Source organism: Pseudomonas sp. 6D_7.1_Bac1 (assembly GCF_025465945.1).
Lineage (GTDB): Bacteria > Pseudomonadota > Gammaproteobacteria > Pseudomonadales > Pseudomonadaceae > Aquipseudomonas.
In genome coordinates, this window is the sequence record NZ_JANLNW010000075.1 from 1 (window position 1) to 115,003 (window position 115,003).

The following is a 115,003-nucleotide window of genomic DNA, read 5'->3' on the forward strand; positions in this document are numbered from 1 at the left end:
GGGGGGGGGGGGGGGGCCGGGGGGGGGGGGGGGGGGGCCCCCCCCCCCCCCCCCCCAAAAAGCCAATCCGGCCTCAGCCTTTCGATATCCGCCATATCCCGAACGGCTGGTTCCACGGTTCGATACGCATCCATTGGGTTTTGCCGTACCAGGTCCAACGGTGGCCGTTCATCAGGTCTTCACCTTGGGTGGCCGCGTCGTCGGGCAAACCCATCTCCCACAGCGGCAATTCGAAATGCGCCTCCTGGGCGTTGAACGGGTCGAGGCTGACCGCCACCAGAATGAAGTTGCTGCCATCGGCGTTGCGTTTGCCGAAGTACAGAATGTTGTCGTTCCACGCCGTGTATATCTGTAGACCCAAATGGCTGTGCAGGGCCGGGTTCTGTCGGCGAATGCGATTGAGTTGAGCGATCTCGGCGATGATGTTGCCCGGCGCATTGAAGTCCCGGACACGAATTTCATACTTCTCGGAATCGAGGTATTCCTCCTTGCCCGGCACTGGCGCCGATTCGCACAGTTCAAACCCCGAATACATGCCCCACAAGCCTGAGCCCATGGTCGCCAGCGCCGCCCGGATCAGAAACCCGGCACGGCCCGAGTCATGGAGAAAACCCGGATTGATGTCGGGTGTATTGACGAAAAAGTTCGGCCGGAAGCACTCGCGCCAGGGCGACTGGTTCAGCTCGGTGAAGTACGTTGCCAGTTCGTGCTTGGTGTTACGCCAGGTGAAGTAGGTGTAACTCTGGGAATAACCGACCTTGCCCAGACGCGCCATCATCGCCGGGGTGGTGAAGGCTTCGGCGAGGAAGATCACCTCGGGATACAACGCCCGCACATCACCGATCAACCACTGCCAGAACGGCAAGGGTTTGGTGTGCGGGTTGTCGACGCGAAACATCGTCACCCCCTCCTCGACCCAGCCGACCACGATGTCCCGCAGCTCCAGCCACAGACTTGGGATTGCGTCGCTGGCGTAAAAGTCGACGTTGACGATGTCCTGGTACTTCTTCGGCGGGTTCTCGGCGTATTTGATGGTGCCGTCAGGTCGCCAGTTGAACCAGCCCGGATGCTGTTTCAGCCACGGGTGGTCCTGGGAGCATTGGATGGCGAAATCCAGGGCGATCTCTAGCCCGTGTGCGGCGGCCGCCGCGACCAGACGACGAAAGTCCTCGCGACTGCCCAACTGCGGATGAATCGCCTCGTGCCCCCCTTCGACCCCACCGATGGCATATGGGCTGCCGTGGTCATCAGGGCCGGCGGTCAGGGAGTTGTTCGGGCCTTTGCGATAACTGCGACCAATGGGGTGAATGGGCGGGAAGTACAGCACGTCAAAGCCCATGTCCTGGATCATGGCCAGGCGTGAGTGCACATCATTGAACGTGCCGTGACGTGCCGGATCGTCGGTGATCGAGCGGGGAAACAGCTCGTACCAACTGGCGAACTGCGCACGTTCGCGCTCGACGTCCAGCGGGTACTCCGGACTCAGACTGAAATAGGGACGGTGATCGGCCCCGGCCATCAAGTCAGCACTGCGCGGGTGTAGAAACAGTGCGACTTGCTCGGTTTCGAGCAGCCCGGACAACTCATGGTGCAGCGCCGCCAGGTGCTCGCTCAACTGACCATCACTGCGCTCTGCCGCCTGCAACACCAGGGTGCGCCCTTCTTGAAGCTCCAGGCTGACCGGAACACCCGCGACATGCTTTTTCTCCAGCTCATAACAGAAGCTGGCGAACTGATCGATCCAGGCCTCGATGCAAAAACGATACCGCCCCGGTGTTGCGACGCTGAACTGGCCTTGCCAGGCGTTATTGCCCAGATCGGTCATGACTGCACTCTGCCAGATCAAGTCGGCCTCGGCGTGCCAACGCACACGCACCGCGAGTGTGTCGTGGCCGTCGGCAAAAACCTTGCTGGTCACCGTCACGGCCTGCCCTTCGATGGCCTTGACCGCAAACTGGCCGCCATCGATCACCGGCATCGTGTTCTCGATGACAATCCGTGGCAGCCGCAAGGCCTGCGACAGTGGCAGTTGCGGGTTGTAGTGCAGTTCAGTCGGTTTTTCAGTCGTCATCGAGCATCGCCCCTCACGCCCCAAGGACGCGCATGTGCTTGATCGTGTACTGCTTGTGTGACACCACTTAGGTTCCGAGCATCCGGCTGCGGGAAAAGTTCAGCTGGATATTTGCCGAGCGTACATCACCGAAGCAGAAGCCGACGCATTAACCGTAGCAGGTGCCAACAGTAGTCGAAGGCACCTGAAGGTCAACGGCAGTGATTCGGTGATTTGACTGACGCAGATCACAGACCGCCGCAGACGCCTGAGATAGGCGCTGCTGCCGCGCCTGCCGGGGTGCATCAAGTTGTCGCAGGGGTGGATCAAACGCTCATCTGATCCGCTTTTTAATCCAATACCTGAGTCTGTTATGCAAACAGATCGGTGGTCATAGTTCATCGGCCTGATGGAGGCTGATGAGCGAAAGACCATGAGCGATAGAATCCCCGTCCGATTAGTAGAAACATTCGAGCCTTCGCGCCCAAAGATGAAGGCCAAATCCAGCGACAACCAGATCCACACCCGCAGCTTCACCGGGTTGTTCCGCACCTTGCGTCTGAGCGGTGCGGGGTTACTGTTTCTGGCGTTTTTCGGCACCGTGTGGCTGAACTGGGGCGGCCGACAGGCCGTGCTCTGGGATTTGTCGGAAAGCAAATTCCACATCTTTGGCGCGACGTTCTGGCCCCAGGATTTCATCCTGCTCTCGGCGCTGCTGATTATCTGTGCTTTTGGCCTGTTCGCGGTCACCGTATTTGCCGGACGAGTCTGGTGTGGCTACACCTGCCCGCAGAGCTCCTTCACCTGGCTGTTCATGTGGTGCGAAAAGGTTACCGAGGGCGAGCGCAACCAGCGGATCAAGCTGCAAGCCGCGCCCTGGGGGCTGAACAAACTGATGCGCCGCTCGGCCAAACACACGATGTGGCTGGCCATCAGCCTGCTGACCGGCCTGACCTTTGTCGGCTACTTCACCCCGATTCGCCCGCTGGCCAATGAACTGCTGACCCTGCAAATGGGTGGTGTCAGTCTGTTCTGGGTACTGTTCTTTACCGGCGCGACCTACATCAACGCCGGTTGGCTACGTGAAGCCGTGTGCATGCACATGTGTCCGTATGCGCGATTCCAGAGCGTGATGTTCGACAAAGACACCCTGACCATCTCCTACGACGCCGCCCGCGGCGAAAACCGTGGTCCGCGCAAGCGTGAGGTCAAGCCTGCCGAAGTCGGCCTGGGTGATTGCATCGACTGTCATGTGTGCGTGCAGGTCTGCCCGACCGGCATCGACATCCGCGACGGATTGCAGATGGAATGCATCGGCTGTGCAGCGTGTATCGATGCCTGCGATTCGATCATGGACAAAATGGGCTACGCCCCTGGACTGATCAGCTATACCTCCGAGCATGAATTGCAAGGTGGCAAGACACACCTGCTGCGGCCTCGGTTGATCGGCTACAGCGCGGTGCTGGTGGTAATGATCGGCGCACTGGCGCTGGCCCTGATGGAGCGGCCGATGGTGTCGCTGGACGTCAGCAAGGACCGTGGTCTGTTCCGCGAAAACAGTCAGGGGCAGATCGAAAACATCTATAGCCTCAAAGTCATCAACAAAACCCAGCAACGGCAGGACTATCGCTTGTCCCTGGTGGACGGCGACGGCTTCCAGTTGCAGGGCAAGACCGAGCTGAGCCTGGCGCCGGGAGAAATTGTTGATGTACCGGTTTCAGTGGCCATGACCACCGAAAAACCGAGCAGCAGCTCGCAGACCATCAGCTTCAAAATCACTGACAGCAATGAGCCTTCGGTGAACAGCGTGGCACAGAGCCGTTTTGTTGCACCGCTGAATCGCTGAGCCTTTAAACTCTGTGCCCAGTCAGAGGTTTCAGGTTGAGCACCGTCATTGTGGCGAGGGGGCTTGCCCCCGCTGGACTGCGTAGCAGTCCCATTTTTAGGGCCGCTTCGCGCCCCAGCGGGAGCAAGCCCCCTCGCCACAAAAAGCTCCACTCGCCACAGAAGTATGTGTCGCCTGTTTTCCGTCAAATCCGGGTCCTAGATGAAACGCTACGAAAAATTCGCCGACGACATTGCTGAACTGATCCGCTCCGGGGTGCTCGGCCCCGGCCAGCGCGTACCCTCGGTGCGTTACGCCAGCCAGACTTACGGGGTCAGCCCGTCTACGGTGTTTCAGGCCTACTACCTGCTGGAACGTCGCGGGCTGATCCGGGCGCGCCCGCGCTCGGGCTATTTCGTCAACACCCACGCCCCGAGCCCGTTCTCGGAGCCGGTGATCAGCAGCCAGGTGAACGAGTCCACCGAAGTCGACGTCAGCGAACTGGTGTTCTCGGTGCTCGACTCGATCAAGGACCCGACCACCGTGCCCTTCGGCTCGGCCTTCCCGAGCCCGACACTGTTTCCGCTGCAACGACTCTCTCGCTCGCTGGCCAGTGCTGCCAGGGAGATGGACCCGCGCATGGTGGTCACCGACATGTCGCCGGGCAATCCGCAATTGCGTCGTCAGATTGCCCTGCGCTACATGGTCGGCGGGCTGATGTTGCCCATGGAAGAACTGCTGATCACCAATGGCGCACTGGAAGCACTGAACCTGTGCCTGCAAGCGGTCACCGAACCCGGTGATCTGGTGGCCATCGAAGCACCGGCGTTCTACGCCAGCCTGCAAGTGCTGGAACGGCTCAAGCTCAAAGCCGTGGAAATTCCGGTACACCCGCGCGACGGCATCGACCTCGGTGTGCTGGCGCAAACCCTCGAGCGCCACCCGATCAAAGCCTGCTGGTGCATGACCAGTTTCCAGAACCCGATGGGTGCGACCATGCCCGAGGCCAAGAAACAGGAACTGGTGGCGCTGTTGCGCAGCCATCAGGTGCCGCTGATCGAAGACGATGTCTACGCCGAATTGTATTACGGCCAGCAAGCGCCGAAACCGGCCAAAGCCTTCGACACCGAAGGGCTGGTGATGCACTGCGGCTCGTTCGCCAAAAGCCTCGCCCCCGGTTACCGCATCGGCTGGGTCGCTGCCGGGCGCTATGCCCAGAAAATCGAACGACTGAAGCTGATGACCTCGCTCTGCGCCTCGATGCCGGCCCAGGCTGCCATCGCCGACTACCTGCAACACGGCGGCTACGACCGCCACCTGCGCAAACTGCGCTACGCCCTCGAAGAGCAGCAAAGCGCCATGCTCGCGGCCATCGCCCGCTACTTCCCGGCCCAGACCCGTGTCAGCCAACCGGCCGGCGGCTACTTTTTGTGGCTGGAACTGCCGGCGCAAATGGATTCGTTGAAGTTGTTCCAGATGGCCCTGGCCCAAGGGATCAGCATCGCGCCGGGGCCGATCTTTTCACCGACCCAACGCTTTCGAAATTGCATCCGTTTGAACTACGGCAGCCCGTGGACCGAGGATGCCGAGAAGGCGATGGAGACCTTGGGCAGGATTGTGCGGTCGTTCTGATGACTTGATGTTGTCTGGACTATCGCCTTCGCGAGCAGGCTCGCTCCCACAGGAGAATGCATTCCAAATGTGGGAGCGAGCCTGCTCGCGATGAGGCCCTGACAGACAACGCAAACCTCAAGGGTTAGCGCCCGCCCGCCAGATCCACGAAGGTCCCGGTCGCATAAGAAGCCTTGTCCGACAGCAGCCAGATAATCGCTTCGGCCACTTCATCCGGGCGGCCACCGCGAGCCATCGGAATACCCGATTCCAACTTGCTGACCCGGTCCGGATCGCCGCTCAGGGCGTGAAAGTCGGTGTAGATGTAGCCGGGACGTACGGCGTTGACGCGGATGCCTTCGCCGGCGACTTCCTTGGACAGGCCGATGGTAAAGGTATCCAGCGCCCCTTTGGAGGCTGCGTAATCGACGTATTCGCCCGGTGAACCGAGGCGCGAAGCGACCGATGACACGTTGACGATGCTGCCACCCTGCCCGCCGTGTCTGGGCGACATGCGCAGCAGCGCATGCTTGGCGCAGAGGATCGGCGCCAGGACGTTAGTTTTCATGGTTTTCAGAATACGGAATTCGGACATTTCATCGACCCGCGACTTTTGCCCGACAGTGCCGGCGTTGTTCACCAGTGCGGTGACCCGGCCCAGCTCGGTGTCGACACGGTGGAACAGGCTGATCACTTCATCTTCGATGCTGACGTCGGCGCGCACGGCGATCGCTTGGGCGCCGAGCGCGCGGACGTGTTCGAGTACCTGTTGCGCGGCCTGTTCATCGGCCTGGTAGTTGATGCAGATTCGATAGCCTTGCTCGGCCGCCAAGAGTGCTGTAGCCGCACCGATACCGCGACTGCCGCCGGTGATGACAATGACTTTGTCCATGCTGATTCCCCCATTCGAACCCGAAGCCTGCGCCGCAAGAATACCTGCCGGCGCCGGGTTTTGCATGGGCGCTCATCAAGTGGGACGAGCAACACAACTCCCGTAGCAGCTGCCGAAGGCTGCGTTCGGCAGCGAAGCGGCCGTGAATTCAGACGCTGCGGTGTTTCAGGGTGACCGTGCATACAGGCTTTACGACTGCTTCGCAGCCGAACGCAGCCTCGCAGGCTCGGCAGCTGCTACGGGTGGCCTTCAGCCTGTCGCCAATTGCTCGGCCCGGCGGATGTCGACCATGAACCTTTCGGCCGGTAACGGATGACCCAACAGGTAACCCTGCAAGGAATCACAGCCCAGCTGGGTCAGGAAGTCCTGCTGCACATCGGTTTCCACACCTTCGGCGACGATGCGCAATCCCAGTGCCTGACCGAGGGCGACGATGGCCGAGACAATCGCCGCGTCATCACTGTCGCGCTCCAGGTCGCGGACAAAACCACGGTCGATCTTCAGCTCATTGGCCGGTAGGCGCTTGAGGTACATCAAACTCGAATAACCGGTACCAAAGTCGTCGATGGACAGGTCGACGCCCATTTCCGAGAGCTGCTTGAGCACCGTCATGCTGGCATCGGCATCGCTCATGGCGGTGGTTTCGGTGATTTCCAGGGTCAGGCTATTGGCGGGTAAATTATGGGTCGCCAGGGCTGTGGCGACACTTTGGACCAGCCCGACATGACAGAACTGCAACGCCGAGAGATTCACCGCAATACGCCAGTGGGTGTAACCCTCAACGTGCCAGAGGCGCATTTGTCGGCACGCTTCATTAAGCACCCAATCACCGATCTGAATGATCAACCCGGTTTTCTCCGCCAGCTCAATGAACTTGTCCGGCAGCAGCATGCCCTGGGTCGGGTGTTCCCAACGCAGCAAGGCTTCGGCACCGACTGGCCGACCATTGCTGGCGTCAAATTTGGGTTGATAGTGCAGGCTGAATTGCTGTTGCTCGACCGCATTGCGTAAATCCTGAAGCATTTGCAGTTGCTTGCGGGCGTTGTTATTCATCGAGGCATCGAAGAAGCGGTAACCGTTCTTGCCCGTGCCTTTGGCGTGATACATCGCCGCGTCGGCGTTCATCAGCAGCTCTTGGGGGGTCTGTCCGTTGCCGGGGTAAACGGCAATGCCGACGCTGGCAGAGATCTGCAAGTCGTGTTCAGCAACGCGGAACGGGCGCGAGATCAGGCCCACCTGACGCGCCGCCAGACGCAAGGCATCGTCGGGCTCGGCAAGCTGCACCAGCAAGACGAATTCGTCACCGCCAATGCGCGCCAGTGTGTCCTGGCTGCGCAGGTCCTCGCGCAAACGCACACCGACTTCGCGCAGCAACTGGTCGCCCATGTGATGGCCAAACGCATCGTTGACGGGCTTGAAGCCGTCCAGATCGATGAACATCAACGCGAAACAACCGCCCTGCTCCTGCACCACATGCATAGCTTGGTCGATGCGATCTGCGAGCAGGATACGATTCGGCAACCCGGTCAGGGTGTCGTGCAACGCCAGTTGGGTGAGTTCGCGATTGGCCAGGGTCAACGAGTTGGCCAGTTCAGCGGTGCGAGCTTCAAGACGCGCATCGAGGATCGAGGTCAATAACGCGATACTCAACACCGCCAACGTGGTGATCAGCACCAGGTTATCCAGGCCCTTGCCACTCAAACCGTCCAGTGCGGCGCCACAAAAGCTGCCATCGGGGAAGCGCGCCGCCGCCATCCCGGTGTAGTGCATGCCGACAATGGCGATACCCATGACCACTGCTGCGCCGCCGCGAGCAAAGCGCACATACGGGGTGTTCTGACGTAAACGAAAGGCGATCCACAACGCTGCGGCCGAAGCCCCGACGGCAATCGCCAACGAGGCGCCAAACAATGTCGGATCGTAATCAATACCCGGCTGCATGCGCATGGCGGCCATGCCCGTGTAGTGCATGCCGCTGATGCCCGAGCCCATGATCAGTGCGCCGAACGCCAGTTGCCAACCCGGCAAACGCGGCTGGCTGACCAACCACAGCGCAAACCCGCAGGACAGGATCGCGATCACCAGCGATAACGCGGTGATGCCGATGTCGTACCCGAGGCTGATCGGCAACCTGAACGCCAGCATGCCAATAAAGTGCATCGACCAGACGCCCACGCCCATGGCCAGCGCACCACCCGCTGTCCACAGATGCACCGCCCGACCTTTGGACGTTGCGATGCGCCCGGTCAGGTCCAGGGCGGTATAGGAGGCAAGAATCGCCACACAGAGGGAGATCAAGACCAGGGCGGGGGAATAGCTACCGATTAGCATCAGACTTCTCGAGACCGCCCCGCCGTACTGCGTCCATGCTCATGGGGGCAAAGTGCGCGATTGTACTGATTTCAACCACGAACGCACTCACAAAGTAACCAAAAGGCCATTAGTGCGACGGACAGTCTGTCACAAGGCAGAACACGCCCTTACAGGGAGTAAGGGTGACTGCAAAATTGTGGCGAGGGAGCTTGCTCCCTCGACGAAAAGGCACTCTTGTCTAATGCCAGTCAGTCAAGCCAGGACGCAATCCGTAGCAGCTGCCAAAGGCTGCGTTCGGGTGCGTAGCACTCGTAAATCCTGCTTGCACGATTAATCTGAAAGACCGCATGGCCTGATTTCACGACCGCTTCGCGGCCGAACGCAGGCTTCGCCAGCTGCAGGGAATGTGCCGAGCCTGACACTCCTTAACTGACTGGCATCAGGCGCTCTTGCCTATTCTTTTTCGCTGGTCTGCAGTTGGCCATCCCAGCCACCGCCCAACGCGGCGATCAAATTCACACTGGCAATCAGCCGGCTTTGCTGCAAGGTCAGTACGCTGCGCTCGTTGCTCAGGGCCGTGGCCTGGACCACCACCACATCGAGGTAAGCGATCAACCCGGCCTTGTACTGGTTCAGGGTCAGGCGCAACGACTCGCGGGCCGAGTCCAGCGCTTGCTGACGTACCACTGCTTCGTCTTCGAGCACCTTGAGCTGCACCAGGTAGTTTTCGACTTCGCGGAACCCGTCGAGTACCGTCTGCCGGTACTTGGCCACGGTCTGGTCATACACCGCCTCGGTGCGGTCGACTTCCGCCGAGCGCTGGCCGCCGTCGAACAAGGTCATGGCGAGTTTGGGACCCACCGACCAGAAACGGTTCGGCAAGCTGATCAGGTCAGAATACGTGCTACTGCTGTAGCCGCCACTCATGCTCAAAGTCAGATCCGGGTAATAAGCCGCTTTGGCCACCCCGATATTGGCGTTGGCGGCGATGACCGAACGCTCGGCCGACGCGACATCCGGACGGCGCTCCAGCAGTTGCGATGGCAGGCTCAGCGGAACCTGCGGCAATGCCGGAATGGTCTGGGTTTCGGCCAGATTGAACTCAGCCGGCGGCAAGCCGATCAGCACGGCGATTGCATTCTCGAACTGCGCCCGCTGCCAGATCAGGTCGACCATGTCGGCCTGGGTACTTTTAAGCTGGGTTTGCGCCTGGGCCACCGCATCCTTGCCGGAAATCCCCGCACGGTACTGGTTTTCGGTCATGGTCAACGAACGCTGATAGTTTTCGACCGTGGCTTGCAGCAGACGTTTTTGCTGGTCGATCACCCGCAATTGCAGGTAGTTCTGCACCAGTTCCGATTGTTGACTCAGGCGCATCGCGGCCAGGTCGGCAAAACTCGCTTCGGCGCTGGCCTTATCGGCTTCCAGGCCCCGACGCAGTTTGCCCCAGACGTCCGCTTCCCAGCTCACCCCAAGCTGAGTGTTATAGGTGTCGCGGATGCCGCTGTTGGTACTGCTTAAACTCGAACTGCTGCTACCGGTGCCCTGACTGGAGCGGGTTTTCCCGGCACTCAGATTGACGCTTGGAAAAAAAGCCCCCCGGGCACTGCTTACCAGCGCCTGAGCCTGACGGTATTGAGCTTCGGACTGGGCAACGGTCTGGTTGGCGCCGTTCAGTTTGTCGACCAGCCCGTTGAGCTGCTGATCGCCGTACAACTCCCACCAGGCGCCACGGGCCAATGAGTCGCTCGGAGTCGCCTGACGCCAGCCTTCTGCCTGCTTGTACTGTGCAGGCTCAGCCACTGGCGGACGCTGATAATCCGGGCCGATGGCGCAGGCGCTGAGCATCAAGACACTGAGCGAAAGACTCAGCAAGCGCGAGCCACGGGCCGAAACCAGGCGCCGGGTCGTCGGCGCGTCGAGGTTGAACAGGCAACGGTCAGTCATAGCGGAGTTTCCAGAGAAGCATCGGTACGAACCCCACGCCAGCGGTTGACCCGATGGCGCAAATGGTCGAGATAGAGGTAGACCACCGGGGTGGTGAAAAGGGTCAGCACCTGGCTGAAGATCAACCCGCCGATGATGGTCAGGCCCAGTGGCTGGCGCATTTCCGCGCCTTCGGCGGTGCTCAGCACCAAGGGCAAGGCGCCCAGAATCGCCGCCAGGGTGGTCATCAGGATCGGCCGCAGACGCAACAGACAGGCACTGCGAATCGACTCCAGCGGTTCCATGCCCTGATGGCGCTCAAGCTGCAGTGCGAGGTCGATCATCAAAATGGCGTTTTTCTTCACCACACCAATCAGCAAAAACAGCCCGAGCAGCGAAATCAGGCTGAATTCGCCGCCCAGCACATAGATCGACAGCAACGCGCCGACGCCCGCCGAAGGCAACGTGGAAAGAATGGTCAACGGGTGCACGTAACTTTCGTACAACACACCCAACACCAGATACACCGCCACCAGCGCACCAAGAATCATCCATGGCTGACTCTTCTGGGTCGCGGCAAAGGCGTCGGCAGTACCGGCCATCTTGGCGATCACCTCTTCCGGCAGCCCCAGCTTGGCAATCGCCCGTTCGATGGCGGCCGAGCCTTGTTGGACGGTCACGCCTTCGGCCATATCAAACGAGACGCTCTCGGAAGCGAACTGCCCTTCGTGGCTGACCCGGTCGTTTTCCTCACTGTTTTCGTAGTGGGCAATCGCCGACAGCGGAATGCGTGCGCCCGCAGCGGTGATCACCTGAACCTGATTAAGGGTGATCGGGTCCTGGGCGTATTTCGGATTGACCTCCATCACCACCTGATACTGGTTGAGGCTGTCGTAAATGGTGGAAATCTGTCGCTGGCTATAGGCGTTGTTCAGCACTGTGGTCACCATGGCCATGTCTATCCCTAAGCGTTTGGCCTGGTCACGGTCGACCACCAGCGTCACCTGCGCGGCACCCCGCCCTTCGCGGGCGTCGATGGCCGTCAGTTCGGGCAGCGCTTTGAGTGCCGCGACGACTTTCGGGTACCACTCGCGCAACGCCGACAGATCACCGCTTTGCAGGATGTAGGTGTATTGCGAGGTGGTCTGCTCGCGGCCACCGCCAAACTGCAAGTCCTGGTCGGCCATCAGCATCAACTGGGCACCCGCAACCTTGGGCATTTCCTTGCGCAGGCGTTCGATGACTTTCTGCGCAGAAATGTTGCGCACCTTGATCGGTTTCAGGCGCACCAGCATCAAAGCGTTATTGGTGCCGTTGGTACCGCCGATAAAACCGGCGACGCTTTCCACGGCATCGTCTTTCAACACCGCGCGGCGGAAGACTTCCATTTTCGGCTGCATGACATTGAACGACAGGCCATTGTCGCCGCGGACAAAACCGATCAGTTGGCCGGTGTCCTGCTGCGGCAGAAAGGTCTTGGGCACCACCACATACAAGGCGACGTTGACGCCAATGGTGATCAACAGGCTGAGCAGCGTCAGGCGCCGATGACGCAACACCCAATCCAGACCGCTGGCATAGTGCTTGACCATCCAGTCGTTGGCCCGCTGGCTGGCACGCTGCAAACGGCTTTCCTGGCCCGGCACATGGGGTTTTAGCCAGCGGGCGCAAAGCATCGGCGTCAGGGTCAGCGACACCACCAGCGACACGACAATGGACGCCGCCAGGGTAATCGAGAACTCACGGAACAGGCTTTCGATGATCCCGCCCATGAACAGAATCGACAGGAACACCGCCACCAGCGAGACGTTCATCGACAGCAAGGTAAAACCGACTTCCTTGGCGCCCAGGTACGCCGCCTTCATCGGCGCGATACCTTCGTCGATGTGCCGCGAGATGTTTTCCAGCACCACGATGGCATCGTCCACCACAAGCCCGGTGGCCAGAATCAGCGCCATCAGCGACAGGTTGTTCAGCGAGAATCCATAGAGGTACATCACCGCGAACGTACCGACCAGCGACACCGGCACCGCCAGCGTCGGGATCAAGGACGCGCGGAAGTTACCGAGGAACAGGTACACCACCAGAATCACCAGCGCCACGGCAATCAGCAGGGTCATTTCCGCTTCGTGCAGGGTTGCCTTGATCACCGGCGAGCGGTCCATCGCCAGGTTCAGCTTGACGCTGGCCGGCAATACCGCCTGCAACGCCGGCAACTGCGCCTTGATATCGTTGACCGTTTTAATGATGTTGGCACCGGCCTGGCGGTTGATCACCAGCAGCACCGCCGCATCATCGTTGAAGAAACCGCTGTTGTAGCGGTCTTCGACGCTGTCGCGGACCTTGGCCACATCACCCAGGCGTAACGCCGAGCCATTCTGGTAGCGAATGATCAGCGGCTCATAGTCCTTGGCCTTCTCCAACTGGTCGTTGGCCTGTACCTGCCACATCCGCTGATCGTCTTCGATCGAGCCTTTGGGCCGGCGCACGTTGGCGTTGGCGATGGTGTTGCGCACGTCATCCAGCGCCACGCCGTACTGGTTCAGCAGTTGTGGCTCAAGTTCGATGCGCACCGCCGGCAACGAGCTGCCGCCGATTTGCACTTCACCGACGCCGGGCACCTGGGACAGGCTTTGCGAGAGGATGGTCGAGGCCAGGTCGTAGAGCTGACCTTTTTCCAGCACGTCCGAGGTCAGCGACAGCACCATGATCGGCGCCTGGGACGGGTTGACCTTCTTGTAGGTCGGCATGCTGCGCATACCGCTGGGCAGCAGGTTGCGCGAAGCGTTGATTGCCGCCTGCACCTCCCGCGCCGCGCCGTTGATGTCGCGGTCCATGTCAAACTGCAGGATCACCCGGGTCGAGCCCTGGCTGGAGCGGCTGCTCATGGTGTTGATCCCGGCGATGGCGCCGAAGGATCGCTCCAGCGGCGTTGCCACGGTGGACGCCATGACCTCGGGGCTCGCGCCCGGCAGGCTCGCCGAAACCACGATCACCGGAAAGTCCATTTGTGGCAGCGGCGACACCGGCAGCAAACCGAAACTCACACCGCCCAGCAGCATGATCGCCAGGCTCAGCAACATCGTCGCTACCGGCCGGCGAATGAAAGGTCCGGACAGGTTCATGGCTGCTCTACCGGCTCCAGACGCTCAGGCGCAGGCCGCCAGCGCCGACCGAGGCGGTCGAAATACAGGTAGATCACCGGCGTGGTGAACAGCGTCAACACCTGGCTCACCAGCAGGCCGCCGACCATCACCAGACCCAGTGGCTGGCGCAATTCCGCACCGGAGCCCGTGGCGAGCATCAGCGGCACTGCGCCGAACAACGCGGCCAGGGTGGTCATCAGAATCGGCCGAAAACGCAACAGCGCCGCCTGGTAGATCGCCGTCGCCGGGTCCATGCCCTGATTGCGCTCGGCGTCGAGGGCGAAGTCGATCATCATGATCGCGTTTTTCTTGACGATACCGATCAGCAAGATGATGCCAATGATCGCGATCATGCCCAGGTCATTGCCGCTGAGGATCAGCGCCAACAAGGCACCGACCGCCGCCGACGGCAAGGTCGACAGAATGGTGATCGGGTGAATGTAGCTCTCGTAAAGCACGCCGAGCACGATGTACATGGTCACCACCGCCGCCAGAATCAGCAGCAAGGTGCTCGACAACGAGGCCTCGAACGCCTGGGCCGCGCCCTGAAACTGAGTCTGCACGCCGAGCGGCATGCCGATGTCCTTCTGCACCTTGTTGATCAGCTCGACGGCCTGGCCCAACGCCACGCCGGGCGCAAGGTTGAACGACATCATCACCGCCGGGAACTGGCCGATATGTGCAATCGCCAATTGCGCCTGGCGTTCTTCGACGTGGGCCAGGCTGGACAATCGTACCTGACCGCCATTGGTGGTCTTGACGTGAATCTGCTCCAGCGCCTGCGGGCCGATCGTCTCGCCGTCCTGCGCCTGCATCACTACACGGTACTGGCTGGCCTGGGTGTAAATGGTCGAGATCTGCCGCTGACCAAACGCGTCGTACAACGCGTCGGTGATGTTCGACACCGATACACCGATACGCGAAGCGGCATCGCGGTCGATCACCAGAAAAACCTGCAAGCCCTTGTCCTGCAAATCGCTGGCAACGTCGGTCAGCTCCGGTTGCTTGGCCAGCGCCTCGACCAGTCGGCCGCTCCACAGGCTGAGCAAGCCAGCATCCGGTGACGACAGGCTGAATTGGTACTGCGTGCGGCTGACCCGGTCTTCGATGGTCAAATCCTGCACCGGCTGCATAAACAGACGTATACCCACCAGTTTGTCCAGCTGCGGTTGCAACCGGCTGATCACCTGGGCCGCGCTCAGGTCGCGGTCTTTGTGCGGTTTGAGGTTGATCAGCAGGCGCCCGCTGTTCAAGGTGGCGTTGTCGCCGTCGACACCGATATACGACGACAGGCTTTGCACTGCCGGATCGGCCAGAATGACTTTGGCCAGTTCCTGCTGACGCTGGCTCATGGCTGCAAAGGAAATCGACTGCGGCGCCTCGGAAATCCCTTGGATCACCCCGGTGTCCTGCACCGGGAAGAAGCCCTTGGGCACCACGATATACAGGAACACCGTCAGGCCCAGGGTGGCGATGGCCACCAGCAGGGTCAGCGGCTGATGCTTGAGTACCCACTGCAACTTGCGCCCGTAAGCGGCGATCAGCCAGTCGATCCATGCACCGCTGGCCCGGTAGAAACGGCCCTGCTCTGATGCCTTGGGTTCACGCTTGAGCAACCGCGCGCACATCATTGGCGTCAGGGTCAGGGAAACCACCAGCGAAATCAGGATCGCCACCGCGAGGGTAATCGCAAACTCGCGGAACAGGCGTCCGACCACATCGGCCATGAACAACAACGGAATCAATACCGCGATCAGCGACAGGGTCAGCGAGATCAGGGTGAAGCCGATCTGCTTGGCCCCCTTGAGCGCTGCTTGCAGCGGGCTGTCGCCCTCTTCGATGAAGCGTGAAATGTTTTCCAGCATGACGATCGCGTCGTCGACCACAAAACCGGTGGCGATGGTCAACGCCATTAACGTCAGGTTGTTGACCGAGAAACCGGCCAGGTACATCACGCCAAAAGTGCCGACCAACGACAACGGCACCGCGATCGACGGAATGAGAGTGGCACTGGCCCGGCGCAAGAACAGGAACGTCACCATCACCACCAGGGCGATGGCGATCAGCAGCTCGTGCTGCACGTCGGAGACCGAAGCACGGATGGTCTGGGTACGGTCGGTGAGCACCGTCACGTCGAGGCCGGCCGGCAGGTTATCGGTAATGCTCGGCAACAAGGCCTTGATCCGGTCGACCACCTCGATCACGTTGGCGCCCGGTTGGCGCTGGATGTTCAGCAGCACGGCCTGGTTTTCGTTGGCCCACGCGGCGAGGCGTTCGTTTTCGGCACCGTCGACGATCTGCGCAACATCCTTGAGCCGCAACGGCGCGCCGTTCTTATAGGCCAGGATCAGTTCGGCGTAGTCCTTGGGCGAAGTCAATTGATCGTTGGCATCGAGCATCGACACCCGGGTCGGGCCGTCGAAGTTGCCTTTGGGCTGATTGACGTTGGACGCGCCGATCAAGGTGCGCACATCCGACAGATTCAAGCCGTTGGCCGCCAGGGCCTGCGGGTTGACCTTGATCCGCACGGCCTGGCGCTGGCCGCCGGCGATGCTGACCATGCCGACGCCACTGATCTGGGCGATTTTCTGCGCCATGCGCGTGTCGACCAGATCATTGAGTTTTGGCAGCAGCATGGTTTTGGAGGTGATTGCCAGGGTCAGCACCGGGGTGTCCGCCGGGTTGACCTTGTTGTACACCGGGGGGGCTGGCAAGTCCTTGGGCAACAAATTGGTCGCCGCGTTGATCGCCGCCTGCACCTGTTGCTCGGCGACGTCCATGTTGATGTCGAGGCTGAAGCGCAGCGTCAGCACCGAGGCGCCACCGGAGCTGGTCGATGCCATTTGGGTCAGGCCGGGCATTTGCCCGAACTGGCGCTCAAGTGGTGCGGTGACCGCACTGGTCATCACATCCGGACTGGCGCCCGGGTACAGGGTCATGACCCGAATGGTCGGGTAATCGACCTGAGGCAGTGCAGAGACCGGCAACAGCTTGTAGGCGATCAGGCCGGCCAACACGATGGCCAGCATGCTCAGGGTAGTGGCTACCGGGCGAAGGATGAACAGCCGCGAGATGTTCATGCGCCGACCTTTTGCGCCTTGCCAGTGGCTTTCGGATCAGTCGCGGCGTTTGTCGATTGGCCTTGCGCAGTATCGGTCTGAGTCGCTGGCGCGGCGTTGCTGTCGTTGACCACCTCGACCTCACTGCCCTCCTTGAGGCGGTCAGTGCCTTCCAGAACCACGCGATCACCGGCTTTCAAGCCTTCCATGATCACGGTGTTGTCGCCATCGCTGGCGCCGATTTTCAACTGACGGATGGTGACTTTCTTGTCACCGTCCAAGGCATAGACGAAGGTGCCGTTGGTGCCGAACTGAATGGCCGCCGATGGTGCCAGCACCACACCTTTGAGGGTGTCAGCCAGCAACCGGACGTTGACGAACTGATTGGGGAACAGCGCCAGGTCGCGGTTGTCGTAACGCGCCTTGAACTTCAGCGTACCGGTGGTGGTGTCGATCTGGTTGTCCAGGCTTTGCAAGACACCGCTGGCCTGCAATTGGGTGTCGCCACGATCCCAGGCTTCAACCGGCAGCCTGGCACCCGAGTGGTAGCGGGCCAGTACGGTATCGAGACTGTTTTCCGGCAAGGTGAAGACCACGCTGATCGGTTGGGTCTGGGTGATGACCGCCAGGAACGTGGTGTCATTGGCGGCCACCAGGTTGCCGACGTCCAGTTGCCGCAGGCCGACGCGCCCGGTGATCGGCGCACGGATCTTGGTGAATTCCAGATTGAGTTTGGCGTCATTGACCGCCGCCTGATTGGTCTTGACCGTGCCCTGGTACTGCCCCACCAGCGCTGCGGCGGTGTCGAGGGTCTGTTTGGCGATACTGTCTTGCGCATACAAGCCGCGATAGCGCTCCAGATCCACCACGGCATTTTTCAACTGCGCCTGGTTCTGCAACAACGTGCCCTCGGCCTGGAGCAAGGCGTTCTGGTAAGGACGCGGGTCGATCTCGGCGAGCAGGTCGCCGGCCTTGACCATCTGCCCTTCTTCGAACGCAATCTTCACCAATTCGCCGCCCACGCGGCTGCGCACATTAATGGTGTTCAGGGCAGTGACCGTGCCCAGGGCTTTGTAGTACAGCGGGAAATCACCCACGACCGCCGGCGCGACCCGAACCGGGACCGGCCCCGTAGCGCCGCCGAAACCCGGACGCATCCCGCCTGACTTGCCAACATGCCCGGCCGCTGCCTTTTCTGCAGGGGCGCCTTTATGGGCCGCACCGCCTGGCCAGAATTTCCAGCACAGGCCGGCAATGACCAACAGGACAAGCAGGCCGAGTAGCCAGCGACGGGGATGACGGGAAGCAGAGGATTGCATGGAATGATCAACCATTGGGCGCGTGTGGGCTTCTTTATACGGGAGGCTGAAAGATAAGCACTGGCGGACGTTAAGCAAAGCGCCTTTACCGGCAATTTACCTTTAACCTGATTTTGCGAGTATTTGCTAAACCACTGAAGCACAAATGAAAACGGCCTGGACAGAGCCAGGCCGTCAATCATTGTAAAGCCAGTTACTTCAGAACGGCCAACGCCGCTTCGTAGTTTGGCTCTTCTGCGATTTCTTTAACCAGTTCGCTGTGCAGCACAGTGTCGTTTTCGTCGAGTACAACGACTGCGCGCGCGGTCAGACCTTTGAGTGGGCCGTCGGCAATGGCAACGCCGTAGTTTTCGATGAACTCGGCACCGCGCAGGGTCGACAGGTTCTGGACGTTTTCCAGACCTTCAGCGCCACAGAAGCGTGCCTGGGCGAACGGCAGGTCAGCCGAGATGCACAGGACAACGGTGTTGGCCACGTCGTTGGCCTGGGCGTTGAACTTGCGTACCGACGTGGCGCAGGTCGGGGTGTCGATGCTTGGGAAGATGTTCAGCACTTTGCGCTTGCCGGCGAAGCTCGCCAGGGTCACGTCGGACAGATTGCCGGCAACCAGGGAAAAGGCTGGCGCCTTGGAACCGGCTTGTGGCAGTTGGCCATTGACTTGAACCGGATTGCCTTTGAGAGTGACTTGAGCCATGAACAGAGTCCTTTTAAGCAGTGATAGGTGGACAGCAGTAAAGAATTTACGAGAGCTGGAAGTTAACCACGAAATTGTCCGACGACCTATGGCCAAACACAAATTGTCATGAGGCTTCACACACTGGATACAACTCTGACAACCAACGTAAAACCCTGTGGGAGCGAGCCTGCTCGCGAAAGCGGACTGTCAGTCAACATCATTGAATGTTAAGCCGCATCGTCGGATCGCCGCCCGGAGCAGGCTCGCTCCCACAGGACCGCATACAGGCTACTTCAGCCCAGCAAGCGCAGCATATTGCGGTGCCGGGCGCGAAAAATCCGCTGCATGTAGGCATTGACCATCAGCCACTCCAAAAGTGCACCGCCAATCGCCGCATAGGTCACCCGGTCGGTGTACAACGTCCCGCCCTCCGCGGCCGCGACCCGGTGCTCATGGCGAAATGCACTCATCGGACCCTTGAGCATTTCATCGATAAAATGGCTGTCGCTGACCTCGCGGATCGCCACGGTCCAGGTCGCCGGAATACAGCCGAACATCCAATGACGAAAACTGAACTCGCGGCCTGCTTCAATGCGCAAGTTGTTCACGTCGATGTTGCCCAACGGGGTCACCCGCTCCGGGAAAATTTTCGGGAAGTTACTGCCTTCCAGGCAGAAATCGAGAACTTGTGTGGGTGTACGCCCTTTGATCAGCGTGGTGAGTTCCAGAACAGGCATTGGCAGCGACCTTCCTTTGAGCGCAAAGGCCAGTAGATTAGCACTCGCTACTTGAGGCCTTACAGTGTTTCCAAGGTGCAAGTCTGTGAACGGGCTGTTTTTTTCGACAGCAAAATTAGGTGACTTCGCGCACAAAACCAAAGAGTTAACCCCTTCGACTGGCTAAGACCCTGTTTACTGCTAACTTCATCTGACGTGTCCTACAGACCCGTTAGAACAAGTATTACAAACCAAGCGACCATCAAGTGCCGTAGTGTTTGCGGAGCCACCAGGGAAGCGGGGGAATCATGTCGAAAGGTATTTCACTCCAGGCCATGCTTTTGGCCACGACATTAGCGCCTGCATTTTTTGCCGTCGCCGACAACGCCGAGACGACCAACAAAAGTAACAACCCGCTGAACCTGGCCCCCGGCGCCAACCTGCAGGATTACTACACCCCCAGGCTGTACGACACCAACGCTCACACCAATGACGCCTTGCTGCGCGGCACTCTGCCGATCGCACCAAATGACTTCATCGGTGTCCCGCAACTGTTGCGTGCCACCCTGCCGATCAGCACCCGACCCGCCCCTCACAGCGGTTACAGCACCGGCATCGGTGACTTGAACCTGTTCGATATTTTCCTGCTCAAGACCGAAGGCGTGCAGTTGGGCATCGGTCCGCAAATCACGGCACCGACCGCCGAACAGGATAAACTGGGCACCGGCAAATGGCAGGCCGGCAGCAACATTCTGAACGCCTACCTCGAACCACAATGGACAGTCGAACGCAAAGGCGATGGCCTGCCACAGTTCACGCTGTTCGCCGGGATCAACATGACCTTCGGAAAGTAAGGACTTTGTTATGTGTACTTTGATGCGCGTGATCGGTTTCAGTGTGATGGCATTGTCTGCAAGTTGCGGCGTCGGCGCTCAGGCGCAGAGTCTCGATACACAAAGTGACCGGGTGACTACCCGCAATAACGTGCGCCTTTGTTCGGTAACGGAAACTTGTTTCGACAAAAACCGCAAACTCGACGACATTACAGCCCTGCAATTACACCTGAATCGCGCTTATCCATAGGACTGTGCAATGACCATCGAAAAACCGACCCGCCTGCTGCTCGCCGGCCTCTCTCTATTACTGAGCGCAAGCGCCTGGGCAGATTTCAGCGCCAGCCCTGAAGAAGCACGAGGGATTGCCAAAGAAGCCTATCTCTACGGTTCCCCGGTAGTGGAGATGTACAAGACTCTGTACGCGCAGGCCGTGGACAAGGGCGGACCGAACTTCAAGGCGCCGTTCAACCGTATCGGCAATACCGCACGCGTGTTCACGCCCAAAGATACCGCAATCATCACGCCCAACTCAGACACGCCCTACTCGTTCGTCTGGATGGACCTGCGCACCGAACCTGTGGTCCTGACCCTGCCGCAGATCGCTGAAGGGCGTTATTACTCGGTACAGCTGATCGACCTCTACACCCAAAACTTTGCCTACCTGGGTACCCGTAGCACCGGTAATAGAGGCGGTCATTTCATGATTGTCGGCCCGGACTGGAAAGGTCAGCAACCGGTCAACATCGATCGTCTGGTGCGCAGCGAAAGCAACATTGCCTACGCGCTGTACCGCACGCAGCTGTTCGATGAAAAGGACCTGGAGAAGGTCAGAAAAATCCAGAGTGGCTACAAGGTCCAGACGCTGAGCCAATATCTGGGACAACCGGTTCCGGCCGCGGCGCCAAAAGTCGATTGGCCAAAGCCAACCCCGACCATGAGCGACAGCCCGGAGCTGTTCCGCTACCTGAACTTCATGCTCGGCTTCGCCCCGGCGCAAGACGTTGAAAAAGACCTGCTGGCGCGTTTCGCGAAGATCGGCATCGTGGCCGGCCAGCCATTCGATCTCAAAACACTCACCGCCGAACAGCGCAAGGCCCTCGACGACGGCATCGCCGACGCCAAGGCGGAGTTCGCAGCCTTCAAGAAAGACAAGGTCGATACCCATCAAGTCACCAGCGGCGACTTCTTCGGCACCCGCGACCACCTGAATAGCAATTACCTGTACCGCTACGCCGGCGCCAACATGGGCATCTTTGGCAACTCCGCCGATGAAGCGGCCTACATGGGCTATTTCGTCGACAACCAGGGCAAACCGGCCAACGGCGCACGGCACAGCTACTCCATCCATTTCGACAAGGATCAGTTGCCACCGGCCGACGCGTTCTGGTCGCTGACCATGTACGACGGCAAGACCAAGCTGCTGGTACCCAACCACAAAAAACGCTACCTGATCAACTCGCGCATGCTCTCCACACTCAAGCGCGACCCGGACGGTGGCCTGACCCTTTACTTGCAGCACTCCGTACCGCTCAAGGATCAGCGCAGCAACTGGCTGCCGGCACCGCATGGTCCGTTCTACGCGATTTTGCGTCTGTACCTGCCCAAGCCTGAGGTCGGTAACGGTCAATGGAAACTGCCACCGTTGACGCCTATCAACCCTTAGCTTTAACCCTTAAGCCCGGCACGGCCAACCCGTAGTATTCAATGAGCGAAACAATGGGGGGGCATTTTCAAGACTGTGCACACTCAGCGCCGCCACCCTGGCGCTGATGCCAATGCCGGGTTTCGTTGTACGGCGACAACAACGATTACCACGGCGACAGCAAACTCGAACAGAAGCCGCTGTACGCCGTTGAGGGTCACTACAGCTGTCGGGCAGTGACGATCTAGCGTCAGACCTCAATCACAACCGTAATTTGACAGGCATCCGCCCAGGCGCAAAGCTGCACGACAGCAAAAAAAGCGCGCCTGAACGGTCAACGCATCTGGACTACGGAAGTTGCAATGCCCAAGTATAAAAATAAAGCCGTAAACCCAAACCCTGATTCGCGCCCTACCTTCATTTCCCGCTACGTGTTTCCCGTCACCGCCGCCCTGTTGCTTGTGGCCATGGCAGGCCTTGGCTGGTTTATCTACGCCAGTCAACCCGCGCCTGTGGCCTACGTCCCGCCCAGCGTTACGCCCGCCCCCGTGGTGAAGGCACCACCCGCACCGGCGTCGCCAGCGACCCTGGTCGATGAGCAACAGTGCCAGGGTTGCCACGCCGAGCAGGTCAAGGACTGGAAAGGCTCCCATCACCAACTGGCGATGCAAGCCGCCAATGCCGAGACAGTGTTGGCCAATTTCAACAACAGCAGCTTCAAGGGCGAAAACGAGTCCACGCGGTTCTTTCGCAAGGACGACAGCTTCTGGGTCAATACCGCAGGGGCTGACGGTAAAAATGCCGACTTCAAAGTCGCCTATACCTTTGGCGTCGCACCGCTGCAGCAGTACCTGATCGAAGTCGGCGAAGGTCGCCTGCAGGCCTTGGGCATAGCGTGGGATACCAGGAAAAACCAGTGGTTCCACCTGTATCCGGGTCAGGGCGTCAACTTCAAGAACCCGTTGCACTGGAGCAAGCCGAACCAGAACGCCAACTTCATGTGCGTCGAATGCCACACCACCGGTTACACGCGCAATTTCGATGCCGCCAGCAACACCTTCGCCAGCCAATGGAACAGCCTCGGCGTCGGCTGCCAGGCCTGCCACGGTCCGGCTTCGAATCACCTTGAATGGGCGGCGAAAAAAAGCGACCTGATCCACTCAGGTTTTGCTGTCGACCTCAAAGACAAGAACGCCACCACCGAAATCGAAACCTGCGCCCGTTGCCACGCACGCCGCGCCCCGTTGGGCGATGGTTACACCGCGGGCAAGCGCTTGATGGACGACTACCTGCCCAGCCTGCTGACTCGTGAGCTGTACGCGCTGGACGGCAAGATCAAGGATGAAGTGTTCGAGCACGGCTCGTTCCTGCAAAGCAAAATGTTCGACAAAGGCGTGCGTTGCAGCAATTGCCACAACCCTCACAGCACCGAACTCAAGGCGCCGGGCAACGGTGTCTGCCTGCAATGCCACAACACCGCGGGCAAGACCGCGGTCGAAGGCGTCGACGGTGAGGGGCTGCAAGCCAAGCATTACGATTCGCCCGAGCACCACCGGCATGTGGCCGGCCAACCCGGTTCGCAGTGTGTGGATTGCCACATGCCTGGCAAGTTCTATATGGGCAACGACTTCCGGCATGACCACAGCTTCAGCATCCCCAACCCGGAGCGTGCGAAGAAACTCGGTACTCCCGATGCCTGCCTGACCTGCCACCAGGGCAAGGCCGGTGACAAGGTTACCGAGCAGTTCAATCTCTGGAATGCCAGCCCGGCAGCCCAGGCTCCGCGATACGACGAAAGCCTGTGGTTGATTCGCACGGGCCAACCTGGCGCTGCGCAAGCCCTGTACGATCAACTGCAGCGCAGCAACCTGCCAGCGATTCAACGTGCAACGCTGCTGGCCGAGCTGATGCTGTACCCCAGCGAACAAGCGCTGAAACTGGCAGGCAAAGACCTGAGCAACGCGGATCCGCAGGTGCGCGAAAGCGCGATTCACGCGGTCAGTGCCTTCCTCCCACCCGCTGAACGAGTGTCTCTGCTGACGCCGTTGCTGAGTGATCCGGTCAAGGCCATTCGCATTGCCGCAGCCCGGGATCTGCTCAGTGCCGCCAACGGCTTGGGCCCGGCCCAAACGCGCTGGAACGCGGCCATCGGCGAATACGAGGCGGTGCAATTGAGCCTCGCCGAGCGCGCCGAAGCCAACCTCAACCTGGCAATGCTCTACCAGGCCAGCGGACGCAGTGCCGAGGTCGAGCCCATGTTGCGCGCAGCCATCCACCGCGATCCGGATTTCTTCCCGGCGCTGGTGACCCTCGTGCAGTGGCTTGAAGCAACCGGGCGTAGCACGGAGGCTCAAGCGCTCATGGCCAAGAGCCTGAAGGAACACCCGGACGCCGCGCTGCTCCAGCACACTCAAGGCCTGGCCTTGATTCGTGCCGGGAACACCGCGCAAGCCATGCCGGCCCTGCGCAACGCTGCTCGCCTGGAACCGCAGAATGCCCAATACGGCTATGTGCTGGCCGTTGCCTTGCACGACAGCGGCAAGATTGATGAGGCGTGTGAGCAACTGGAGAAGCTGATCAAGCTGCAACCGGCCAATCGCAATGCGCGGCTGTCGCTGATCCAGTACTACCTGGACAACGGTCAGGAACCCAAGGCCCAGGTCTTGCTGCAAGGCTGGAAAAAGTTGAACCCCGGGGATCCGGCGTTGAAGTGAGGAATGCGAAATCAGCGACGACTGTACGATGACCACCTGTGGCGAGGGAGCTTGCTCCCGTCGGCCGGTCCGCGTTCGGGCGTAGCAGTCGCAATCCGGCTGACGCGTTCGGTCTGTTGAAATGGGGGAGCAGCTTTGGGACGGCTTCGCCGTCCAGCGGGAGCAAGCTCCCTCGCCACGGGCCTCCTAACGTCGCCGAAACAACGGTCGTGGCTCGATCACCGAGCGACCGTAATGCACACTCATCCCCGCCAGCCCCTTGAGGGCATCTTCAGCGCATTTGTCTTCACGTACCGCGAAGGCATCGAAACCGCATTGGCGCATATGGCTGAGCTGGTCGCGCAGTACATCGCCAATCGCCCGCAACTCACCCGCCCAGCCCAAACGCGTACGCAACAGGTAAGCCTGGCTGTATGCCCGGCCATCGCGAAAACTCGGAAAATCCAATGCGATCATTGGCAACAGTTTGAGCCACGGCTTGAGACTTTCGACCTCGTCATCCGGCCCCAGCCACACCGCGTCTCGCGAGGGATGATGCGCAAGACGGCGCATCAGCCATAGGGCCAGCGGCAAGATGAGCGGCCCCGCTGGCAGTTCGCTGTCAACCGCCCTGATCAACGTCCACGGATCGTCGTCGACCTTTAGCGCAACACGCTCGCGCAATTGCAGCAGATTGTTCATGCCACGACCTCCAGGCTCTTGGGATAGATACGCTCCTTGAACGGTTCCAGACCGATGCGCTGCACGGTATCGACAAACAGCTCCTCGCTCTCGCGGTAACGGACAAAGGTCGCGATGATCCGCTCGATCACCTGCGGTACTTCGGCCGCGCTGAACGACGGACCGATGACTTTACCCAACGCGCTGTTCTTGCCCTGGGCGCCACCGAGGGTGATCTGGTACCACTCGCTGCCATTCTTATCGACGCCGAGGATGCCGATATTGCCAATGTGGTGGTGACCACAGGCATTCATGCAACCGGAGATATTGAGGCTGATATCCCCCAGGTCGTGGAGGTAATCCAGGTCATCGAAACGCGCCTGAATCGCTTGGGCGATGGGGATCGATTTGGCATTGGCCAGCGCGCAGAAATCACCCCCGGGACAGGCGATGATGTCGGTCAGCAAGCCAATGTTGGCGCAACCCAGTCCGTGCTCACAGACCAGGCACCACAATGCGTACAGGTCAGCCTTGGGCACATCCGGCAGGACAATGTTCTGTTCATGGGCGATGCGGATTTCACCGAAACCGAACTGCTCGGACCAGTCGGCCACCGCGTCCATCTGCGCGTCGGTGACGTCACCGGGCGGCGAGGCCAAGCCGGGTTTGGTCGACAGCACCACGCTGGTGTAGCCAGGCACTTTGTGCGGCTGCACGTTACGGGCGACCCAGCGCGCAAACGCCGGGTTCTCGGCCAGACGAGTACCGAAATCCAGATCGGTGTCGACCAGTTGCTTATAGGCTGGCGGCACGAACGCGCTGGCAACGCGCTGGTACTCGACGTCGGTCAACTGCGCCGGGCCGTCCTTGAGGTGTTGCCACTCCTGCTCGACTTCCTGGGCGAAGGCCTCGATGCCCAGCGCCTTGACCAGAATCTTGATCCGCGCCTTGTACTTGTTGTCACGCCGACCGTGACGGTTATAGACCCGCAGTACGGCCTCGACGTAGGACAGCAAATGCTGCCACGGCAAGCCTTCACGGATCTGCAAGCCGAGGATCGGCGTACGCCCCAGACCGCCACCGACGATCACCCGCAGCAGCCTCTGCCCGGCCGCGTCGCGGTAAAGGTAGAGGCCGATGTCATGCATCATGATCGCCGCGCGGTCCTGTTTCGCCGAGCAGATGGCGATCTTGAATTTGCGTGGCAAAAACAGGAATTCGGGGTTGATGGTTGACCACTGGCGGAGGATCTCCGCCAAGGGCCGTGGATCGATCAACTCGTCCGCCGCGACACCGGCAAAGGCTTCGGTGGTGATGTTGCGCACGCAGTTTCCGGAGGTCTGGATCGCATGCATTTCGACCTCGGCCAGGCGCTCCAGGATTTCCGGCACCTGGGTCAGTTCGATCCAGTTGAATTGCATGTTCTGCCGAGTGGTGAAGTGACCGTAACCGCGATCGTAATCCCGGGCGATGCTCGCCAGCGTACGCATCTGCCGGGCACTGAGGGTGCCGTAGGGAATGGCGACCCGCAGCATGTAGGCATGCTTTTGCATGTACAGGCCGTTTTGCAGGCGCAACGGCAAAAACTCTTCCTCACTCAAGGCACCGGCCATGAACCGTTCGACCTGATCGCGAAACTGCGCAACCCGTTCAAAGACCAGGGCCCGGTCGTAGTCGTCATATTGGTACATAGTCCTACCTCATCAGTGCTGACCCCAAACCCACAGCCCCGTAGCAGCTGGCTGCGAAGCAGTCGTAGAGCCTGAGCACGCGGTGTGTCTGTCATACCGCGTCGACTGGATTACGAGCGCTTCGCCCGAACGCGGACCGACTCGAACGCAGCCTCGCAAGCTCGACAGCTGCTACGGGGTGAGTAACCGAGGGTTCTTGTGTGGTGGTGACTATGAAGCAGCAGCTCAGGGCGTTACAGACTCAGCTAAAAACTAAAAAACCATATCAGGGCGCGTCAGATCACCGCAGGCTGGCCTCCGATCTGATCCGCATTAATGCAGTTTTTCTGAGCCTGTTTTGTTTATCCCATGCTTTCTACAGTAAACGGCATGCCAGACCGGGTGGCCTGGCAAGACTTTGCAACCGTGGAAGCATTGACCATGAGCACAGCAACAATCGGACAGGCCTATAACTACAAGGTCGTCCGCCAATTCGTCGTGGCAACAGTGGTATGGGGCGTTATCGGGATGGCGATGGGCGTGTGGATCGCCTCGCAACTGGTGTGGCCGGAGGCGAACCTCGATCTGCCCTGGACCACCTTCGGCCGCTTGCGTCCGCTGCACACCAGCCTGGTGATTTTCGGCTTTGCCGGCAGCGCGCAATTTGCCGCCAGTTACTACGCGGTGCAGCGCACCTGCCAGGTGCGGTTGTATTCCGACAAACTCGCCGCGTTCACCTTCTGGGGCTGGCAATCGGTGATCGTCAGCATGCTGATCACCCTGCCGCTGGGCTACACCACCACCAAGGAATACGCCGAGATCGAATTCTCCGGCGCGGTGTGGATGACGGTGGTCTGGGTCGCCTACGCCATTGTGTTTTTCACCACCGTGGTGCGGCGCAAGACCAAACATATCTATGTCGGCAACTGGTTCTTCGGTGCATTCATTGTGGTTATCGCCATGCTGCACGTGGTCAATCACCTGTCGATTCCGGTGGGCTGGTTCAAGTCCTATCCGGTGTATTCCGGGGCCACCGATGCGATGGTGCAGTGGTGGTACGGGCATAACGCGGTGGGCTTCTTCCTGACCACCGGTTTCCTCGGGATGATGTATTACTTCGTGCCGAAACAGGTCGGTCGGCCGGTGTATTCCTATCGCTTGTCGATCGTGCATTTCTGGGCACTGATCACGTTGTACATCTGGGCCGGCCCCCATCACCTGCACTACACCGCACTGCCGGACTGGGCACAGTCGCTGGGCATGGCCATGTCGCTGATCCTGTTGGCGCCCAGCTGGGGTGGCATGATCAACGGCATGATGACCCTCTCGGGTGCCTGGCATAAGTTGCGCACCGACCCGATTCTGCGCTTTCTCGTGGTGTCCCTGGCGTTCTACGGCATGTCGACTTTCGAAGGCCCGATGATGGCCATCAAGACCGTCAACGCGCTGTCTCACTACACCGACTGGACCATCGGCCACGTCCATGCTGGCGCGCTCGGCTGGGTGGCGATGATCACTTTCGGCTCGCTGTATCACATGATCCCGAAAGTCTTCGGCCGTGAGCAGATGTACAGCACGCCATTGATCAACCTGCACTTCTGGCTCGCGACCATCGGCACGGTGCTGTACATCGCCTCGATGTGGGTCAACGGCATTACCCAGGGCCTGATGTGGCGGGCGATCAACGACGACGGCACCCTCACCTACTCCTTCGTCGAGACCCTGCAGGCCAGCCATCCGGGCTTTATCGTGCGTTTCACCGGTGGATTGTTCTTCCTCAGCGGCATGTTGCTGATGGCCTACAACACCTGGCGCACCGTGCGGGTCGCTGACGTGGCGATAGCCGAACGCGAAGCGCAGATTGCCTGAGGCAAGGAGCTTGAGATGATCGAGATTGTACTCAACGGATCGGGCGTGGTGTTTCTGTGGTTGGCCATCGAGTATTGCCTGCGCCACCAGACCGCCGATAGCTTGGACGACGCCAGCCTGCTCCCCTTTGCCGATGATCCGGAAGTGGCACAGCGAGTGGAGCTGGCGACGGGCAAGACCGTCAAGGCTGTTGCGCCTGAAGAGGCCAAGCCAGGCTGGGGGAATGTGGAGGTTTGATGCAGTCCAGTGTGGGAGCGAGCCTGCTCGCGATGGCGGCGTTACATCCGACATTTATGCTGAATGTAATGGCCTCTTCGTCGGATCGCCGCCCGGAGCAGGCTCGCTCCCACAGGGTTTACTTGTCGGTCACAAAACCTGTATTGCTTAACCCCGATCGCGAGGTATCAAGAGCTGCAACTGCTGCGCCAGAAAATTCGCATCGAAGGCAAAGGTGTCCGGGTCCTTCAGGCCATTGGTCTTGCGCCACTGCCAGTCAGTGGACGGCGGCTGGCACACCAGCGACACACTGCCGTAACGCGCAGCGGTCAGGCCCATCACTGCCAGTGAAATCAACCCACCGATACCCATCACTTCCGGTACGATTTCCACCGGTTTGCCGGCAATCAGAATGCTCAGTTTCTCGGTCTTGAAGGTCGAGCTCTCGACCGGCACGTTTGCCCCGAACGCCACATAGGCTTCGCGACTCACTTCCAGCAGATGCGGTGCCTTGACCGGTTCCAGCCACTGCTCGATCTGCCCGAACAACTCGCCAATACGCGTCGCCCACACCGCCGATTGGGTTTCAAACAGCTGTTTCTTGTGCGCTTCGCTTTCTGCGTAATGGCGAAGCATCTCACCCAGTTGCTGTACGTCGTCCATTGCTGTGTTCCTTTGGTTGAAGCAGTACTGCGGACTTTGAGCATGGCAGATGCACGCTGCCAGCGTACGACTAAAAGCGTGAGCGGTACTGGCTGGGGGTCATCCCCAGCAGTTTGCGAAAGGCACTGCCCATGTGCGACTGATGGGCGAAACCGCAGTCCTGGGCGATGGCCGCCAGTGGCAGCGAGCTGCGCTCGATCAGCCGCCGCGCAGCCTGCACCCGGACATCGACCAGATAAGCGTGCGGCGTGAGGCCGATGGCCCGGGTGAAGTCACGTAGAAAACGCAGTTCGGTCTGGCCGCTGGTGGCCGCCAATTGTTCCAGGCTCAAACATTGGTCGAACTGCTCGGCGATCTGTTCCAGCACCCGTGAGAATGCGTGCGGCGCTTGCCGTTGAGGATTATCGACGATCGGCAAACCGGCGAAGGCCAAGGCACATTCGTCCAGCGCTAACCGATCAGGCTGTGGATCAAGCAGCAACCGCCGGGCTTCACGCCCGAGCGCCAGTGCTTGAGCATGGCCGCCAGACTGCACCCGCCGGCTAAACCGGGCTGTCGGTGCGTCAGCAAGCGGTCCGCTCCAGCGTACCAACAGGTACTCACCGCCCGCCGCCGATTCGGAAAACACTTCCACGCCCACCGGGGTGTAGGCCAGCACGCCCGGCCAGGTGTCAAAGTCCAGCCGACGATCCGAATCAATAGCGTGCACGCCCTGCTGGCGCTCCAGTGTCACGCCAAGGGTTTGCTCGGTTACCGGATCGCGAGCACTGTAGGCCGCACGCGGCAGGAGTTGCAGGCAGAGTTTGCCACCCAGCAGTCTCTGACTCAGTGGGCCAGCCATGTGAAATTTCCTGATAGATCGAGCCAATGCAACACGGGACACTCGCTTGAACAGAAGTCAACCATCAACAGGAGCACAGCATGCGCACCATCGGCCTTATTGGCGGCATGAGCTGGGAGTCCAGCGCCGAGTACTACCGCCTCATCAACCAGCAGGTTCGTGACCGTCTCGGGCCGCTGCGTTCGGCGCAGTTACTAATGTACAGCGTCGACTTCGGGCCTGTCGAACAAGCCCAGCACGCCGGGCGCTGGGAAGACGCGGCGCTGATTCTGGTGGACGCCGCGCGCCGGCTTGAAGCTGGCGGTGCCGAGTGCGTGGTGCTGTGCACCAACACCATGCACAAGGTGGCCGAACAGATTCAGGCAGCGATTTCAGTGCCGTTTCTGCACATTGCCGACCCGGCAGGTCAAGCCGCGGTGGACGCGGGTACGATGACCGTCGGCTTTTTGGGCACGGCCTTCACCATGGAACAGGACTTCCTCAAGGACCGGCTCAAGGCCAAAGGGTTGACCGTACTGGTCCCTGAGGCCGCCGAACGGCAGGCGGTGCACCGGATCATCTACGACGAACTGTGCGTCGGGGTGATCAGCGACGCATCACGCAAGATTTACCAGCAGGTGATTCAAGCGCTGGCCGCACGCGGGGCCCAGGCGATTATCCTCGGCTGCACGGAAATCACCCTGCTGATCAAACCCGAACACAGCGAACTGCCGCTGTTCGACACCACCGAACTGCATGCCCGGGCCGCCGTGGCCTTCGCCCTCGGCGACTGACTCAGGAAGCCCTGAGCGTACGGCGCAAGCGCGCCATGCTCAGGGTGTCCGCCAGCACGCCATCACGCACCGCATACTCGCGAAACAGCCCTTCCGTGTCGAAGCCAAACTTGCGGTACAGCGCAATCGCGGCTTCGTTATCCGCGTACACCGTCAGCTCCACCCGTTGCACGTTCATCCAGTTATCAGCGAGGTCGAGCACCGCCGCGAGCAGCCGGGAACCAACGCCCTTGCCTTGCCAGGCGACAGCCACGCCCATACCGATGCTGGCGCAATGGCTACGACGGATTCGTGAAAACTGCTCCAGGCCGATGTTGCCGATGACCTGGCCCTGATGCAGTGCCACCAGTTGCACCACCCGCTCGTTCTCCGGCGCCAGGCGCTTGCGCCAGACTTCAGTGGACTGAAACGGCATTTGCAGCACCTGGCGAGCGACCGCCGGATCATTGTAGAGCGCGGTGATGCCCTCGATGTGGGCTTCGCTGAAACGCTCAAGGGTGATGACGGGATCGGTGGCGGACATGATGGTTCTTCCTTGAAAATGGCATGGCCGTCGAGTCTAAACGGATCGTCACCTGGGTGACGACAGCTACGAGTGATCTGGCGCCACGCACGCCAGCCCAAAACGCCAACTACCGAAGGAGCCTCGCGGATATGGAACTTCATGTTGTGATCAATGGCCGAAAGGACCTCGCAGGTCAGCTGTACCAGCAACTGCGCAGCGCCATTGAGTCGGGGCGACTGGCCGCCGGAACGCAGTTGCCCCCCAGCCGCCTGCTCGCCGAGCAACTGGGCATCTCACGCAAGACCATTTCCGACGCCTACGCGCAGTTGACCTACGAGAACTACCTCACCGGGAAAATCGGCAAAGGCACCTACGTCAATACCCGCCCCTCGACAATCGTCCGCAAACAGAGCCATTGCGAGTTGGCAAGCGCCGAAAGCATCGAGCGTTGGCGCAGTATGCCGTCGTTCTTGCGCCATCCCACCCTGGAAGGTTCGCTGCGTTATGAGTTCATCGGCGGCGCCACCAGCAAGGGGCAGTTTCCTCTGGACGACTGGCGTCGCTGCACCGCTCATGCACTGCGGCAGATGTCCGGTTCCAAGGGTTTTTACAGCCAACCGGAAGGCCTGCCAGCGCTGCGTAACGCGATTGCCCGGCATATCGCCTTCTCCCGCGGGGTCAATTGTCAGGACGACGACGTGGTGGTGTGCAACGGCGCGCAACAAGCGCTGGACCTGATCTCCCGTGTCCTGACCCAACCCGGCAGCCTCGTGGCCATGGAAGATCCAGGCTACCCGCCGGCGCGCCTGCTGTTTGCCTCTCACGGCGCCGAGGTGGTCGGGGTGCCGGTGGATGAGCAAGGCATTCAGGTCGAGCTGATTCCCGACGGCACCCGGCTGATCTATGTCACGCCCTCGCACCAGTTCCCCCTTGGCATGCCGATGAGCCAGGCGCGGCGCGAAGCCTTGCTGGTGAGGGCTCACGAGCTGGGCGCGATCATCATCGAGGACGACTACGACAGTGAGTTCCGCTACGAAGGCCGGCCCACCGACTCCCTGCAGAGCATGGATGAGCGCGGCATCGTTGCCTACGTCGGGACCTTTTCGAAAACCCTGCTGCCGGAGTTGCGTCTGGGCTACGCGATTCTGCCGCCAGCGATTCTCGAAGCAGTGATCCGCGCCAAGCAACTGACCGACCTGCACACCTCGACCCTGCCGCAATGGGCGCTGGCCAAATTCATTGCCGAAGGTTGCCTGCTGAAACACATCCGTCGCTGCCATACGGTCTACACCGGGCGTCGTGAGCGAATTCTGGCACGCGTCGCCGGGGATCTGTCGCCCTGGCTGGAAGCGGTGCCGACCACTGCCGGGTTTCACATGGCGTTGCTGTTTAAAGTAGAAATGGATGTCCCTCTGGTCATCGAACTGGCGAAAAAAGTCGAAGTCGGGCTGTATGGCCTGAACGACTTCTTCTATCAGCAAGCACCGCGGGCCGGGCTGTTTATGGGCTTCGGCGCCATCGAAACCCTGGACATCGATAGTGCCCTGGACCGTCTGCGCGACATTTTGCAGCAAGTCGGTTGAGGTCTATTGGTCTGCCCCTTTTACTGCCAATTGGCTGTTGGCCGCTACCAGGCACAGGCCTATCCTGCACAAGCGTTATCCCGCCGAGAGCGAGCCCCGTGCGGCTTGATAGAGGAGCGTGTGCGATGTCCGACGAAATGATCAATACGGTCCAGGTGCAGGCCGCGGCTGGCTGCTCGGATGAACTGGGCAAGCAATTGCAGAAGATCGTCGACACCTTGCGTGAGCTCCCAGGCTGTGACTCCTACATGGTCGACCGCTGCCCGGAGGACGACAATCGATGGACGGTCAGCGCCCACTGGCAGTCCGAAGCTGCCATGCGATCGCACTTCTACTGCCCGCAAGTGCAAGGCTTCATCGGCCTGATCGACAGCCGACTGGCCAGCAGTGTCGACTTCAACAGTTTTCCGATCGTTTAAAAGACATAAAAAAACCCCGCATCTCTCAATGCGGGGCTTTTTCATTCAACGCCTGATCAGACAGCCGGTTCCAGCTCCAGGGCGGCGACAGGAATTACCGCTTGCCCGCTCAACGCCAGGTCCAGCAGTTCGCGGTTGGCCACCGCGTACATGGCGTAGTCGGTGCCGCTGGCGGCACGGATGTCCACCAGCATGGCGCGCCAGCGCTCGACCATGGTCTGGTACTGGTCCATCCACAAGGCCAGACGCGTTTCCACGTCCTGCTCGCCTTCGCCCATTTGCAGGACCGAGATGGTGATCGCCCGTTGCTGCCAGTCGATGTCATCACGGAATGCTTCACGGGCCAGCGCCTGCCAGTTGTTTTCCACCGGCAGAGCACTGATCTGTTGCAGGTACCAGGTCAGGTCCAGTGCGCTGCCCACGGCGAAGTAGGCCTTGGCCACGTCCGCTGCGTTCTGACCGGTCACGTCCGCCGCTTCGATGATCGGCAGCAAGGTGTACAGGTGAGTGGTGCCTGCAACCATGCGCGCCAGCAACTCAGGTACGCCAGCAGCGACGTAAGCCTGATAGCGGGTCTGCCAGCCTTCGCGGGTCGGGCCTTCCAGCAGTTCGTCGAGCTTGAGGCCCAGCGCTGCCAGATGTGGACCGAAGTGCGCGACGTCACGGGCAGCATTCTGCTCGTTACGACGGCTGCGCAGGAACCAGCGAGTGGCACGGCGGCCCAGACGCATCAGCTCATCCATCAACTCCAGTTGCACGTCGGCCGAAACCTGGTAATCCAGCGCTTCAATCTGACGGAACCAGTGCGGGAGGTGGAAGATGTCGCGCACGATCACATAAGCACCGGCCACGTTCGCCGGGCTCATGCCGGTCGACTCTTTGAGTCGCTGAACGAAGGTGATACCCATGTGGTTGACCAGGTCGTTGGCGATCTGGGTGCTGACGATCTCACGCTTCAGACGGTGACGACGCATGGCCTCGGAGAACTTGTTCACCAGCATCGGCGGGAACGCAGTTTCCATGTCACGGGTCAGGTAGTCGTCGTCCGGTACCAGGGAGTTGAGCAACTGCTCCTTGAGGTCGATCTTGCTGTAGGAGATCAGCACCGAGAGCTCTGCACGGGTCAGACCTTGGCCTGCCGCAACGCGCTCGTTGAGTTGATCTTCCGACGGCAGGAACTCGATGGCACGGTCCAGCTTGCCACGGCCTTCCAGGTCGTTCATCAGACGCTTGTACTCGGCAATCCGTGCGTAGGCACGGCGGGCTGCCAGGGACAGGGCCTGAGTCTGCTTGTAGTTGTTGCCGAGGACCAGGCCGCCGACTTCGTCCGTCATGCTGCCGAGCAACTGGTTGCGTTGCTTCTCGGTCATGTCACCGGCGTGCACGACTTCGTTGAGCAGGATCTTGATGTTCACTTCGTGGTCGGAGCAGTCCACACCACCGGCGTTGTCGATGAAGTCGGTGTTGGAGCCGCCGCCATTGAGGTTGAATTCGACACGACCCAGTTGGGTCATACCGAGGTTACCGCCCTCGCCCACGACTTTGCAGCGCAGTTCGTTGCCGTTCACGCGCAGTGCATCGTTAGCCTTGTCGCCAACATCGGCGTGGCTTTCGGTGCTGGCCTTGACGTAGGTACCGATACCGCCGTTCCACAGCAGATCCACCGGCGCCTTGAGCAAGGCGTTCAGCAGTTCGGTCGGGGTCAGCTTGTCGGCCTGGATGTCGAAGCGCTCTTTCATCTGCGGGGAAATCGCGATGCTTTTCGCGCTACGGGAGAAGATCCCGCCGCCTTCAGACATGATGCTGGTGTCGTAATCCGACCACGCCGAACGCGGCAGGTCGAACAGACGCTGACGCTCAGCGAAGCTGTTGGCAGGCTGCGGGTTCGGGTCGATGAAGATGTGCAGGTGGTTGAATGCTGCGACCAGTTGCAGCTTGTCGGACATCAGCAAGCCGTTACCGAACACGTCACCGGCCATGTCGCCGACGCCCACTACCGTGATGTTGTCTTCCTGGACGTTGATGCCGCGCTCGCGGAAGTGACGTTGAACGCCCACCCACGCGCCTTTGGCGGTGATGCCCATTTTCTTGTGGTCATAACCGGCCGAGCCGCCGGATGCGAAGGCGTCACCGAGCCAGAAGCCGTAGTCGATCGCAATGCCGTTGGCGATGTCGGAGAAGGTCGCAGTGCCCTTGTCCGCGGCAACCACCAGGTACGGGTCATCGTCGTCATGACGCACGACGTTGGCCGGAGGCACCAGGGCGCCCTCTTTCAGGTTGTCGGTGATGTCCAACAGACCGGAAATGAAGATGCGGTAGCAGGCAATGCCTTCTGCTGCGATTTCATCACGGCTGCCACCCAGTGGCAGACGACGCGGCAAGAAGCCGCCTTTGGCGCCTACCGGCACGATGACCGAGTTCTTCACTTGCTGGGCTTTTACCAGGCCCAGGACTTCGGTACGGAAGTCTTCTTCACGGTCGGACCAGCGCAGACCACCGCGAGCAACGTTGCCAAAGCGCAGGTGCACACCTTCGACCCGTGGCGAATAGACGAAGATTTCGAACTTCGGAACCGGTTTCGGCAGTTCTGGAATCTGGTGCGGGTTGAACTTGAAGCTGAAATAGGACTTGTTCTGACCGTTGGCATCGGTCTGGTAGAAGTTGGTCCGCAGGGTTGCCTTGATCAGGTCCAGGTAACGACGCAGGATGCGGTCTTCGTTCAGTACTTGAACGTCGTCCAGCGCAGCCAGGATCGCGTGTTCCAGGCGCTGTTGCTTGTCGTCGAGGTCGTCGCTGGTCAGCTTGCGGGCCAGGTAGAAACGGGTCTTGAACAACCGGGTCAACTCGCGAGCGATGTCGGTGTGGTTGTTCAGGGTGCTGGCGATGTAGCCCAGGTCGAAGCCCAGACGGATCTGCTTCAGGTAACGGGCGTAGGCACGCAGCAGCGCCACGTCGCGCCACGGCAGGCCGGCGGTCAGTACCAGACGGTTGAATCCATCGTTCTCGGCATCGCCACGCACGATGTGGACGAACGCGTCCTGCAGGGTGTCGTTGAGCTGCTGGATGTCGAGGTTCAGGCCTTCAGCGGCGGTGAACGCAAAATCATGGATCCAGAACTCGCGACCATTGTTGTGACGCAGGCGATACGGGAACTCGCCAAGCACGCGCAGGCCGAGGTTTTCCAGGATCGGCAGCACGTCCGACAACGCCAGCGGAGTATCGGCGTGATACAGCTTGCAGTGCAGCAGTTGCTGACCGGTGGACTGGGCCAGCGGCTGATAGAAGCTCATCACCAGCGGATTTTTTTCGCTCAGGCTCAGCAGGTGCTGCATGTCGACCACGGCCGAATGCGCGGCGAAACGCTCGCGGTAGCCGGCCGGGAAGCCTTTCGGGAAGTCGGCCAGCACATTGGTGCCCTGGGCTTCGCCGAAGCTTTCGACCACCAGGCTTGCGTAGTCGTCCTGCCAGCTGCGGCACGCCTGAACCACTTCTTTTTCCAGCAGCAGCGGGTCGATGTCCAGACGGTTCTTCGGGTCAACCCGCAGAATCAGTTGCACACGGGCCAGTACGGACTCGGAGAAGAAGGTCCAGAACTCGCAGTCGGTGGCTTTCAGGCGATCCATCAGCACTTGCTGGATCTTCTGACGCACTTCGGTGGAATAGATGTCGCGTGGCACGTAGGCCAGGCAATAGCAGAAGCGACCGTACGGGTCTTTGCGCAGGAATACGCGAATCTTGTTGCGTTCCTGGATCTGCACGATCGACATCACGGTGCTGAACAGTTCGTCGACCGGGGTCTGGAACAGATCGTCACGCGGCAGCACTTCGAGTACCTGGGCCAGTTCCTTGCCCAGGTGCGCCTTGGCCTGGAAGCCGGAACGCTGTTCGATAACGTCGACCTTGCGACGGATGTACGGAATGACCCGCACGCTTTCGCCATACACCGACGAGGTGTACAGGCCCATGAAGCGGCATTCCTTGATGACTTTACCGCTGGCATCGATCTGGCGGATCGACACGTAGTCAGGGTAAGCCGGACGGTGCACACGGCTCGGGTGCGCAGCCTTGGCGAACGACAGCGGCGTCGGTTCGCGCAGGTAGTTCACGGCGTAGTCTTCGATACTCAGGTCTTCGGCCGTGAGGCCGGCGCGCAGCAATCGGGTCAGGCCCAGGAACGAGTTCTGGTCGTACTCGATATAGCCGCCATCCTTGCCGTCGCGAACCACGAACTCTTCGTAACCGAGGAACGTGAAGTGGTTGCCCACCAGCCACTCGAGGAAGCCCTTGATCTCGCTCTTTTCTTCGGCATCAACGGCAAATTTGCTTTTGTCGATGCTGTCGATCAGCTCCTGGACCTTGGCTTTCATCGGTTCGAAATCGGCGACCGCAACGCGGACTTCACCGAGAACCTGTTCCAGTTCCTTGCTCAATACATTGAGTTCGGCGGTATGGGCGCAACGATCGATCTCAAGGTACATCAGCGATTCTTGCTGAATGCCGTCGCCCTGGGTGCCCTTAGGCAGGATTTCCAGCAGCTCGCCCTTGGCGCCACGACGTACGCTCAGCACGGTGGTTTGCAAGGTGTGGATGCTGTAGCCGCGACGGTTCAGCTCGGTGCGTACCGAGTCCACGAGAAATGGCAAGTCGTGGTGCAGCACTTCGACCGCCGTGTGGGTCGACTGCCAGCCGTGGCGTTCGTAATCGGGGTTGTACACGCGCACTTGTGGTTGCGCGTGGTCAAAGCGCTCAAGCAGGCGCCAGGCAGAAAGGGTGCAGCCGGCGAGGTCGGACAACCGGCGCTGGGTCAGCTCATCGAGGGAAATAATGCCGAAGAATTGTTCAGCGAACAGCGCCACTTGTGGCAGTGCCTGTTCACTGATGTGCTGCGCCAGTGCCGCTTGCAGTTGGTGCTGGAAGTCGGCTTTGCTGGCTGCGGTGAAGAACGCCATCTGTGGTACTCCGCTTGGGCTTGTTATTGATGGAAGCGTCGCGTGCAAAACCCCTATCGGGGCGATCCGTCACCCTGCTCCTGAATCTCGGGCAGAGGTTAACAGGGTGACAGGTGGGTGAAGCTGGACGAGACACTCAGGTCACATTCACCTTCCAAGAATGGGCATCTGCAAAAACGACTACCGACAGAACAGGTAATGCCTTTACAGGTGTCCATCCGTTGCGCAGCTTATCGGGTGCGACAACCTGCCTGCTTGCGATGCTGCGACATATTCGGTCATCGGTACGTAACTCATCGCCGGCGCATCGAACAACACTAGCAGTCGCGTGGAGAAAAGGCGGATTTATGCCCGTATTTACGGCACACCCGTGCCAAAAATGACCACCACCCCCTTCAGTGTTCACAACACACTATCTGACACAGATCCGAGCAGAAATTCCCCAGGGCTGGCAAAATCACCTTTTGTCGCCTTCACCACGCTCGTCGAGCCAGGAATTCCCCCATGCAAATGACCACCGCCCACCTGATCGCCAACCCGTGCGACGACGAAGAAGACAACATGGCCATGCTCTGCTGCCACAGCAATCAGGGCGACATGTTCCTGATGACGCGCTACCCGGACGAAGACGAGCTGGAAATCACCCTCGATGGTGAGCCGTCTACTCTCGACGGTGTGAAAGTCACCCTCAGCCCTACCCGCCTGCTGATCGAAATCGCGGCGGCCGATGCCGATGCGCTGAATGGCGATGACCACCTGGAAATCATTCACAACACCGCAGCGGCCGACCTGACCGAAGTCGAAGAAACCTTGCAAAACATTCTCAAAGGTACCGGCACTTATGTAAGCCAGTTGGCCTGACAAATCGCTATCCGTAGCAGCTGCCGAGCCCGCGAGGCTGCGTTCGGCCGCGAAGCGGTCGTAAAATCAGGCAACGCGTTCCATCAGGCAATCCGCGTATGCCGGGTTTGCGAGGACTTCGTCCTCGAACGCAGCCTCGCGGGCTCGGCAGCTGCTACGGGCGTTAGAGCAAAAAAAACACCGCAGACTCTGTCCCGCCACACCGAAAAACCTTAATAACCCTTAAACAAGCCCACAAAACCCAAAAAATCCCTGATCGCCGTTAGTCGCCACCCCCTGCGATGGATTAAAGTAACGCCCCCAGCCCTGGTGTTATTCGAACGCCTTTGCTCACCCTCTCCAGGAACAGTCATCGATGGAACATCGTGAAGCGCTGCTTGCGCTGCGAACCTTTCTTTCAACGCAGATTCTCGGCCAGGAAAAGCTCATCGATCGGTTGCTCATCGCGCTACTCGCCGACGGCCACATGCTGGTCGAGGGCGCCCCCGGCCTGGCCAAGACCAAGGCCATCAAAGAGCTTGCCGAAGGTATCGAAGCACAGTTCCATCGCATCCAGTTCACCCCCGACCTGCTGCCCGCCGACATCACCGGCACCGAGATCTATCGCCCGGAAACCGGCAGTTTCGTGTTCCAGCAAGGGCCAATCTTCCACAACCTGGTGCTGGCCGACGAAATCAACCGGGCACCGGCCAAGGTCCAGTCGGCCTTGCTCGAAGCCATGGGTGAGCGGCAGGTCAGCGTCGGGCGCAGCACTTACGAGCTGTCGCCGCTGTTTCTGGTCATGGCGACGCAGAACCCGATCGAGCAGGAAGGCACCTATCCGCTGCCCGAAGCCCAGCTCGACCGCTTCCTGATGCACGTCAAAATCGGCTTCCCGGACGCGGCCGTCGAGCGGCGCATTCTGCAACAGGCCCGTGGTGAAGCGCTGAACGGCGAGACCAAGCCCGAGCGCCGAGTCAGCCAGCAAGCGATTTTTGCCGCGCGCAAGGAAATCCTCGGTTTGTACATGGCCGACGCCGTGGAGGAATACCTGGTGCAACTGGTCATGGCTAGCCGTACGCCGGGCAAGTTCGACCCGGAAATGGCCGAGTGGATTGCCTACGGCGCCAGCCCGCGCGGTTCCATTGCCCTCGATCGCTGCGCCCGCGCCCACGCCTGGCTGGCCGGACGCGACTTTGTCAGCCCCGAAGACATTCAAGCGGTGCTGTTCGACGTATTGCGCCATCGCATCATTCTTTCCTTCGAAGCCGAAGCCGCAGGCATTGACCAGGACCGTGTGGTCCAGCGGATTCTCGACGTCGTAGCTGTCGCTTGACCCTCATGAGCACGCCGCTTGCGCCCGAACCGGGTATCCGCGTCAGCCTCTCCGAGTTGATCCAGATGCGCCATCGCGTGCGCGAAGTGCAGTTGTTTTCCACACCGAGCCAGCGCAGCCCGCTGATTGGCTTGCACCACTCCAAGCTGCGCGGTCGCGGCGTGGACTTCGATCAAGTGCGGGTCTATCAGGCCGGTGACGATGTGCGGACCATTGACTGGCGCGTCACCGCACGCACTCAGGAGCCGCACACCAAGCTGTTTCACGAAGAGCGCGAGCGGCCGATTTTCATCATGGTCGAGCAAAGTCGCCGCTTGTTTTTCGGCTCGGGGCTGATGTTCAAATCGGTGTTGGCCGCGCAAGCCGCAAGCCTTATTGGCTGGGCCGCACTGGGGCATAACGACCGCGTTGGCGGGCTGGTCTACGGTGACAACGAGCACTACGAAATCAAACCACGGCGCAGCAAGCAAAGCCTGCTGCAATTGCTCAACCGTTTGGTGCGCGTCAACCAGACCCTCACCACCGAAAGCGAACCGGATCGCGATGACCTGGGCATGGCCCTGCGCCGTGCTCGCGAAGTGTTGCGCCCTGGGAGCCTGGTGATCGTGATCTGTGACGAGCGCGCCTTGTCCGAGGGCGCCGAGCAACAACTGAGCCTGCTTTCGCGGCACTGCGATTTGTTGTTGCTGCCGCTCTCTGACGCTCTGGACCATGCCCTGCCCGCTGCCGGTTTACTGCGTTTCGCCCAGCGTGGCGCACAACTGGAACTCGACACACTGAACTTCGACCTGCGCCAAAGCTATCGCGCCCAGGCTGAAGCACGCATCGCCCGCTGGGAATTATTGGCGCAGAAACTGCGCGTACTGCTGATGCCCCTGAACACGCAAAGCGAGATGGTCGAACAACTGCGTGAATACCTGAACCCACAACGTCCGGGTAAAAGCCAATGAGCAGCCTCGATCAACTGCAACCGCTCATGACCCCGCCACCCATTGATTTCTGGCCGCCAGCGCCGGGCTGGTGGCTGCTGCTGGTACTGCTGCCATTGATCGGTTTCGGCCTGTGGCAGTTGCGCCGTTTTATTCCGGTCAAGCGCACCACCGTGCGCGCCGAACAGCCGCTGGACCCGGTGCGCCTGGCGGCGCTGGCGGAACTGGCGCAAATGCCCAAGCCGTATGACGGCGCGCCGGCCGGCGCCTGGTTGCAGCAACTCAACGGGCTGCTCAAGCGCCTGTGCCGCAACCATTACCCCTACAGCCAGAGCCACACCCTCAATGGCCGCAAATGGCTGGCGTTTCTCGACAACCGTTGCCCGGCTGCCGGCCTGACCCGCTGGATGATCCTGGTTGAAGGCGCGTACAAACCGGAATGTAAACTCGACGACAAGGCCATTGCCGGTCTGACTCAAGCCGTCGACACCTGGATTCGCAAGCATGTTTGAGTTCGCCTGGCCGTGGATCTTCGCCCTGCTGCCGCTGCCGTGGCTGATGCGAATCGTGCTGCCGGCCGCCGACAGTGGCGAGCCGGCGCTCAAGGTCAGCTTTCTGAGCGACCTTGAAAACCTGGCCCGACGTCGCGCCCGCGCCAACCTGCCGGCCTGGCGCCAGCAAGCGCCGTTCATTCTGCTCTGGCTGCTGCTGTTGATTGCCGCCGCACGCCCGCAATGGCTTGGCGAACCACTGCCGATTGCCGCCAGTGGGCGCGATCTGCTGGTGGCCGTTGATGTGTCAGGCTCCATGGATTTCCCCGACATGCAGTGGCAGGACGAAGACGTCAGCCGCCTGACGATGGTCAAACTTTTGCTGGGGGACTTCCTCGAAAAGCGCGAGGGTGATCGCGTCGGCCTGATCCTGTTCGGCAGCCAGGCGTATCTGCAAGCACCGCTGACCTTCGACCGGCACACCGTGCGTATCTGGCTCGATGAAGCGCGGATCGGCATCGCCGGCAAGAACACCGCCATTGGCGACGCTATCGGCCTGGCCCTGAAACGCTTGCGTCAACGCCCGGCCCAAAGCCGCGTACTGATTCTGGTCACCGACGGCGCCAACAATGGCGGTGAAATCGACCCGCTGACCGCCGCACGACTGGCCGCCGAGGAAGGTGTAAAGATCTATCCAATCGGCATTGGTGCCGATCCGGAGCAAGGCGGTCCTCTGGCGTTTCTGGCCGGCAACCCGACCATGGACCTCGATGAACCTGCCTTGAAAGCCATCGCCGAGGCGACAGGTGGGCGCTACTTCCGCGCGCGTGATGGCAAGGAATTGCTGTCGATCAAGCAAACCCTCGATCAACTGGAGCCGGTGACCCAACAACCGACCCAGGCCCGCCCGGCGCAAGCGCTGTACAGCTGGCCGCTGGCCGCCGCGTTGCTGATGAGCATACTGCTGGTGATCCGCGAGCGCTGGCCAGACAACCCGCTGCAACGCTTTTTCACCCGGTCGAATTTTCTGCAACAGCACCCTGACTGGCGCCAGCGGCTTAAACGCCTGCGTCTGCGGAGGCGCCGATGATCGCGCTCTGGCCGCATTGGTTCCGCCCCTGGTGGCTGCTGTTGTTGCCGCTATTGGGCTGGTTGCTGTGGCAACTCTGGCACCGGCAAAAACGCGCCGGGCGCTGGCAGATGATCCTGCCGCCGGCCTTCCATGCCACCTTGCTCAGCGGTGGCAACGGGCGTGAAAGCAAGGTGCCGTGGATTGCCCTGGGCCTGGCCTGGGTTCTGGCGGTATTGGCCCTGCTGGGTCCTGGCTGGGAACGGGTTGAACAATCCGCACAGAAACCCGCCGACCCGTTGGTGGTACTCCTTGAGCTGACCCCGGAAATGCTCGCCACCGACGTGCTGCCCAATCGCCTTGAGCAGGCCCGACGCAAGCTGTTCGACTTACTGCAAGCACGCAGCGACGCGCAAACGGCCATCGTGGTCTATGCCGGCAGCGCACACACCCTGGTGCCGCTGTCGGACGACCTGGCCACCAGCCGCAATCTGCTGGAAGCGCTCAAACCGTCGATCATGCCTCAGGCCGGTCATCGCGCCGATCTGGCCGTGACCAGGGCGCTGACGCTGCTCAACCGCGGCGCCCTCGGCCAAGGGCGGATTTTGCTGATCGGCTCGTCCCTCAGTGAACAGGAACGCCAGGGCATTCGTCAGGCCCTTGGCGATCAGGCACCGCAGTGGTTGATGCTCGGCATCGGCACCCCGCAAGGGGCCCCCGTCACTGACCAACACGGCAGTTTCCTCAAGGACACACAGGGAGGGATTCTCGTGCCGCGTCTCGACGGGCCGAGCCTGAAGACCTTTGCCAGCGAAATGGATGGACGCTACCGACAAGCGCAACTGGACGACAGCGACCTGCGCGACCTCGGGCTGCTCGACAGCCCGCATAGATTGCGTAGCGATGGCCAGACCCTGCGCCTGGATACCTGGGCCGATCAGGGCTACTGGCTGTTGCTGCCACTGTTGTTGCTGACGGCCTGCGCGGCACGTCGAGGCTGGCTGCTCTGCCTGCCGCTGCTGTTCATGCTGCCGCAACCGAGTTACGCCTTCGAGTTCAACGATCTTTGGCTGCGCCCGGACCAACAGGGTCAGCAGTTGCTCAAGCAGCACCAGCCCGCCGAGGCGGCAACACATTTTCAGAACCCGCAGTGGCAAGGCGTTGCGCTCTATGAGGCCGGTGAGTACACCGCTGCCGCCGAGCGCTTCGCCGAAGGCAACGACGCCCGCGCGCACTACAATCGCGGCAACGCCCTGGCGAAAAGCGGTGAACTGGAAGCCGCCATCGATGCCTATGAACAAGCCCTTGAGCTGCAACCTGATTTACGCCCGGCGCTGACCAACAAAGCGCTGGTAGAAGCGTTGATCAAGCAGAAAGCCCCCACGCCGCCCGGTGAGCCGGAAAAAGCCGACGACGAAGAGAACCCGCAGACTCAGCAAACCGCACCGCAGGGCGCGGCAACACAGCCCTCGACCAGCGACGAGCAGAAGACCGACACGCAAACCGCGCCATCGCGCAACGAAGCCAACAACGAAAGCCAGACCGACAGCCCGCCACAACCGGGCAATAATGAAGTGCCGGGCAGTGAGTTGGGTGACGAACAACGCACCACGCCGCCGCTGCGCAGCGCCGAAGCCAACTTCGACGGTGAGCGCCGCCAGGCCCTGGAGCAATGGCTGCGCAAGATCCCGGATGAGCCGGGCGAACTGCTTAGACGTAAATTCTGGTACGAACAGCAACAACATCAGGATCAGGGAAAAATTCGATGACCCGCTTCACCGCCCTATTGCTCACCCTGTTGCTCTGGACCCTTGGCGCCCAGGCTGAAGGGTTGGTTGCCAGCGTCGATCGCAGCCGCGTGAACTCCGGCGAGACAATCGAGCTGACCCTCGAATCCAGCGATGTCACGCAGTTCGGCAAACCGGACCTGAGCGCACTCGATCCGTTGTTCGAAGTGCGCGGCACCCGCCAGGTCAACCAGCTTACAAGCCTGGGCGGTGACAACCACGCCACCACCCGCTGGATTATCACCCTGCTGCCCCGGCAGAACGGCACGATCGTCATCCCGCCATTGCAACTCGGTGATTACAAAAGCCAGCCCATCAGCCTGCAAGTGCTTGAAAGCGAAAACCAGGACAGCTCGAATACATTGGCGCCCGTGTTCATCGAGGCCAGTCTCGATCAGGACACCGTGTACGTACAGGCCCAGGCCATGTTGACCTTGCGCATCTATCACTCGGTGTCGCTGTATGACGACAGCAACGTCTCGCCGCTGCAAATCCCTGACGCGCGCATCGAACAACTTGGCGAGTCACGCACGTACGAGAAGGTCATCAATGGTCTGCGCCACGGCGTGATCGAGCTGCGCTATGCGATCTACCCGCAACACAGCGGCGTGTTGACGATCCCCGCGCAGGTGTTCAGCGCCACATTGGTGGACACGCAACCCACACAGGCACCCGCGCCCCAAGGTCCGAAACAGGGCAAGCTGATGCGCGTGAGTTCCACCGAAATGACCCTGACGGTCAAGGCCAAACCGGCCGACTACCCGGCCGACATTCCCTGGCTACCCGCGCGTAGCCTGAGCCTCAGTGAAAGCTGGAACCCGGAGCCGGACCGGATTCAGGTCGGCGACTCCCTGACCCGTAGCCTGACCCTCAAAGCCGAAGGTCTGGCCAGCTCACAACTGCCGCCCCTGCCCATCACTGACGCCAACGGCTTGCGCCGTTATCCCGACCAACCGCAACTGAGCAATCAGAACAGCGAACGGGGGCTGATGGGCAGCCGTGAAGACCGTGAAGCACTGGTGCCGACCCGTACCGGGCAAATCGAGTTGCCACCCGTGGAAGTGACCTGGTGGAACACCCTTGGCGATCATCTGGAGCGCAGCAGCCTGCCGGCTCGCACCCTGCACGTGGTCAACAACCCGAGCCTGGCGGCCGACACCCCGGCCGGTAACTCGCCGGCCACGGTAGCGGCCAACAACGAAGAACTCTGGTACTGGAAACTCAGCACCTTGATGCTGGCCTGCACCACCCTGATCGGCTTCGGCCTGTGGTGGCGTGCACGCTGGCAGCCAGCGCTTCTACGCACCGCGCAAACCGGCCCGAGCCCGCGCACCCTGCTTGACGACCTCAAGCGTGCCAGCCAGGCCAACGACCCTCAAGCCACCCGCCAGGCACTCGACGCCTGGGCTCGCCAACAGCCGGAAACCCTGGCCGACATGGCCGCCCGTTTCGTGCCGCTGTCCGACGCGCTGGACGGATTGAACGGCGCGCTCTACAGCGAAACCGGGCAGTCCTGGCAAGGCGAAGACCTGTGGCGCGCGATCCGCGCCATCCCGATCGCCGAACGGGTCCATGACGCGGCGGGCGACAGTGGTTTGCCGCCGCTTTATCCCAAGTAATCGTTCGACCCAAACCCAATCAACGGGTCCTTTTTTTGTCATATTCAGTTTTTAGCGGAGTTTGCCTTGCGTCTGTTTCACACCTCCGACTGGCACCTTGGGCAGAACCTGCATGGCCAGGAACGCGACTTCGAACACGGCTGTTTCCTTGACTGGCTGCTACGTCAATTAGGGCTGGAAAAGCCCGATGTGCTGCTGATCGCCGGCGACATCTTCGACACGGTCAACCCGCCGGTCAAAGCCCAGGAACGTCTCTACGACTTCATCGTCAGTGCGCACGAGCAACAGCCGGCGCTGACCATCGTGATGATTGCCGGCAACCACGACTCCGGCTCGCGGATTGAATTGCCCGCGCCGCTGATGCGCCGTTTGCGCACTCATGCGCTGGGTCGGGTGTTGTGGCTCGACGATGGACAGCTGGACGCAGAACGCCTGCTGATTCCACTGCCCGATGCATCGGGTGAAATCGCTGGCTGGTGCCTGGCGCTGCCGTTTCTGCGCCCTGCCGAAGTCACCGGCGCCCACTTGGGCGACAACTACCTGCGCGGCATCGGCCAGGTGCATGAATGGCTGATTGAAGCGGCCAACGCCAAGCGCAAACCCGGTCAGGCACTGATTGCCATCAGCCACGCCCACATGGCCGGTGGTTCGGTGTCCGAGGACTCCGAGCGCAGCCTGATCATCGGCAACGCCGAGGCCCTGCCCGCCAGCCTGTTCGGCCCGAGCATCAGCTACGTTGCCCTGGGCCATTTGCACAAACCGCAGAAGGTCAACGGCGAGGAGCGCATTCGCTACAGCGGCTCGCCGATCCCGTTGTCGTTTTCCGAGATCAGCTATCAACATCAGATTCTCGACATTACGCTCGACGGCGAGACGCTGCTCAGCGTCGAACCGCGGTTGATCCCGCGCGCGGTCAACCTGCAACGCCTGGGCCCTGCTCCGCTCAGCGACATCCTGAGCCAACTGGCGGACCTGCCGAACATCGATCTGCTGGCCGACCTCCAGCGCCAACCGTGGCTCGAAGTCCGCGTGCGCCTCGACGAACCGCAGCCGGACCTGCGCCAACAGATCGAAACCGCCCTGCAAGGCAAAGCCGTGCGGCTGGTGCGGATCGCCGCCGAATATGCAGGTTCCGGCGGTCGAGACGGTGCTGACGACAGCGGCCAGTTGATCGAACTGGATCAACTCACCCCACAGGAATTGTTCAGCCGCGCCTGGCTCGACAGTTATGGCAGCGCGGTCGACGAACAGACCCTCAAGGACTTTGCGCTGCTGCTGCAAGACGTTCAGCAGGAGAGCGAACAGCCATGAAAATTCTCGCGATCCGCCTGAAAAACCTCGCCTCACTGGCGGGCCCCTTTGAAATCGACTTCACCGCTGAACCCTTGGCCAGTGCGGGCTTGTTCGCAATTACCGGGCCGACCGGCGCCGGCAAAAGCACCTTGCTCGATGCGCTGTGCCTGGCGCTGTTTGGCGCGGTGCCACGCCTCAACAACACCGGGCGTGACGCCAAAGTTCCAGACGCGGATGGCGAGATTGCCACCGGCGACCCTCGGACCCTGCTGCGACGCGGTACCGGTGACGGTTTCGCCGAGGTCGATTTCGTTGGTATCGACGGCCGTCGTTACCGCGCGCGCTGGGAAGCCAATCGCGCCCGTGAAAAAGCCAACGGCAAGCTGCAAGCCAGCCGCCAAAGCCTGCGCGACCTCGACACCGATCAGCTACTGGCCAGTCAGAAAAGCGAGTACAAGACTCAGCTTGAAGCCGTGCTGGGCCTGAACTTCGAACAGTTCACCCGTGCGGTGATGCTGGCCCAAAGCGAGTTCAGTGCGTTCCTCAAGGCCGATGACAACGATCGCAGCGAACTGCTGGAAAAACTCACCGACACGGCGCTCTACACACGCCTGGGCAAACGCGCTTTCGACAAAAGCAAAGAAACCCGCGAAGCCCACAAGCTGCTGCAGGATCAGGCCAGCGGCGTAACGCCTCTTGAGCCCGAGGCCCGCGCCGAACTCGATCAGCGCTACAACGACGCCCAGCAACAACTCAAAATCCAACAGGCACAGCTCAAGCAGCTTGAGCTGCAGAACACCTGGCTCAAGGAACTGCACCAGTTGCAGGATCAGCAACTGGCGGCCGCAGAACAGCTGCAACAGGCCCAACAGTCGTGGGACGTCCAGGCTAGCGAACGGCTGAACCTGGCACGCCTGGAACAACTGGCACCGCAGCGTCATCAATTTGCCCGGCAAACCGAGCTGAGCGCACAACTGAGTCCGTTGGCCGCGCTGATCCAGCAACACCATCAACAGCAAAGCGAGCTGCAACACCGTCAGGTGCAACTCGAAACCAGCCTGGAATCCGCCAAAGCCGCGCTGACCCAGGCCCAACACCAACACAGCAGCAACGCCCCGCTGCTGCGTCAGGCTTTCGAAGAACAGAGCAACCTTGCTCGGCTGACCCAGGCCATCGGCACCTCGGCCGACCTCAAGCAGAGCGCCGAGCAAGCCAGCACTGACGGCCAGCAAGCCATCGCCCGTATGCTCGAGCAGCAACACCGGGTTGCCGAACGTCTGGCAACGATTGCAACGCAACTGGAACAGAGCATTCAACTGGCACCGGTCAGTGACGCCTGGAGCGTCTACCGCGAGCGCTTGCAGCAACTGATGCTGGTGGGCAATCGGCTGAAAAAGGGCCAGACCGAACTGCTCGAACTGGAGCAAAGGGCGGCCGATACCGCCTCCCAGCTCAGCACGCAACGCAACAGCCTGGAGCTGCTCTACAACGAAGCCGGCGCCGAGCCGCAAGCCGTTGCCGAACAAATCCAGATCATCGCCAGCCTGCTGCAAGACAATCGCAAACAGCAACGTGCCATCGAAGAACTGGCGCGGTTGTGGGCCAGTCAGCAGGCGTTGGACAAGCATGTGCAGGAACTGCAGCAACGCCTGCAGACCGCCCAGACAGAGCGCGATCGCCTGACCCGCGAAGGCGTCCAGGCCAAGGCCGAGCTGACCGTCGCCGAACAAACCCTGAAGGTCACCCAGGAACTGCTGGAGCGCCAGCGTCTGGCACGCAGTGCCAGCGTCGAAGAGTTGCGCGGGCAGTTGCAGGACGACCAGCCTTGCCCGGTCTGCGGCAGCGTCGAGCATCCTTATCACCAGCCTGAAGCGTTGCTGCAAAGCCTTGGCCGTCACGATGAAAACGAACAGGCCAATGCTCAAAAAGCGGTCGATGTCCTGAAGGAAAAGCTCGCAGACCTGCGCACCGACGTTGGCGGGTTGATTGCTCAGCAAAAAGAACTGCTGCAACAACAGGAACAACTGGCGACCCAGCAGCAGAGCCTGACACCGAGCCTTGAGGCTCACCCACTGGCCGCCCAGTTGCTGGCGCAAGACGCCGGCAAACGTGACGCCTGGTTGAATCAGCAAAGCGTTCAGTTGAATCAGAGCATCGCTCAGGACGAACAGCGACAAAGTGCCCTGCTCACCTTGCAGCAAGACGCCGCCCGTCTTCAGCAACAGCTGCAAGCCGCCGATCAGGCCAGTCAACAGGCGGCCCAGCAACTGGCGATCCAGCAACGCGAATTGAGCAACGACAGCCAGCGTCTGGAAGAAGAACTCGCAGCGTTCAGCGCCCTGCTCCCGGCCGCGACCCTGGACGGTTTACGCAACGAGCCCGCCGCGACCTTCATCCAGCTTGATCAACAGGTCACCCAGCGCCTGGCACACCTGGAGCTGCAACGCGAAGAACTCAGCGAGCAACAGCAGCGCCAGCAAACGCTGGAAAAGGAGCAGGACCGGCAGCTGACCCGCGTGCAGCAGCTTGAAGCCGCGCAGCAGCAATTCACCGCGCTGGCCGATCAACAGCAAGCCGCCCAACAGAAACTGGCCGGGCTACTGGGTGAGCAACCGAGTGCCGAGCAGTGGCAACAGCAACTGGATCAGGCAGTAGAACAGGCCCGGCAGGCTGAAACGACGGCCAATCAGCAACTGCAAGAGGTCCGCAGCCAGCAGATTCAGTTGACCGCCGAGCTCAAGTCCGAGCAGCAACGCCAGCACGCGCTGGAAGCGGAAAGTCATGAACTGAGCGGCAAGATTGCCGAATGGCGCGCCCTGCATCCGGAGCTGGACGAGGGCGGTCTGGAGCAGTTGCTGGCGTTCAGCGACGAACAGGTCAGTCAGTTGCGCCAACAACTCCAGCTCAGCGAAAAAGCCATCGAGCAAGCCAAGGTGCTGCTGCATGAGCGCGAACAACGCTTGCACAGTCATCAGGCGCAACACAACGGCAACCTTGACGCCGAACAGCTGGTCACCGCGCTCAGCGAGCTGCAGAACCAGTCCGGCATCAGCGAACATCTCTGCGCCGAATTGCGTGCACAACAAGCCGAAGATCAACGCCGCCAGGATGCCAATCAGGCGCTGGCACAACGCATTAGCGATGCCTACAACGAGTGGCAACGCTGGGCGCGGCTCAATGCCTTGATTGGCTCCGCCACCGGCGACACCTTCCGCAAGATCGCCCAGGCCTACAATCTCGACTTACTGGTGCATCACGCCAACGCCCAATTGCGTCAACTGGTACGCCGCTACCGGCTCAAACGTGGTGGCAGCATGCTCGGTCTGCTGGTGATGGACACCGAAATGGGCGACGAACTGCGTTCGGTGCATTCGCTGTCGGGCGGTGAGACCTTCCTGGTGTCGCTGGCACTGGCGCTGGGCCTGGCCTCGATGGCGTCGAGCACGCTGAAAATCGAATCGCTGTTTATCGATGAAGGCTTCGGCAGCCTTGATCCAGAGTCATTGCAATTGGCGATGGACGCCCTCGACGGGTTGCAGGCGCAAGGGCGCAAAGTCGGGGTGATCTCCCACGTGCAGGAAATGCACGAGCGAATCCCCGTGCAAATCCAGGTTCGCCGCCAGGGCAATGGCCTGAGCACGCTGGAGGTCAAATGAGCACACCGACGCTCTACTCCTTCCGGCGCTGCCCCTACGCCATGCGCGCACGCATGGCACTGCGCTACAGCGCCGTGCCACTGGACATTGTCGAGGTCAGCCTCAAGGCCAAGCCGCCGGAGATGCTCGCGCTGTCGAGCAAAGGCACCGTGCCGGTGCTGAGCCTTGAGGGTCGGGTGATTGAGGAAAGCCTGGAGATCATGCAATGGGCGCTGGAACAGAACGACCCGCAGGACTGGCTGCTGAAGGACGATCCTGTGGCGCAGCAACGTGGCGCGGCGCTGATCGAAGAAAACGATCAGGTGTTCAAGCTGCACCTCAATTGCTACAAATACGCTGAGCGCTACCCGGAACATCCCATGGAGCATTACCGCGCAGAAGGCGAAGTGTTTTTGCGCAAACTCGATGAGTTGCTGCAACAGCAGGCGTTTTTGGTGGAGGATCATTTGAGCCTGGCGGACATCGCCCTGGCGCCGTTCATACGCCAGTTTGCCCATGTCGACCGCGACTGGTTTGCGCAGACGCCTTATCGGCATCTTCAGGCATGGTTGCAGAGTATTCTGGAGTCAGCATTGTTTAGCGCGGTGATGGCCAAACACTAGGGGTTGTTCTCATTTTTCGCGATATCCGGGAGGGTTGCCATGGCAGCTGTTACCGATACGCTGAAACTGTTTCTCGCCGGCGACGTCATGACCGCCCGCGGCATCGACGCGGTACTGCCGCATCCTGGCGATCCGCGGCTTTACGAAGCGTACGTCAAGAATGCCGGCGATTACGTCCGGCTGGCAGAAAGACTCAATGGCTCGATTTCCCGCCCGGTCGATTTCACCTATGTCTGGGGCGCTGCGCTGGATGAGTTCGAATGTCGCCAGCCACACGCACGCATCATCAATCTGGAAACTGCGGTGACCCGCCGCGGACGACCGGAACCAAAGGGCATCAATTACCGCATGAGCCCGGAGAACTTCCCGGCCATCTGCGCAGCCGGCATCGACTGCTGCGTGCTGGCCAACAACCATGTGCTGGACTGGGGGGCCGCCGGCCTGGCCGATACGCTAGATACCGTATCGAGCAACGGTTTGTGCAGCGCCGGCGCCGGGCGCAACCGGCAATCTGCCGAAGCACCCGCCGTGCTGCCGCAGCCTGGTGGGCGGCGCTTGCTGGTGTTTGGACTCGGAGCACCCGACAGCGGCATTCCATCGGACTGGGCCGCCACGGATCGGCGCGCGGGTGTCGCGCGGCTGGAGGATCTGTCGATGCAAAGCCTGCGCCCTGTGGCCAAACGGATTCTCGAGAGCAAAAACCCGGGGGATCGGGTGGTCGCCTCCATTCACTGGGGCGGCAACTGGGGGTTCGATATCCCGCGCGAGCAGGTCCGGTTCGCCCATGCCTTGATCGACGAGGCCGGAGTTGACGTGGTGCACGGGCACTCCTCGCACCACGTCAAGGGCATCGAGGTGTACCGCCAACGCCTGATTCTCTATGGCTGCGGTGATCTCCTGAACGATTACGAAGGCATCGCGGACCACACTGCCTTTCGCGGCGACCTGGGGCTTTTATACTTTGCCTCGCTGGACTCGGGCGGGCACCTGCAGTCGCTGGAGCTGATACCCACCCGCCTGCGTCGCTTTCGCATCTGTCGCGCCGAAGGGGATGACCGTCAATGGCTGCACGACACCCTTTCTCGCGAGTGCGCACGCATGGGCAGCAGCATCCTGCCGGGCGCGAACAATGCCTTCGAGTTACGTTGGTAGGAGCGTCTGGACACCACTAAAGTAACCGCTCCTAGGCCAACACACTGCACATTTGCAGCGCCGAGCAATCGACCTGAAACGGCCCGAAAAACGCCGCTTTGGGTTTGGCGGGCGGATTACCCGCCAGCAACCTCAGCGCCGTGGCGGTCTGGATATTGTGCGCAATGTTGTGATTGCACTCGATGGACCGTGCCAGCGAACCCGCCGAGCCTTGGCCGATACCGAGCAGTGAAGATCCGTTGGTCATGAATGCCAGGAAGGCAACGACCATGAGTTTGCGCCCTTTCATGCTCCCACTGCTCCCAAAACGTCTGAGTGTTCAACGCTGATGCTCTGCGCGCGATGCTCAAACTGGATGGCGGGATAAGCGACCTGGATCGGCGCTTCAACGACGTGTTGCGACTGAGTCGAGAGGCTGACCACGAGCACCATGGCCACGTATAAACCGATGGCAACGTAAGCACCGTGTTTGGCAGAGGAAAGGATTGCGCTGGCCATGGGATTCTCCGTGGGCATGTTTCAGTGCCCACAGAATCAATCAAATAACCGGCTATTAATAGCGACCTTTATGCATAGTAGCTATCAGCTTTATTGATCGATAATCCGACGTCATTCATTCCTGCAACAGGCTCATCAAGCGCTCGCGCGAGGCTTCAGGCTCGCCATCGACTGGCTGGGCAGCCGAGAGAATCGGAGTGGAATAGAGAAACAGCAGAACCACAGCCAGACGCATCGCCATGTCGTCGATCCTTGGAAAAGATTGAGTCAATAAATTAGCGTCAAATTTAAACACATGGCCATGTGATATTACACGAGGTATTTGTGCTGACCAGGGTGCGGTGTCGCAATTGCTTAATGCAGGAGCGACATCACTCTTGTCTTTACAGCGATTAGATCGCCGATTCGATCAAGTGACTTCGCTCCTGCATAAAGTCGGCAGGGCTTGAATCTCAGTGTTGGATCTTGTGATCCAGCGCGGCATAGAAGTTGGCGCTCTGTTGCAGGTATTTCTGGGTGTAGGCCTGAGTGCCGGATTTTTTCGAGCTGATCTCAACGTTGGCACTGGCTGGCAGAACAACGCTGGCAGAGATGGCGGAAGCGGCGATAACGGAGAAGAGATTGAAGTTCATGGCGGTAACCCTCGTAGATTCAGTTGGCTTTTGCCGGTGTAGACCGTGAAGCAAACTTACGCCCGAGGGTTGGCGCTCTTGAAATCTTTTGTAGCAGTAGCGGATATCACTCCGATTAATAGAACCGCACAGGCCCCAGCGCACGGGGCCTGCGGCTTATTGACGCACGAAAAACCTGATATCGCTGGGGGCATCGAACGGCAGTTTTTGCACGGTTTTGCCCAACAAACCGCTCTGCACATCACGCTCGATGATGACGATCTGGTTGCTCTTCTGGTTGGCGATCAGCACAAATTTGCCGCTCGGGTCGAGGCTGAACTCACGCGGGTGATCGCCTTCCACCGAGCGCCGCTGCAGCGCCTTGAGCTCACCGTTGACCGGGTCGATGGCGAACACCAGCAACTCGTTAGCGGTGCCACGGTTGCTGACATAGAGAAACTTGCCATCCGCTGAAGCATGCAGCGCAGCGGCAGCTTTCTGCGCCTGAGGCTGGCCAGCCGCCAGGTCGACTATCTGGCGCTGGGTCAACTTGCCGGCCTGGTAATCGAACACCGCGACTTGCGCACTCATTTCCAGGGTCAGGTAAGCGTGCTTGCCATCGCGACCGAACAACAAATGCCGTGGCCCGCTGCCGGGTGGCAGCTGGACCGACGCCGGCGTGGCGGCGGTCAGCGGCCGTTGCGGATTGGCCTTGGGGTCATAGCGATAGACAAAAATCCTGTCGGCGCCCAGGTCATTGCTGAACACGAACTGGCCGTCCGGCGAGGACACCGTCGAATGAACGTGAGCCGACATCTGCCGCTCGGGATTGACCCGGCTCGACGGATGGCTGCTCAGTTGCACCACGGATTCCAGCTTGCCTTCGGCGTTGACCGGCAATACCGCCAGGCTGCCACCTGGATCTTCGGCCACTGAATAATTACTGACAAACAGGTACTTGCCGTCAGCGCTCAGACTGGAATGGGTCGGCTCGTTGCCCAGGCTCTGCACCTGACTGATCAGGCTCAACGCGTGGGTTTTCGGCTCGACCGCGAAGCTCGTGACGCGCCCGACCGGATCGGCTTGCCCTGGACCGTTTTCGTTGACCACAAACAGTCGACGCTGGTCGCTGGAAAGCGTCAACCACGACGGGTTGGCGCTCTTGACCACTTGTAAGGGTGTGGCATCGAGCTGACCGCTTTGGCTGTCGAACTGGAGTCGGTAGATTCCCTGGCTCTGGCTCTGGCCCTGGGTGTAGGTGCCGATCAATAACTCATGGATGTCGGCGGGTGCAGCCTGCACCCCCATCGCGCCAACGCTTGCGGCCATCAACAGTGGCCAGAATTTACGCATCTTCAGTGGTTTCGTCTGTGTCGTCGCTACCGCCGAACGCGTCCAGGCAAACCAGACGATGCTCACCGGAATCGCCGACGATCAGCCAGCTCTGCAGGCCTTGATCGAAGGTCGCAGCCTCAACCTGAGCCGGGGTGAATTCCCAATGCTTGGCCGCTCGGCCGTCCATGCATTCGATGTGCAGATTGTCGTCTTCGTCGAGAGAGAATTCGAAGGCGTGCAAGCCGTCGATTTCGACCATGGCGCAGTGTTCGAGGGCGTTGAGAAGGGTTTCGGCAGTCATGGCAATCATGTCTTTCAGGGGAAAACAGCAATGATAGCGCATTGTTGCCGCAAACCCTGTGGGAGCGAGCCTGCTTGCGATCGCGGTGTGTCAGGCAATGGAAATGTCGACTGGTAGACCGCAATCGCGAGCAGGCTCGCTCCCACAGGGGGGGGTGTGAAATTCGAGAAATAAAAAAGCCGCAACCCGAAGGTTGCGGCTTTGTTATTTTCGGCCTCGATCAGTGAGCAAACAACGAGTTGCCCTTCTGCCCGGCCAGTTTTTCCGGTTTGATCAGGAAACGTGCCAGCGCCGGCAACAGCCACAGTGCGCCAAACATGTTCCAGAGCAGCATGAAGGTCAGCATCAGGCCCATGTCGGCCTGGAACTTGATCGCCGAGAAGATCCAGGTGCACACGCCGATGGCCAGGCACAGACCGGTGAACAGTACCGCTTTACCGGTGGACTTCAGGGTCTGGTAATACGCCTCTTGTAACGGCAGACCCGCACGCAGGAAACTTTCCAGACGGCTGTAGATGTAGATGCCGTAGTCCACGCCAATCCCCACCCCGAGCGCCACCACCGGCAAGGTCGCGACTTTCACACCGATGCCCATGAACGCCATCAGCGCATTGCCCAGTACCGAGGTCAGTACCAGCGGCAGCACGATGCACAAGGTCGCCGCCCAGGAACGGAAGGTGATCATGCACATGGTGGCCACGCAGATGTACACCAGGACCAGAATGGTCAGTTCCGATTCCTTGATCACCTCGTTGGTGGCCGCTTCGATCCCGGCGTTACCGGCGGCCAGGATGAACTCCAGACCGTCCTTGTTGTTTTCCCTGGCGAAGTCCTGCACCGCATGCACCGCACGGTCGAGGGTTTCGGCCTTGTGGTCGTTGAGGAACACCAGCACCGGTGCCAGGGAGCAGCTGTTGTTGTACAGGCCATCGGCACGGGCGATGGAGTTGTTCAGCACGTCCGGGTTACGCGACAGGGTTTCCCACTTCAGGTTGCCCTCGTTCATGCCCTTGATCATCTGCTTGGAGACAGTCACCAGGGAAATCGCCGACTGCACGCCCTCGGTGTTCTGCATCTTCCACATCAGTTCGTCGATCGGCGCCATGGCTTCGTAACGCGAGCAGCCTTCCGCCTTGGTCTTGACCATCACCACCAAAACATCGGAACTGGTGGAGTAGTTATTGATGATGAAGCTGTTGTCCTGGTTGTAGCGCGAATCCGGACGCAGCTCTGGCGCACCTTGGTCAAGGTCGCCGATTTTCAGGTTCTGGCTGTACCACAGACCGCCACCGAAGGCGACCAGCGCCAGGAGGATCGAGACCGGTGCGACCTTCGAACTGGCGAAGTTCGACAGCAGGCGCCAGAACGGGTGCTCGCGGGTTGCGTCTTTCTTGCTGCGCTCAACGGCGCGCTTGCTGATGCCGACGTAGGAAATCGCTACTGGCAGCAGAATCAGGTTAGTGAATACGATCACCGCGACGCCGATGGACGCGCCGATGGCCAGCTCGCGAATCACCCCGATATCGATGATCAGCAAGGTAATGAAGCCCACCGCATCCGCGAGGATCGCAATCATCCCCGGCAGAAACAGCTGACGGAACGTGCGCCGGGCGGCGGTCAAGGCGTTGTCCGCCTCGCTGGACTGCAAGGCAATGCCGTTGATCTTCTGCACGCCGTGGGAAATACCGATGGCGAAGATCAGGAACGGCACCAGCATCGAGTACGGGTCCAGACCAAAACCGAAGGCATGCATCAGCCCGAGCTGCCAGACCACCGCCACCAGGGTGGTACTCAACACCGCCACGGTGCTGCGCAGGCAATTGGTGAACCACAGCAACAGGATCAAGGTGATGATGAACGCCACGCCGAAGAACATCACCACCATGATCAGGCCGTCGATCAGGTCACCGACCTTCTTGGCGAAACCGACGATGTGGATCTGTATGTTGGGGTTCTGTTTTTCGAACTTGTCGCGAATCTTCTGTTCAAGTTCGTGGGAGAACTTCTGGTAGTCCAGCGCCAGCAGCTTGCCCTGGTCCTGCGGGTCCGGGTAGGACTCCAGCAGCGGAATATCGACGATGCTCGACTTGAAGTCGTTAGACACCAATCGCCCCACCTGACCGGACTTGAGCACGTTGTTGCGCAGCAGCTCAAGGCTGTCGGCCGAGCCGTTGTAGCTCTGCGGGATTACTTCGCCGCCGGCAAAACCTTCCTCGGTCACTTCGGTCCAGCGTACGCTCGGACTCCACAGCGACTTCAGGCCGGAACGGTCAACACCAGAGATGTAGAACACCTCGTCGTTGATCTGGCGCAGGGTCTCCATGTACTCCTTGGAGAAGATGTCGCCATTGGTGGCTTCCACGGAAATACGCACGGTATTGCCGAGGTTGGCCAGGTCGTTGCGATGCTCCATCATCTTTTCAATGAAAGGATGTTTGAGCGGGATCATTTTTTCGAAACTGGTGGACGGCCGGATCAGCGTCGCCTGCCAGAACAGGAAAATGCTGACCAGCAGGCAGATGACGATCACTGCCGGGCGGTTGTTGAAAATCAGGCGCTCGAGAAACGTCGCCTTGTCCTGATGATGACTGCTCATGGATGTCATATCTGCGCCTCTCATTATTTGCCCAGCTCGGCGCCGATTGGCGAAGTAGCGCGAACGCCGCCCTGTCCTACCAGAATCAGGTTGCCATTGCCCGCCGCCGTGACTGCCGAAACGGAAATGCGGTCGGGACGGTTGAATACGCTGAAGGTCACGCCGTCATCGCTGCTGCGTACCACACTGCCGCCGTTGCCGACGATCACGAGGGTGCCGTCGTCGAGCAAGGTCGCACCGGACAGGCCGAACTCCAGCGCACCGCGCGCAGCCTTGAGCTCGACCGGCGCCCAGGTGCTGCCAAAATCAGTGGAACGGAACAGGTTGCCGCGAAGACCATAGGCCAGCAATGTGGCCGGTTTGGCCGTGCCGATCACCCCGAACAGCGAACCCTGGTACGGTCCTTTAAGGCGTTCCCAGGTCTGGCCCCAGTCGGGGGAACGGAACATGCTGCCCTGCTCGCCCACGATGAACAGCCCGGAATCCTTGACCGCCGCGATGGCGTTGAGGTGATACTGATCCGGGTTATCGAGGCGATCGCCGACGTCATCCCAGTGCTTGCCGCCGTCGGTGGTTTCCAGCAGAGCGCCATAAGCGCCCACGGCAAAACCTGTGTTGACGTCCTTGAACCAGACAGCCAGCAGCGGCGCTTCGCGTTTCAAGTCTTCAAATTGTTTGATCCAGGTCACACCGCCGTCTTCGCTGGCAAGGATCTGCGCGTCATGGCCGACGGCCCAGCCGTGCTTATCATCGACGAAATACACTGCGGTCAGCAGTTGCCGGCTCGGCACTTTGGCCTGGGTCCAGGTCTGCCCCTGGTCGTCGGAATAGAGAATGTGACCACGGTCGCCAACCGCCACCAGACGTTTGCCTGCGTGCGCGATATCGAGCATCAGGCCCTTGGCGGACTTGGCGGATTCAATGGAATAGACCGTATTGGACACTGGCGCATCTGCGGCCAGAACGGGTGCCGACAGCACGGCAGACCCCAACAGCGAGAGCGCTGTAGCCAGCAACGCGAATCTGCGTAACGCCGGCGGGCGGCAAAAACCCACACCCATGACAGGCTCACTCATAGACCTTTCCCCCATTATTATTGTTAGGTCGTTCAACCTTTCAGGGCGCCGTTTGGGGCGTGCGTCTGATGACGGGTTCAGCGCGTTGTGCTGAAACCTGCAATCTAGAGCCCCTTCGGAAGCTGACCTATCCTATCCAGCTTTCGAAAGGTCTGACAATCGACGCCACGTTATGTTTTGTTAACTGGAGGGATAACAGGTGCGGCTGAATAGACAGGCATTCGATGGGATGATGTGAATCAGCAAGCCTGCTGAAATTTCCGAGACAGAGGTTTGAGCTTTGGCTTTTGATCTTGATCTTGATCTGGCTTTTGATTCACCCGCCCCTTCGGGAGGCCGGTGCGAGGGAACGCCGAGCCCTAGCGAGGTGCCGTACGCTTGGGGCGAGACCTTTGGTTACTTTGGGCTGGGCCGGCACTCCGGCGTTTGCCAAAGTGACACGCTGTAAGAGCGGAACCATAAGCCGCCGTTACCGCAGGAATGGATATGTACACCCGCAAGAGACTGGCCGGCTGTCAGGCCGCCATCGCGAGCAGGCTCGCTCCCACAGGGTTCGGGTGAACACCTGTGGGAGCGGAGATGGGTCACGCGAGGCTTTTGCTGACCACTTCAAACACATCGCTGGACAGTTCGCCCGAAGCGCGAATGCGCTCAAGTTCCGCTTTCATCAGCGCCTGACGGGCGCTGTCGTATTTGCGCCAGCGCGTCAGCGGCGCCAGTTGGCGAGAAGCGATCTGCGGGTTGAAGCCGTTCAACTCGATCACCAGATCCGCGAGGAAGCGATAGCCCGAACCGTCGGCCGCGTGGAAGTTGATCAGGTTCTGCCCGGCAAACGCACCGACCAGCGCCCGCACCTTGTTCGGGTTCTTGATGTTGAACGCCGGGTGCTCCATCAACTGACGAACCCGCTGCAAGCCACCTGGCAAACCGCTGCCGGCCTGAACGCTGAACCATTGGTCCATGACCAGCGGATTGGCCTTGAAGTGCTCGGCAAAACTGGCCAGCGCCTTGGCCTTCTCAGCCTCGAACGATGAGTTCACCAACACCGCCAACGACGTCAGGCGCTCTGTCATGTTGTCGCAGGCATCGAACTGCTCAAGGGTCGACGCCAGCACTTCGGGCTTGCCACTGAGCATCAGGTAGGACAACGCGATGTTTTGCAGACTACGACGGGCGAAGTGCTCGGCTTCAGCAACGTAAGGGGTTTTCTTCGACAACTCGCGGTTGGCCTGATAACGCAGCCACAACGCGTCGAACAGGTGGTCCGCCAGTTGCTTGCGGGCGAACTCACGGGCCGCGTGGATCGCGTCGACGTCAGCCACTTCGCTGATTTCGGTCAGATAGGCTTCGCTTGGCAGCGAGAGCATTTCGGCGACCATGGCCTGATCCAGCGACTCGTCCGCCAACACGCTACGCAACGCGCTGATCAAACGCTGATCCATCACCAACGCCTGGCCCTGCTGATGCTGAGCAATCAATTCCTGCAACACCTGCACCGACAACTGCTGGCCAGCTTCCCAACGGTTGAAGCCATCGCTGTCGTGTTGCATCAGGAACATCAACTGATCACGATTGTACGGGAAGCTCAGTTTCACCGGCGCCGAGAAGCCGCGCAGCAAGGACGGCAACGGCTGTTCAGCGATGTCGACAAAAGTGAAGGTCTGCTCGGCGTCAGTCACCGACAGCACACGGGATGTACCGGCAGCGGCCGCTTCACCGGCCAGACGCAGAGCAATCGCCGCGCCTTTGCTATCCAGCAGGCCCAGTTCGAGCGGAATCACGAACGGCAGCTTTTCAACCTTGTCCGGGGTCGCCGGGCAGCTCTGACGGAAGGTCAGGCTGTAGGTTTTTGCCGCCTTATCGTAAGACTCGCTCACCACCAGACGCGGTGTACCGGCCTGGCTGTACCAGCGTTTGAACTGGGTCAGGTCGACGCCATTGGCGTCTTCCATGGCCTTGATGAAGTCATCGCACGTCACGGCCTGGCCGTCGTGACGCTCGAAATACAGGTCGCTGCCTTTGCGAAAACCCTCGGCACCGAGCAACGTGCGGATCATGCGCACCACTTCCGAACCTTTCTCGTAGACGGTCAAGGTGTAGAAGTTGGAAATCTCGATAAACGCATCCGGGCGCACCGCATGAGCCATCGGGCCGGCGTCTTCGGCGAACTGGTGAGTGCGCAGGTACGCCACGTCCTCGATACGCTTGACGGTGCGCGAGTGCATGTCAGCAGAGAATTCGGCGTCACGGAACACCGTGAAACCTTCCTTGAGCGACAGCTGGAACCAGTCGCGGCAGGTCACGCGGTTACCCGACCAGTTGTGGAAGTATTCGTGGGCAACCACCGCCTCGACCCGCTGGTGCGCGGCGTCGGTCGCGGTTTCGGCACGGGCCAGCACGCAGCTGGAGTTGAAGATGTTGAGGCCCTTGTTCTCCATGGCGCCCATGTTGAAGTCGTTGACCGCCACGATCATGAAGATGTCCAGGTCGTACTCGCGACCATAGACTTCTTCGTCCCAGCGCATGGATTTCTTCAGGCTGTTCATGGCGTGCTGGCACTTGTCGATGTTTTCCGGCTCGACGTAAATACGCAGCGCCACGCTTCGCTGGGTCATGGTGGTGAAGGTGTCTTCAACGCACCACAGGTCACCGGCGACCAGCGCGAACAGGTAGGCCGGTTTCATGAACGGGTCTTCCCAGGTCGCCCAGTGCCGACCGTCTTCACCCGGACCTGCGGCAATCGGGTTGCCGTTGGACAGCAGCACCGGATAGCTGTGCTGCTCGGCGCTGACCGTGGTGGTGAACTTGCTCATCACGTCCGGGCGGTCGAGGTAATAAGTGATCTTGCGGAAGCCTTCGGCCTCGCACTGGGTGCAGAACATCCCGCTGGACTTGTACAGGCCTTCCAGTGCGGTGTTGGTTTCCGGGTGGATGCGCACGCTGGTGTCGACCGTGAAGCTGGTGGTGGTCGGGTGCAGGGTCAGGTGGTTTGCTGTCAACTGATAGTCACTGGCGGCAAGCTCGGTGTCGCCCAGGCTGACCGACAACAGTTCCAACTGCTGGCCATCGAGCACCAGTGGCGGCAAGCCCGAGCCGCGAGCAGGATTGCGGCGCATCACCAGTTGCGCATGGACCAGGCTGTGGTCCTCGAACAACTCGAAGGTCAGGTGCGTCTCGTCGATCAGGTACTCAGGCGCCTGATAGTCTTTCAGGTAAATCATCTTCGGTTGTTCGGTGCGCATGCTGGAGTCCTTTTACTGGGGCACGCCTAGTGATGTACGGCGAGCTGATAAGCCGTGTATTTACGAATATTGATAACGCCGGTATCGAAGATCAGGTATTGGCCCTTGATGCCCATCAGCGTGCCTTCGGCAATCGGGTTCTTGTCCAGATTGAAGCTGACAATCTTGGCCGGGTACTGCTCGACCGGGTAATGGATTTCAATCGGCTCGACATCAAATACCGGTTGAATGGCTTGCAAACCGAAGCGCTCCTGCAGTCCTTGCACGCCTTCGGCAACGCTTGCGAACAGTTGATCACGAATCTGTTTCAGGTCAACCGGTGGCGCATCGCCCTTGAGCAAGGCGCGCCAGTTGGTCTTGTCGGCCACCTGGCTGCGGAACAGGTCTTCGACGAAACCGGATTGCTGACGGGTCGACACCCGCATGATCGGCAATGCCTGGCTGGCGCCCTGATCGAGCCAGCGGGTCGGCAGCTGAGTGGCACGGGTGATCCCGACTTTGACGCCCGACGAATTGGCCAGATACACCACGTGGTCGGTCATGCAGAACTGCTCGCCCCAGGCGGGCTCGCGGCACGTGCCGGCGTCATAGTGGCAACGCTCCGGGCTCATGATGCAGACATCGCATTGCGCCAGTTTGGTCATGCACGGGTAGCAGTAACCCTGGCTGAAACTGGTTTTGGTTTTGCGTCCACAATGGATGCAGTAGATCGCCCCCAGGTATTCCAGGCGAACCGTGCTGCCAATCATTGGATTGACCGGCACCTCGGTATCGCCCAGGCGAAAGGCGTATTGCACGGTCGATGCGTCGAGACGCGCCGACATCTTGCTGATTGCACCACGGCCAACTTCGATCAATGGATGGCATCCGACTTGAACAGGATGTTCGGCACCGTGATCGACTTCGAACTGCATTCCTGCGGGCCCATGTAGCCAGTACGTTGTTCTTCGGGCAGGTTCTGCACTTCCCAGGCGATCATCGCCTGCAACGACAGTTCACGCTGTTCGGCGGTCAACTTGCCACCGTCGGACCACTTGCCGATCTCTACCGCCAGTTTCAGGCTCTGGTAGATCTCGGGCGTGATGTTGTTGATCATTTCGTTAAAAGAGGGCATCAGGTCTCCGCGCTCGTTATTCACATAGCAATTTGGACGGCGATTTATTGGACAGAGAGTTTACGGCGACTGTACAAGCCGCCCAACAAACCGGTGAGGCATCCGACGAGTAACCCGCCGACGTGCGCCGCATTGGCAATTTCGCCGAAACCGATCATCGAGATCAGCCCCGACATACACAGCAGCAGCCACACCAGCATCATCACCAACACCCCGCGAGGCAGGCGATACGCCGGGTTCGGCGACAGCAACTGGTAGATCCAGCAATGCCCGAGCAGGCCGTAAAGCACCCCGGACAGGCCGCCGAACAAGGTCGGACCGCCGTAATAATATTGGGCGAAGTTCGATACAAGGCTGAACAACAACGTCAGCCCCAACAGATTGATACTGCCCTGACGCGACTCGATGCGCCGCCCCAGTTCCCAGTACCACATGCCGTTCATGGCCAGGTGGAGGACACCGAAGTGGATCAGCATCGGCGTGACCAGACGCCACCACTGCCCTGCCGCCAGGCTGTCGGCCAACGGCGTGAAGTGGATGTATTCACCCACCACGCGGAACTCGAGGAACGTCAGCCAGCGCATGGTATCGAGGTTCTCGCCGAGCAAGGTCACCGCACCGACAATCAGGCTCAGCAGCAGAATCAGCGCGGTCACCGGGCTGTTGCGCAATTGCTCGACGAATCCTGGACGCTGGATATTCGCTTGTGCGCCAGGAATCTCCAACTGATGCTCGGGATCGCCCGCAGGAAAACGCGCGTACAGCGCACGCACGTCTTCGCTGATGGCGTCCGGCACCCAAAGCACCTGCTCACCGGCTTCTTCGCTGACCCGATGTGGAACGTGCATACGTTGCAGCAATTTGACGAAACCACTCAGATCCACCGCCAGCGGCAGACGTAATACAGCAACAGCACTCATTGAAGCTCCTCTGGCCGTTCGACATCGACCCAGACAAATTTGCGTGGATCAAGGCGGGTTTCCTGGTCCAGGCGATAGGCAACCAATTTGCCGTACAGCACGGCGCTGTAGTCCAGGCACGCCAGGTTCGGACGGATTGGCGCCGGTTTGCCGCTGCGCCAGTAGTGCCCGACGAACAATAGTGGCTCATCAATGCCGTAGCGCAACAGGGTGTCTTTTTCTACCGGCGACAGCGGTGTGCGGGCCACGGGCTCAGGCAAGGCGTCGGGCTGGAACACAATGTCGCCGTAGGTTTGCGGGTTGTCTTCCCAGAATTTGGTGCGGAAGAAAGAGCGCGTCAGGCCGTCGCCGCTGGTCATGGTCAAACCGTGCGGCAGGCGCATATCGGTGCCGCGCAGCAAGCGGTCGAAGGCCATGCAGGCGAAACTGCCAGAAACCGCAGCCGCCTGGACGAAGTGCTCATCGACGCGGCCATCCGGGTGTTGCGCGCGCAGCACGTCGATCAGGTCTCCGTCCCAACAGGCGTGGACCACCCGGAAGCGCCCGGCGTCGACGAACAGCGGCATCTCGTAGAACCACGCGAGAAAGTCGTGCCAGTCCGCCGGGTGATTAGCAAACTGGGTCAGGGTCTCATCGATAAGGCGGGCGTGCCGTGGCGTGTGATCACGCACGTACTGTTTGCCGCTGCCGGGCGGTGCCGGTGTGCTCCAGCCCAGGGCGTTGAATTCATGGTTGCCCATGATGCACAGCGCCTGGCCGGCCTCGACCATGTCGTGAACGATGTGCAGCGCTTCGCGAATCCGCGGGCCGCGGTCGATGACATCACCGAGAAACACGGCCATGCGTGACGGATGGCGCCAGACGCCAGCCTGCTTGTGGTACCCGAGTCGGTCCAGCAGATGCTCAAGGGTATGAGCGCAACCGTGCACGTCACCGATCAGGTCGTAGCTACGCGCGGGATCGAGCATCAGTCGCCTCCACCGCCCAACCGGCTACCCCAGCCCAGCTTGGTCCGGCAGACTTCGTAGTAGTTGTGGTCCAGCGGATGAATCAGCCGCAGCTTCTGCGCCTTTTTGCTCACGGTGATGGTGTCACCAGGGGCGCAGGTGAAGTGGTTCTGCCCGTCACAGGAGACTTGCGGGTAAATCTGCATATCCTTGGACACGACGATTTTCAGCTCGCTGTTGCCATCGACCACAATCGGCCTTCCAGACAAGGTATGGGGGTACATCGGCACAATCACAATGGCATCGAGCTTGGGATGCATGATCGGGCCACCTGCCGAGAGCGCATAGGCCGTGGAACCGGTGGGGGTAGCGACGATCAGGCCGTCGGCCTTTTGACTGCACACGAACTGACCGTCGATGTACAACTCGAACTCGATCATCCGCGTCGACTTGCCGGGGTGCAGCACCACGTCGTTCAGCGCATCGCCCTGGCCGATGGCCTCGGCGTGACGGCGAACTTCGGCCTGCAACAGGAAGCGGTTTTCCACCAGGTAGTGCCCGTCGAGCACTTCGGCGACTTTGGTTTCCAGCTCATCAGGACGGATGTCGGTCAGAAAGCCCAGGTTGCCACGGTTGATCCCCAGCACCGGAATGTTGTGCCGTGCCAACGCCCGGGCAGCGCCCAGCAGGCTGCCGTCACCGCCCACGACAATCACCATGTCACAGACTTCGCCGAGCATCTTGCGTGACGAGGTTTGCAGGCCATGACCGGGCAGGACTTCGGCGATGGTGTCTTCGAGAATCACATGCAAGTGCCGGTCAAGCAGGAATCTTTTCAGTCGGCGAACGGTATCCAGCACCTGCGAACTGCCCAGGCGACCGATGATGCCGATATTGCGAAATTGCTCCATGGGGCTCCTGCGAGGATCTGTAACGGCGAAAAACACGATTATGGGCGAAAGCGGGCTGTAGACAAAATCCTTTCAGCCGCAAACCAAAGGGCTATGCTCGCAAGATGATCCTATTTCCTGACTTGCTCACTTTACCTCGTCAGTTGCGCCATCCCGAAGTGCGCGACCTGGCCTGGGTCATCCTCGCACCACCGATGCTCAGCGAATCACCTTGGCCGCAACGCCATCCACTGGCCGGCAGCGACTGGGTACAAGCCCCCGAACGACTGGAACACTGGTTGCGTCAGCTGGATAAAGACAGCCGCGACTTGCAACGCTGGCTGGCGCTCGGTCCGACTCGTCGTTTGGGCTTGTATTACGAACGCCTCTGGCAGTTTGCCGTGCGGCATGCGCCGGGTATCGAGTTGATTGCCGCCAACCTACCGATCCGCCGCGAAGGCCATACCCTGGGCGAACTGGACATGCTGCTGCGTGACCGCGACGGCGTGCATCACCTGGAACTGGCGATCAAGCTGTATTTGGGGCCACAGAATGGCGACGGCCACGACACCGCCCTGTGGCTTGGCCCGGGCTGTCACGACCGACTGGACCGCAAACTGGCGCACCTGACCCGCCATCAACTGCCAATCTCCGCTCGCCCCGAAAGCCGTGAAGCGTTGGCCGCGCTGGAGATCCTGCGGTTCAGCGCACACCTGTGGCTGGGCGGTTATCTGCTGTATCCATGGCCAGGCAACGCTCAGTCACCCGACTGTGCCCATCCGCAACATCTCAAGGGTCGCTGGTTGCATCAACGGGACTGGGCGCACTTTATCGCCCAGAGTTCGCCCGGTCGTTGGCAACCGTTGCCACGCCACGCTTGGCTCGCACCCGCCCATTACGCAGCCGAGCACACCTGGGACCGTGCGCAACTGGAAACCTGGCTGACCGAACTTGACCCGCAGGCACCCGCGCAGCTACTGGTACGCCTGAGCGAAAACGGCAACGGTGACTGGGAAGAGGCCGAGCGGCTGTTTCTGGTGGCGGATTTGTGGCCGAACGTGCCGGGTCAGAGTTGAGCCTTGTGGCGTCTGAACTGGCCTCATCGCGAGCAGGCTCGCTCCCACACGGGATCTTCTATCATGCGAAGAACCCTGCTCGCGATAGGGTCGACACGGTCTAGATGGACAGCCGCAATGCCAACGCTGCCAGGGTCACCAGCAACACCGGCAGTGTCAGCACAATCCCGACCTTGAAGTAATACCCCCAGCCAATCCGGATATTCTTGCGCTCCAGCACATGCAACCAAAGCAACGTCGCCAGGCTACCGATCGGGGTAATTTTCGGCCCCAGATCGCTACCGATCACGTTGGCGTAGATCATGGCTTCCTTCACAACCCCGGTGGCCTGGCTGGCATCGATCGACAATGCGCCGATCAGCACCGTCGGCAGGTTGTTCATGATCGACGACAACAGCGCAGTCAACAGCCCGGTGCCCATGGCGGCGCCCCACACGCCGTAATCCGCGAACACGTCAAGCCAACCGGCCAGGTGCCCGGTCAGCCCGGCGTTACGCAAGCCGTAGACCACCAGGTACATGCCAAGGGAGAAAATCACGATGTGCCACGGTGCTTCTTTCATGACCTTGCGCGTTGATATCTTGTGCCCACGGGCGGCGATGGCCAGCAGCAATGCCGCGCACACCGCCGAGATCGCACTGATGGGAATCCCCAATGGCTCCAGGACAAAGCAACTGAGCAGCAAAATCACCAGCACACACCAACCGGCAAAAAAGGTTGCCTTGTCGTGAATTGCGGTCTTCGGGTCTTCCAGTTGTTCCGGGTCGTAAGCAGCAGGAATGTCCCGCCGGAAGAACCACAGCAACACCACTAACGTCGCCGCGACGGCCACCAGGCTCACTGGCACCATCACCGCCGCATAGCGGTTGAAACCGATGTGGAAGAAGTCCGCGGAGACAATGTTCACCAGGTTCGACACCACCAGCGGCAGACTCGCGGTATCGGCGATAAACCCGGCGCCCATCACGAACGCCAGCGTCGCTGCCGGAGAAAATCGTAAGGCCAACAGCATCGAAATAACGATAGGCGTGAGGATCAACGCCGCGCCATCGTTGGCGAACAAGGCCGATACCAGCGCCCCGAGCAGCACCATATAAGCGAATAGTCTGCGCCCGTTACCCTGCCCTGAACGAGCAACATGCAACGCCGCCCAGGCAAAAAAGCCCGCCTCATCCAGCAACAGGCTGATGATGATCAGCGCGACAAAAGTCCCGGTGGCGTTCCAGATGATCTCCCATACCAGTGGAATATCGCTGACGTGTACCACGCCGCAGAGCAGCGCCAATACCGCCCCCAGCACCGCACTCCAACCGACGCCGAGGCCTTTGGGTTGCCAGATCACCAGCGTGATGGTCTGGAGGAAAATCAACGACGCGATGAGCATGCAAAACAGCCTTGAACAAAGGGGGGATAAAAGATGAAGGGGGAATCAGCAGCAACGGACCGGGCGGCCATCCATCGCCCGTAGACGCTCGATGTCAGCGGCAAGCCATACACCGTTGGCGGCCAGTGCACCTTGCAACAGTGTCACGACCCACAGAGATAATTGCGGGTGTAGGCGATAGAAAACCCATTGCCCCTGGCGACGGTCTGCCAACAAACCATGGCTACGCAACTGCGCCAGGTGACGGGAGATTTTCGGCTGGCTCAGGTCCAGCGCTGCAGTCAGCTCACACACGCACAACTCACCCTCTTGGGCGATCAGCAAAGCGATACGGCTGCGAGTGTCATCGGCCAGCGCCTTGAACACATCGACAGGATTACGGGAATCGGGCATGGAAGTGCAGGCGCCTGAAGAAACGAAGCGCGAATATATGGAATTTCGAATATAGGGTAAAGCAGGTAATTGAAACCTGGACGATTTACCGCGTCGCACGCACCCTCCCCCGTAGCAGCTGGCGTAGCCTGCGTTCGGTTGCGCAGCAGCCGTAAATCCTGAGTCCTCGATTAACCTGATACACCGAGGTGTTTGATTTTACGACCGCTACGTCCGAATGCGGCCCAGACCTAACGCAGGCTGCGCCAGCTGCTACGGACTTTTGTGAGGTTCAGATATCACAATCGGATCACATGCCCCTCGGCCGGTGGGACCTGGCCATGAAACAGCCGTGAAATCACCGCTTGCGCAGCTTCAAACCCATCGTTCTCAACAACCTTGAGCAGTGGTTTTGCCGGTGCCGTCACGTGCAGATAAAACCGCAGCAACCCCTCGCCGACATACTGGCTGGCCCGCTGCACTCCCCATTCGGCGTTGCGCTTGTGAATCTGAATCGGTGCAAAGAAAAACGCCGGCTGCGGCCCTGTTATAGCGCTTAGCGGTGCCTCAGCGGTGCTCTGGGTGAAACCTACCAGGCAGCTGTAAACCAATCGCTCAGCGAAATGCTGATGCACTTGGTTACGTAAATCCAGATTGCCGGAAAAGTCCACGTACAAGGCTGGACGGTCAGCGGGCAGCGACGCCAGGTCGGTGTACCCGAGCGTGCGTTCGTAACACCCGAGATGCTCAACGAACGCCTTGTTCCCTGCCGACGTCAGTGCCACGCGCTCCAGATCCGATTGGCCCTCCAGGCAAACCGCCGTGCCGTACGCGGCTTTGCTCGAAGCACTGGAGAACACCAGACGAGTCGCGCCGAAGAACTGATTGTCCCGCAGGAAGTCCGCCAACATTAACGACGTCAAAAACAGCGGCCTTAGCAGAATTTGCAGGTTTTCGTTCGCCGGGCTGTAGTACCGATCCCAACTACAACGGGTGTACTGGTTGTAAACCGATGTCAGCGATTGACGGTGCTGCGCAGCGTCATGAAAACCGCGCTCGGTCACCCGCTCCGGGTGCATCCAGAGATGACTGGCCAGTGGAAAAAACCCGGAAAAGCGCTCGCCGACCGCAATGCCGTCGACTTCAGAGGCAATCACGTTGGCAAAACCCCAGGCCGGGATGTGACCCCATTCCGATTGCCCTGTCGGAAAGAATTCCCAGTAATGCATCGAGTCGCCAAAGGCTGCGTAGGTGATGTTATTGGTGGTCAGAGCGCAGCGATCAATCTTCAGAATCACTTCGCCAACCGCCGGAATCAGGCTGCGCTGCTCATACTCGATACGACTTTGATCGAGGGCGTTTTTACGGGTGATCAGCCGTGTGACCGTGCTCGGACTTTGCATTGTTCAGACTCCTTGTCGCACGGCTGATCAACAGTCGACTGGCCAGCGCTTCCTGAGCGCAAGCGCTGGCACCCAACCGATCAAGCCTTTTTAAATTGCTCGACCCAGTCAGCGTAGGCATTGATGAAGTTCTGCAAAAACGGCCGGAGCGACTCGGACAACTGACCCGAAGCGTCGAACGCCGAACCGGCGTTGCTCAGGTAGGCTTCCGGTTGCTGCATGCAGGGCACGTTGAGAAACACCATGGACTGGCGCAAATGGTGGTTGGCGCCGAAACCGCCGATAGCGCCGGGCGAAGCGCTGATCACCGCACCCGGCTTACCACCCCAGGCGCTCTTGCCATAAGGGCGCGAACCGACGTCGATGGCGTTCTTCAAGGGTGCAGGAACGGAGCGGTTGTATTCCGGCGTTACAAACAGCACCGCGTCGGATGAGCTCACCTGATCTCGGAAAGTGCTGTAGGCTGCCGGCGGGGTTACGTCGATGTCTTCGTTGTAGAGCGGCAGGTCGCCAATCTCGACGATGTTCAGCCTGAGGTTTGCCGGAGCCAGCTCAGCCAGCGCCAGCGCGACTTTGCGGTTGATCGACTGCTTTCTCAAACTGCCAACCAGGACAGCAATCGTATAGACCTTGCTCATTGGGAACTCCCGACTATCTGGCTAAAGGAGCCTGTAGTTATAGATGATTCGGCAACACTTCATGTGTTCCATGTCGCAGAATGGCAGTTAAATACTATTTTTTTCCTGTAGGAAAACTTACCTAGCTTATCGACGGTCTACAGAACCGCAAATTGAGTGACTTATCTCCAGAGGTTCTAAGCAGATGGCAGCAGTACTCGTCGGACAATTCCATGCAAGAGACGCGGAAGGCCGTGTTTATTCAGTGCATGAGTTCCAGGAATCCACCCCGTCGCAAGACGGCATCGCCGGCCCTGCGCCAGTCACCACCTATAAGCTGGCGATCGGTGATCGCGTGAACAAGGTCGATGACAACGAATTTTTGTTGGTGCAATCGGGCGTCACCATCACCCGCGAGCCCGAAAACAACATCGCCTCATAAGCCGCCGCTATGAGCTGAAGTCATAGGCACGGACTTGGGTTAGGATTCAGTTACTGACCCCTTACCTGCTGAACATGGACTTCACGCATGCGTTTACGTCATATCGAAGTGATCCAGGCGCTCCTGCAAACCGGTCATCTGGGCACCGCTGCCGAGATGCTGCAATTGCCGGTGGCCGGGGTCGAGGGGATTTTGCGCGAAGCCGAGGATCAGCTCGGCTTCATGCTGTTTGCCAGCGTACGCGGGCGCTTGCAGGCCACCCGCGAGGCGCGGGAGTTGCAGGTCGAGATCGCTCACGTCTACGAAGCCCTCGAACCGGTGCAGCGGCTGGCCAACAGCCTCAAACAGTACCTGGCGCCGCCGTTGCGGATCATTTGCACGCCGCCCTTGGCGCAACAGTTGTTGCCACAGGGCATCGCCACCTTGCGTCGACGATTCCCCGATGCACCCTGCTCACTGCTCAGCCAACCCACCCGTGAAATCGTCAGAAGCCTGCTGTTGCGTGAAAGCGATCTGGGCTTGAGCCTGCACGACCCCGATCACCCCGACATTCAGTGCCAGATCATTGCCCAGGGTAAACTCCAGCTCCTGGCGCCTCACGGCTGGCTGCAACCCAAGCAAAAATACATTTCCGTACAAGACCTGGCTGGCCAATCGATGGTCGGGCTGGAAGGTCACGACCCGCTCAGCGTGATGTTCGAGAGCAAGCTGCACGCCTTGCGCCCGGCACCGGTGGTGCAAACCCGGGTCCAGACCCACCAGATGATGCGCAGCATGGTCGAGGCCGGCGAAGGCCTGGCGATTGTCGATCCGTTTACCGCCATCGGCGCCAAGGCCAGTGGACTGGACGTTTGCCCGCTGTCACCGGCGGTTCCGATCAGTCTTTATGCCTTGACCCTGAACAATGCCGCGATATCTCCCGCGATTCAGGCCTTGCTGGAGATCATCAAGGAACAAGCCGAGGCGATGTTGGCGAACTAAGCGGACTTTCCAACGGGTTGTCGAACAACCGATACCAGAACAACGCCACTTCAGCGGTTTGCGGATCAATACCCCGATAGCGCAGATGATCGATGCCGCCGATCACATACCCGCAACGTTCATACAGCCGGCAGGCGCCCAGGTTGTTGTTCTGGGTTTCCAGCATGATGCCCGGCAGTTTCTTCTTGCGGCTCCAGAACTGCGCGACATCCAGCAGCGCCTTGGCCACCCCGTGGCGACGCGCCGGGGCGTGTACCGCCAGCTCATCGATATGGGCAAAACCGTTCCAGTTGGTGCTGACCACGATGTGCCCCACCGGGTGGTCGTCGAGGTACGCCATGAAAATCGCACTGTCGGCCGCGTTCCGGTAACTGGCGAACTCTTCCGGGTCAATGCCATAGCATTTGCGGTAGGGCGTAATGCTTTGCAGCGGCCATTGATCCACCGGCTTATTGATCTCTGCGGCGGCGTAAGCCCGGACCTCGAAACTGAAGTCACTGCCCCAGATATACGCAGCAAATCCCTGATCGGCGACACGTACCGCCAGACCCGGATGCTTGGGGTTGATGACCGGTTGCATACTGGGGAAAGTTCTCACAGCTTGATGCAATCGACGGTGTAACACCGCCCATTGCCCTCGTCTTCATGCTGCAGGCCGTGCACATCGGCGACGAAGCCCGGGAAACTGCTGTCGAACGTACGGGCGAACGCCAGGTAATCGATGATCGAGCGCGTCGACTCAGTGAAGCGTTCGCCGGGCATGATCAGTGGAATCCCCGGCGGGTATGGCACCAGCATCACCGCCGCGATCCGCCCCTGCAACTGGTCGATGGGCACCGCCTCGACCTCGCCACGGACCAATTGATCGTAGGCGTCGGCCGGTTTCATGGCGATCTCCGGAAGCACGGTGTACATGCGCTTGAGGTGCTTGGCCGTGGCGTTGCTGCGGTAGCAGGCGTGCAATTGATCGCACAGGTCGCGCAGCCCCATGCCCTGATAACGCGCCACATCGCGTTGCGCGACACATGGCAGACAAGCCGCCAGGCTGATGTTGGCGTCGTAGTTGCGTTTGAATTCAAGCAGCTCGGTGAGCAAGGTGCTCCATTTGCCCTTGGTAATGCCCATGGAAAACAGCACCAGGAATGAATACAGACCGGTCTTCTCCACCACCAGCCCACGTTCCCAGAGGAATTTGCTGACCACCGCCGCCGGAATCCCCCGCTCGCTCAACGCGCCTCCGGCTGTCAGGCCCGGCATCACCAGCGTCACTTTGATCGGGTCCAGCAGCACGTAATCTTCCGCAATGTCGCCAAAGCCATGCCAGTCGGCTTCGGGCTGCAACAGCCAGTCCGAGGTCGTCACCTTGTCGATCCCTTCCACCAGCGGCGGCTGCCAGATGGAGAACCACCAGTCATCGGCGGCGATGTGCTGACGCAGATTGGCCAGCGCTCGACGAAAACTCAGGGCCTCATCGAACATTTCTTGCAGCAACGACCGGCCGGCCGGGCCTTCCATCATCGCCGACGCGACATCCAGCGAGGCGATGATGCTGTACTGCGGCGAAGTGGAGATGTGCATCATGAAGGCTTCATTGAAGCGGTCGCGGTCCAGTTGCCGTGCGCCGCCATCCTGCACGTGAATCATCGACGCCTGACTGAAGGCTGCCAGCAGTTTGTGGGTGGAATGGGTGGTGAACACCAGCGGGCTGTCTTCAGTGCGCGAAGTGCCCATGCCATAACGCCCGGCGAAGAACTCGTGAAACGCCGCGTAGGCGTACCAGGCTTCGTCGAAGTGCAAGACTTCGACACTGTTGCCCAGGGTTTGCTTGATCAGCTCGGCGTTGTAGCAGAGGCCGTCGTAAGTCGAATTGGTCACCACCGCCAACTTGACCTTGGGCTCTCGGCCCTGGGTCAGCGGGCTCGCGTCGATCTTGGCCTGAATCGATTCGCGGCTGAACTCGCTCAGCGGAATCGGCCCGATGATCCCCAACTCATTGCGCTCCGGACACAGGTACAACGGAATCGCCCCGGTCATGATGATTGAGTGCAACACCGACTTGTGGCAGTTGCGATCCACCAGCACCAGATCGTCACGCGCGACCATGGCTTGCCAGACGATCTTGTTGGCGGTCGAGGTGCCATTGATCACGAAAAACGTGTGGTCGGCGCCGAAATTACGCGCCGCACGCGCCTCGGCTTCGGCCAGTGGCCCGGTGTGGTCCAGCAGCGAGCCGAGTTCCGGCACCGAGACCGACAAGTCTGAACGCAGGGTGTTCTCGCCAAAAAACTGGTGAAACGCCTGCCCCACCGGGCTCTTGTGGTAGGCCACGCCACCACCGTGCCCTGGGGTGTGCCAGGAATAGTTGGAGTCGGCAGTGTGTTGCACCAATGCTTTGAAAAACGGTGGCAGCAAGCCATCGAGGTAGCTGCGCGCCGCCCGGGCGACCTGGCGCGCCAGAAACGGCACGGTGTCTTCGAACAAATAAAGAATGCCGCGCAACTGGTTCAGCTCGCTCATGGCATCGGCCGGGGCGTTTTCCAGAGTGACTTGCTCGCCCAGGGCGAAGATCGGCAAATTCGGTGCGCGGGCACGGGCCACGCGAATCAGCTCGACCATGTTCTGTAAAAGATGGGTGTTTTCCCCGGCGCCTTCGGCGGCGATCAACATGCACGCGAGGCCGTGGTGAGTCGAAGCCACCAGCCGCCCTTCGGCGTAATCCACCGCCGAAAAGATACTGAAGCCTTCCTGTTCCAGCTCCCGGGCGATGCCACGCACGCGATCACCGGCGACCGTGTCGGCCTTGATATCGCGGTGGACAATAAGGACCGGGAACTTCAAGTCTTTATACATGGGGCTCGGCGTCCTGAGGCGGCGGACCGTGGTCTGCCAATACACTCAGGGTAGAGGGTTGAGGCTCTTGTGGCGAGCGAATGCACCAATGCAGAGCAAGCACCTCATTGTGGCGGGGGGTTGCCCTTATGCCGGTCAGTTAAGGAAAAACTCGCCGAGCACATAACCTGTGGCGAGGGAGCTTGCTCCCGCTGGGTCGCGAAGCGTCCCTAAAATCAGCCACCGCGAGTATTCAGATGGAACGCGATTGCCGGATGACGACCGCTTCGCGGCCGAGCGGGAGCAAGGTCCCTCGCCACAACAACCCGCTCGATTCACAGTCTGCCGGTTAGCCCTGCGCCTTGGCCTCTGCCAGCTGGGTCCAGAGCGCCGGGGCACCGGCAGACTTGGCAATCACTTCAAGGCGCGCGGCGTGCTCGGCCAGGTCCGCTTCACTGGCGCGAATGATTCGCGTCGGCTGGCGATCGGCCGGCAGACGACGGATCTCGCTCGCCTGATTGCCCGAGCCTTCACCGGAACCATTGCCGTCGGACGCATTTCCGGCCAGCGAAAGACTGGTCTGACCGCCGGTCATGGTCAGGTAAACGTCGGCGAGAATCTCGGAGTCGAGCAAGGCGCCGTGCAGTTCACGGCCGGAGTTGTCGACGCCATAGCGTTTGCACAAGGCATCGAGGCTGTTGCGCTGCCCGGGGTGACGCTCACGGGCCATCATCAGGGTGTCGAGGATCGAGCAATGCTGCGTGATATCCGCCCGATCCTGCTGGCCCATCAGCGCGAATTCGTTGTTGATGAAGCCAACGTCGAACGCCGCGTTATGGATGATCAGCTGCGCGCCCTTGATAAATTCAAAGAACTCATCGGCCACCTCAGCGAAACGCGGCTTGCCCACCAGAAACTCGTTGGTGATGCCGTGGACGCCAATCGCGCCCTCGTCACTTTCCCGGTCTGGCTGCAAATAAACGTGGAAATGCCGGCCCGTCAGGCGTCGACCGATCAACTCGACGCAACCGATCTCGATAATCCGGTGGCCGTCGGTCACCGGCATGCCGGTGGTTTCGGTGTCGAGCACCACCATCCTCTGAGCCATCTTCTTTCAACCCCTCTTCGTGCCGTTTTGCATAAGGCGGCGATGTTAACACAGAGCTTGAAAGTGCTCGCTCCCACAAGGGATACCTCAACCCTGATCACCGCCGCCAACCGGCATCACCAGACCGGTGATATAAGCCGCATCGTCTGACGCCAGAAACAGAATCGCCCCGACCTGCTCGTCAATGGTGCCGTAGCGCTTCATCAGGCTGCTGTCGACGGTTTGATCGACGATCTGCTGATACCAGACCTTCTCCTGCGGAGTTTGCTCGGCACTGTTGCGTGGAATCCGCCGTGGCGGTGCCTCGGTGCCGCCCGGTGCGGTGGCATTGACCCGCACGCCTCGCTCGGCGGTTTCGAACGCCAGGCACGCAGTAAGAGCATTGACCCCGCCCTTGGCCGCGCCGTAAGGCACACGATTGACTCCACGCGTGGCAATCGATGACACGTTGACGATGGCGCCGCTGCCCTGCTCCAGCATGAACGGCAGCGCGGCATGGCAGCACCACAGGGTCGGAAACAGCGAACGCCGGACTTCGGCTTCAATCTGTTGCTCTTCGTAGTGTTCGAAAGGCTTGGCCCAAATGGTGCCACCGACGTTGTTGACCAATATATCCAAACGACCAAAGCGCTCGATCGCCGCCGTCATCACACGGTTGCACTCGGCGTACTGCTCAAGGTCAGCGGTGAGGGTCAGCACTTCGCAGGTCTGCCCCAGTTGCGCTTGCAGCTCGAAAACCAGTTCGGAACGGTCAACCAGCACCAGCCGCGCGCCCTCAGCCGCCATCCGCTCGGCAACCCGGCGACCAATCCCCTGGGCCGCACCGGTAATCAACGCGACTTTTTGCTCGAATCTGTTCATTTCAATACCTCGGTGTGCCTGTCAGTCAAGGCCCACAACCTGTGGGAGCGAGCCTGCTCGCGAAGAGGGCGGCACATGCAGAATCGATGTGACTGACACACCGCTATCGCGAGCAGGCTCGCTCCCACAGGTCCGTATCGGCGCCTGAATTGTTTACGCCGCACTCGCAGCGAATTTTTCGTAGTAGAAGTTTTTCGGCGCAATGCCCTGCTCGCGGATGTACTGGCTGACAGCTTCGACCATCGGCGGTGGGCCGCAGAGGTAGACGTCGACATCGCCGTCGTTCAAGTGTTTGGGCTCGATGTGCTGGGTCACATAGCCCTTGAGCGGGTGCGCGCTATGCGGGTTGGCCACGCAGGCGCTGAAACTGAAGTTCGGGATCCGCGCAGCCAAGGCTTGCAGACGGTCCAGTTCCACCAGGTCAAAATCGTGGGTCACGCCATAGATCAAGTGCAACGGGTGTTCGCTGCCCTGATCGGCGATTCTCTCCAGCATCGCGGTGAACGGCGCCAGCCCCGTGCCGCCGGCCAACAGCAGCAACGGGCGCTGAATATCGCGCAGGTAAAAACTGCCCAGCGGCCCGGCCAGGCTCATGCTGTCGCCGGCCTTGGCGATGCCGGTGAGAAAGCTGCTCATCAGCCCGCCCGGCACATTGCGGATCAGAAAACTGACTTCGCCGTCGCGTTGCAACGAGCTGAACGAATAGGCGCGGCTTTGCTCACTGCCGGGCACACCGAGGTTGACGTATTGCCCCGGCAGGAACGCCAGTTTGCTCAGCGCTTCGCCTTTGATCGACAGTGCAATCGTGCTGTCCGAGAGCTGACGAACTTCACTGATGGCCGCGCTGTAGCGGGCTTGTTGGGTATGACAAACGTCCGAAGACACGGGCACGCGCACCACGCAATCGCTGAGGGCGCGCATCTGGCAGGTCAGCACAAAACCCTTTTTGGCCTCGTCGCTGCTGAGGGCGTCTTCGATGTATTCCTCGCCCAAGTCGTAGCGCCCGGCTTCGGCGAAGCATTTGCAGGTGCCGCAAGCGCCGTCGCGGCAGTCCAGCGGGATGTTGATGCCCTGGCGATACGCGGCGTCGGCCACGGTTTCACCGGGATTGGCGTCCACGAAACGGGTGACGCCGTCTTCAAAATTGAGTGCGATGGAATGAGTCATGACGGCCGCCTCACAGGTGATAGACATCGATGACCTGACGAACGTAGTCGTTCTTCAGGATCACTTTCTTGGCCTTGATCAGCGGGCTGTCGCCCCGCACGTCAAGGGTGTAGAAACTGCTGCCGAAATAGCTGTCGACGGTCTTGTAGCGAAAGCTCAGGGTGTGCCAGTTGAAGCGCACCTTGCACAGCCCGTCGGCCTGTTCCAGCAGCTCGATGTTGCTGATGTTGTGCGAAGTCCGGGTGTCCGGCACGCTGGCGCTGGAGCGCTCGGTCTTGATCCGGAAGATGCGGTCTTCCAGGCCTGTGCGGTTGCCGTACCAGATCAGCGAGATTTCCCGTTGCGGGTCCTCGGTCAGCTCGTCGTTATCGTCCCAGGACGGCATCCAGAAGGTTGCGTCGGCGGCGTACAGCTCCAGCCAGTTGTCCCATTCCTTGTCGTCGAGGTAGCGCGCTTCGCGGTAGAGGAAATCGCGCACGGCGTCGTAAGTGATGCTCATGACAGCTCCTCCACCTTGATCATCGCCGACTGTTCTTCGCTCAATGCCTTGAGCATGGTTTGCTGCCAGTACTTGTGTTGCAGCACGAACAGACCTTCGTCTTCGGTGCGTACACCGCTGAGCAATGGGTGCAGATCGATCTCTTTGGCCGCCTCATCGGCCCCTTCGACCCAGTGCTCGGCACCACGTGACATATCGTTCCAGGCCGTGGTGCTGCCCTGGTAGCCCATCTGGCAGGAGCGGAATTCTTCAAGATCGTCCGGGGTCGCCATGCCGCTGACGTTGAAAAAGTCCTCGTACTGACGAATCCGGCTCGAACGCGCGCTGTCGCTTTCGCCTTTGGGGGCGATGCAGTAAATGGTGATTTCGGTGCGGTTGACCGAGATCGGCCGGGCGATACGTACCTGCGAACTGAACTGATCCATGAGGTAAACGTTGGGGTACAGGCACAGGTTGCGCGAGTTCTCGATCATCCAGTCGGCGCGGGACTGACCAAAGTCCTTGGCCAGTTCATCGCGACGCTCGTACAGCGGACGGTCCTCAGGGTTGGACCAACGGGTCCAGAGCAGCATGTGGCCCTTGTCGAAAGAGTAGAACCCCCCGCCTTGCTTGGCCCAGGTGCCGGCACTCATGGTTGGGTTCGCGTCACCGCATTCGCGCTGCTTGCGCTGGTTCTGGGTCGCCGCATAGTTCCAGTGCACGGAGCTGACGTGATAGCCGTCGGCGCCATTTTCGGCGGTGAGTTTCCAGTTGCCTTCATAGATGTAACTGGATGAACCGCGCAGCACTTCAAGGCCATCGACGGACTGGTCGACGATCATGTCGATGATCTTCGCCGACTCGCCCAGGTGCTCAACCAGCGGCACCACATCGGCCTTGAGGCTGCCGAACAGGAAGCCTCGATAGGATTCGAAGCGTGCGACTTTGGTCAGGTCGTGGGAGCCCTCGCAATTGAAGCTCGCCGGATAACCGGCTGACGTCGGGTCCTTGACCTTGAGCAGCTTGCCGGAGTTGTTGAAGGTCCAGCCATGGAACGGGCAGGTGTAGGAGGACTTGTTGCCGGTCTTGTGCCGGCAGAGCATCGCCCCACGATGGCTACAGGCGTTGATGAACGCGTTGAGCTCACCGTCCTTGTTGCGCGCAATGAAGATCGACTGGCGGCCCATGGTGGTGGTGTAGAAATCGTTGTTGTTCGCAATCTGGCTCTCGTGGGCGAGGTACAGCCAGTTGCCTTCAAAGATGTGTTGCATCTCGAGATCGAACAATCGTGGGTCGGTAAACATCTCCCGCTTGCAACGGTAGATGCCCTGGTCTTTGTCTTCTTCAAGCAGGGAGTGAAGGTATTCGGGTCGCAGGGACATGGCCGCCGCCTCCATTGTTTTTATTCAGGCAGGCTCATGCTAGGGCGGGTGATGAAGGGGCAATATCCGCTGGGTGCAGACCTTTATCCGTTTTGTGCAATCATCCCCATGGACATCCATGTGGGAGCGAGCCGGCTCCGGGCGGCGTTCCGACGATAGCAACGGGTCAGTCAACATTGATGTTGAATGTACCGCCGTCATCGCGAGCAGGCTCGCTCCCACAGAGTCTTGTATTAGTGGCGGCGTTTGAGAGTGTCCGACGGCAATTCGCCGAACTGTTTGCGGTAGCTTTCGGAGAACCGTCCCAGGTGCAAAAAGCCGTAATCCATGGCCAGCTCGGTCACGTTACGCACGGTGCAGGTGGGGTCGCTGAGGCAGGCGTTGACCCGCTCGAGCTTTTTCTGTCGGATGTAGTTTTTCGGCGTGGTGGCCGCATTGCGCTCGAACAACCCATACAGCGAACGCAGGCTCATTTGCGCCTGACGCGCCAGTTCTTCGCTGCAAATGTCCTGCTTGAGGTTGCGTTCGATGTAGTCGGCGATCAACTCGAAGTTCGCTGACTGCGAACCCAGGCCGAGGCGCCTGACGTTGGTTTTCATCAAACTGAGCATCTTGCTCACGACAATTTGCGTGTAATGCTCCTGAACACGCGGCATGCGCTCGGTCGCTTCGGCCTCCTGGCAGACCATGCCCAGCAAGTTGACGAAACCTTCGAGTTCGTCCAGTTGGTAGCGATTCTCCAGAAAACGCACCCCCTGCCCCGGGTGCAACCAGCGTTGCTCCTGGCACACCGACTCCAGCAGGCTGGCGGGCATTTTCACGATGAATTTTTCGCAGTCGTCGGAATACGTCAGGTCTACCGGATCGTCCGGGTTGATCAGCAGCAACTCACCGGGAGCAAAGTAGTGCTCCTGCCGATGACCGCGCCACAGGCAGTTTCCGCGTAACAGCACTTGCAGGTGATAGAGGGTTTCCAGCGCCGGCGAGGTCACCCGCACGCTGCCGCCATAGCTAATACGGCACAGGTCGAGGCTGGCAAATTTACTGTGATTGAGACTGGCCTGTGGGTTGCCGGTTCTGGGCAGGCGAATGCAATGGTTGCCCACGTGTTGATTGACGTAGCCCGACACCGCATAGGGGTCGGCCTGTTCAAACACTCTGCTGCGCTCACTCAATAGATGCGCTTGCATAACCGGTCACTCTCATTGTTTTTATAGGCTGTGATGGTGGCGCTTTTGAGCGCTCCCTCTCAGGCAAATCAGGCACGGCCATTCTATGTAAGTCGCCACCGAGCGGAAGGCCACGAGATAAACGATCAGTTATCTCGTGGCCTGGGCCAGCGCTGCTGATCAGCTCTCCAGCGCGCGAACCCGCTCGTTACGATGCTGCTCGTCTGGTTGCGCCGACGATTGCAGGGTGAAATCGAATTCAATCTCGGCAAACCGCCCGCTGACGCCATGCTCACGTGCACGCCGCTGATCGTCACTGAAGGTGATTTTGGCGATCAGTTCGTCACGGGTGGCGTAGGCGAAATCGTCGTGCAGGTACTTGTCGCCGTCCAGGTTGATCTGGGTGGTCAGATGGCGATGGTCATCCGCCGAGATGAAGAAGTGGATGTGTGCCGGGCGCTGGCCATGGCGGCCCAGTTGGTCAAGCAGTTGCTGGGTCGGACCGTCCGGCGGGCAACCGTAGCCCGACGGCACGATGCTACGGAAGCGATAGCGGCCTTCGGCATCGGTGACGATCCGGCGACGCAGGTTGAACTCCGACTGGCTGGCATCAAAGTACGAATAAGTACCACCGGTGTTGGCGTGCCAGACATCCACCACGGCCCCGGCCAGCGGCTTGCCGTCGGTGTTCTTGACCTGACCCTGCATGAACAGCACCACGCCCGGATCGACGCCGTCGTCCAGCCGTGCTTCGCCGTTGGACAATGGCGCACCAGCGACATACAGCGGACCTTCGATGGTACGAGGGGTGCCACCGGACTTACCGGCCTGCGCGTCTTCGGCGTCCATCAACAGGTCCAGGTAGTGCTCCAGACCAAGGCCGGCCACCAGCAGACCCGCCTCTTGGCGCGCACCCAATTCGTTCAGGTAGTTGACGGCTTTCCAGAACTCTTGCGGGGTCACTTCAAGGTCTTCGATGATGTTCACCGAATCACGCAGGATGCGGTAGATCAGCGCTTTGGCGCGTGGATTGCCGCCCTCATTGAGCAGACCGCTGGCGTCTTCGAGAAATTTCTGTGCACTGGCAGTGTGGGAAATTCTGACGTTCATGATTGATCCTCATCTTGTATTTATTAGAGTACAGAACAGGCGAACAACGGCTCAGCGATCGTCCTCATGAATAGAGGAAGGATGCCTGCACATCGCGTTCACTTCGATAGCCATGTAGGGATAAAGCGGTAATTGCATGAGCAGGTCGTGCAGTTCCTGCACGCTGTCGACGTCGAACACGCTGTAATTGGCGTACAGCCCGGCGATGCGCCACAGATGGCGCCACTTGCCCTGCTGTTGCAGGCGCTGGGCCAAGGCCTTTTCATCGGACTTGAGCTGAGCGGCGCGCTCAGGGTTCATGTCGACCGGCAGGTTCACGGTCATCTTTACGTGGAACAACATGCGCATCTCCTCAGACGGAATGAATGGCAGTGGAGGTTTTGTCGCGGCGGAAGAACGCCAGACGCTCTTCGTCCAGGCTCAGGCCAAGGCCAGGTGCCTGCGAAACATGCAAATGGAAATCGCGGTAAACCAGCGGCTCGCTGAGGATGTCTTCGGTGAGCAACAGCGGGCCGAACAGTTCGGTGTCCCAGCTCAGCTTGTTCAACGTGAGGAACGCATGGGCCGAGGCCAGCGTGCCGATCCCGCCTTCGAGCATGGTGCCGCCATACAGGCCGATGCCTGCCGCTTCAGCGATTGCTGCCGTACGCAGCACCGCCCGAGGACCGCCGTTTTTGGCGATCTTCAGCGCAAACACCGAAGCGGCGCCTTCGCGTGCCAGGTTGAACGCATCTTCCACGCACTCGATCGACTCGTCCGCCATGATCGGTGCCGGGCTGATCGCGTTGAGGCGCACCATGCCGGAACGGTTGTTGCGCGAAATCGGTTGCTCGATCAGGTCGATGCCATTGCCGCCGAGAATCCGGCAGGCTCGCAGAGCGATAGCTTCGTCCCAGGCCTGGTTGACGTCGACGCGCACGCTGGCGCGGTCCCCCAGGGCCTTTTTGATTGCAATGACGTGAGCCAGGTCGCGATCGACTTCTCCGGCCCCGATCTTCAACTTGAAGATCCGGTGGCGACGCAGGTCGAGCATCTGCTCGGCTTCAGCGATGTCCTTGGCGGTATCGCCGCTGGCCAGCGTCCAGGCCACTGGCAACGCGTCGCGTACGCGGCCACCAAGCAACTCGCTGACCGGCAGACCCAGGCGCTTGCCCTGGGCATCGAGCAAGGCGGTTTCGATACCGGACTTGGCGAAGGTATTGCCGCGAATGCTGCGCTCAAGGCGCAACATCGCCGCGTTGATGTTGCAAGCGTCCTGCTCCAGTAACAGCGGCGCGAAGTGTTTATCGATGTTGGTCTTGATGCTGTCCGGGCTTTCATTGCCGTAGGCCAGGCCACCGATGGTGGTCGATTCGCCGATCCCTTCGATACCGTCTTTGCTGCGCACACGGATGATCACCAGCGTCTGGTTCTGCATGGTGTGCATCGCCAGCTTGTGCGGGCGGATGGTCGGCAGATCGACGATGATCGTCTCGATCGATTCAATGGCAGAAGAAAGCATGTCGATACCCGTCAGGTTCTTGAAGTTCTGTGACGGATTCTCGTACGGCTTTTTTCAGGGTTCCAATATAGAATTGGTCTGGTTCGATACCTTAAAGGTATTCATCATTGTCGACTGCGGAGGGTTCATGGAGCTGCGTCATCTGCGTTACTTCCAGGTGTTGGGCCAAACCTTGAATTTCACCCGGGCCGCCGAGCGTCTGCACATCGCGCAGCCGCCGTTGAGCCGGCAGATTCAGCAACTGGAAGATGAACTCGGGGTGGTGTTGCTGGAGCGTGGCAGGCCCTTGCGTCTGACCGAAGCCGGGCGGTTTTTCCTGGAGCACTCCACTGCCCTGCTGGAGCAACTGCACAAGGTCTGCGACAACACCCGACGTATCGGCCTGGGTGAAAAGACCTGGCTGGGCATCGGATTTGCTCCTTCGACCCTTTATGGGGTGTTACCGGAACTGATTCGCCGCCTGCGCAGCAACGAGCTGCTGGAACTGGAATTGGGCCTTTCGGAAATGACCACGCTGCAACAGGTACAGGCGCTCAAGGCTGGACGTATCGACGTCGGCTTCGGACGAATCCACATTGATGATCCGGCGATCATCCAGACTGTATTGAACGAGGACAGACTGGTCGCGGCCCTGCCCGCCGGGCATCCACTGCTGGCCGGTCCCATCAGCCTCACCGAGCTGGCCAATGAACCGTTTGTGCTCTACCCCGGCAATCCCCGGCCCAGCTATGCCGACCATGTGATCGCGTTGTTCGAATCCTATGGCGTGACCATCAAGGTCGCGCAATGGACCAACGAGCTGCAGACCGCCATCGGCCTGGTGGGCGCTGGCATCGGCGTGACGCTGGTGCCGGCCTCAGTGCAGTTGCTGCACCGCGACGACATCGGGTTCACCCCGGTGCTGGAAACCAACGCCACTTCGCCGATCATCCTGAGCCGACGCGTCGGCGATGTATCACCGGGGTTGAGTCATTGCCTGAAAATGATCGAGGAGTTGCGCATGCGTAAGCCGCTGTAACGGCCTTGCGCAGTTTTTAACAATCATTAGCAAAGCTCATAAAGATTGGCGAGTGGCCCCTTGTTAGCGTGTGTTCCGAGTATTTCCTACAGGAATCGCACACGTCATGACGACCACCGCCACCCTTATCACGCTGCTGATCGTCGGCAGCCTGTTCAGCACCACCGTGCGGGCCACCAGCTTTGTGATGAGCACCGACATCACCCTGAGCATGACCATGAGCTCCACCAAAGGCACCAGCAGCTCATTCAAGGATGACAAGATCGTACTGGCGGCCAAGTCCGATGCCGCTGCGTTTGTGGCCAGTCGCGGCGACATTCGCGGTGTTCAGCTGGAAGCCGCCTTTGAACGAATCCGCAGCGTGCTCGCCGGCCAGGTTTATTCGGATGAACAACTGGCCGCGGCGATTCTGGTACTGTGATCAGGCGCCTCAGTCCTGCTTGTAACCGCGGACGTCGTCGACGCCACGGTTGGCCAACTGGTCGGCGCGTTCGTTGCCAGGATGCCCGACGTGTCCGCGCACCCACTTCCAGGTCACGTTGTGGCGATTGACCTGCTCGTCGAGCAGCTTCCACAGATCAGCGTTTTTCACCGGCTCTTTCGCGGCGGTTTTCCAGCCGCGCTTCTTCCAGTTGACCATCCACTCGTTGATGCCTTTCATCACGTACTGCGAGTCGGTGACCAGCAGCACGTCGCAGGAGCGCTTGAGTTCTTCCAGGCCACGAATCGCGCCCATCAGCTCCATGCGGTTGTTGGTGGTATTGGCTTCGCCGCCCCAGAGTTCCTTTTCAACGCCCTTGCACACCAGCAGTGCGCCCCAGCCGCCAGGGCCGGGGTTGCCCTTGCAGGCGCCGTCGGTGAAGAGTTCTACGCTATCGCTCATGCCAATCTATCCAGAAAATGTCTGTGGCCTGCCAATCAATGACCGACAACGCCCGAGGCCGGGCTAGCCCGGCCGGGAAAATTAAAAGTGTATTACGGCTTGCTGTCGCGGCGATTGACCTTGGCCATCGGCAGCGGAATCAGCTTGCCCATGGGCTCGCGGCGCACCTGGCGGACCGGTCGCAAACCAACGACGATCTTGCGCGCCACCAATAAATAGAAACCGCCACCGGACAACTGCCAGTCACCGGCCTTGCGTTCCCAGCCGGCCAAGCGGGCCTGCCATGCCGGGGACGCGAGCGGCGGACGATAGCACCCGAAGCGGCGTTTCTCCAGCGCAAACCCCAGCAGGTTGAGCCAGTCGACGACCCGCGACGGCGAAATGCAGCGCGCCTTGCGCAAGGCGTCATTGGCAAACACATGCCGCAACCCCCAACTGCTCCAGGGATTGATCCCCACAATCAGCAGGTGCCCACCAGGACGCACCGCGCTGGCGGCTTCACGCAGCAGGCCATGAGGCGACAGACAGAAATCCAGCCCGTGCTGCATCACCACCACGTCGGCGGCGTGCTCACTGATCGGCCAGGCCTGTTCTTCGCAGACAATCTCGACCCCCGGCAACGGCGCACCCAGACGGACATTACGCTGCACCTGCTTCGCCGACGGAGGCGTTTCGGCCGAAGGACCGTAATGCACCAGATAGCCGCCAAAGAAGCGCCCCAACTCGTCTTCGAGCATCCGGCGTTCTTCGTCCAGCAAAAATTGCCCGATGGGACCTGACAACCACTCGCGGGCGGCGGTGATCAATGCCAGCCAGTCAGGATCAGCCTGAGCGAACGCTTTATCGGTCATTGCATTCTCCAACTCGACAAGAAGCTTAGGGTCTGTTGACGTTTGGTGGCGGCCGCGACGGATGCCCACTTGATGCAGGGCAAGGCGCGAGGAACGCCATTTGGTTGTTCCAAATAAGTTCCGAGAAACGCAGCCCTGCATCAAGTGGGCCCCGTCCCTTCGGGTTGCGTACCAACGTGCGCGAGGCTGCGTTGCGGGATTTGCTAAGGGAACAACCATTAGCGGCATCCCGCGCCTTGCCTCGCACACGTTGGCCCAGCAACGCGGCTAGCCACCAAACGTCAACAGACCCTAAGATGCACCATTGTTTTCAGCTTGGCGAATCCTGCGATGATACAGATCAGTGCCCTTCCCGCCTTCACCGACAACTACATCTGGTTGTTACAGGATCACCACAACCGGCGCTGCGCGGTGGTCGATCCGGGCGATGCCGCACCGGTTCTGGCGTGGCTGGCCGAACACCCCGAGTGGGTGCTCAGCGACATCCTGGTGACCCACCATCACCATGATCACGTGGGTGGTGTCGAGCGACTCAAAAAAGCGACGGGCGCCACGGTCTACGGCCCGGCGAGCGAAAACATCCCCGGACGGGATGTGGCGCTGAACGATAACGACCGCGTCACCGTACTCGGTTGGGAGTTTGACGTATATGCGGTGCCTGGCCACACCCTGGGTCATATCGCTTACTACCATCATGGCCGGCTGTTCTGTGGCGACACCCTGTTCGCCGCCGGTTGCGGGCGTTTGTTCGAAGGCACACCGGAGCAAATGCACCACTCGCTGAGCCGTCTGGCGGGGTTACCCGAGGATACGCTGGTCTACTGCACCCACGAATACACCCTGAGCAATCTGCGTTTTGCGGTCGCCGTCGAACCGAACAATCCGGACATCGCCGATCGTTTAGAGAAAGTCTCCCAATTACGCGATTCCGGACGCATGACTCTGCCGTCGACCCTGGCACTGGAGAAGCTCACCAACCCTTTTCTGCGTACTGGCGAAACATCTGTCAAACAAAAAGCAGACGAACGGAATGGCCGGGATAACCGGGGTCCTAGTGAGGTTTTTGCGGCCCTGCGGGCTTGGAAAGATACGTTCTAAGCGGGGCCACTATTGGTCCAAAAATTCTGAATGGTTGACCGCACCCCGTGCGCTTTCTAGAATCGCCCGACATTTTCGCCCGGAACTTACTTCCAGCCAATGTCGTCATCTATTCGTAAATCCATCAATTCAGACGCATTGACCCGCCTGGCTCAAGCCATCGCGGTGGCTGTGTCCGCCACCCTGGCGGGCTGCCAAAGCACCAGTCATGTGCCGCAAACCGACGCGGCACATACGCTTTCCACCCGGGCCAAGCAAAAACCTATCTGGCTCAACGAAAAGCCATCGCCGCTAGCCGCACAAGACGTCTGGGAGCGCATGCGCCAAGGCTTCCAGTTGCAGGACGGGCTCGGCGTCAACCCGCGTATCGAGCAACAGCGCCTGTGGTTCGCCAGCAACCCATCGTTTCTTCAAGGCGCCAGCGAACGCGGCAGCCTGTACATCCATTACATCGTCGAACGCCTTGAAGAACGCAACATGCCGCTGGAGCTGGCGCTGCTGCCAGTGATCGAAAGCGCCTACAACCCGATGGCCTACTCGCGCTCCGATGCGGTCGGCCTGTGGCAGTTCATCCCGTCCACCGGGCGTTACTTCAACCTGCGTCAAACCCGCTTCTACGACGGTCGTCGCGACATTACCGCGTCGACGATCGCGGCGATGGACTACCTGACCCGCCTGCACGACATGTTCAACGGTGACTGGCTACTGGCCCTGGCGGCCTACAACGCCGGTGAAGGCACGGTCAGCCGGGCCATCGAGCGTAACGAAAAACTCGGTCTGCCCACCGACTACTGGAACCTGCCGCTGCCGGCGGAAACCCAGGCGTATGTGCCCAAGCTGCTGGCCTTGTCACAAGTGGTCCTGTCGCCAGAAGCCTATGGCGTGAACCTCAACCCGATCGCCAACCGCCCCTACTTCGAAGTCGTCGAAATCAACCAGCGCATGGACCTGTCCAAGGTTGCCGAAGTGGCCAACATCGACGAAGACGAGCTGTTCCAGCTCAACCCGGCCTTCAAGCAACGCACCACCATCGACGGCCCCCAGCATTTGCTGGTGCCGACGTCCAAGGCGCAATTGCTGACCGCCAGCCTGTCGACCATGAAACCCGAAGAGCTGATCAGCAAGCGGTCGCTCAAGCCGGTTTTCGAAGGTGCTGACGACAGTGAGCTGGCAAAGCTCAAGCGCAGCTATCGGGTCAAACGCGGCGATAACCTGACGCAGATCGCCAAGGCCAACAAAGTCGACGTCAAGGACCTGCAACACTGGAACAAACTGACCGGCAAGGAACTCAAGGTCGGGCAGACCCTGGTGATGCGAGACACCAGCAAGCGCAGCGGCACGCGCATCAACACGGTGGTTGCAGCCAACAACAAGAAGCAGACCCAGTACAAGGTCAAGCAAGGCGACTCGCTGTACATAGTCGCCAAGCGCTTCAACGTTGAGATGCAACACCTCAAGCGCTGGAATCCACGTGTCGGCCAGGCCCTCAAACCCGGGCAGATGCTGACGGTTTATTCCCCGCATTAAGACTCCCTGCTACTGGGCTTTTGTGGCGAGGGGGCTGGCCCCCGTCGACCGGTCCGCGTTCGGGCGTAGCAGTCGCAAATGCAGCGGACGCGGTGTGCATGATCAACCGCGGTCGCAGGCTTTAGGGCCGCTTCGCAGCCCAGCGGGGGCAAGCCCCCTCGCCACAGTTTTGCGCTCGACGATGCATAAGTTGAGCGGCCAGAATTACCCGGCACTCCACGCTTTCAGCCCCTGCCTTTTTCCTGTCGATACAAGCTGTTACTGTACGGTCCATAAAGCCCAAGCCGCCTGGATCGGATCTCTGCCTTGACGCGTCCCCTCCTCCTGCTCCCAATCAGTCTGGCCTTGAGCTTCCCTGCAAGCACAACGATCGGCGAAAGCCATGGTAATGCGTGGTGCCTGAAGACTTCGGAGAAAGCCCAATGATGCCGTTGCGTACCCTGCTGGGCCTGGTCTTTGCGGGGTTTGCCTGCGCGGCCCACGCCGCCCCGCAACACGCCCTGACCCTGTACAACGAACCGCCGAAATACCCGGCGGACTTCAAACACTTCGATTACGTGAACCCGGACGCGCCCAAGGGCGGGATCTTCCGTCAGGCCGGCTTCGGCGGCTTCGACAGCCTCAACCCGTTTATCAGCAAGGGGGTGGCGGCCGAAGATATCGGCCTGATCTACGACACCCTGGCCAAACACGGGCTCGATGAACCGTTTACCGAATACGGCTTGATCGCCGGCAAAATCGAAAAGGCGCCGGACAACAGTTGGGTACGCTTCTACCTGCGCCCCGAGGCGCGTTTCCATGACGGCCATCCGGTGCGTGCCGAAGACGTGGTGTTCAGCTTCCAGGCCCTGATGAAAAACGGTGCGCCGCTTTATCGCGGTTACTACAGCGATGTCGCCGACGTGATCGCCGAGGACCCGTTGCGGGTGCTGTTCACGTTCAAGCACACCAGCAACCGCGAGCTGCCGCTAATCCTCGGACAGCTGGCGATACTGCCCAAGCACTGGTGGGAAAACCGCGACTTCAGCAAGGGCAATCTGGAAATTCCGCTGGGCAGCGGCCCGTACAAGGTCAGTGAGGTCAAGGCCGGGCGCTCGATCCGCTATGAGCGGGTCAAGGACTACTGGGGCAAGGACCTGCCGGTCAATCGGGGCTTTTACAACTTCGACACCATGACCACCGATTACTACCGCGACAACACCGTCGCGCTGGAAGCCTTGAAGGCTGGGCAGTTCGACTACTGGCTGGAGATGAGCGCGAAAAACTGGGCCAACGCCTACAACAATCCGGCCGTCACCGAGGGTCGCCTGATCAAGGAGCAGATTCCAAACGGCAACCCCATCGGTATGCAGGGTTTTGTCTTCAACCTGCGCCGCCCGGTATTCCAGGATGTGCGTGTGCGCCAGGCCCTGAGCCTGTTGCTGGACTTCGAGTGGACCAACAAGCAGCTGTTCAACGGCGCCTACGCTCGCACCCGAAGCTACTTCGAAAACTCCGAAATGGCCGCCACCGGCCTGCCGGATCAGGATCAACTGGCGATCCTCGATCCGTTCCGGGGAAAAATCCCCGATCAGGTCTTCAGCGAAGCCTTCCAGAACTCCGTCTGTGACGGCAGCGGGATGATCCGTGCCCAACAGCGCAAGGCTTATCAACTGTTGCAGGAAGCCGGCTGGCGGATCGTCGACGACAAGATGGTCGACACGACAGGTAAACCGGTGAGCATCGAATTCCTGCTGGCGCAGACCGAGTTCGAGCGGGTGTTGCTGCCGTTCAAGCGCAATATGAGTGACCTGGGGATCGACCTGGTGATTCGTCGGGTCGACGTGTCGCAGTACATCAACCGGGTGCGCTCGCGCGACTTCGACATGGTAGTCGGCAGTTTCCCGCAGTCCAGCTCACCGGGTAACGAGCAACGCGAATTCTGGAAGTCCGAAAGCGCCGACAAACCCGGCAGCCGAAACTACATCGGCCTCAAGGACCCGGTCATCGATCAACTGGTCGAAGAACTGATCAACGCCGATTCGCGTAAAAGCCTGGTAGACCATGCCCGGGCGCTCGACAGGGTTCTGCAATGGGGTTATTACGTGATCCCCAACTGGCACATCAACACCTGGCGCGTGGCCTACTGGAATCACATTGGCCACCCGAAAGTCTCACCGAGCAATGACGTGGGCATTTCCACCTGGTGGATCAAACCCGACGCAAAACCGGCGATCGAGGTGCTGACCAAAGAGCAAGCCGATCCTGCGGGCGTGGAGCAATAAGATGCTGGCGTATATTTTTCGGCGACTGTTGCTGATCATTCCGACCCTGTTCGGCATTCTGCTGATCAACTTCGTGATCATCCAGGCCGCCCCTGGTGGCCCGGTGGAACAGATGATCGCCAAACTCGAAGGCTTCCAAGGCGCCACCAGCCGCATCGCCGGTGGCGGTGCCGAAGTCTCGGTAGCCGGCTCCAGCTATCGCGGCGCCCAAGGCCTGGACCCGGCGCTGGTCAAGGAAATCGAGCACATGTACGGCTTCGACAAGTCGGCGCCGGAACGCTTGTGGATCATGATCAAGAACTACGCCACCCTGGATTTCGGCAACAGCTTCTTCCGCGACGCCAAGGTCATCGACCTGATCAAGGAAAAGCTGCCGGTGTCGATCTCCCTCGGGCTCTGGAGCACGCTGATCATGTACCTGGTGTCGATCCCGCTGGGGATCGCCAAGGCCACCCGACACGGCAGCCACTTCGATGTCTGGACCAGCTCGGCAATCATCGTCGGTTACGCGATCCCGGCGTTCCTGTTTGCAATCCTGCTGATCGTGGTGTTTGCCGGTGGCAGTTACCTGGACTGGTTCCCCTTGCGCGGCCTGACCTCGAACAATTTCGATGAGCTGAGCTGGATCGGCAAGATCCGCGATTACTTCTGGCACATAGCGCTGCCAGTGACAGCGCTGGTGATCGGTAACTTCGCGACCATGACCCTGCTGACCAAAAACAGCTTCCTCGATGAAATCAACAAACAGTACGTAGTGACCGCCAAGGCCAAGGGCCTGACCCGACATCGCGTGCTCTACGGCCATGTGTTTCGCAACGCCATGTTGCTGGTGATCGCCGGGTTCCCGTCGGCCTTCATCGGGATCTTCTTCACCGGCTCGTTGCTGGTGGAAGTGATTTTCTCCCTCGACGGCATGGGCCTGATGAGTTTCGAGGCGGCGATCAACCGTGACTACCCGGTGGTATTCGGCACCCTGTTCATCTTCACCCTGCTGGGGCTGGTGGTGAAACTGATCGGTGACCTCACCTATACCCTGGTCGATCCGCGTATCGACTTCGAACACCGGGAGCATTGAGATGAACCTGTCCCCTCTCAATCGCCGACGTTTCGAGCGGTTCAAGGCCAACAAGCGTGGCTGGTGGTCGCTGTGGCTGTTTTTGATCCTGTTTGGCGCGAGCCTCGGTGCCGAGTTGATCGCCAACGACAAGCCGCTGGCGGTGCATTACGACGGCCAATGGTATTTCCCGGCACTCAAGCGTTACCCGGAAACCACCTTCGGCGGTGAATTCCCGCTGGAAGCCAACTACAAGAGCCCGTACATCCGCGAACTGCTCAAAGCCAAGGACGCCTGGACCTTGTGGGCACCGATTCCGTTCAGCTACCAAAGCATCAACTACGACCTGAGAGTCCCGGCCCCGGCCCCGCCCTCGGCGGACAACCTGCTGGGTACCGACGATCAGGGCCGCGACGTGCTGGCACGGGTAATCTACGGCTTCCGGGTATCGGTACTGTTTGCGCTGACGCTGACCATTCTGAGCTCGATCATCGGTGTGATCGCCGGAGCCTTGCAGGGCTTTTATGGCGGCTGGGTCGATCTGGCCGGGCAGCGTTTTCTGGAGATCTGGTCAGGTTTGCCGGTGTTGTACCTGCTGATCATCCTCGCCAGTTTTGTGCAGCCGAACTTCTGGTGGCTGCTGGGGATCATGCTGCTGTTTTCCTGGATGAGCCTGGTCGATGTGGTCCGCGCCGAATTCCTGCGTGGTCGCAACCTGGAATACGTACGTGCCGCCCGAGCACTGGGCATGCAGAACGGCGCAATCATGTTCCGCCACATCCTGCCCAACGCCATGATCTCGACCATGACCTTCATGCCATTCATCCTGACCGGCGCCATCGGTACCCTGACCGCGCTGGACTTCCTGGGCTTCGGCCTGCCGGCAGGCAGCGCGTCGCTGGGTGAACTGGTCGCCCAAGGCAAATCCAATTTGCAAGCGCCGTGGCTGGGCATGAGCGCCTTTGCGGTGCTGGCGGTGATGTTGAGTTTGCTGGTGTTTATCGGCGAATCCGCCCGCGATGCCTTCGACCCTAGGAAGTGAAATGAATCAGGACAATCTGATCGAAGTGCGCGACCTCTCTGTCGAGTTTGTGGTCGGCGAGCGCGTGCAACGAGTGGTTGAAGGCGTCAGCTTCGACATCAAGCGCGGTGAAACCCTGGCACTGGTCGGCGAAAGCGGCTCGGGCAAATCGGTGACGGCGCACTCGATCCTGCGCCTGCTGCCCTACCCTTTGGCGCGGCACCCTACCGGCACCATCAACTACTCCGGGCATGACCTGCTGTCGCTGAAAGAGAAAACCATCCGGCACATTCGTGGCAACCGGATCGCGATGATCTTTCAGGAGCCGATGACCTCGCTGAACCCGCTGCACTCGATCGAAAAGCAGATCAACGAAGTACTGGGTATCCACAAAGGCCTGACCGGCAAGGTCGCGACCACGCGCACCCTGGAACTGCTGGCGCTGGTGGGCATTCCCGAACCGCATAAGCGGCTCAAGGCCCTGCCCCACGAATTGTCTGGCGGCCAGCGTCAGCGCGTGATGATCGCCATGGCCCTGGCCAACGAGCCGGAGCTGCTGATCGCCGACGAACCGACCACCGCACTCGACGTGACCGTTCAGTTGAAAATTCTCGAACTGCTCAAGGAATTACAGGCCCGCCTGGGCATGGCCTTGCTGCTGATCAGCCACGACTTGAACCTGGTCCAAAGAATTGCGCATCGCGTATGTGTCATGCAGCGCGGTTGCATCGTCGAACAGGCATCGTGCGAAGAATTGCTCCGCGCGCCGCAGCACCCTTACACTCGGGAACTGCTGGCAGCGGAGCCTCGCGGCAACCCGGCGACCAACGTGATCGGCCCGCCACTGCTGCAAGTCGAGGACCTGAAAGTCTGGTTCCCGATCAAAAAAGGCTTTTTGCGGCGTACCGTCGATTACGTCAAGGCGGTGGACGGGATCAACTTCAGCTTGCCGCAGGGCCAGACCCTGGGCATCGTCGGCGAAAGTGGCTCGGGCAAGTCCACGCTGGGTCTGGCGATTTTGCGGTTGATTGCCAGCAAAGGTGCGATCCGTTTTGAAGGCAAGCAGCTAGACTGCCTGTCGCAGCAACAGGTAAGGCCGCTACGGCGGGAAATGCAGGTGGTCTTCCAGGATCCTTACGGCAGCCTGAGCCCGCGGATGTGCGTGAGCGAGATCGTCGGCGAAGGCCTGCGGATACACAAGATCGGCACGACGGCTGAACAGGAACAAGCGATTATTGCGGCACTCAAGGAAGTAGGTCTGGACCCGGAAACCCGGCACCGCTACCCCCATGAGTTTTCCGGCGGACAACGGCAGAGAATCGCCATTGCCCGGGCTTTAGTGTTAAAACCGGCGTTGATTTTGCTGGACGAGCCGACTTCGGCCCTCGACCGCACCGTGCAACGCCAAGTGGTTGAACTGCTGCGCACACTGCAAAGCAAGTACAACCTGACGTATCTGTTTATCAGCCATGACCTGGCTGTGGTGAAAGCGCTGAGCCACCAGTTAATGGTGGTCAAGCATGGCCAAGTGGTCGAACAAGGTGATGCGCAAAGTATCTTTGCCGCACCGCAACATCCCTATACACAGCAGTTGCTGGAAGCCGCTTTCCTGGCACCAGCAACAGCCGAATAACCTGCAAAGAGGAGCAACACATGGGTTTTCTCGCCGGTAAGCGCGTACTGATCGTCGGTGTCGCCAGCAAGCTGTCCATCGCATCCGGCATCGCTGCCGCCATGCATCGCGAGGGCGCTGAGCTTGCCTTCACTTATCAGAACGACAAACTGAAGGGTCGTGTCGAAGAGTTCGCACAAGGCTGGGGTTCGAGCCCTGAGCTGTGCTTCCCGTGCGACGTGGCCAGCGATGAAGAAATCGCCAAGGTCTTCGAAGAACTGAGCAAGAAGTGGGACGGCCTGGACGTCATCGTTCACTCCGTTGGCTTCGCTCCAGGCGACCAACTGGACGGCGACTTCACCGAAGCCACCACCCGTGACGGTTTCCGCATCGCTCACGACATCAGCGCCTACAGCTTCGTGGCCCTGGCCAAAGCCGGCCGCGAAATGATGAAAGGCCGCAACGGCAGCCTGCTGACCTTGTCGTACCTGGGCGCCGAGCGCACCATGCCGAACTACAACGTCATGGGCATGGCCAAGGCTTCCCTGGAAGCTGGCGTACGTTACCTGGCTGGCTCCCTGGGCCCGGAAGGCACCCGCGTCAACGCTGTATCGGCTGGCCCGATCCGCACCCTGGCCGCTTCCGGCATCAAGAACTTCCGCAAAATGCTGGCGGCCAACGAAGCGCAAACCCCACTGCGTCGTAACGTCACCATCGACGAAGTCGGCAACGCCGGCGCGTTCCTGTGCTCGGACCTGGCGTCCGGCATCAGCGGCGAAATCATGTATGTAGACGGCGGCTTCAACACCACCGCCATGGGCAACATCGAAGAGTAATCTTCGCGTTGTCACAAGAAACCCGCCGATTGGCGGGTTTTTTGTGCCCGTCATTTCAGCCCCGCCACGAACCACTGTGGGAGCGAGCCTGCTCGCTATAGCGTACTGACAGGCGATATTAATGTTGAATGTTACGGCCTCATCGCGAGCAGGCTCGCTCCCACAGGGATAGTGTTCAATCTTCGAGCTGCGTCAGACATCGGGCAAACAACTGCTGGATCGGTTGTGTGCGCTGGCTATAGCGCTGTAGCAGTACAATCTCCCGATAGAACGTCAACTCGCCCAGCGCAATGACCCTGACTTTCGCCCCATGCTCAAGCCAGAGCCCGGCCTTGGGAAGTAGAGAGACACCCAGCCCGCACTCGACCATTTTCACAATGGCCTCCAGCTCATCGAGCTCCAGCGCGACTTTCACCTCAATCTGCTGCTCACGCAGAAAACGCGTCACCAGCCGTCCACCGAACGAGTTGCGGTCATAACGCACATGCGGATGGGCGCCGAGCACCTGCAGCGGATCCTCGCCTTCAAGGTCCGGCGGCACGATCAGCACAAAAGGCTCCTGCCGAATCACTTGGACAGACAGTTCCTTGGGCAACTCAAAGGGTGGCTTGATCAGGATCGCCAGATCGAGTTCCCCGGCATCGACCTGACTCAACAGGTTGAGTGACACGCCGGGCACCAGTTTCGGTTCGAGCAGCGGCGCCTGCTGGCGCAGACGCAGGAGTGCCTGAGGCAGCAGACCGGTCTGGGCGGTTGCGACAGCGCCGATTCTCAATTCACCGCGAAACTCACTGACGTCGTCGCTGACCGCCATGCGCTGGAAGGTTTCGATAATGTCCTTAGCCATCGGCAGCGCCCGCTGGCCTGCGGCATTGAGGATGGCCTGACGCCCGGTACGATCGAACAGACGAATACCCAGCGCCTGTTCCAGATTGCGCATTTGCGCGCTGACAGCCGACTGCGTCAGGCCAATGTGCATGCCGGCTGCGGCGAACGTGCCATAGCGCGTCACTGCGATGAAGGTTTTGAGTTCACGCAGCATGAGCGCCTCGATTGATCGATTTTATTTGAGCTGGACGCAAAAATTATCGTCTTTTAAGCAAAAACTACAAGACTAGAATCAGCTCAACTTCCCTGTCGTCGAGGCTGAGCATCATGCGTCTCTCTCCGTTCCATCTGGCTATCCCGGTTTACGACCTTGCCGCCGCGCGGCTTTTCTATGGCCAGGTGTTCGGGCTGGAGGAAGGACGTTCAAGCGAACAGTGGGTGGACTTCAACTTTTTCGGTCATCAGTTGGTCATCCACCAACACCCGAAAACCGCCACGCAGGAATCCGCCCACACCAATGCCGTGGACGGCCATGATGTGCCGGTCCCGCACTTTGGCGTGGTGCTGTCGATGGATGAATGGCAATCCCTGGCTGACCGACTCACGTCGCTGGGCACGCGCTTCGTCATCGAGCCCGGAATTCGTTTCAAAGGACTGGTGGGCGAACAGGCAACGATGTTTCTGTTCGACCCGTGCGGCAATGCGCTGGAGTTCAAGGCGTTCAAAGACATCGAACAGTTATTCGCCAAATAGCGGATCAAGTCCCGGCCCCCGCCCTATCTAGCCCCCCGCCACCGGGCACGGTCCACCCGCGTCTGCCCACAGTTTGAACTGGGTGACAAAAATATCGTGCGGTACCGGCACCGGGCTTCTATTGCCGCCGGGGTTCCACCCCCAGAGCACCAGTTTATCGTCACTGACATGCTTGATCAGCGCAGCAAAATCACGGTCGCCGTTGCTCGAACGGTCCTTGATCATCTGGCATAGCCGATCAGCCGGCAAACCGATCCAGGCCATTTTGTGTGCAACTGAAGGCAAGCCCCAATGCGGTGCACCGGGTGGCGCGTGGGGGCCGTAGCTGGCGGGCGGGTTGCTGTCGGCGTGGCAGGTTGCACACGGCAAACCCGCCGAGCCCTTGCCCTCGGTGCCACGAACCACGTTCATCGCATGTGGGCTCCCGGCGTCGAACTGCAAGGGTGAATCACCGGGGATATGGCAGTTCTGGCAGCGCGGGCTCTGAAACACCTTCTGCACGGTGGCAAACGCCGCCAGCGCGGCTTGATCGTCGGCAAACAAGTCCGAGGTGTAACCACCCATCCCGAGCAACAACAGCGTGCCCAGAAACAACTGTCGCCTCATCTCACACCCCTGCCAATTGCAACGGCAGCTCGCGCAAGCGTTGCCCGGTCAGGGCAAACACCGCATTGGCCACGGCCGGAGCCGTCGGTGGCACCCCGGTCTCGCCGATGCCGCCCGGTTTTTCGGTACTGGGCACGATATGCACCTCGACCACCGGCATTTCATTCAGACGCAACACCTGGAAGTCATGGTAATTGGACTGCACCACTTTCCCGTCCTTGAAGGTCAGCTTGCTGTGCAAGGTGAACCCCAGGCCAAAGGTGATGCCCGATTCCATCTGCGCGGCGATACTCGCCGGGTTCACTGCAATCCCGCAATCGACCGCACAGACCACCCGGTGCACGCGGATCTTCAGGTTGTCCTGGGACACCTCGGCCACTTGCGCGACGTAACTGCCAAAGGATTCGTGCACCGCCACACCCAACGCGTGCCCCGCAGGCAACGGCGCCTTCCAGTTAGCCTTCTCCACTGCCAGGTTCAGCACGCCCAGATGTCGCGGATGCTCTTTGAGCAAGGTCCGTCGGTATTCCACCGGATCCTTGCCGGCCGCCGTGGCCAGTTCATCGACCAACGACTCGACCACAAACGCCGTATGAGTGTGCCCCACCGAGCGCATCCAGAGCACACTGATGCCGGTTTGCGGCGAATGCAGGTCGACCAGATGGTTGGCCAGCCCCTTGATGTAGGGGCTGTCGGCCACGCCTTCGACCGAGGTGGCATCGACACCGTTCTTGACCATCGTCGCTTCGAATGAAGTACCCGCCATGATCGATTGCCCGACCAGTACGTGCTGCCAGGCCTGGGGCATGCCTTTGGCGTCCAGGCCAATGCGCGCCTTATGGAGGAACGCCGAGCGGTAGTAACCACCGCGTATGTCGTCCTCCCGCGACCAGACGGTTTTCACTGGCGCACCGGCTGCTTTGGCGACTTGCACCGCTTCACTGACAAAGTCCGAGGTCGGATTGGCTCGACGGCCAAAACCGCCACCGAGGAATTCGGTATGAATCATCACCTGCTCGGGTTTGAGCCCGGTGATTTTCGCCGCGACCATTTGATCCAGTGTCTGGAACTGGGTGCCGGTCCAGATCTCGCATTTGTCCGAAGTGATTTTTACCGTGCAGTTGAGCGGCTCCATCGGCGCATGGGCCAGATAGGGAACGTTGTATTCAGCTTCGACGGTCTTCACCGCCTTGCTCAACGCGGCACTGATGTCGCCAGCCTGACTGGCCGGGGTACCGGGGACCATGGCGAGTTTGCGGAAGTTTTGCAGCAAGGCATCACTGTCGAGCCCGGCGTTGGGTCCCAGGTCCCAGTCGATTTTCAGCGCATCGCGACCCAGTTTCGCGGCCCAATAGTGATCGGCGACCACCGCCACACCCGTCGGCACCTGCACGACTTTATGCACCCCCGGCAGGGCCAGCGCCGCTGTGCCATCGAATGATTTGACGCTGCCACCGAACACCGGTGAGCGCGCGACCATCGCCGTCAGCAGACCATCGAACTGCACGTCCATGCCAAATTTCGCCTGCCCGGTGATTTTTTCCGGGGTGTCCAGGCGTTTGGTTGGCTTGCCGATGATCTTCCAGTCCTTGGCCTCCTTGAGTTTGATCGACGCCGGATCCGGCACCGGCAATTGGCCGGCGTCATTGGCCAACTCACCGTAAGTGGCGCGCTGGTCACCGGCGATCACTACGCCCGGTTCGGTCCGTACTTTCGAGGGCGCGACGTTGAACCGCTTGGCGGCGGCCTCGATCAGCATCAAGCGTGCGGCCGCGCCGGCCTGACGGTAACGATCGAACTCCATCCAGGTCGAGGTCGAGCCACCGGTGATCTGTATGCCACCAAAGGCCGGCAGACCATAATCGGCTGCCGATGCCGGTGCATGCTCGACGCGAATCTTCGTCCAGTCGGCATCCAGCTCTTCGGCGATTAGCATGGTCAGGCCGGTCCAGATCCCCTGCCCCATCTCGGAGTGCCCCAAGAGCACGGTTACGCTGCCATCGGGGGCGATACGCAGAAAAGCGTTGGGGGCGAACACCGCGTCCGGCGTCGACGCAGCCTGTGCGAAGCGATTGCTCCCCGGAATGACGAACGCCACCACCAGGCCTGCGCCTAGCACGGCGCTGCTTTTCAGAAAATCACGGCGAGAGGTATCGATCACTGCGCTCATTGTCATGCCCTCCCGATTTCGGCAGCACGCTTGACTGCCGCACGAATGCGCGGATAGGTCCCGCACCGACAGAGATTGCCCGACAGTGCCTGATCGATATCGCTGTCGCTCGGCGACGGGATCTTCGCCAGCAACGCGGCCGCCGACATGATCTGCCCCGACTGACAGTAACCGCATTGCACCACGTCGATCTCTGCCCAGGCGCGCTGCACCGGGTGCGAGCCGTCGCTCGACAGGCCTTCGATGGTGAGGATTTTTTGCCCGTTGGCGACAGCCGCCGCCGGAGTAATACAGGAACGCAATGGCGCGCCGTCGACGTGCACGGTGCAGGCACCACACTGGGCCATGCCGCAGCCGAATTTGGTGCCGGTCAGGTGCGCGACATCGCGCAACACCCACAACAGCGGCATGTCGCCTGGGACTTCCAGGGATTGGTCTTTGCCATTGATATTGAACGTCAGCACGGCGATCTCCTCAGGGACTCACGGTGTCCTTTCGCGGCGTCGCTGTGGCAACGGGTGTCTACGCGCGCCTCGGGTTATCCATTTAGCTAAGCGCAATTTTCCCGAAGCCTTGATTTGCGCGACCACCGGTCACAAAAAGGGCTGCGCCGGCCAGGAAAAACACCCGAAAACCCAGACGCCCCTGCACATGCTCTTGCCTTGTCGATTGACGGTGACACCAGACGACAAACGGCTGACTACGCTAATAGTCCAGCCTGATCACTCGTAGAGGAGCACCTTCATGTCCCGCATTCAGAAACTTACGCCCTGCCTGTGGTTCGATGATCAGGCCGAAGCCGCCGCGCAGTTCTACTGTTCAGTGTTCGAACACTCGACCATTACCGCCATCACCCACTACGGAAAAGCCGGTTTCGAGTTCCACGGGCGGCCCGAGGGTTCGGTGATGACCGTCAGCTTCGTGCTGGATGGCCAGACGTTTACCGCGCTCAATGGCGGCCCGATGTTTCGCTTCAGCGAGGCCATTTCGTTTCAGGTCAACTGCCACACCCAATATGAAATCGACCACTTCTGGAACGCGCTGTCCGCAGGCGGTGACAAGCAGGCTCAGCAATGTGGCTGGCTCAAGGACAAGTTCGGTCTGTCGTGGCAAATCGTGCCCGTCGCGCTGATGGAAATGATGACCGACAGAGACACCGACAAATCCCAGCGCTCCATGCAGGCGATGTTGCAGATGAAGAAAATCGACATCGCCACACTCCAGCGAGCCTTTAACGGCGAGAGCTAATACACTCCCATACCGACTGCCAAAGGACGCTTGCAGATGAAACACGCCATGGCCAAAGATGCCGACAAGGCCCCACGCTTCTGGCGCGATGACGCACTGCCCTTCATCGAGGCCCGCTCCATCGCTGACGGCCGCGAGGTCTGCTATGCCCGCCATTCCCACGAGCACTTTTCCATCGGTGCGATCACCGCCGGGCGCAGCACCTATGTCCATGAGCAGTCTGCCTTTGAAGTCGGCACCGGCACCGTGGTGCTGATGAACCCCGGCGATGTCCACGCCTGCAACCCGATCGACGATCAACCGTGGTCCTACCGCATGCTGTACGTCGATACGCCGTGGTTGACCGACCTTCAGCATCAACTGGGTTTCAGCGAAGAACTGGACTTTCGGCGCTTCTCCACCACCCACTGCGACGACAGCGGCCTGTTTGGCGGGCTCAATCAGCTGTATGACATTCTGCTCGACGAACAGTTGGAAACGCTGCAAAAACACAGCGCCACCGTGGCGTTTTTTACCGAAGTTCAGCTGACGCTCAATCCGGCTGAACTGACTGTTCGCGAGCCTAACCTCAAGTTGGAGCGAGCGGCCGATTACATCCGCGACAACTGCACCCTGTCGCTGAAGCTCGAAGACATTTGCGAAGCCGCCGATCTGTCAGCGTCGTACCTGATCCGCGCGTTCAAGCAGCATTACGGCATGACACCCCATGCGTTCCTGGTCAACCGCCGCATCCAGTTCGCCCGCAACCAACTGCGCCAGGGCAAGCTGATTGCCGACGTGGCACTGGAAGCCGGATTCTCTGATCAGGCGCATTTTCAGCGAGCGTTCAAACAGCATCTGGCCGCGACACCGGGGCAGTATCGCGGCTGAAACCCTAAGGCAGAAGCAAGTAACCCGCGCTGACCGTCAGCAACGACGCCATCAACCGATTGAACAGCCGCATACCGCCGGCATTGCTCAGGTAGTGCCGCAGAAAAGTCCCGGCATAGGCCCAGCAGGCCACCGACAGGTAACACACCACCAGATACACCGCCGCAAACTGCCAGACCAATCGCGCTTCGCCGTCGGCAACAAAAGCCCCCATCCCTGCGATACAGGCCAGCCAGGCTTTCGGGTTGAGCCATTGCATCAGCGCACCGTAGAACATCGTCGGCGCCTGCCCTGAATCACCCGCGCTGAGTCGACCATCATCGGTGGCGAGCTTCCAGGCCATGAACAGCAAAAACGCCACCCCGAACAACTGCACCACCCGCGTCAACGATGGCCAGAGCGTTAACAGCTCATGCAGACCCAATCCCATCAGCACCAGTAACAGCACAAAGCCCAGCGTTGCACCCGCCACATGCCGTTGACTGGCACGAAAGCCGTACTGCGCACCCGAGCTCAACGCAACGATGTTCACCGGCCCCGGAGTGATCGACGACGCCAGCGCAAACGCGGCCATGGAAATGATCAGAGTCATTGCACACCTTCTTCAATAGCTGGGGACATCCCGACGCTCAAGGTAGAAGGACGCGGGCTGACTGTATTGAAGAAAAACACCCCATTGCGGGGCCGTGTCGGCGTTTTTTACATCGCCCGCACAACGGTGCCGGCCTGTTGGTCGGCACACCGCGGCACTGCTTTAATCGTGCAACAGCGATGCACCGTATTGATTGAAGCTGTTGCCGAGCGAGCTACCACCAAAACTCATCTTGTTAGCGCCATGGCCGTCGAACTGATGGCAGTCTTCTGAAAAACAGGTGCTGGTGGTCATCACGCCAGAGCAAGCGCTCAACAACAACGTGCCGGCGATCAAAAATGCTTTGACGAGGTTCAATTTCATTTTTCCGTTCCCCTTGGCTGGAAGCGAGGCGATGCACGATCCTGGATAACTATCCTACGCCGCCCGATCATCAGAAACATAATGAAACATTACCAATGGACAGCTTGGGTTCATGCTAGCGGAGCAATCCCGTCAATTGACAACCCACCTCCAACTGCGTAAATCGGTTCACTCCCCTACTTGAAGAGCTTGCCATGGATATAGCAGCCATCCCGTTCGGTACAACCGACTGGTCAACGATCGAACCCACCACCCACGCCGGTGAACGCGGCAACGCCTATTGGCGCACCCGCCAGTTCGGCGCAATACGTGTGCGAATGGTCGAATACACCGCCGGCTACCTGGCAGATCACTGGTGTTCGAAGGGCCACATCCTGTTGTGCCTTGAAGGCGAACTGCACACCGAACTCGAGGACGGCCGCCAGTTTGTGCTCAAACCCGGCATGAGCTATCAGGTGGCGGATAATGCCGAGCCTCACCGGTCGTCGACACTCACGGGGGCGAAGCTGTTTGTGGTTGATTGATCATATGCCTGGCTGCCCCTCTTTGTTCAGATGGCAACATCGGGATCTACCATGACGTTTGATGGGTTACAGATTATTGCGGCTGAAATGTCTGGAGGTAGGCCAACAGGTTCTCGATCTTTTCTGGATCGCTGATACCCCAGAAAATCATGCGCGTTCCGGGTACCACTGCTTTTGGAGCTTCGATGTACGCGGCCAGTGTTTCGCGGGTCCAGACGACGCCTGATGATTTCATCGAGGAAGAGTACTGGTAGTCCGTCGTGCTTCCAGCATGGCGCCCGAAAATGGCATTGAGCTGCGGACCAAAAGAACCCCGTGCCGAACCCCCTACTTGATGGCAGCCGCCGCATATTCGGTTAAATAGTTTCTCACCCGCTTCAGCATCGCCGGCCGCTTCAGCTTGCGTGCTGAAGACCCCTGCATTGAGCAATAAGGCGAAGGTTAGTACTGCGGCTTTCTGCATGTTTTGCTCCAAATCAGGTGTTGCTGACAGCAAAAGCTGGCGGCTATTTCATCATGGACGGCTGCAAAGCTGCCAGGTCATTTGCCTTCAGCCAGAGCATCCTCCCGTCAATGCTTGATGACCTGCTCGACAAAAACGCTGACCGCGCGGCACCTGTCGACGGCTGCACCGCATTACGTCCATAAATGGATGAGTTCAAGCCATTTATACCCACTTATCAACGTATAACCGGCTGGATACGCTGGCATCCACTTCACACAATCATTCAGCATGGGTGCTACATGACACTTTCAACGACGACATTGAGTCCCCTCACCGCGCCTCAAAACGATACCTCGCGCGGCATAAGCCGGCGCACCCGTGGTCAAGGGCACGGCCCCATTGTTCGGCTCATGAGCCCCTCGGACCTGGGCCAGTTACTCAAGCCGTTTGTGTTTCTCGATCTGTTCGAAGCGGATGCCTCGTTCACTGGCAACATGCCGCTGCATCCTCATTCGGGGATCGCGACCATTACCGTGATCACTGAAGGCAACCTGCACTTTGACGATCCGGACGCAGGTTCCGGATTCATTGGCTACGGCGGAGTCGAATGGATGCGCGCAGGCGCGGGTGTCTGGCATGGCAAAGAAATGTCTGCCGGCACCTCGGCGCGGATCCAGGGGTTTCAGCTTTGGATCGCGCTGCCCGCTGACCTGGAAAACGCACCTGTCGACAGCCAGTACCTGGAGGCACCCGCCATCCCGCAGGTTGGGCCGGCCCGCGTAATCCTTGGTGACTATCAGGGCATTCGCAGTCCTGTACGTGCACCCTCAGGTGTGAATTATCTACTGGTCACGCTGGCCGCAGGCCAACGCTGGGAGTACGAGCCGCCGACTGGGCACGAGGTTCTTTGGCTCAGCGTCAGTCGGGGAGCGGTTCATTCGCCGCAGCTTATCCAGGCGGGAGAACTGGTCGCTTTCACGCCAGCTAGCGGTACATTGAAACTTGAGGCCGGGGATAAGGAAGGCGCGGTGTTTGTGCTGGGGTCGGCCATTCCTCACCCGCACGACCTGAAGATGGGTAACTACTCCGTGCACACCAGCCTGGAAGCATTGAGAACCGGAGAGGCAAAGATTGCGGAGTTGGGCAAACGTCTACGAGCTGAGTCCGTGCAGAGGTCCGGATCGGTTTCAGTTCCGATATACAAATGACGCGACCTGCTTGCATACCAGCCAACTCTGGCACGGCCCAACGTAAAATTCTGAGCACGGGCTGATCGCTGCGCATTGCCACCTATACTCAATTTCACCTCCCCTCTCGGGGCCTGCACTGCCCACAATAAAAAGCAAAGGTGGAACATGGTCTGGCAGCAAGTCTACGATCCCTTCGGTAACCCGATGGTCTCGACCCTCATGGCGGCGTTACCGGTAGTCGTGATGCTCACGTCCCTGGCGTTTTTCCATCTCAAGGCGCATCTGGCGGCATTGCTGGCGCTGAGCACGGCTTTACTGATCGCGATTTTCGCCTTTGGCATGCCGGCGAACATGGCCGGTTCCGCCGCGCTGCTCGGCGCCGCCACCGGTCTGCTGCCGATTGGCTGGATCGTGCTCAACATCATCTTCCTGCATCGGCTCACCACCGAGAACGGCTCGTTCAAAGTCCTGCAAGATTCCCTCGCGCGCATCACCGACGATCGCCGTCTGCAATTGCTGCTGATCGCCTTTTGTTTTGGTGCGTTCTTCGAAGGGGCAGCCGGGTTCGGCACGCCGGTGGCGGTGACCGGGGCCATTCTGATCGGGTTGGGTTTCTCTCCCCTCGCCGCGTCCGGCCTGGCGTTGATCGCCAACACCGCGCCGGTGGCGTTCGGTGCCCTGGGCACGCCCATCATCACCCTGGCGAAGGTCACCGGGCTGGATGAAATGGAACTGTCGATGATGGTTGGCCGGCAGTTGCCGTTCTTCTCGGTGCTCGTGCCGTTCTGGTTGATCTGGGCGTTCGCCGGCTGGCGCAAGATGCTGGAAATCTGGCCGGCCATTCTGGTAGCCGGGGTCAGCTTCGCGGTGCCGCAGTTCGTCGTTTCCAACTACCACGGGCCGATGCTGGTGGACGTGATCGCCGCGCTGATTTCCATGGCCTGCCTGACCGGTTTCCTCAAGGTCTGGAAACCCGCCCGCGTGCACACCTCCGCCGCGTTGTCCGGGCGAGTCGACAACTCAAAAATAGACGAGTCCCGGGACGAAAAACCGCTGGCCAGTGCGACCTTTGCCAGCGATACCCGGTCTGCCGTCATGCGTGCGTGGATGCCCTGGATCATCCTCACGGTCTTCGTCTTTGCGTGGGGCACCCAGGGCTTCAAAAACCAGTTCGATACCCGTCCGGCGATGGATCTGCAAACTCACTCGGCCAAGCTCGATCCCCAGGGCCAACCGATGCGCGAGGCGAGCCCGATCTTCGCACCAGCCCTGACCTTCACCTCCCTGCACTTGCAGGTCGAGAAGGTTCCGCCCGTGGTGCCGCAGCCTAAGCCTGAGGAAGCGATCTACAAATTCACCTGGTTCACCAGCACCGGCAGCGGCATCTTGCTGGCGGCGATCCTCGGCGGGCTGCTGATGGGCTATTCCATCCCGCAACTGGTGAGCCAATACCTGCGAACGCTGTGGGTGGTGCGTTTTTCGCTCATCACCATCGCAGCCATGCTCGCCCTCGGCTTCATCACCCGTTATGCCGGCCTGGACGCGACCATGGGCCTGGCCTTCGCCGCCACCGGGATTTTCTACCCCATGTTCGGCACCCTGCTCGGCTGGCTCGGCGTGGCCTTGACCGGCTCGGACACGGCCTCCAACGTGCTGTTCGGCGGCTTGCAACGGGTGACCTCCGAGCAACTGGGAATCAGCCCGATATTGATGGCCGCCGCCAACAGTTCCGGCGGAGTCATGGGCAAGATGGTCGACGCCCAGTCGATTGTGGTGGCATCCACCGCCACCCGCTGGTACGGCCATGAAGGGGAAATCCTGCGCTACGTGTTTTTCCACTCCATCGTCCTGGCCATTCTGGTCGGCGGTCTGGTCACCTTGCAGGCGTATGTGGCGCCCTTCAGCCATCTGGTGGTGGGCGGGCATTGATCGACGTCGCGTGGGTTTCGTCCTGCAGCCTGCTGCCCGGGTTCACCGCCCGGGCCTGGCAACCACTCAAAGCACATGCACCGCTTACGAGTCGACGCTCAAATCGCCAAATGGTATGAGCTTTTTCGGGTAGTGACCCATACTGGGTTTATCCATCCTCGGAAAGGATTCTATTGGTGTTGATCAGGATTGAAGAAGCGGGCACGACCGAAGGCTGGGTGGTCCAGATGGACGCCTGGTGCGTTAAATTCCGCAGCTATGCAGAAGCCCTCGCCTTCGTGAAAAGGCTGGAAGATCGCTTGAATGCACCGCACCCCTTGCCTGTCAGTCTCAATCGAGCTGTAACAGAACCTTCTTGAGGGATCATCGGGTGAAGACGTGTCACAGGCCATCACCACACTCGTCATCATTTTGTAACCTTCCGACAGCAAACTTCACCTACACAACGCGGGCTCTTTTTTTCGCTGCCATCTCAGGCAGCTTTTTTTTGCCTGAAATTTTTGATGGCCGCGGTGCCCGCCCCGACATTGGCCAAAGGCAGGCGTTTTCTTCGTCTGGGAATCTGCTTAAACAGCAACCCGCTCATCGTGCAGATACGGTGCGATATTGCGCATCCCGCGCTGAACGTATTCTTCTTTTTCCCCTACCGGCGCAACGTAGTGAAGTGCGCTCTCTGCCGCTTCGACGCCCTCCAGACGGGCAATGATCCAGGCAGCAAGATAGGACGACGCGAGGCATCCGCCTGCGGTAGCGATATTGCCTTTGGCGAAAAAGGCTTGGTCAAGGACATCGATGCCAGCCGCCTGAACCCATGGTTTGGTCGTCAGATCCGTGCAGGCCGGTACCCCCTCCAGCAAGCCAAGCTTTGCCAACACTAGCGTGCCCGAACATTGCGCGCCCAAGAGCTGCCTCGTGGGATCAAGCTGCAACTGCGCCATAAGGGCGGTGTCAGCGACGACTTCGCGAGTTCGCATGCCACTTCCGACAATGACCGCATCGGCTTCGCTCGCCTCGCGAAGCGTTGCCCGGGATTCGATCACGAGCCCATTCATCGAGCGAATACGGGTCGTTGGACTGGCGATCGATACTCGCCATCCCGGCTTCTTGACGCGGTTAAGAACGCCGAGCGCGATCAGGGAGTCGAGTTCGTTGAAACCTTCAAAGGTGAGAATCGCGATATGCATGGTGGGGTCATCCCGCAAATTTGGCTGGCATCCGCCTGAAGGAGGCGGTTGTGCAGACGCAGGCTATGGCGAATAATTAGTACAATCAAATTATTGTAATGGATACATCTTCCATGGCTCGTTCCCGGTATAAATCGTTGGTGGACGCGTTCGCTGCCGACATTCGCGCAGGACGTCTATCACCTGGAACGCGCCTGCCCACACACCGAGAACTGGCGACCAACGAAGGGCTCGCATTGGCCACGGCTACACGTGTCTATGCGGAGCTTGAAGCCATGGGTCTGGTCAGCGGCGAAGCCGGGAGAGGTACGTTTGTCCGGGAGACTTCGTTACCACCCGGGTTAGGCATCGACCAGCATGCGGTCGCTTCGGGAGTTCTGGACCTTAACTTCAACTACCCCTCTCTACCGGGCCAGGCAGAACTGCTGCGTGGCGCTTTACGCCAACTGGCGTCTTCGGGCGATCTGGAAGCGTTACTCCGCTATCAGCCCCACGGGGGACGAAAGCATGAGCGAGCGTCGGTCGCTCGGCATCTCCACTGCAGAGGCTTGAGCATCGGTGAGGAGCAAGTACTGATCGTCAGTGGGGCTCAACACGGGTTGGCGGTGACCGTCATGGGGCTGCTTCGCCCGGGCGATGTCGTCGCGACGGACGCCTTGACCTATCCCGGTTTCAAAGTCCTTGCCGATACCCAGCGCCTGGAGTTGGCCCCCATCCCGTCGGCGGGTTACGAACCTGATCTGGATGCCTTGGCTCGACTGTGCAAGAGCCGAAGAGTACGCGCCGTGTACACCATGCCAACCTTGCACAATCCACTGGGGTGGGTCACCAGCGAGAACTGGAGGCAGCGCCTGGTGACCATCGCCCGCGAGCATGACTTGCTGATCATTGAGGACGCCGCCTATGCGTTCCTCGCAGAGGATGTACCTGCCCCCTTGGCAGCGCTTGCACCGGAAAGAACCGTGTACGTGACAGGCCTCTCGAAAAGTGTGGCCACCGGGCTGCGCGTCGGATTTGTCGCCGCTCCCTCCCGATGGGTACCCGCTATCGAGAGGAGCATCAGAGCCACCATTTGGAACACCCCTGGCGTGATGACTGCAATCGCGTGTAACTGGCTCGACGATGGCACGGTCAGTCGCCTGGAGGACGAAAAGCGCCAGGATGCCGCGAACCGACAGTCGATGGCCAAGGCCACGTTGACCGACCTGCAGTACATAGGCCATCCCACTTCATATTTTCTCTGGCTTCCTTTAGGCGAAGAGGTGCGAGCTGACCAGGTGGCGACGGCGCTCATGCGCGAGCATGTTTCGGTTTCGACTGCGCAGCCCTATGCGACTTCCGTCTACGTTCCTCACGCGATCAGGCTCGCGCTCGGCTCTCTGGAACTGGATGCCCTTCAAGTCGCCCTCAACACGGTGAAGCGTGTTGTTGATGCTCACTCTTATTGAACCGAACGCTGGATCAGTAGTGCACAATCAGGCGACTGAAAAAGAGCCTGCGCCATGTTGATCGACGAAGAATTGTCCCTGAAAAAACTTGAGGTATTCCTCGCCTATATGCGTACCGGCAACCTCGCACGGGCAGCGGCGGAATTACAAACAAGCAATGTCAGCGTGCATCGCGCCATTCACTCGCTGGAAAGTGCACTGCGCTGTCCGCTGTTCAAGCATGAAGGGCGCAACCTGACGCCACTGGAAAGTGCCTATGTGCTTGAAGAGCGGGCGCAGAAGCTGATTCAGGATGTGCTGGAGACCGTACGTTTGACCCGCGAAGCCGCAGGCTTCTCGGCCGAACGCTTCAAGCTCGGCTCGCTGTATTCACTCACGGTGAAAACCGTGCCGCAACTGATCATGGGCTTGAAGATTCGCCGCAGCGAGCTGAATATCGACCTGATCCTCGGCTCGAACATCGACTTGCTGTACAAGCTCAAGAACATGGAAGTCGACGCGATCCTGGTGTCCCTGGACGACAGCGTCAACGACCCGGACTGCGAGCAAATCCCGCTGTTTTCCGACGACATCTTTCTCGCCACGCCTGCCGATTCACCCTTCGCTCAGCGCACTGAAGTCGATCTTGCCGAGGTCCGCGATGCAACCTTCATTACCCTGACCCAGGGCTTCGCGACCCATCAGGACAGCATTCGGGTGTTCAAGAAGGCAGGGTTCGAGCCGAAGGTGGCGATGCAGGTCAACGACATCTTCACCCTGCTGAGCATGGTCAGCTCCGGGGTCGGCTATGCCTTGCTGCCGGGGCGGATTGCGGCAGTATACGAAAACCGGGTGAAGCTGATCCCGTTGCAGGAACGCTATCGGTTGCAGCAGCACATTGGGGTGGTGTTTCTGAAGGCCAAGGAGCGTGATCCGAATCTGCTGGCATTGCTGGCGGAGTGTCGGATGTATGCCCATCGGCAGATCTGAAACCGCGTCGCACCCTTCGCGAGCAAGCCCGCTCCCACATGAGAACGCATTCCAATGTGGGAGCGAGCCTGCTCGCGATGGCTTCAGAGCAGGCAAATCAAATCCTGAACCTAGCCGACAATCCCGCGAACAATGAAATACAACAACGAAGGCCCAAGCAAACAGCCCAACCCGGTATGAAAGGTCGCCGTCAGCGCGCCATAAGGCACCAACCGCCGATCCGTCGCCGCGAGGCCCGCCGTCACACCGCTGACGGTGCCGGCCAACCCACCGAAGACCATCGCTGAGCGCGGGTTATCAAGCCCCATCCAGCGCGCGGCCATCGGCGTGCAGACCATCACCAGAATGGCCTTGATCAAACCGGTGGCAATCGACAGCGCGACCACATCGGAACTGGCGCCAATCGCCGCGCCAGTCACTGGGCCAACGATGTAGGTCACCGCCCCGGCGCCAATGGTGGTTATGCTCACTGCATCGCGATAACCGAATGCCCAGGCGATGCACGCCCCGACAATAAACGGCAGCACGGTCCCCAGCAGCAGCGCGAGTGCGCCAATAAAACCGGCCTTGCGCGCTTCGGTGGCCTGCACCTCGAAGGCCGTGGCGACGATCGCAAAGTCGCGCAGCATGGCACCGCCCATCAGCCCAATGCCGGAAAACACCGCGACGTCCGCCAGACCTTTCTGCCCACCGGTGAGCGTGCCACCGACCCAGGCCAGCACCAATCCGATGACGATGGCAATCGCCGAGCCATGAATCCGTCCGAACGTCAGGCGTTTGGAGAGCACGACGGAGATCCACATGATCACGCCGACGAAGGCGAACGCAGTGACCAGATCGTTATGTTTCAGACCCGCTTCCATGAGACTCCACATATCAGCGACCTCCTGCTGGAGCCGTGGTCGGCAGGCTTTCGACCGGTTCGTCCGGCAACGGCTCACCTTTGTGGGTCCGGCTGATCAAGGCGATGGTGCAGCCGCAGGTCACTACCGAACCGATGGCGGCCAGCACGGCCACCGGCCCACCGTGCAAGGCGGCGACGACGTTCTGTTGCGCGGCCATGGCCACCACCACTGGAATGTACATTGCGCCCCAGAAGCCGACGCCCAGCTCGCATTCCTTGGTCATGCCGCCGCGCTTGTGCGTCCACAACTTCGCGAAAATCAGCAGGATCATTGCAATACCGACCCCGCCGACGTTGGACTGGACGCCCAACAACACACCGAGCATGTCACCCATGAACACCCCTGCCAGCGTACAGATCGCCAACAGCGCCACACCGTAAATAATCATTGTTGTCGTCCTCAAAGTGCATCATCGAAGTTATTGTTTTTGTCCTTCGCAGCCTGAGCGGTGTCTAGGGTCTGTTGACGCTTGGTGACGACCGCGACGGAGACCCATTTGGCGCAGGGCAAGGCGCGAGGAACGCAGTTTGGTTGTTCCCAATAAGTTCCGAGCAACGCCGCCCTGCGCCAAATGGGTCCCGTCCCTTCGGGTTGCGCGCCAACGTGCGCGAGGCTGCGTTGCGGGATTTGCCAAGGGAACAACCATTAGCGGCAGCCCGCGCCTTGCCTCGCACACGTTGGCATCGCAACGCGGTTCGTCACCAAGCGTCAACAGACCCTAGGGTTGGCGGCTTCCCTCCTCACGCAACAGCGCTTGCAACGTATCCTGGCGCGCACCCTCGAAAGCGATGACCGTGCCTTGTTCGAACACCCGTCGCGCCAATCCTGTGAGCACCGCACCGGGCGGCAGTTCGATGTGCAAGCGCACGCCACGCTCGTAGGCACTTTGTACGGTGCCGCGCCAGTCCACGACCCGGCACATGTTGAACGCCAGGTCATCGCGCAACGCCTCGACCGAACGGATCGGCCGGGCGCGGCTGCCACTCAAGTAGCCGATTGTCGGTAGCCGCAACGGCACTTTGGCAAACGCCTCGGCCAGCGCCTGCGCGGGTTCGTCAAGCAGCGGGCAATGGGACGGCACGCTGACCGCCAGCCGTTTGGCCAACCCCGCGCCATGTGCTCGGGCCAACTCGGCGACGGCATCCATCGCAGCAAAGCTGCCGGCGATCACCAGTTGGTTATCGGCATTGATGTTGGCCAGGTACACCGGCGTCTCGCTGCTGTGAACGTGCACCAGCAAACCTTCCACCGTCGCCAGGTCCAGACCGATGATCGCGGTCATGCCGTAGCCCTGGGGCCAGGCCTGTTGCATCAACTCCCCCCGCAGACTGACCAGCTGCAGCGCATCGCTGAAGCGCAACGCACCCGCCACCACCGCCGCCGGGTAGGCGCCGATGGACAGCCCGGCGACGTAGTCCACTGTCGGTCCGTGCTGCAACAACAAACGCGCTGCAGCGACCCCTGCGATCAACAGGCACAGCTGAACCGCTCGGGTTGATTTCAGCGCCTGGGCAGAATCGAGCTGCAAAACATCCTCGCCCAGCAGCTCGCTCGCCTCGATCACGCTCGCCTCGGGCAAACGATGGAGCATGCCCGGTTGCTGCGCGCCCTGGCCAGGGAACACCAGCAGGCTGCTCATGCGGTTTGCTCCTGTGGATGCCAAGGGTCGAGCACCAACCGTGCTTCACGGGCGTTTTTGAGCAACACCCGCTTTGCCGGACCGGCCCATTCGCGCAAGGCAACCGCGCCCAGCGGTGT

101 protein-coding genes and 2 pseudogenes (1 of these 103 cut by a window edge) are annotated in these 115,003 nt (G+C 60.1%); 45 read left to right on the top strand and 58 right to left on the bottom strand.

The genetic code is table 11. From position 1 onward, the window contains the following. Window positions 1-73: 73 nt before the first annotated feature. On the bottom strand, window positions 74-2,071 hold the full coding sequence (locus NTD87_RS22435) for an alpha-1,4-glucan--maltose-1-phosphate maltosyltransferase (protein WP_262116382.1): 1,998 nt from the start codon (window positions 2,069-2,071) through the stop codon (window positions 74-76). Between the two features lie 97 nt (window positions 2,072-2,168). On the opposite strand from NTD87_RS22435, the pseudogene NTD87_RS22440 reads away from it, so the two are divergent. From NTD87_RS22440 to mapR, 3 genes and pseudogenes are all read left to right on the top strand, one after another. After that, window positions 2,169-2,288: pseudogene (locus NTD87_RS22440) on the top strand (DUF3203 family protein); the annotation flags it as partial. Between the two features lie 195 nt (window positions 2,289-2,483). Then, on the top strand, window positions 2,484-3,896 hold the full coding sequence (gene ccoG, locus NTD87_RS22445) for a cytochrome c oxidase accessory protein CcoG (RefSeq protein WP_262116384.1): 1,413 nt from the start codon (window positions 2,484-2,486) through the stop codon (window positions 3,894-3,896). Window positions 3,897-4,097: 201 nt separating this feature from the next. Beyond that, complete coding sequence (gene mapR / locus NTD87_RS22450; protein WP_262116385.1) at window positions 4,098-5,507, top strand: GntR family transcriptional regulator MpaR; 1,410 nt, start codon at window positions 4,098-4,100, stop codon at window positions 5,505-5,507. A 124-nt stretch (window positions 5,508-5,631) separates the two neighbouring features. On the opposite strand, the gene NTD87_RS22455 is transcribed toward mapR, so the two are convergent. The 8 genes from NTD87_RS22455 to NTD87_RS22490 form a co-directional block, all read right to left on the bottom strand. Further along, window positions 5,632-6,378, bottom strand: a complete 747-nt coding sequence (locus tag NTD87_RS22455; RefSeq protein WP_262116386.1) for an SDR family oxidoreductase — start codon at window positions 6,376-6,378, stop codon at window positions 5,632-5,634. 249 nt (window positions 6,379-6,627) lie between these two features. Beyond that, window positions 6,628-8,709, bottom strand: a complete 2,082-nt coding sequence (locus tag NTD87_RS22460) for a putative bifunctional diguanylate cyclase/phosphodiesterase (protein WP_262116387.1) — start codon at window positions 8,707-8,709, stop codon at window positions 6,628-6,630. A gap of 435 nt (window positions 8,710-9,144) precedes the next feature. Next, window positions 9,145-10,638, bottom strand: coding sequence for an efflux transporter outer membrane subunit (locus tag NTD87_RS22465; RefSeq protein ID WP_262116389.1), 1,494 nt, complete (start codon window positions 10,636-10,638; stop codon window positions 9,145-9,147). After that, entirely contained in the window at window positions 10,635-13,742 is a 3,108-nt protein-coding gene (locus NTD87_RS22470) for an efflux RND transporter permease subunit (protein ID WP_262116390.1), read from the bottom strand. Before NTD87_RS22470 ends, NTD87_RS22465 begins: the two co-directional genes overlap by 4 nt. Beyond that, complete coding sequence (locus NTD87_RS22475) at window positions 13,739-16,843, bottom strand: MdtB/MuxB family multidrug efflux RND transporter permease subunit (protein ID WP_262116391.1); 3,105 nt, start codon at window positions 16,841-16,843, stop codon at window positions 13,739-13,741. Before NTD87_RS22475 ends, NTD87_RS22470 begins: the two co-directional genes overlap by 4 nt. Beyond that, entirely contained in the window at window positions 16,840-18,156 is a 1,317-nt protein-coding gene (locus NTD87_RS22480) for an MdtA/MuxA family multidrug efflux RND transporter periplasmic adaptor subunit (RefSeq protein ID WP_262116392.1), read from the bottom strand. The genes NTD87_RS22475 and NTD87_RS22480 overlap by 4 nt, the downstream gene beginning before the upstream one ends. A gap of 178 nt (window positions 18,157-18,334) precedes the next feature. Further along, window positions 18,335-18,835 carry a thiol peroxidase gene (gene tpx / locus NTD87_RS22485; RefSeq protein WP_262116393.1) on the bottom strand — a complete coding sequence of 167 codons (501 nt, stop codon included), beginning with the start codon at window positions 18,833-18,835 and terminating at the stop codon, window positions 18,335-18,337. 275 nt (window positions 18,836-19,110) lie between these two features. Then, a complete protein-coding gene (locus NTD87_RS22490; RefSeq protein ID WP_262116394.1) occupies window positions 19,111-19,554 on the bottom strand; it encodes an SRPBCC family protein in 444 nt (147 codons plus the stop codon). Between the two features lie 287 nt (window positions 19,555-19,841). On the opposite strand from NTD87_RS22490, the gene NTD87_RS22495 reads away from it, so the two are divergent. The 5 genes and pseudogenes from NTD87_RS22495 to NTD87_RS22515 all read left to right on the top strand — a co-directional run bounded on the left by NTD87_RS22495 (window position 19,842) and on the right by NTD87_RS22515 (window position 24,725). Beyond that, complete coding sequence (locus NTD87_RS22495; protein WP_410017507.1) at window positions 19,842-20,387, top strand: hypothetical protein; 546 nt, start codon at window positions 19,842-19,844, stop codon at window positions 20,385-20,387. Window positions 20,388-20,397: 10 nt separating this feature from the next. Next, window positions 20,398-20,616, top strand: a complete 219-nt coding sequence (locus NTD87_RS22500; protein WP_262116396.1) for a hypothetical protein — start codon at window positions 20,398-20,400, stop codon at window positions 20,614-20,616. Between the two features lie 9 nt (window positions 20,617-20,625). Further along, entirely contained in the window at window positions 20,626-22,032 is a 1,407-nt protein-coding gene (locus NTD87_RS22505; protein ID WP_262116398.1) for a DUF1254 domain-containing protein, read from the top strand. 119 nt (window positions 22,033-22,151) lie between these two features. Beyond that, a pseudogene (locus NTD87_RS22510) lies at window positions 22,152-22,238 on the top strand (transporter); the annotation flags it as partial. 135 nt (window positions 22,239-22,373) lie between these two features. After that, on the top strand, window positions 22,374-24,725 hold the full coding sequence (locus tag NTD87_RS22515) for a tetratricopeptide repeat protein (protein WP_262116399.1): 2,352 nt from the start codon (window positions 22,374-22,376) through the stop codon (window positions 24,723-24,725). 186 nt (window positions 24,726-24,911) lie between these two features. Here NTD87_RS22515 and NTD87_RS22520 read toward each other — a convergent pair whose 3' ends face one another. Together NTD87_RS22520 and NTD87_RS22525 are read right to left on the bottom strand one after the other, a co-directional pair. Next, a complete protein-coding gene (locus tag NTD87_RS22520; protein ID WP_262116400.1) occupies window positions 24,912-25,406 on the bottom strand; it encodes a DUF934 domain-containing protein in 495 nt (164 codons plus the stop codon). Then, the gene (locus tag NTD87_RS22525) at window positions 25,403-27,076 is read right to left on the bottom strand and encodes a nitrite/sulfite reductase (RefSeq protein WP_262116401.1); all 1,674 of its coding nucleotides are present in this window, start codon (window positions 27,074-27,076) and stop codon (window positions 25,403-25,405) included. Before NTD87_RS22525 ends, NTD87_RS22520 begins: the two co-directional genes overlap by 4 nt. A gap of 420 nt (window positions 27,077-27,496) precedes the next feature. Here NTD87_RS22525 and ccoN point away from each other — a divergent pair, with 420 nt between their 5' ends. Continuing rightward, entirely contained in the window at window positions 27,497-28,924 is a 1,428-nt protein-coding gene (ccoN, locus tag NTD87_RS22530; RefSeq protein WP_262116402.1) for a cytochrome-c oxidase, cbb3-type subunit I, read from the top strand. 15 nt (window positions 28,925-28,939) lie between these two features. After that, window positions 28,940-29,161: a cbb3-type cytochrome c oxidase subunit 3 gene (locus NTD87_RS22535; protein WP_262116404.1), complete on the top strand. Its 222-nt coding sequence runs from the start codon at window positions 28,940-28,942 to the stop codon at window positions 29,159-29,161. A gap of 147 nt (window positions 29,162-29,308) precedes the next feature. Here the strand turns inward: NTD87_RS22535 and NTD87_RS22540 are convergent, their stop codons facing one another. Further along, entirely contained in the window at window positions 29,309-29,803 is a 495-nt protein-coding gene (locus NTD87_RS22540) for a hypothetical protein (protein ID WP_262116406.1), read from the bottom strand. 70 nt (window positions 29,804-29,873) lie between these two features. Further along, window positions 29,874-30,644: a helix-turn-helix domain-containing protein gene (locus NTD87_RS22545; RefSeq protein ID WP_262116408.1), complete on the bottom strand. Its 771-nt coding sequence runs from the start codon at window positions 30,642-30,644 to the stop codon at window positions 29,874-29,876. Between the two features lie 80 nt (window positions 30,645-30,724). Between NTD87_RS22545 and NTD87_RS22550 the strand changes: the two genes are divergently transcribed. Then, a complete protein-coding gene (locus NTD87_RS22550) occupies window positions 30,725-31,417 on the top strand; it encodes an aspartate/glutamate racemase family protein (protein ID WP_262116409.1) in 693 nt (230 codons plus the stop codon). A gap of 1 nt (window position 31,418) precedes the next feature. Here NTD87_RS22550 and NTD87_RS22555 read toward each other — a convergent pair whose 3' ends face one another. After that, window positions 31,419-31,940 carry a GNAT family N-acetyltransferase gene (locus NTD87_RS22555; protein WP_262116410.1) on the bottom strand — a complete coding sequence of 174 codons (522 nt, stop codon included), beginning with the start codon at window positions 31,938-31,940 and terminating at the stop codon, window positions 31,419-31,421. 131 nt (window positions 31,941-32,071) lie between these two features. Here NTD87_RS22555 and NTD87_RS22560 point away from each other — a divergent pair, with 131 nt between their 5' ends. Beyond that, window positions 32,072-33,505, top strand: coding sequence for a PLP-dependent aminotransferase family protein (locus tag NTD87_RS22560; RefSeq protein ID WP_262116411.1), 1,434 nt, complete (start codon window positions 32,072-32,074; stop codon window positions 33,503-33,505). Window positions 33,506-33,630: 125 nt separating this feature from the next. After that, window positions 33,631-33,924 (top strand): putative quinol monooxygenase, encoded by a 294-nt coding sequence (locus tag NTD87_RS22565; RefSeq protein ID WP_262116412.1) that lies wholly within the window; start codon window positions 33,631-33,633, stop codon window positions 33,922-33,924. A gap of 56 nt (window positions 33,925-33,980) precedes the next feature. Here the strand turns inward: NTD87_RS22565 and NTD87_RS22570 are convergent, their stop codons facing one another. Further along, on the bottom strand, window positions 33,981-38,873 hold the full coding sequence (locus NTD87_RS22570) for an NAD-glutamate dehydrogenase (RefSeq protein ID WP_262116413.1): 4,893 nt from the start codon (window positions 38,871-38,873) through the stop codon (window positions 33,981-33,983). Between the two features lie 504 nt (window positions 38,874-39,377). Between NTD87_RS22570 and NTD87_RS22575 the strand changes: the two genes are divergently transcribed. From NTD87_RS22575 to NTD87_RS22625, 11 genes are all read left to right on the top strand, one after another. Then, window positions 39,378-39,734, top strand: coding sequence for a hypothetical protein (locus tag NTD87_RS22575; RefSeq protein WP_262116414.1), 357 nt, complete (start codon window positions 39,378-39,380; stop codon window positions 39,732-39,734). Window positions 39,735-40,089: 355 nt separating this feature from the next. Then, window positions 40,090-41,049, top strand: a complete 960-nt coding sequence (locus tag NTD87_RS22580; protein ID WP_123424425.1) for an AAA family ATPase — start codon at window positions 40,090-40,092, stop codon at window positions 41,047-41,049. A gap of 5 nt (window positions 41,050-41,054) precedes the next feature. Then, complete coding sequence (locus NTD87_RS22585; RefSeq protein WP_262116415.1) at window positions 41,055-41,999, top strand: DUF58 domain-containing protein; 945 nt, start codon at window positions 41,055-41,057, stop codon at window positions 41,997-41,999. Beyond that, window positions 41,996-42,490: a DUF4381 domain-containing protein gene (locus NTD87_RS22590; protein WP_262116416.1), complete on the top strand. Its 495-nt coding sequence runs from the start codon at window positions 41,996-41,998 to the stop codon at window positions 42,488-42,490. The genes NTD87_RS22585 and NTD87_RS22590 overlap by 4 nt, the downstream gene beginning before the upstream one ends. Next, the gene (locus NTD87_RS22595) at window positions 42,483-43,559 is read left to right on the top strand and encodes a vWA domain-containing protein (RefSeq protein WP_262116417.1); all 1,077 of its coding nucleotides are present in this window, start codon (window positions 42,483-42,485) and stop codon (window positions 43,557-43,559) included. Before NTD87_RS22590 ends, NTD87_RS22595 begins: the two co-directional genes overlap by 8 nt. Next, window positions 43,556-45,307: a vWA domain-containing protein gene (locus NTD87_RS22600; RefSeq protein WP_262116418.1), complete on the top strand. Its 1,752-nt coding sequence runs from the start codon at window positions 43,556-43,558 to the stop codon at window positions 45,305-45,307. Before NTD87_RS22595 ends, NTD87_RS22600 begins: the two co-directional genes overlap by 4 nt. Then, the gene (locus tag NTD87_RS22605) at window positions 45,304-46,944 is read left to right on the top strand and encodes a BatD family protein (protein ID WP_262116419.1); all 1,641 of its coding nucleotides are present in this window, start codon (window positions 45,304-45,306) and stop codon (window positions 46,942-46,944) included. The genes NTD87_RS22600 and NTD87_RS22605 overlap by 4 nt, the downstream gene beginning before the upstream one ends. Before the next feature lie 66 nt (window positions 46,945-47,010). Further along, window positions 47,011-48,255 carry an exonuclease SbcCD subunit D C-terminal domain-containing protein gene (locus tag NTD87_RS22610; RefSeq protein WP_262116420.1) on the top strand — a complete coding sequence of 415 codons (1,245 nt, stop codon included), beginning with the start codon at window positions 47,011-47,013 and terminating at the stop codon, window positions 48,253-48,255. After that, window positions 48,252-51,893: an AAA family ATPase gene (locus NTD87_RS22615; RefSeq protein WP_262116421.1), complete on the top strand. Its 3,642-nt coding sequence runs from the start codon at window positions 48,252-48,254 to the stop codon at window positions 51,891-51,893. Before NTD87_RS22610 ends, NTD87_RS22615 begins: the two co-directional genes overlap by 4 nt. Next, window positions 51,890-52,495 carry a glutathione S-transferase gene (locus NTD87_RS22620; RefSeq protein ID WP_262116422.1) on the top strand — a complete coding sequence of 202 codons (606 nt, stop codon included), beginning with the start codon at window positions 51,890-51,892 and terminating at the stop codon, window positions 52,493-52,495. Before NTD87_RS22615 ends, NTD87_RS22620 begins: the two co-directional genes overlap by 4 nt. Window positions 52,496-52,534: 39 nt before the next feature. Next, window positions 52,535-53,647, top strand: a complete 1,113-nt coding sequence (locus tag NTD87_RS22625) for a CapA family protein (RefSeq protein ID WP_262116423.1) — start codon at window positions 52,535-52,537, stop codon at window positions 53,645-53,647. Window positions 53,648-53,678: 31 nt separating this feature from the next. Here the strand turns inward: NTD87_RS22625 and NTD87_RS22630 are convergent, their stop codons facing one another. From NTD87_RS22630 to NTD87_RS22695, 14 genes are all read right to left on the bottom strand, one after another. Continuing rightward, entirely contained in the window at window positions 53,679-53,936 is a 258-nt protein-coding gene (locus NTD87_RS22630; protein ID WP_262116424.1) for a hypothetical protein, read from the bottom strand. Then, window positions 53,933-54,145, bottom strand: a complete 213-nt coding sequence (locus NTD87_RS22635; protein ID WP_262116425.1) for a hypothetical protein — start codon at window positions 54,143-54,145, stop codon at window positions 53,933-53,935. Before NTD87_RS22635 ends, NTD87_RS22630 begins: the two co-directional genes overlap by 4 nt. Window positions 54,146-54,260: 115 nt before the next feature. Further along, window positions 54,261-54,386, bottom strand: a complete 126-nt coding sequence (locus NTD87_RS22640) for a hypothetical protein (RefSeq protein ID WP_262116426.1) — start codon at window positions 54,384-54,386, stop codon at window positions 54,261-54,263. A gap of 211 nt (window positions 54,387-54,597) precedes the next feature. Next, the gene (locus NTD87_RS22645) at window positions 54,598-54,777 is read right to left on the bottom strand and encodes a hypothetical protein (protein ID WP_262116427.1); all 180 of its coding nucleotides are present in this window, start codon (window positions 54,775-54,777) and stop codon (window positions 54,598-54,600) included. A 156-nt stretch (window positions 54,778-54,933) separates the two neighbouring features. Then, a complete protein-coding gene (locus NTD87_RS22650) occupies window positions 54,934-56,109 on the bottom strand; it encodes a lactonase family protein (protein WP_262116428.1) in 1,176 nt (391 codons plus the stop codon). Next, window positions 56,102-56,392 (bottom strand): DUF5629 family protein, encoded by a 291-nt coding sequence (locus NTD87_RS22655; protein WP_262116429.1) that lies wholly within the window; start codon window positions 56,390-56,392, stop codon window positions 56,102-56,104. The genes NTD87_RS22650 and NTD87_RS22655 overlap by 8 nt, the downstream gene beginning before the upstream one ends. Before the next feature lie 220 nt (window positions 56,393-56,612). Then, entirely contained in the window at window positions 56,613-58,988 is a 2,376-nt protein-coding gene (locus tag NTD87_RS22660) for an efflux RND transporter permease subunit (protein ID WP_410017508.1), read from the bottom strand. 23 nt (window positions 58,989-59,011) lie between these two features. Further along, window positions 59,012-60,064, bottom strand: a complete 1,053-nt coding sequence (locus NTD87_RS22665) for a WD40/YVTN/BNR-like repeat-containing protein (RefSeq protein ID WP_262116431.1) — start codon at window positions 60,062-60,064, stop codon at window positions 59,012-59,014. Between the two features lie 584 nt (window positions 60,065-60,648). Next, window positions 60,649-63,306 (bottom strand): aminopeptidase N, encoded by a 2,658-nt coding sequence (gene pepN, locus NTD87_RS22670; protein ID WP_262116432.1) that lies wholly within the window; start codon window positions 63,304-63,306, stop codon window positions 60,649-60,651. A 26-nt stretch (window positions 63,307-63,332) separates the two neighbouring features. Beyond that, window positions 63,333-64,163, bottom strand: coding sequence for a DUF2797 domain-containing protein (locus NTD87_RS22675; RefSeq protein WP_262116559.1), 831 nt, complete (start codon window positions 64,161-64,163; stop codon window positions 63,333-63,335). Then, window positions 64,160-64,420, bottom strand: coding sequence for a YeaC family protein (locus NTD87_RS22680; protein ID WP_262116433.1), 261 nt, complete (start codon window positions 64,418-64,420; stop codon window positions 64,160-64,162). The genes NTD87_RS22675 and NTD87_RS22680 overlap by 4 nt, the downstream gene beginning before the upstream one ends. 44 nt (window positions 64,421-64,464) lie before the next feature. Then, complete coding sequence (locus tag NTD87_RS22685) at window positions 64,465-65,340, bottom strand: rhomboid family intramembrane serine protease (RefSeq protein WP_262116434.1); 876 nt, start codon at window positions 65,338-65,340, stop codon at window positions 64,465-64,467. After that, complete coding sequence (locus NTD87_RS22690) at window positions 65,337-66,311, bottom strand: metallophosphoesterase (RefSeq protein ID WP_410017511.1); 975 nt, start codon at window positions 66,309-66,311, stop codon at window positions 65,337-65,339. Before NTD87_RS22690 ends, NTD87_RS22685 begins: the two co-directional genes overlap by 4 nt. Then, the gene (locus NTD87_RS22695; RefSeq protein WP_095077121.1) at window positions 66,308-67,198 is read right to left on the bottom strand and encodes an NAD(+) kinase; all 891 of its coding nucleotides are present in this window, start codon (window positions 67,196-67,198) and stop codon (window positions 66,308-66,310) included. Before NTD87_RS22695 ends, NTD87_RS22690 begins: the two co-directional genes overlap by 4 nt. A 104-nt stretch (window positions 67,199-67,302) precedes the next feature. Between NTD87_RS22695 and NTD87_RS22700 the strand changes: the two genes are divergently transcribed. Further along, window positions 67,303-68,253 (top strand): DUF1853 family protein, encoded by a 951-nt coding sequence (locus NTD87_RS22700; protein ID WP_262116436.1) that lies wholly within the window; start codon window positions 67,303-67,305, stop codon window positions 68,251-68,253. Window positions 68,254-68,353: 100 nt separating this feature from the next. On the opposite strand, the gene NTD87_RS22705 is transcribed toward NTD87_RS22700, so the two are convergent. The 4 genes from NTD87_RS22705 to NTD87_RS22720 form a co-directional block, all read right to left on the bottom strand. After that, a complete protein-coding gene (locus NTD87_RS22705; RefSeq protein WP_262116437.1) occupies window positions 68,354-69,637 on the bottom strand; it encodes an arsenic transporter in 1,284 nt (427 codons plus the stop codon). A gap of 45 nt (window positions 69,638-69,682) precedes the next feature. Continuing rightward, the gene (locus NTD87_RS22710) at window positions 69,683-70,030 is read right to left on the bottom strand and encodes a metalloregulator ArsR/SmtB family transcription factor (protein ID WP_262116438.1); all 348 of its coding nucleotides are present in this window, start codon (window positions 70,028-70,030) and stop codon (window positions 69,683-69,685) included. A gap of 278 nt (window positions 70,031-70,308) precedes the next feature. Then, window positions 70,309-71,412, bottom strand: coding sequence for a DUF2855 family protein (locus tag NTD87_RS22715; protein WP_262116439.1), 1,104 nt, complete (start codon window positions 71,410-71,412; stop codon window positions 70,309-70,311). A gap of 80 nt (window positions 71,413-71,492) precedes the next feature. After that, a complete protein-coding gene (locus NTD87_RS22720) occupies window positions 71,493-72,050 on the bottom strand; it encodes an NADPH-dependent FMN reductase (RefSeq protein ID WP_262116440.1) in 558 nt (185 codons plus the stop codon). A gap of 184 nt (window positions 72,051-72,234) precedes the next feature. Here NTD87_RS22720 and NTD87_RS22725 point away from each other — a divergent pair, with 184 nt between their 5' ends. Beyond that, window positions 72,235-72,471, top strand: coding sequence for a hypothetical protein (locus tag NTD87_RS22725; RefSeq protein ID WP_262116441.1), 237 nt, complete (start codon window positions 72,235-72,237; stop codon window positions 72,469-72,471). Window positions 72,472-72,558: 87 nt separating this feature from the next. Further along, window positions 72,559-73,452, top strand: coding sequence for a LysR substrate-binding domain-containing protein (locus NTD87_RS22730; protein WP_262116442.1), 894 nt, complete (start codon window positions 72,559-72,561; stop codon window positions 73,450-73,452). On the opposite strand, the gene NTD87_RS22735 is transcribed toward NTD87_RS22730, so the two are convergent. The 11 genes from NTD87_RS22735 to NTD87_RS22785 all read right to left on the bottom strand — a co-directional run bounded on the left by NTD87_RS22735 (window position 73,418) and on the right by NTD87_RS22785 (window position 85,057). Then, window positions 73,418-74,032: a GNAT family N-acetyltransferase gene (locus NTD87_RS22735; protein ID WP_262116443.1), complete on the bottom strand. Its 615-nt coding sequence runs from the start codon at window positions 74,030-74,032 to the stop codon at window positions 73,418-73,420. The two genes, NTD87_RS22730 and NTD87_RS22735, sit on opposite strands and share 35 nt — an antisense overlap. Before the next feature lie 14 nt (window positions 74,033-74,046). Next, window positions 74,047-76,302, bottom strand: coding sequence for an Orn/Lys/Arg decarboxylase N-terminal domain-containing protein (locus NTD87_RS22740; RefSeq protein WP_262116444.1), 2,256 nt, complete (start codon window positions 76,300-76,302; stop codon window positions 74,047-74,049). Window positions 76,303-76,630: 328 nt separating this feature from the next. Next, on the bottom strand, window positions 76,631-77,389 hold the full coding sequence (gene dnaQ / locus NTD87_RS22745) for a DNA polymerase III subunit epsilon (RefSeq protein WP_262116445.1): 759 nt from the start codon (window positions 77,387-77,389) through the stop codon (window positions 76,631-76,633). Between the two features lie 87 nt (window positions 77,390-77,476). Further along, window positions 77,477-78,250: a 1,6-dihydroxycyclohexa-2,4-diene-1-carboxylate dehydrogenase gene (locus tag NTD87_RS22750; protein WP_262116446.1), complete on the bottom strand. Its 774-nt coding sequence runs from the start codon at window positions 78,248-78,250 to the stop codon at window positions 77,477-77,479. A gap of 153 nt (window positions 78,251-78,403) precedes the next feature. Further along, the gene (gene benC, locus NTD87_RS22755; protein WP_262116447.1) at window positions 78,404-79,417 is read right to left on the bottom strand and encodes a benzoate 1,2-dioxygenase electron transfer component BenC; all 1,014 of its coding nucleotides are present in this window, start codon (window positions 79,415-79,417) and stop codon (window positions 78,404-78,406) included. Between the two features lie 10 nt (window positions 79,418-79,427). Continuing rightward, the gene (benB, locus tag NTD87_RS22760) at window positions 79,428-79,916 is read right to left on the bottom strand and encodes a benzoate 1,2-dioxygenase small subunit (protein WP_123424391.1); all 489 of its coding nucleotides are present in this window, start codon (window positions 79,914-79,916) and stop codon (window positions 79,428-79,430) included. Further along, on the bottom strand, window positions 79,913-81,277 hold the full coding sequence (gene benA, locus NTD87_RS22765; protein WP_262116448.1) for a benzoate 1,2-dioxygenase large subunit: 1,365 nt from the start codon (window positions 81,275-81,277) through the stop codon (window positions 79,913-79,915). Before benA ends, benB begins: the two co-directional genes overlap by 4 nt. A 233-nt stretch (window positions 81,278-81,510) precedes the next feature. After that, window positions 81,511-82,467: an AraC family transcriptional regulator gene (locus tag NTD87_RS22770; protein ID WP_262116449.1), complete on the bottom strand. Its 957-nt coding sequence runs from the start codon at window positions 82,465-82,467 to the stop codon at window positions 81,511-81,513. 159 nt (window positions 82,468-82,626) lie between these two features. After that, window positions 82,627-83,556: a catechol 1,2-dioxygenase gene (catA, locus tag NTD87_RS22775; protein ID WP_262116450.1), complete on the bottom strand. Its 930-nt coding sequence runs from the start codon at window positions 83,554-83,556 to the stop codon at window positions 82,627-82,629. A 51-nt stretch (window positions 83,557-83,607) separates the two neighbouring features. Further along, window positions 83,608-83,898, bottom strand: a complete 291-nt coding sequence (gene catC, locus NTD87_RS22780) for a muconolactone Delta-isomerase (RefSeq protein ID WP_262116451.1) — start codon at window positions 83,896-83,898, stop codon at window positions 83,608-83,610. Window positions 83,899-83,908: 10 nt separating this feature from the next. Further along, window positions 83,909-85,057, bottom strand: coding sequence for a muconate cycloisomerase family protein (locus NTD87_RS22785; RefSeq protein ID WP_262116452.1), 1,149 nt, complete (start codon window positions 85,055-85,057; stop codon window positions 83,909-83,911). A 127-nt stretch (window positions 85,058-85,184) separates the two neighbouring features. Here NTD87_RS22785 and NTD87_RS22790 point away from each other — a divergent pair, with 127 nt between their 5' ends. Together NTD87_RS22790 and NTD87_RS22795 are read left to right on the top strand one after the other, a co-directional pair. After that, on the top strand, window positions 85,185-86,075 hold the full coding sequence (locus NTD87_RS22790) for a LysR family transcriptional regulator (RefSeq protein WP_262116453.1): 891 nt from the start codon (window positions 85,185-85,187) through the stop codon (window positions 86,073-86,075). Between the two features lie 106 nt (window positions 86,076-86,181). Beyond that, complete coding sequence (locus tag NTD87_RS22795; protein WP_262116454.1) at window positions 86,182-86,496, top strand: DUF2388 domain-containing protein; 315 nt, start codon at window positions 86,182-86,184, stop codon at window positions 86,494-86,496. A 9-nt stretch (window positions 86,497-86,505) separates the two neighbouring features. On the opposite strand, the gene rnhA is transcribed toward NTD87_RS22795, so the two are convergent. After that, window positions 86,506-86,958, bottom strand: coding sequence for a ribonuclease HI (rnhA, locus tag NTD87_RS22800; RefSeq protein WP_262116455.1), 453 nt, complete (start codon window positions 86,956-86,958; stop codon window positions 86,506-86,508). A 92-nt stretch (window positions 86,959-87,050) separates the two neighbouring features. Continuing rightward, window positions 87,051-87,809 carry a class I SAM-dependent methyltransferase gene (locus NTD87_RS22805; RefSeq protein ID WP_262116456.1) on the bottom strand — a complete coding sequence of 253 codons (759 nt, stop codon included), beginning with the start codon at window positions 87,807-87,809 and terminating at the stop codon, window positions 87,051-87,053. A gap of 330 nt (window positions 87,810-88,139) precedes the next feature. On the opposite strand from NTD87_RS22805, the gene gloB reads away from it, so the two are divergent. The 7 genes from gloB to fabI all read left to right on the top strand — a co-directional run bounded on the left by gloB (window position 88,140) and on the right by fabI (window position 97,221). Continuing rightward, complete coding sequence (gene gloB, locus NTD87_RS22810; RefSeq protein WP_262116457.1) at window positions 88,140-88,907, top strand: hydroxyacylglutathione hydrolase; 768 nt, start codon at window positions 88,140-88,142, stop codon at window positions 88,905-88,907. Window positions 88,908-89,006: 99 nt separating this feature from the next. Continuing rightward, a complete protein-coding gene (locus tag NTD87_RS22815) occupies window positions 89,007-90,434 on the top strand; it encodes a transglycosylase SLT domain-containing protein (RefSeq protein ID WP_262116458.1) in 1,428 nt (475 codons plus the stop codon). A 422-nt stretch (window positions 90,435-90,856) separates the two neighbouring features. Beyond that, window positions 90,857-92,698, top strand: a complete 1,842-nt coding sequence (locus NTD87_RS22820; RefSeq protein ID WP_262116459.1) for an extracellular solute-binding protein — start codon at window positions 90,857-90,859, stop codon at window positions 92,696-92,698. A 1-nt stretch (window position 92,699) separates the two neighbouring features. Next, on the top strand, window positions 92,700-93,773 hold the full coding sequence (locus NTD87_RS22825; RefSeq protein WP_262116460.1) for a microcin C ABC transporter permease YejB: 1,074 nt from the start codon (window positions 92,700-92,702) through the stop codon (window positions 93,771-93,773). Window position 93,774: 1 nt separating this feature from the next. After that, window positions 93,775-94,794: an ABC transporter permease gene (locus NTD87_RS22830; protein WP_262116461.1), complete on the top strand. Its 1,020-nt coding sequence runs from the start codon at window positions 93,775-93,777 to the stop codon at window positions 94,792-94,794. 1 nt (window position 94,795) lies between these two features. Continuing rightward, window positions 94,796-96,406, top strand: coding sequence for an ABC transporter ATP-binding protein (locus NTD87_RS22835; protein WP_262116462.1), 1,611 nt, complete (start codon window positions 94,796-94,798; stop codon window positions 96,404-96,406). A 20-nt stretch (window positions 96,407-96,426) separates the two neighbouring features. Further along, window positions 96,427-97,221: an enoyl-ACP reductase FabI gene (gene fabI / locus NTD87_RS22840; RefSeq protein ID WP_262116463.1), complete on the top strand. Its 795-nt coding sequence runs from the start codon at window positions 96,427-96,429 to the stop codon at window positions 97,219-97,221. A gap of 175 nt (window positions 97,222-97,396) precedes the next feature. Here the strand turns inward: fabI and NTD87_RS22845 are convergent, their stop codons facing one another. Next, window positions 97,397-98,263 carry a LysR family transcriptional regulator gene (locus tag NTD87_RS22845; protein ID WP_262116464.1) on the bottom strand — a complete coding sequence of 289 codons (867 nt, stop codon included), beginning with the start codon at window positions 98,261-98,263 and terminating at the stop codon, window positions 97,397-97,399. Between the two features lie 113 nt (window positions 98,264-98,376). Between NTD87_RS22845 and NTD87_RS22850 the strand changes: the two genes are divergently transcribed. Further along, the gene (locus NTD87_RS22850) at window positions 98,377-98,802 is read left to right on the top strand and encodes a VOC family protein (protein WP_262116465.1); all 426 of its coding nucleotides are present in this window, start codon (window positions 98,377-98,379) and stop codon (window positions 98,800-98,802) included. A gap of 27 nt (window positions 98,803-98,829) precedes the next feature. Here NTD87_RS22850 and NTD87_RS22855 read toward each other — a convergent pair whose 3' ends face one another. Genes NTD87_RS22855 through NTD87_RS22865 form a run of 3 tightly spaced genes read right to left on the bottom strand, consistent with a single transcriptional unit; the run spans window position 98,830 to window position 102,042 of the window. Beyond that, the gene (locus NTD87_RS22855) at window positions 98,830-99,408 is read right to left on the bottom strand and encodes a hypothetical protein (RefSeq protein ID WP_262116466.1); all 579 of its coding nucleotides are present in this window, start codon (window positions 99,406-99,408) and stop codon (window positions 98,830-98,832) included. Window position 99,409: 1 nt separating this feature from the next. Further along, window positions 99,410-101,578, bottom strand: a complete 2,169-nt coding sequence (locus tag NTD87_RS22860; protein ID WP_262116467.1) for a xanthine dehydrogenase family protein molybdopterin-binding subunit — start codon at window positions 101,576-101,578, stop codon at window positions 99,410-99,412. Window positions 101,579-101,580: 2 nt separating this feature from the next. Then, window positions 101,581-102,042 carry a (2Fe-2S)-binding protein gene (locus NTD87_RS22865; RefSeq protein ID WP_262116468.1) on the bottom strand — a complete coding sequence of 154 codons (462 nt, stop codon included), beginning with the start codon at window positions 102,040-102,042 and terminating at the stop codon, window positions 101,581-101,583. Window positions 102,043-102,322: 280 nt separating this feature from the next. Here NTD87_RS22865 and NTD87_RS22870 point away from each other — a divergent pair, with 280 nt between their 5' ends. Continuing rightward, a complete protein-coding gene (locus NTD87_RS22870; RefSeq protein ID WP_262116469.1) occupies window positions 102,323-102,826 on the top strand; it encodes a VOC family protein in 504 nt (167 codons plus the stop codon). Between the two features lie 36 nt (window positions 102,827-102,862). Next, entirely contained in the window at window positions 102,863-103,696 is an 834-nt protein-coding gene (locus tag NTD87_RS22875) for an AraC family transcriptional regulator (RefSeq protein WP_262116470.1), read from the top strand. Between the two features lie 4 nt (window positions 103,697-103,700). On the opposite strand, the gene NTD87_RS22880 is transcribed toward NTD87_RS22875, so the two are convergent. Next, window positions 103,701-104,288, bottom strand: coding sequence for a LysE family translocator (locus tag NTD87_RS22880; protein WP_262116471.1), 588 nt, complete (start codon window positions 104,286-104,288; stop codon window positions 103,701-103,703). A 162-nt stretch (window positions 104,289-104,450) separates the two neighbouring features. Then, window positions 104,451-104,651 (bottom strand): hypothetical protein, encoded by a 201-nt coding sequence (locus NTD87_RS22885; RefSeq protein WP_262116472.1) that lies wholly within the window; start codon window positions 104,649-104,651, stop codon window positions 104,451-104,453. A gap of 194 nt (window positions 104,652-104,845) precedes the next feature. Between NTD87_RS22885 and NTD87_RS22890 the strand changes: the two genes are divergently transcribed. Then, window positions 104,846-105,175, top strand: coding sequence for a DHCW motif cupin fold protein (locus NTD87_RS22890; protein WP_262116473.1), 330 nt, complete (start codon window positions 104,846-104,848; stop codon window positions 105,173-105,175). Between the two features lie 73 nt (window positions 105,176-105,248). Here the strand turns inward: NTD87_RS22890 and NTD87_RS22895 are convergent, their stop codons facing one another. Next, the gene (locus NTD87_RS22895; protein WP_262116474.1) at window positions 105,249-105,638 is read right to left on the bottom strand and encodes a c-type cytochrome; all 390 of its coding nucleotides are present in this window, start codon (window positions 105,636-105,638) and stop codon (window positions 105,249-105,251) included. A gap of 281 nt (window positions 105,639-105,919) precedes the next feature. Here NTD87_RS22895 and NTD87_RS22900 point away from each other — a divergent pair, with 281 nt between their 5' ends. The 3 genes from NTD87_RS22900 to NTD87_RS22910 all read left to right on the top strand — a co-directional run bounded on the left by NTD87_RS22900 (window position 105,920) and on the right by NTD87_RS22910 (window position 109,098). Then, a complete protein-coding gene (locus NTD87_RS22900) occupies window positions 105,920-106,828 on the top strand; it encodes a pirin family protein (RefSeq protein ID WP_262116560.1) in 909 nt (302 codons plus the stop codon). 147 nt (window positions 106,829-106,975) lie between these two features. Continuing rightward, window positions 106,976-108,739 carry an L-lactate permease gene (locus NTD87_RS22905; RefSeq protein ID WP_262116475.1) on the top strand — a complete coding sequence of 588 codons (1,764 nt, stop codon included), beginning with the start codon at window positions 106,976-106,978 and terminating at the stop codon, window positions 108,737-108,739. A gap of 176 nt (window positions 108,740-108,915) precedes the next feature. Next, a complete protein-coding gene (locus NTD87_RS22910; RefSeq protein ID WP_262116476.1) occupies window positions 108,916-109,098 on the top strand; it encodes a hypothetical protein in 183 nt (60 codons plus the stop codon). A 207-nt stretch (window positions 109,099-109,305) separates the two neighbouring features. Here the strand turns inward: NTD87_RS22910 and NTD87_RS22915 are convergent, their stop codons facing one another. After that, window positions 109,306-109,923, bottom strand: coding sequence for a DJ-1/PfpI family protein (locus NTD87_RS22915; RefSeq protein ID WP_262116477.1), 618 nt, complete (start codon window positions 109,921-109,923; stop codon window positions 109,306-109,308). A 113-nt stretch (window positions 109,924-110,036) separates the two neighbouring features. Here NTD87_RS22915 and NTD87_RS22920 point away from each other — a divergent pair, with 113 nt between their 5' ends. Together NTD87_RS22920 and NTD87_RS22925 are read left to right on the top strand one after the other, a co-directional pair. Continuing rightward, the gene (locus tag NTD87_RS22920; RefSeq protein ID WP_262116478.1) at window positions 110,037-111,371 is read left to right on the top strand and encodes a PLP-dependent aminotransferase family protein; all 1,335 of its coding nucleotides are present in this window, start codon (window positions 110,037-110,039) and stop codon (window positions 111,369-111,371) included. A gap of 54 nt (window positions 111,372-111,425) precedes the next feature. Beyond that, a complete protein-coding gene (locus NTD87_RS22925; RefSeq protein WP_262116479.1) occupies window positions 111,426-112,340 on the top strand; it encodes a LysR substrate-binding domain-containing protein in 915 nt (304 codons plus the stop codon). 110 nt (window positions 112,341-112,450) lie between these two features. Here the strand turns inward: NTD87_RS22925 and madM are convergent, their stop codons facing one another. The 4 genes from madM to NTD87_RS22945 form a co-directional block, all read right to left on the bottom strand. Continuing rightward, window positions 112,451-113,215 (bottom strand): malonate transporter subunit MadM, encoded by a 765-nt coding sequence (gene madM / locus NTD87_RS22930; RefSeq protein WP_262116480.1) that lies wholly within the window; start codon window positions 113,213-113,215, stop codon window positions 112,451-112,453. Window position 113,216: 1 nt separating this feature from the next. Beyond that, entirely contained in the window at window positions 113,217-113,633 is a 417-nt protein-coding gene (madL, locus tag NTD87_RS22935; protein WP_262116481.1) for a malonate transporter subunit MadL, read from the bottom strand. A gap of 330 nt (window positions 113,634-113,963) precedes the next feature. Further along, a complete protein-coding gene (gene mdcH, locus NTD87_RS22940) occupies window positions 113,964-114,884 on the bottom strand; it encodes a malonate decarboxylase subunit epsilon (protein ID WP_262116482.1) in 921 nt (306 codons plus the stop codon). Beyond that, window positions 114,881-115,003: the final stretch of a malonate decarboxylase holo-ACP synthase gene (locus tag NTD87_RS22945; RefSeq protein ID WP_262116483.1), read on the bottom strand. The gene runs 498 nt beyond the window's last position; the window shows 123 of its 621 coding nt (coding positions 499-621); the start codon falls outside the window, past its right edge — the gene reads right to left on this strand; it ends in the stop codon at window positions 114,881-114,883. Before NTD87_RS22945 ends, mdcH begins: the two co-directional genes overlap by 4 nt.

Bases quoted from the DNA above. Each gene is read 5' to 3' on its own strand.
- NTD87_RS22435 (WP_262116382.1), bottom strand. From the start codon at position 2,071: ATGACGACTGAAAAACCGACTGAACTGCACTACAACCCGCAACTGCCA.
- ccoG (WP_262116384.1), top strand. From the start codon at position 2,484: ATGAGCGATAGAATCCCCGTCCGATTAGTAGAAACATTCGAGCCTTCG.
- mapR (WP_262116385.1), top strand. From the start codon at position 4,098: ATGAAACGCTACGAAAAATTCGCCGACGACATTGCTGAACTGATCCGC.
- NTD87_RS22455 (WP_262116386.1), bottom strand. From the start codon at position 6,378: ATGGACAAAGTCATTGTCATCACCGGCGGCAGTCGCGGTATCGGTGCG.
- NTD87_RS22460 (WP_262116387.1), bottom strand. From the start codon at position 8,709: ATGCTAATCGGTAGCTATTCCCCCGCCCTGGTCTTGATCTCCCTCTGT.
- NTD87_RS22465 (WP_262116389.1), bottom strand. From the start codon at position 10,638: ATGACTGACCGTTGCCTGTTCAACCTCGACGCGCCGACGACCCGGCGC.
- NTD87_RS22470 (WP_262116390.1), bottom strand. From the start codon at position 13,742: ATGAACCTGTCCGGACCTTTCATTCGCCGGCCGGTAGCGACGATGTTG.
- NTD87_RS22475 (WP_262116391.1), bottom strand. From the start codon at position 16,843: ATGAACATCTCGCGGCTGTTCATCCTTCGCCCGGTAGCCACTACCCTG.
- NTD87_RS22480 (WP_262116392.1), bottom strand. From the start codon at position 18,156: ATGGTTGATCATTCCATGCAATCCTCTGCTTCCCGTCATCCCCGTCGC.
- tpx (WP_262116393.1), bottom strand. From the start codon at position 18,835: ATGGCTCAAGTCACTCTCAAAGGCAATCCGGTTCAAGTCAATGGCCAA.
- NTD87_RS22490 (WP_262116394.1), bottom strand. From the start codon at position 19,554: ATGCCTGTTCTGGAACTCACCACGCTGATCAAAGGGCGTACACCCACA.
- NTD87_RS22495 (WP_410017507.1), top strand. From the start codon at position 19,842: ATGTCGAAAGGTATTTCACTCCAGGCCATGCTTTTGGCCACGACATTA.
- NTD87_RS22500 (WP_262116396.1), top strand. From the start codon at position 20,398: ATGTGTACTTTGATGCGCGTGATCGGTTTCAGTGTGATGGCATTGTCT.
- NTD87_RS22505 (WP_262116398.1), top strand. From the start codon at position 20,626: ATGACCATCGAAAAACCGACCCGCCTGCTGCTCGCCGGCCTCTCTCTA.
- NTD87_RS22515 (WP_262116399.1), top strand. From the start codon at position 22,374: ATGCCCAAGTATAAAAATAAAGCCGTAAACCCAAACCCTGATTCGCGC.
- NTD87_RS22520 (WP_262116400.1), bottom strand. From the start codon at position 25,406: ATGAACAATCTGCTGCAATTGCGCGAGCGTGTTGCGCTAAAGGTCGAC.
- NTD87_RS22525 (WP_262116401.1), bottom strand. From the start codon at position 27,076: ATGTACCAATATGACGACTACGACCGGGCCCTGGTCTTTGAACGGGTT.
- ccoN (WP_262116402.1), top strand. From the start codon at position 27,497: ATGAGCACAGCAACAATCGGACAGGCCTATAACTACAAGGTCGTCCGC.
- NTD87_RS22535 (WP_262116404.1), top strand. From the start codon at position 28,940: ATGATCGAGATTGTACTCAACGGATCGGGCGTGGTGTTTCTGTGGTTG.
- NTD87_RS22540 (WP_262116406.1), bottom strand. From the start codon at position 29,803: ATGGACGACGTACAGCAACTGGGTGAGATGCTTCGCCATTACGCAGAA.
- NTD87_RS22545 (WP_262116408.1), bottom strand. From the start codon at position 30,644: ATGGCTGGCCCACTGAGTCAGAGACTGCTGGGTGGCAAACTCTGCCTG.
- NTD87_RS22550 (WP_262116409.1), top strand. From the start codon at position 30,725: ATGCGCACCATCGGCCTTATTGGCGGCATGAGCTGGGAGTCCAGCGCC.
- NTD87_RS22555 (WP_262116410.1), bottom strand. From the start codon at position 31,940: ATGTCCGCCACCGATCCCGTCATCACCCTTGAGCGTTTCAGCGAAGCC.
- NTD87_RS22560 (WP_262116411.1), top strand. From the start codon at position 32,072: ATGGAACTTCATGTTGTGATCAATGGCCGAAAGGACCTCGCAGGTCAG.
- NTD87_RS22565 (WP_262116412.1), top strand. From the start codon at position 33,631: ATGTCCGACGAAATGATCAATACGGTCCAGGTGCAGGCCGCGGCTGGC.
- NTD87_RS22570 (WP_262116413.1), bottom strand. From the start codon at position 38,873: ATGGCGTTCTTCACCGCAGCCAGCAAAGCCGACTTCCAGCACCAACTG.
- NTD87_RS22575 (WP_262116414.1), top strand. From the start codon at position 39,378: ATGCAAATGACCACCGCCCACCTGATCGCCAACCCGTGCGACGACGAA.
- NTD87_RS22580 (WP_123424425.1), top strand. From the start codon at position 40,090: ATGGAACATCGTGAAGCGCTGCTTGCGCTGCGAACCTTTCTTTCAACG.
- NTD87_RS22585 (WP_262116415.1), top strand. From the start codon at position 41,055: ATGAGCACGCCGCTTGCGCCCGAACCGGGTATCCGCGTCAGCCTCTCC.
- NTD87_RS22590 (WP_262116416.1), top strand. From the start codon at position 41,996: ATGAGCAGCCTCGATCAACTGCAACCGCTCATGACCCCGCCACCCATT.
- NTD87_RS22595 (WP_262116417.1), top strand. From the start codon at position 42,483: ATGTTTGAGTTCGCCTGGCCGTGGATCTTCGCCCTGCTGCCGCTGCCG.
- NTD87_RS22600 (WP_262116418.1), top strand. From the start codon at position 43,556: ATGATCGCGCTCTGGCCGCATTGGTTCCGCCCCTGGTGGCTGCTGTTG.
- NTD87_RS22605 (WP_262116419.1), top strand. From the start codon at position 45,304: ATGACCCGCTTCACCGCCCTATTGCTCACCCTGTTGCTCTGGACCCTT.
- NTD87_RS22615 (WP_262116421.1), top strand. From the start codon at position 48,252: ATGAAAATTCTCGCGATCCGCCTGAAAAACCTCGCCTCACTGGCGGGC.
- NTD87_RS22620 (WP_262116422.1), top strand. From the start codon at position 51,890: ATGAGCACACCGACGCTCTACTCCTTCCGGCGCTGCCCCTACGCCATG.
- NTD87_RS22625 (WP_262116423.1), top strand. From the start codon at position 52,535: ATGGCAGCTGTTACCGATACGCTGAAACTGTTTCTCGCCGGCGACGTC.
- NTD87_RS22630 (WP_262116424.1), bottom strand. From the start codon at position 53,936: ATGAAAGGGCGCAAACTCATGGTCGTTGCCTTCCTGGCATTCATGACC.
- NTD87_RS22635 (WP_262116425.1), bottom strand. From the start codon at position 54,145: ATGGCCAGCGCAATCCTTTCCTCTGCCAAACACGGTGCTTACGTTGCC.
- NTD87_RS22640 (WP_262116426.1), bottom strand. From the start codon at position 54,386: ATGGCGATGCGTCTGGCTGTGGTTCTGCTGTTTCTCTATTCCACTCCG.
- NTD87_RS22645 (WP_262116427.1), bottom strand. From the start codon at position 54,777: ATGAACTTCAATCTCTTCTCCGTTATCGCCGCTTCCGCCATCTCTGCC.
- NTD87_RS22650 (WP_262116428.1), bottom strand. From the start codon at position 56,109: ATGCGTAAATTCTGGCCACTGTTGATGGCCGCAAGCGTTGGCGCGATG.
- NTD87_RS22655 (WP_262116429.1), bottom strand. From the start codon at position 56,392: ATGACTGCCGAAACCCTTCTCAACGCCCTCGAACACTGCGCCATGGTC.
- NTD87_RS22660 (WP_410017508.1), bottom strand. From the start codon at position 58,988: ATGAGCAGTCATCATCAGGACAAGGCGACGTTTCTCGAGCGCCTGATT.
- NTD87_RS22665 (WP_262116431.1), bottom strand. From the start codon at position 60,064: ATGAGTGAGCCTGTCATGGGTGTGGGTTTTTGCCGCCCGCCGGCGTTA.
- pepN (WP_262116432.1), bottom strand. From the start codon at position 63,306: ATGCGCACCGAACAACCGAAGATGATTTACCTGAAAGACTATCAGGCG.
- NTD87_RS22680 (WP_262116433.1), bottom strand. From the start codon at position 64,420: ATGCCCTCTTTTAACGAAATGATCAACAACATCACGCCCGAGATCTAC.
- NTD87_RS22685 (WP_262116434.1), bottom strand. From the start codon at position 65,340: ATGAGTGCTGTTGCTGTATTACGTCTGCCGCTGGCGGTGGATCTGAGT.
- NTD87_RS22695 (WP_095077121.1), bottom strand. From the start codon at position 67,198: ATGGAGCAATTTCGCAATATCGGCATCATCGGTCGCCTGGGCAGTTCG.
- NTD87_RS22700 (WP_262116436.1), top strand. From the start codon at position 67,303: ATGATCCTATTTCCTGACTTGCTCACTTTACCTCGTCAGTTGCGCCAT.
- NTD87_RS22705 (WP_262116437.1), bottom strand. From the start codon at position 69,637: ATGCTCATCGCGTCGTTGATTTTCCTCCAGACCATCACGCTGGTGATC.
- NTD87_RS22710 (WP_262116438.1), bottom strand. From the start codon at position 70,030: ATGCCCGATTCCCGTAATCCTGTCGATGTGTTCAAGGCGCTGGCCGAT.
- NTD87_RS22715 (WP_262116439.1), bottom strand. From the start codon at position 71,412: ATGCAAAGTCCGAGCACGGTCACACGGCTGATCACCCGTAAAAACGCC.
- NTD87_RS22720 (WP_262116440.1), bottom strand. From the start codon at position 72,050: ATGAGCAAGGTCTATACGATTGCTGTCCTGGTTGGCAGTTTGAGAAAG.
- NTD87_RS22725 (WP_262116441.1), top strand. From the start codon at position 72,235: ATGGCAGCAGTACTCGTCGGACAATTCCATGCAAGAGACGCGGAAGGC.
- NTD87_RS22730 (WP_262116442.1), top strand. From the start codon at position 72,559: ATGCGTTTACGTCATATCGAAGTGATCCAGGCGCTCCTGCAAACCGGT.
- NTD87_RS22735 (WP_262116443.1), bottom strand. From the start codon at position 74,032: ATGCAACCGGTCATCAACCCCAAGCATCCGGGTCTGGCGGTACGTGTC.
- NTD87_RS22740 (WP_262116444.1), bottom strand. From the start codon at position 76,302: ATGTATAAAGACTTGAAGTTCCCGGTCCTTATTGTCCACCGCGATATC.
- dnaQ (WP_262116445.1), bottom strand. From the start codon at position 77,389: ATGGCTCAGAGGATGGTGGTGCTCGACACCGAAACCACCGGCATGCCG.
- NTD87_RS22750 (WP_262116446.1), bottom strand. From the start codon at position 78,250: ATGAACAGATTCGAGCAAAAAGTCGCGTTGATTACCGGTGCGGCCCAG.
- benC (WP_262116447.1), bottom strand. From the start codon at position 79,417: ATGACTCATTCCATCGCACTCAATTTTGAAGACGGCGTCACCCGTTTC.
- benB (WP_123424391.1), bottom strand. From the start codon at position 79,916: ATGAGCATCACTTACGACGCCGTGCGCGATTTCCTCTACCGCGAAGCG.
- benA (WP_262116448.1), bottom strand. From the start codon at position 81,277: ATGTCCCTGCGACCCGAATACCTTCACTCCCTGCTTGAAGAAGACAAA.
- NTD87_RS22770 (WP_262116449.1), bottom strand. From the start codon at position 82,467: ATGCAAGCGCATCTATTGAGTGAGCGCAGCAGAGTGTTTGAACAGGCC.
- catA (WP_262116450.1), bottom strand. From the start codon at position 83,556: ATGAACGTCAGAATTTCCCACACTGCCAGTGCACAGAAATTTCTCGAA.
- catC (WP_262116451.1), bottom strand. From the start codon at position 83,898: ATGTTGTTCCACGTAAAGATGACCGTGAACCTGCCGGTCGACATGAAC.
- NTD87_RS22785 (WP_262116452.1), bottom strand. From the start codon at position 85,057: ATGCTTTCTTCTGCCATTGAATCGATCGAGACGATCATCGTCGATCTG.
- NTD87_RS22790 (WP_262116453.1), top strand. From the start codon at position 85,185: ATGGAGCTGCGTCATCTGCGTTACTTCCAGGTGTTGGGCCAAACCTTG.
- NTD87_RS22795 (WP_262116454.1), top strand. From the start codon at position 86,182: ATGACGACCACCGCCACCCTTATCACGCTGCTGATCGTCGGCAGCCTG.
- rnhA (WP_262116455.1), bottom strand. From the start codon at position 86,958: ATGAGCGATAGCGTAGAACTCTTCACCGACGGCGCCTGCAAGGGCAAC.
- NTD87_RS22805 (WP_262116456.1), bottom strand. From the start codon at position 87,809: ATGACCGATAAAGCGTTCGCTCAGGCTGATCCTGACTGGCTGGCATTG.
- gloB (WP_262116457.1), top strand. From the start codon at position 88,140: ATGATACAGATCAGTGCCCTTCCCGCCTTCACCGACAACTACATCTGG.
- NTD87_RS22815 (WP_262116458.1), top strand. From the start codon at position 89,007: ATGTCGTCATCTATTCGTAAATCCATCAATTCAGACGCATTGACCCGC.
- NTD87_RS22820 (WP_262116459.1), top strand. From the start codon at position 90,857: ATGATGCCGTTGCGTACCCTGCTGGGCCTGGTCTTTGCGGGGTTTGCC.
- NTD87_RS22825 (WP_262116460.1), top strand. From the start codon at position 92,700: ATGCTGGCGTATATTTTTCGGCGACTGTTGCTGATCATTCCGACCCTG.
- NTD87_RS22830 (WP_262116461.1), top strand. From the start codon at position 93,775: ATGAACCTGTCCCCTCTCAATCGCCGACGTTTCGAGCGGTTCAAGGCC.
- NTD87_RS22835 (WP_262116462.1), top strand. From the start codon at position 94,796: ATGAATCAGGACAATCTGATCGAAGTGCGCGACCTCTCTGTCGAGTTT.
- fabI (WP_262116463.1), top strand. From the start codon at position 96,427: ATGGGTTTTCTCGCCGGTAAGCGCGTACTGATCGTCGGTGTCGCCAGC.
- NTD87_RS22845 (WP_262116464.1), bottom strand. From the start codon at position 98,263: ATGCTGCGTGAACTCAAAACCTTCATCGCAGTGACGCGCTATGGCACG.
- NTD87_RS22850 (WP_262116465.1), top strand. From the start codon at position 98,377: ATGCGTCTCTCTCCGTTCCATCTGGCTATCCCGGTTTACGACCTTGCC.
- NTD87_RS22855 (WP_262116466.1), bottom strand. From the start codon at position 99,408: ATGAGGCGACAGTTGTTTCTGGGCACGCTGTTGTTGCTCGGGATGGGT.
- NTD87_RS22860 (WP_262116467.1), bottom strand. From the start codon at position 101,578: ATGAGCGCAGTGATCGATACCTCTCGCCGTGATTTTCTGAAAAGCAGC.
- NTD87_RS22870 (WP_262116469.1), top strand. From the start codon at position 102,323: ATGTCCCGCATTCAGAAACTTACGCCCTGCCTGTGGTTCGATGATCAG.
- NTD87_RS22875 (WP_262116470.1), top strand. From the start codon at position 102,863: ATGAAACACGCCATGGCCAAAGATGCCGACAAGGCCCCACGCTTCTGG.
- NTD87_RS22880 (WP_262116471.1), bottom strand. From the start codon at position 104,288: ATGACTCTGATCATTTCCATGGCCGCGTTTGCGCTGGCGTCGTCGATC.
- NTD87_RS22885 (WP_262116472.1), bottom strand. From the start codon at position 104,651: ATGAAATTGAACCTCGTCAAAGCATTTTTGATCGCCGGCACGTTGTTG.
- NTD87_RS22890 (WP_262116473.1), top strand. From the start codon at position 104,846: ATGGATATAGCAGCCATCCCGTTCGGTACAACCGACTGGTCAACGATC.
- NTD87_RS22895 (WP_262116474.1), bottom strand. From the start codon at position 105,638: ATGCAGAAAGCCGCAGTACTAACCTTCGCCTTATTGCTCAATGCAGGG.
- NTD87_RS22900 (WP_262116560.1), top strand. From the start codon at position 105,920: ATGACACTTTCAACGACGACATTGAGTCCCCTCACCGCGCCTCAAAAC.
- NTD87_RS22905 (WP_262116475.1), top strand. From the start codon at position 106,976: ATGGTCTGGCAGCAAGTCTACGATCCCTTCGGTAACCCGATGGTCTCG.
- NTD87_RS22915 (WP_262116477.1), bottom strand. From the start codon at position 109,923: ATGCATATCGCGATTCTCACCTTTGAAGGTTTCAACGAACTCGACTCC.
- NTD87_RS22920 (WP_262116478.1), top strand. From the start codon at position 110,037: ATGGCTCGTTCCCGGTATAAATCGTTGGTGGACGCGTTCGCTGCCGAC.
- NTD87_RS22925 (WP_262116479.1), top strand. From the start codon at position 111,426: ATGTTGATCGACGAAGAATTGTCCCTGAAAAAACTTGAGGTATTCCTC.
- madM (WP_262116480.1), bottom strand. From the start codon at position 113,215: ATGTGGAGTCTCATGGAAGCGGGTCTGAAACATAACGATCTGGTCACT.
- madL (WP_262116481.1), bottom strand. From the start codon at position 113,633: ATGATTATTTACGGTGTGGCGCTGTTGGCGATCTGTACGCTGGCAGGG.
- mdcH (WP_262116482.1), bottom strand. From the start codon at position 114,884: ATGAGCAGCCTGCTGGTGTTCCCTGGCCAGGGCGCGCAGCAACCGGGC.